At 65.9% G+C, this 115,343-nt stretch carries 95 protein-coding genes and 1 tRNA gene (2 of these 96 cut by a window edge); 43 read left to right on the top strand and 53 right to left on the bottom strand.

All coding sequences use genetic code 11. The features are described 5' to 3' along the window. Positions 1-911, top strand: partial view of an NAD(P)/FAD-dependent oxidoreductase gene (locus tag M9921_08910; protein ID MCO5296964.1) — the 3' portion only. 319 nt of this gene lie to the left of the window's left edge; 911 of the gene's 1,230 nt are visible here — the last part of the coding sequence; the start codon falls outside the window, past its left edge; its stop codon occupies positions 909-911. On the opposite strand, the gene trpA is transcribed toward M9921_08910, so the two are convergent. The 9 genes from trpA to M9921_08865 all read right to left on the bottom strand — a co-directional run bounded on the left by trpA (position 908) and on the right by M9921_08865 (position 14,858). Next, positions 908-1,726, bottom strand: a complete 819-nt coding sequence (gene trpA, locus M9921_08905) for a tryptophan synthase subunit alpha (protein MCO5296963.1) — start codon at positions 1,724-1,726, stop codon at positions 908-910. The genes M9921_08910 and trpA overlap by 4 nt on opposite strands. A 15-nt stretch (positions 1,727-1,741) precedes the next feature. Next, positions 1,742-2,518, bottom strand: a complete 777-nt coding sequence (locus tag M9921_08900) for a hypothetical protein (GenBank protein MCO5296962.1) — start codon at positions 2,516-2,518, stop codon at positions 1,742-1,744. A 36-nt stretch (positions 2,519-2,554) separates the two neighbouring features. Then, positions 2,555-6,073 (bottom strand): DNA polymerase III subunit alpha, encoded by a 3,519-nt coding sequence (locus M9921_08895; GenBank protein MCO5296961.1) that lies wholly within the window; start codon positions 6,071-6,073, stop codon positions 2,555-2,557. A 259-nt stretch (positions 6,074-6,332) separates the two neighbouring features. Further along, positions 6,333-6,932, bottom strand: coding sequence for a hypothetical protein (locus M9921_08890; protein MCO5296960.1), 600 nt, complete (start codon positions 6,930-6,932; stop codon positions 6,333-6,335). 14 nt (positions 6,933-6,946) lie between these two features. After that, positions 6,947-8,068, bottom strand: coding sequence for a 3-deoxy-7-phosphoheptulonate synthase (locus M9921_08885; GenBank protein MCO5296959.1), 1,122 nt, complete (start codon positions 8,066-8,068; stop codon positions 6,947-6,949). 177 nt (positions 8,069-8,245) lie between these two features. After that, positions 8,246-9,103 carry a phytanoyl-CoA dioxygenase family protein gene (locus tag M9921_08880; GenBank protein MCO5296958.1) on the bottom strand — a complete coding sequence of 286 codons (858 nt, stop codon included), beginning with the start codon at positions 9,101-9,103 and terminating at the stop codon, positions 8,246-8,248. A 63-nt stretch (positions 9,104-9,166) separates the two neighbouring features. Next, positions 9,167-12,187, bottom strand: a complete 3,021-nt coding sequence (locus M9921_08875; GenBank protein ID MCO5296957.1) for an efflux RND transporter permease subunit — start codon at positions 12,185-12,187, stop codon at positions 9,167-9,169. Then, positions 12,184-13,671 (bottom strand): efflux RND transporter periplasmic adaptor subunit, encoded by a 1,488-nt coding sequence (locus M9921_08870; GenBank protein MCO5296956.1) that lies wholly within the window; start codon positions 13,669-13,671, stop codon positions 12,184-12,186. Before M9921_08870 ends, M9921_08875 begins: the two co-directional genes overlap by 4 nt. Then, entirely contained in the window at positions 13,668-14,858 is a 1,191-nt protein-coding gene (locus M9921_08865; GenBank protein MCO5296955.1) for a TolC family protein, read from the bottom strand. The genes M9921_08870 and M9921_08865 overlap by 4 nt, the downstream gene beginning before the upstream one ends. A 180-nt stretch (positions 14,859-15,038) precedes the next feature. On the opposite strand from M9921_08865, the gene M9921_08860 reads away from it, so the two are divergent. Genes M9921_08860 through M9921_08850 form a run of 3 tightly spaced genes read left to right on the top strand, consistent with a single transcriptional unit; the run spans position 15,039 to position 17,408 of the window. After that, on the top strand, positions 15,039-15,449 hold the full coding sequence (locus M9921_08860; protein MCO5296954.1) for a PepSY domain-containing protein: 411 nt from the start codon (positions 15,039-15,041) through the stop codon (positions 15,447-15,449). Between the two features lie 5 nt (positions 15,450-15,454). Then, a complete protein-coding gene (locus tag M9921_08855; protein MCO5296953.1) occupies positions 15,455-16,126 on the top strand; it encodes a response regulator transcription factor in 672 nt (223 codons plus the stop codon). Continuing rightward, positions 16,116-17,408 carry an ATP-binding protein gene (locus M9921_08850; GenBank protein ID MCO5296952.1) on the top strand — a complete coding sequence of 431 codons (1,293 nt, stop codon included), beginning with the start codon at positions 16,116-16,118 and terminating at the stop codon, positions 17,406-17,408. Before M9921_08855 ends, M9921_08850 begins: the two co-directional genes overlap by 11 nt. Here M9921_08850 and M9921_08845 read toward each other — a convergent pair. The 6 genes from M9921_08845 to M9921_08820 are packed head-to-tail and all read right to left on the bottom strand — an operon-like array spanning position 17,405 to position 23,453. Beyond that, positions 17,405-18,073, bottom strand: a complete 669-nt coding sequence (locus M9921_08845; protein ID MCO5296951.1) for a TrkA family potassium uptake protein — start codon at positions 18,071-18,073, stop codon at positions 17,405-17,407. The two genes, M9921_08850 and M9921_08845, sit on opposite strands and share 4 nt — an antisense overlap. Next, positions 18,074-18,526: a TrkA family potassium uptake protein gene (locus tag M9921_08840; protein ID MCO5296950.1), complete on the bottom strand. Its 453-nt coding sequence runs from the start codon at positions 18,524-18,526 to the stop codon at positions 18,074-18,076. 13 nt (positions 18,527-18,539) lie between these two features. Beyond that, positions 18,540-20,915 (bottom strand): HD domain-containing protein, encoded by a 2,376-nt coding sequence (locus M9921_08835; protein ID MCO5296949.1) that lies wholly within the window; start codon positions 20,913-20,915, stop codon positions 18,540-18,542. Then, positions 20,912-22,465: a hypothetical protein gene (locus M9921_08830; GenBank protein ID MCO5296948.1), complete on the bottom strand. Its 1,554-nt coding sequence runs from the start codon at positions 22,463-22,465 to the stop codon at positions 20,912-20,914. The genes M9921_08835 and M9921_08830 overlap by 4 nt, the downstream gene beginning before the upstream one ends. After that, a complete protein-coding gene (locus M9921_08825; protein ID MCO5296947.1) occupies positions 22,462-22,848 on the bottom strand; it encodes a hypothetical protein in 387 nt (128 codons plus the stop codon). The genes M9921_08830 and M9921_08825 overlap by 4 nt, the downstream gene beginning before the upstream one ends. Before the next feature lie 50 nt (positions 22,849-22,898). Further along, a complete protein-coding gene (locus tag M9921_08820; GenBank protein MCO5296946.1) occupies positions 22,899-23,453 on the bottom strand; it encodes a sigma-70 family RNA polymerase sigma factor in 555 nt (184 codons plus the stop codon). 101 nt (positions 23,454-23,554) lie between these two features. Here M9921_08820 and M9921_08815 point away from each other — a divergent pair, with 101 nt between their 5' ends. Then, a complete protein-coding gene (locus M9921_08815) occupies positions 23,555-25,066 on the top strand; it encodes a hypothetical protein (protein ID MCO5296945.1) in 1,512 nt (503 codons plus the stop codon). Positions 25,067-25,220: 154 nt separating this feature from the next. On the opposite strand, the gene M9921_08810 is transcribed toward M9921_08815, so the two are convergent. Then, positions 25,221-25,433 carry a hypothetical protein gene (locus tag M9921_08810; GenBank protein MCO5296944.1) on the bottom strand — a complete coding sequence of 71 codons (213 nt, stop codon included), beginning with the start codon at positions 25,431-25,433 and terminating at the stop codon, positions 25,221-25,223. Positions 25,434-25,564: 131 nt separating this feature from the next. Between M9921_08810 and M9921_08805 the strand changes: the two genes are divergently transcribed. Beyond that, the gene (locus tag M9921_08805; GenBank protein ID MCO5296943.1) at positions 25,565-27,457 is read left to right on the top strand and encodes an amylo-alpha-1,6-glucosidase; all 1,893 of its coding nucleotides are present in this window, start codon (positions 25,565-25,567) and stop codon (positions 27,455-27,457) included. 178 nt (positions 27,458-27,635) lie between these two features. Next, a complete protein-coding gene (locus M9921_08800; GenBank protein MCO5296942.1) occupies positions 27,636-29,111 on the top strand; it encodes a D-aminoacylase in 1,476 nt (491 codons plus the stop codon). Here the strand turns inward: M9921_08800 and M9921_08795 are convergent. The 4 genes from M9921_08795 to M9921_08780 all read right to left on the bottom strand — a co-directional run bounded on the left by M9921_08795 (position 29,108) and on the right by M9921_08780 (position 34,929). After that, complete coding sequence (locus M9921_08795; GenBank protein MCO5296941.1) at positions 29,108-30,712, bottom strand: NFACT family protein; 1,605 nt, start codon at positions 30,710-30,712, stop codon at positions 29,108-29,110. The genes M9921_08800 and M9921_08795 overlap by 4 nt on opposite strands. A 71-nt stretch (positions 30,713-30,783) precedes the next feature. Next, complete coding sequence (locus tag M9921_08790) at positions 30,784-32,562, bottom strand: M3 family oligoendopeptidase (protein MCO5296940.1); 1,779 nt, start codon at positions 32,560-32,562, stop codon at positions 30,784-30,786. A 796-nt stretch (positions 32,563-33,358) separates the two neighbouring features. Then, positions 33,359-33,913, bottom strand: a complete 555-nt coding sequence (locus M9921_08785; protein ID MCO5296939.1) for a cysteine dioxygenase family protein — start codon at positions 33,911-33,913, stop codon at positions 33,359-33,361. A 56-nt stretch (positions 33,914-33,969) separates the two neighbouring features. Beyond that, a complete protein-coding gene (locus M9921_08780) occupies positions 33,970-34,929 on the bottom strand; it encodes a pyridoxal-phosphate dependent enzyme (protein MCO5296938.1) in 960 nt (319 codons plus the stop codon). A gap of 88 nt (positions 34,930-35,017) precedes the next feature. On the opposite strand from M9921_08780, the gene M9921_08775 reads away from it, so the two are divergent. Both M9921_08775 and M9921_08770 read left to right on the top strand, forming a co-directional pair. Then, positions 35,018-36,190, top strand: coding sequence for a cystathionine gamma-synthase (locus M9921_08775; GenBank protein ID MCO5296937.1), 1,173 nt, complete (start codon positions 35,018-35,020; stop codon positions 36,188-36,190). Positions 36,191-36,210: 20 nt separating this feature from the next. Beyond that, positions 36,211-36,972 carry a hypothetical protein gene (locus M9921_08770; protein ID MCO5296936.1) on the top strand — a complete coding sequence of 254 codons (762 nt, stop codon included), beginning with the start codon at positions 36,211-36,213 and terminating at the stop codon, positions 36,970-36,972. On the opposite strand, the gene M9921_08765 is transcribed toward M9921_08770, so the two are convergent. The 4 genes from M9921_08765 to M9921_08750 all read right to left on the bottom strand — a co-directional run bounded on the left by M9921_08765 (position 36,961) and on the right by M9921_08750 (position 44,942). Further along, the gene (locus M9921_08765; GenBank protein MCO5296935.1) at positions 36,961-38,742 is read right to left on the bottom strand and encodes a hypothetical protein; all 1,782 of its coding nucleotides are present in this window, start codon (positions 38,740-38,742) and stop codon (positions 36,961-36,963) included. The genes M9921_08770 and M9921_08765 overlap by 12 nt on opposite strands. A gap of 132 nt (positions 38,743-38,874) precedes the next feature. Then, positions 38,875-42,405: a hypothetical protein gene (locus M9921_08760; protein MCO5296934.1), complete on the bottom strand. Its 3,531-nt coding sequence runs from the start codon at positions 42,403-42,405 to the stop codon at positions 38,875-38,877. Between the two features lie 36 nt (positions 42,406-42,441). Continuing rightward, positions 42,442-43,785, bottom strand: a complete 1,344-nt coding sequence (locus M9921_08755; GenBank protein ID MCO5296933.1) for a hypothetical protein — start codon at positions 43,783-43,785, stop codon at positions 42,442-42,444. 50 nt (positions 43,786-43,835) lie between these two features. After that, a complete protein-coding gene (locus M9921_08750; protein MCO5296932.1) occupies positions 43,836-44,942 on the bottom strand; it encodes a hypothetical protein in 1,107 nt (368 codons plus the stop codon). A 112-nt stretch (positions 44,943-45,054) separates the two neighbouring features. Between M9921_08750 and M9921_08745 the strand changes: the two genes are divergently transcribed. Beyond that, a tRNA-Leu gene (locus M9921_08745) sits at positions 45,055-45,141 on the top strand. 65 nt (positions 45,142-45,206) lie between these two features. Here M9921_08745 and M9921_08740 read toward each other — a convergent pair. After that, complete coding sequence (locus M9921_08740) at positions 45,207-45,434, bottom strand: hypothetical protein (protein ID MCO5296931.1); 228 nt, start codon at positions 45,432-45,434, stop codon at positions 45,207-45,209. Between the two features lie 329 nt (positions 45,435-45,763). Here M9921_08740 and M9921_08735 point away from each other — a divergent pair, with 329 nt between their 5' ends. The 7 genes from M9921_08735 (at position 45,764) to clcA (ending at position 54,646) form a co-directional block, all read left to right on the top strand. Further along, a complete protein-coding gene (locus tag M9921_08735; GenBank protein MCO5296930.1) occupies positions 45,764-46,390 on the top strand; it encodes a lamin tail domain-containing protein in 627 nt (208 codons plus the stop codon). A 435-nt stretch (positions 46,391-46,825) separates the two neighbouring features. After that, entirely contained in the window at positions 46,826-47,500 is a 675-nt protein-coding gene (locus M9921_08730) for a DUF642 domain-containing protein (GenBank protein ID MCO5296929.1), read from the top strand. Positions 47,501-47,601: 101 nt separating this feature from the next. Beyond that, positions 47,602-48,489 carry a PEP-CTERM sorting domain-containing protein gene (locus M9921_08725; protein ID MCO5296928.1) on the top strand — a complete coding sequence of 296 codons (888 nt, stop codon included), beginning with the start codon at positions 47,602-47,604 and terminating at the stop codon, positions 48,487-48,489. 78 nt (positions 48,490-48,567) lie between these two features. After that, on the top strand, positions 48,568-50,367 hold the full coding sequence (locus tag M9921_08720) for a GspE/PulE family protein (GenBank protein MCO5296927.1): 1,800 nt from the start codon (positions 48,568-48,570) through the stop codon (positions 50,365-50,367). Between the two features lie 72 nt (positions 50,368-50,439). Beyond that, on the top strand, positions 50,440-51,321 hold the full coding sequence (locus M9921_08715; GenBank protein ID MCO5296926.1) for an HDOD domain-containing protein: 882 nt from the start codon (positions 50,440-50,442) through the stop codon (positions 51,319-51,321). 4 nt (positions 51,322-51,325) lie between these two features. Continuing rightward, positions 51,326-52,699 (top strand): type IV pilus twitching motility protein PilT, encoded by a 1,374-nt coding sequence (locus M9921_08710; GenBank protein MCO5296925.1) that lies wholly within the window; start codon positions 51,326-51,328, stop codon positions 52,697-52,699. Positions 52,700-53,026: 327 nt separating this feature from the next. After that, positions 53,027-54,646, top strand: a complete 1,620-nt coding sequence (clcA, locus tag M9921_08705) for a H(+)/Cl(-) exchange transporter ClcA (GenBank protein ID MCO5296924.1) — start codon at positions 53,027-53,029, stop codon at positions 54,644-54,646. 137 nt (positions 54,647-54,783) lie between these two features. On the opposite strand, the gene nhaA is transcribed toward clcA, so the two are convergent. From nhaA to M9921_08690, 3 genes are all read right to left on the bottom strand, one after another. Further along, positions 54,784-56,013 carry a Na+/H+ antiporter NhaA gene (gene nhaA, locus M9921_08700; GenBank protein MCO5296923.1) on the bottom strand — a complete coding sequence of 410 codons (1,230 nt, stop codon included), beginning with the start codon at positions 56,011-56,013 and terminating at the stop codon, positions 54,784-54,786. Positions 56,014-56,199: 186 nt separating this feature from the next. Next, positions 56,200-56,889 (bottom strand): hypothetical protein, encoded by a 690-nt coding sequence (locus tag M9921_08695; GenBank protein ID MCO5296922.1) that lies wholly within the window; start codon positions 56,887-56,889, stop codon positions 56,200-56,202. Between the two features lie 128 nt (positions 56,890-57,017). Then, entirely contained in the window at positions 57,018-57,884 is an 867-nt protein-coding gene (locus M9921_08690; protein ID MCO5296921.1) for a mechanosensitive ion channel, read from the bottom strand. 74 nt (positions 57,885-57,958) lie between these two features. Here M9921_08690 and M9921_08685 point away from each other — a divergent pair, with 74 nt between their 5' ends. From M9921_08685 to M9921_08675, 3 genes are read left to right on the top strand one after another with little or no spacing between them, the layout of a single operon-like run. After that, positions 57,959-59,533: a dicarboxylate/amino acid:cation symporter gene (locus M9921_08685; GenBank protein MCO5296920.1), complete on the top strand. Its 1,575-nt coding sequence runs from the start codon at positions 57,959-57,961 to the stop codon at positions 59,531-59,533. Continuing rightward, positions 59,526-59,993, top strand: a complete 468-nt coding sequence (locus tag M9921_08680) for a GyrI-like domain-containing protein (protein ID MCO5296919.1) — start codon at positions 59,526-59,528, stop codon at positions 59,991-59,993. The genes M9921_08685 and M9921_08680 overlap by 8 nt, the downstream gene beginning before the upstream one ends. Before the next feature lie 45 nt (positions 59,994-60,038). Next, the gene (locus M9921_08675) at positions 60,039-61,751 is read left to right on the top strand and encodes an adenylate/guanylate cyclase domain-containing protein (protein MCO5296918.1); all 1,713 of its coding nucleotides are present in this window, start codon (positions 60,039-60,041) and stop codon (positions 61,749-61,751) included. Between the two features lie 386 nt (positions 61,752-62,137). On the opposite strand, the gene M9921_08670 is transcribed toward M9921_08675, so the two are convergent. Continuing rightward, on the bottom strand, positions 62,138-63,982 hold the full coding sequence (locus M9921_08670; protein ID MCO5296917.1) for a cation:proton antiporter: 1,845 nt from the start codon (positions 63,980-63,982) through the stop codon (positions 62,138-62,140). A gap of 60 nt (positions 63,983-64,042) precedes the next feature. On the opposite strand from M9921_08670, the gene M9921_08665 reads away from it, so the two are divergent. Together M9921_08665 and M9921_08660 are read left to right on the top strand one after the other, a co-directional pair. Beyond that, complete coding sequence (locus M9921_08665; protein ID MCO5296916.1) at positions 64,043-65,059, top strand: DUF481 domain-containing protein; 1,017 nt, start codon at positions 64,043-64,045, stop codon at positions 65,057-65,059. A gap of 5 nt (positions 65,060-65,064) precedes the next feature. Further along, positions 65,065-66,165, top strand: a complete 1,101-nt coding sequence (locus M9921_08660) for an alcohol dehydrogenase catalytic domain-containing protein (protein MCO5296915.1) — start codon at positions 65,065-65,067, stop codon at positions 66,163-66,165. On the opposite strand, the gene M9921_08655 is transcribed toward M9921_08660, so the two are convergent. Further along, the gene (locus tag M9921_08655; GenBank protein ID MCO5296914.1) at positions 66,162-68,369 is read right to left on the bottom strand and encodes a redoxin domain-containing protein; all 2,208 of its coding nucleotides are present in this window, start codon (positions 68,367-68,369) and stop codon (positions 66,162-66,164) included. The genes M9921_08660 and M9921_08655 overlap by 4 nt on opposite strands. 79 nt (positions 68,370-68,448) lie before the next feature. Here M9921_08655 and M9921_08650 point away from each other — a divergent pair, with 79 nt between their 5' ends. The 3 genes from M9921_08650 (at position 68,449) to M9921_08640 (ending at position 71,132) form a co-directional block, all read left to right on the top strand. Continuing rightward, entirely contained in the window at positions 68,449-69,831 is a 1,383-nt protein-coding gene (locus M9921_08650) for a diguanylate cyclase (protein ID MCO5296913.1), read from the top strand. Further along, complete coding sequence (locus M9921_08645) at positions 69,789-70,394, top strand: GNAT family N-acetyltransferase (GenBank protein ID MCO5296912.1); 606 nt, start codon at positions 69,789-69,791, stop codon at positions 70,392-70,394. Before M9921_08650 ends, M9921_08645 begins: the two co-directional genes overlap by 43 nt. Before the next feature lie 225 nt (positions 70,395-70,619). Then, on the top strand, positions 70,620-71,132 hold the full coding sequence (locus tag M9921_08640) for a hypothetical protein (GenBank protein MCO5296911.1): 513 nt from the start codon (positions 70,620-70,622) through the stop codon (positions 71,130-71,132). 1,098 nt (positions 71,133-72,230) lie between these two features. Here the strand turns inward: M9921_08640 and M9921_08635 are convergent. The 5 genes from M9921_08635 to M9921_08615 form a co-directional block, all read right to left on the bottom strand. Then, entirely contained in the window at positions 72,231-73,862 is a 1,632-nt protein-coding gene (locus M9921_08635; protein ID MCO5296910.1) for an RHS repeat-associated core domain-containing protein, read from the bottom strand. 154 nt (positions 73,863-74,016) lie between these two features. Beyond that, positions 74,017-74,670 (bottom strand): (d)CMP kinase, encoded by a 654-nt coding sequence (gene cmk, locus M9921_08630; protein MCO5296909.1) that lies wholly within the window; start codon positions 74,668-74,670, stop codon positions 74,017-74,019. Next, positions 74,663-75,949, bottom strand: coding sequence for a 3-phosphoshikimate 1-carboxyvinyltransferase (aroA, locus tag M9921_08625; GenBank protein ID MCO5296908.1), 1,287 nt, complete (start codon positions 75,947-75,949; stop codon positions 74,663-74,665). The genes cmk and aroA overlap by 8 nt, the downstream gene beginning before the upstream one ends. Next, entirely contained in the window at positions 75,946-78,780 is a 2,835-nt protein-coding gene (locus tag M9921_08620; GenBank protein MCO5296907.1) for a UPF0182 family protein, read from the bottom strand. The genes aroA and M9921_08620 overlap by 4 nt, the downstream gene beginning before the upstream one ends. 75 nt (positions 78,781-78,855) lie before the next feature. Continuing rightward, positions 78,856-79,989 carry a hypothetical protein gene (locus M9921_08615; GenBank protein ID MCO5296906.1) on the bottom strand — a complete coding sequence of 378 codons (1,134 nt, stop codon included), beginning with the start codon at positions 79,987-79,989 and terminating at the stop codon, positions 78,856-78,858. Between M9921_08615 and aroC the strand changes: the two genes are divergently transcribed. Genes aroC through M9921_08590 form a run of 5 tightly spaced genes read left to right on the top strand, consistent with a single transcriptional unit; the run spans position 79,988 to position 85,044 of the window. Continuing rightward, positions 79,988-81,106 (top strand): chorismate synthase, encoded by a 1,119-nt coding sequence (gene aroC / locus M9921_08610; protein ID MCO5296905.1) that lies wholly within the window; start codon positions 79,988-79,990, stop codon positions 81,104-81,106. The genes M9921_08615 and aroC overlap by 2 nt on opposite strands. Further along, the gene (gene pstB, locus M9921_08605; GenBank protein MCO5296904.1) at positions 81,103-81,903 is read left to right on the top strand and encodes a phosphate ABC transporter ATP-binding protein PstB; all 801 of its coding nucleotides are present in this window, start codon (positions 81,103-81,105) and stop codon (positions 81,901-81,903) included. The genes aroC and pstB overlap by 4 nt, the downstream gene beginning before the upstream one ends. 27 nt (positions 81,904-81,930) lie before the next feature. Further along, complete coding sequence (locus M9921_08600; GenBank protein ID MCO5296903.1) at positions 81,931-83,226, top strand: GAF domain-containing sensor histidine kinase; 1,296 nt, start codon at positions 81,931-81,933, stop codon at positions 83,224-83,226. 40 nt (positions 83,227-83,266) lie between these two features. Further along, positions 83,267-84,229 carry an LCP family protein gene (locus M9921_08595; GenBank protein ID MCO5296902.1) on the top strand — a complete coding sequence of 321 codons (963 nt, stop codon included), beginning with the start codon at positions 83,267-83,269 and terminating at the stop codon, positions 84,227-84,229. Further along, entirely contained in the window at positions 84,226-85,044 is an 819-nt protein-coding gene (locus tag M9921_08590) for a hypothetical protein (GenBank protein MCO5296901.1), read from the top strand. Before M9921_08595 ends, M9921_08590 begins: the two co-directional genes overlap by 4 nt. A gap of 117 nt (positions 85,045-85,161) precedes the next feature. Here M9921_08590 and M9921_08585 read toward each other — a convergent pair whose 3' ends face one another. Next, positions 85,162-86,040 carry a hypothetical protein gene (locus M9921_08585; GenBank protein ID MCO5296900.1) on the bottom strand — a complete coding sequence of 293 codons (879 nt, stop codon included), beginning with the start codon at positions 86,038-86,040 and terminating at the stop codon, positions 85,162-85,164. 33 nt (positions 86,041-86,073) lie between these two features. Beyond that, a complete protein-coding gene (locus M9921_08580) occupies positions 86,074-89,547 on the bottom strand; it encodes a hypothetical protein (GenBank protein MCO5296899.1) in 3,474 nt (1,157 codons plus the stop codon). A 193-nt stretch (positions 89,548-89,740) separates the two neighbouring features. Between M9921_08580 and M9921_08575 the strand changes: the two genes are divergently transcribed. From M9921_08575 to M9921_08550, 6 genes are all read left to right on the top strand, one after another. Next, the gene (locus tag M9921_08575) at positions 89,741-89,908 is read left to right on the top strand and encodes a hypothetical protein (GenBank protein MCO5296898.1); all 168 of its coding nucleotides are present in this window, start codon (positions 89,741-89,743) and stop codon (positions 89,906-89,908) included. Positions 89,909-90,039: 131 nt separating this feature from the next. Beyond that, positions 90,040-90,750 (top strand): ribonuclease PH, encoded by a 711-nt coding sequence (gene rph / locus M9921_08570; GenBank protein ID MCO5296897.1) that lies wholly within the window; start codon positions 90,040-90,042, stop codon positions 90,748-90,750. Positions 90,751-90,756: 6 nt separating this feature from the next. Then, on the top strand, positions 90,757-91,368 hold the full coding sequence (gene rdgB, locus M9921_08565; protein MCO5296896.1) for an RdgB/HAM1 family non-canonical purine NTP pyrophosphatase: 612 nt from the start codon (positions 90,757-90,759) through the stop codon (positions 91,366-91,368). A gap of 28 nt (positions 91,369-91,396) precedes the next feature. Then, the gene (locus M9921_08560) at positions 91,397-92,926 is read left to right on the top strand and encodes a DUF853 domain-containing protein (protein MCO5296895.1); all 1,530 of its coding nucleotides are present in this window, start codon (positions 91,397-91,399) and stop codon (positions 92,924-92,926) included. Between the two features lie 97 nt (positions 92,927-93,023). Further along, positions 93,024-93,557 carry a DUF1579 domain-containing protein gene (locus M9921_08555; GenBank protein ID MCO5296894.1) on the top strand — a complete coding sequence of 178 codons (534 nt, stop codon included), beginning with the start codon at positions 93,024-93,026 and terminating at the stop codon, positions 93,555-93,557. 190 nt (positions 93,558-93,747) lie between these two features. After that, entirely contained in the window at positions 93,748-93,897 is a 150-nt protein-coding gene (locus tag M9921_08550) for a hypothetical protein (protein ID MCO5296893.1), read from the top strand. On the opposite strand, the gene M9921_08545 is transcribed toward M9921_08550, so the two are convergent. From M9921_08545 to M9921_08535, 3 genes are read right to left on the bottom strand one after another with little or no spacing between them, the layout of a single operon-like run. Beyond that, positions 93,891-94,892 (bottom strand): NAD(P)-binding domain-containing protein, encoded by a 1,002-nt coding sequence (locus M9921_08545; GenBank protein MCO5296892.1) that lies wholly within the window; start codon positions 94,890-94,892, stop codon positions 93,891-93,893. The genes M9921_08550 and M9921_08545 overlap by 7 nt on opposite strands. A 1-nt stretch (position 94,893) precedes the next feature. Then, entirely contained in the window at positions 94,894-95,373 is a 480-nt protein-coding gene (locus M9921_08540) for a DoxX family membrane protein (GenBank protein ID MCO5296891.1), read from the bottom strand. A 30-nt stretch (positions 95,374-95,403) separates the two neighbouring features. Next, positions 95,404-96,414 carry a S41 family peptidase gene (locus M9921_08535; protein ID MCO5296890.1) on the bottom strand — a complete coding sequence of 337 codons (1,011 nt, stop codon included), beginning with the start codon at positions 96,412-96,414 and terminating at the stop codon, positions 95,404-95,406. 67 nt (positions 96,415-96,481) lie between these two features. Here M9921_08535 and M9921_08530 point away from each other — a divergent pair, with 67 nt between their 5' ends. After that, positions 96,482-96,997: a hypothetical protein gene (locus M9921_08530; protein ID MCO5296889.1), complete on the top strand. Its 516-nt coding sequence runs from the start codon at positions 96,482-96,484 to the stop codon at positions 96,995-96,997. On the opposite strand, the gene recQ is transcribed toward M9921_08530, so the two are convergent. Continuing rightward, a complete protein-coding gene (gene recQ, locus M9921_08525) occupies positions 96,994-98,811 on the bottom strand; it encodes a DNA helicase RecQ (GenBank protein MCO5296888.1) in 1,818 nt (605 codons plus the stop codon). The two genes, M9921_08530 and recQ, sit on opposite strands and share 4 nt — an antisense overlap. Before the next feature lie 125 nt (positions 98,812-98,936). On the opposite strand from recQ, the gene M9921_08520 reads away from it, so the two are divergent. Continuing rightward, positions 98,937-99,377 (top strand): hypothetical protein, encoded by a 441-nt coding sequence (locus M9921_08520; protein ID MCO5296887.1) that lies wholly within the window; start codon positions 98,937-98,939, stop codon positions 99,375-99,377. Positions 99,378-99,494: 117 nt separating this feature from the next. Here M9921_08520 and erpA read toward each other — a convergent pair whose 3' ends face one another. The 6 genes from erpA to purD form a co-directional block, all read right to left on the bottom strand. Then, positions 99,495-99,917, bottom strand: coding sequence for an iron-sulfur cluster insertion protein ErpA (gene erpA, locus M9921_08515; GenBank protein MCO5296886.1), 423 nt, complete (start codon positions 99,915-99,917; stop codon positions 99,495-99,497). A 71-nt stretch (positions 99,918-99,988) separates the two neighbouring features. After that, complete coding sequence (locus tag M9921_08510) at positions 99,989-101,218, bottom strand: 1-acyl-sn-glycerol-3-phosphate acyltransferase (GenBank protein MCO5296885.1); 1,230 nt, start codon at positions 101,216-101,218, stop codon at positions 99,989-99,991. After that, complete coding sequence (locus M9921_08505) at positions 101,215-101,838, bottom strand: hypothetical protein (protein MCO5296884.1); 624 nt, start codon at positions 101,836-101,838, stop codon at positions 101,215-101,217. Before M9921_08505 ends, M9921_08510 begins: the two co-directional genes overlap by 4 nt. A gap of 2 nt (positions 101,839-101,840) precedes the next feature. Further along, entirely contained in the window at positions 101,841-102,323 is a 483-nt protein-coding gene (locus tag M9921_08500; GenBank protein ID MCO5296883.1) for a GNAT family N-acetyltransferase, read from the bottom strand. Continuing rightward, on the bottom strand, positions 102,320-103,618 hold the full coding sequence (gene purB / locus M9921_08495) for an adenylosuccinate lyase (protein MCO5296882.1): 1,299 nt from the start codon (positions 103,616-103,618) through the stop codon (positions 102,320-102,322). Before purB ends, M9921_08500 begins: the two co-directional genes overlap by 4 nt. Positions 103,619-103,648: 30 nt before the next feature. Further along, on the bottom strand, positions 103,649-104,902 hold the full coding sequence (gene purD, locus M9921_08490; protein MCO5296881.1) for a phosphoribosylamine--glycine ligase: 1,254 nt from the start codon (positions 104,900-104,902) through the stop codon (positions 103,649-103,651). Positions 104,903-105,016: 114 nt separating this feature from the next. Between purD and M9921_08485 the strand changes: the two genes are divergently transcribed. Further along, complete coding sequence (locus tag M9921_08485; GenBank protein MCO5296880.1) at positions 105,017-105,619, top strand: LuxR C-terminal-related transcriptional regulator; 603 nt, start codon at positions 105,017-105,019, stop codon at positions 105,617-105,619. Positions 105,620-105,621: 2 nt separating this feature from the next. Here M9921_08485 and dnaB read toward each other — a convergent pair whose 3' ends face one another. The 5 genes from dnaB to M9921_08460 form a co-directional block, all read right to left on the bottom strand. Beyond that, on the bottom strand, positions 105,622-106,977 hold the full coding sequence (gene dnaB, locus M9921_08480) for a replicative DNA helicase (GenBank protein MCO5296879.1): 1,356 nt from the start codon (positions 106,975-106,977) through the stop codon (positions 105,622-105,624). A 110-nt stretch (positions 106,978-107,087) separates the two neighbouring features. Beyond that, a complete protein-coding gene (locus M9921_08475) occupies positions 107,088-108,473 on the bottom strand; it encodes an MBL fold metallo-hydrolase (protein ID MCO5296878.1) in 1,386 nt (461 codons plus the stop codon). 94 nt (positions 108,474-108,567) lie between these two features. After that, positions 108,568-109,023, bottom strand: a complete 456-nt coding sequence (locus tag M9921_08470) for a hypothetical protein (protein MCO5296877.1) — start codon at positions 109,021-109,023, stop codon at positions 108,568-108,570. A 41-nt stretch (positions 109,024-109,064) separates the two neighbouring features. Then, the gene (locus M9921_08465) at positions 109,065-110,006 is read right to left on the bottom strand and encodes a cation diffusion facilitator family transporter (GenBank protein MCO5296876.1); all 942 of its coding nucleotides are present in this window, start codon (positions 110,004-110,006) and stop codon (positions 109,065-109,067) included. Then, positions 109,993-110,880 (bottom strand): hypothetical protein, encoded by an 888-nt coding sequence (locus M9921_08460; protein MCO5296875.1) that lies wholly within the window; start codon positions 110,878-110,880, stop codon positions 109,993-109,995. The genes M9921_08465 and M9921_08460 overlap by 14 nt, the downstream gene beginning before the upstream one ends. Positions 110,881-110,945: 65 nt before the next feature. Between M9921_08460 and M9921_08455 the strand changes: the two genes are divergently transcribed. Continuing rightward, complete coding sequence (locus tag M9921_08455) at positions 110,946-111,257, top strand: hypothetical protein (GenBank protein ID MCO5296874.1); 312 nt, start codon at positions 110,946-110,948, stop codon at positions 111,255-111,257. Positions 111,258-111,314: 57 nt separating this feature from the next. On the opposite strand, the gene M9921_08450 is transcribed toward M9921_08455, so the two are convergent. Continuing rightward, positions 111,315-112,190 (bottom strand): hypothetical protein, encoded by an 876-nt coding sequence (locus M9921_08450; GenBank protein MCO5296873.1) that lies wholly within the window; start codon positions 112,188-112,190, stop codon positions 111,315-111,317. An 89-nt stretch (positions 112,191-112,279) separates the two neighbouring features. Here M9921_08450 and M9921_08445 point away from each other — a divergent pair, with 89 nt between their 5' ends. The 3 genes from M9921_08445 to M9921_08435 form a co-directional block, all read left to right on the top strand. Continuing rightward, positions 112,280-113,305: a CapA family protein gene (locus tag M9921_08445; protein MCO5296872.1), complete on the top strand. Its 1,026-nt coding sequence runs from the start codon at positions 112,280-112,282 to the stop codon at positions 113,303-113,305. Positions 113,306-113,409: 104 nt separating this feature from the next. Then, a complete protein-coding gene (locus M9921_08440; protein MCO5296871.1) occupies positions 113,410-114,666 on the top strand; it encodes an aspartate aminotransferase family protein in 1,257 nt (418 codons plus the stop codon). 56 nt (positions 114,667-114,722) lie between these two features. Then, positions 114,723-115,343 carry the 5' portion of an alpha/beta hydrolase gene (locus M9921_08435; protein ID MCO5296870.1) on the top strand. 138 nt of this gene lie beyond the right edge of the window, so the window shows 621 of its 759 coding nt (coding positions 1-621); its start codon is at positions 114,723-114,725; the stop codon falls past the right edge of the window.

Below are 115,343 nucleotides of genomic sequence, written 5' to 3'. Positions count from 1 at the left end.
AGGCGCTCCTCGCCACCGGCGCAAAACCCCACGGGTCGGATCTGCCCGGCGCGGAACTCCCCGGCGTCTTCTACCTCCGCACCCTGGACGACGCGCGCAACCTGCGCGAGGTGTTTCCCAGGCATCCGGACGTCGTGGTCGTCGGCGCGGGCTACCTCGGCATCGAGGTGGCAGCCGCCTGCATTGGGCGCGGGCTCAAGACCACCATCGTGTCTGCAGGCGGACACCCCTGGCACCTCTTCGCCAGCGAAACCACCGGATCGTTCATCAAGACGCGCTTCGAGCGCGAGGGCGCGCGTTTTGTGCTCGGACACCACGTGATCGGCGTGGCCGGGACGTCCCGCGCCGAGGCGGTGGTCACGGACGCGGGCACGACGTCCGCACAGTGCGTCGTGATCTGCACCGGTGCCGAACTCAACACGGAGTTGGCGAGCGCCGCGGGGCTGAAGGTGGCGACCGACGGCGGCATCGTCGTGGACTCCAAGCTCCAAACCAGCGATCCACACGTCTGGGCCGCCGGCGACGTGGCCCACTTCGACGACGTGGTGCTCGGCAAGCAGTGGCATGCCGAACACCACCTCCACGCGCGATGGCAGGGCCGAGCGGCCGGAGCCAACATGGCGGGCGCCGACACTCCCTACGACCAGGTCCCCTACTTCTTCTCCGACTTCCTCGACCTGCACATGATTCTGCGGGGCGATTCGGAGCTGGTGGGCGAATCCACGTTCTACGGCTCGGTGAAGGACGGCGAGTTCGTCGAGCTGTACTTCGAGGGCGACGGGACGATCCGCAAGGGCATCGCCATCAGCCACGACGAGCCGAAGCTCGACCCCATCTCCGAGACACTGGAAAGGCTGATCCGCGAGCGAAAGGACGTCCGCGAGGTCCGAGCCAAGGAGTTTGGGTTCTAATCTGGGAGTGCAACACCTCGGGTGGCGGCCTTCAGGGCGGCGACGGCGGAGCGCACCTTCTCCCGGCCCGCGCCGCCCTGCCAGTGCTGCGCGAGGAGGTCGACCAGCCAACTGCCCACCACGGCCCCGTCCGCGTCCGCACATACGGCCCGCACGTGCTCGGGAGTGCTGATCCCGAACCCGACGCACACCGGCGTCTCCGTGTGGGCGCGCACCCTCCGCACCAAACTCCCCACGTCGGCCGGCACCTGGTTCCCCGCCCCGGTGACGCCGGTGCGCGAGACCGCGTAGACGAAACCCGTCGCCATCGAACACGCCCTCTCCAAGCGCGCCTCCGTGCTCGTCGGGGCGACGAGGAAGATCGTGTCGAGGCCGTGGGCGAGACTCGCGTCCCGCCAGGGCTGGGCCTCCTCCGGCGTCAGATCGCTGATGATCGTGCCCGAAACACCGGCGGCCGCGGCCGCTGAGGCAAAGGCGTCCAAACCGCGCCGAAGGACCGGGTTGTAGTAGCCCATCAACACCCGCGGCACGTCCATCTGGACCGCGCCAAGCGCCTCCAGGACCTTCGACGGCGTGGCGCCGCGGTCCAACGCCCGCTGGCTGCTCGCCTGGATGGTCGGCCCATCCGCAATCGGGTCGCTGAAGGGCATGCCGACCTCGATCACGTCCGCTCCCGCCTCGGCCAACGTCTCGAGGATCGCGGGCAGCTCCTCCAGGGGCGGATCGCCGGCGGTGACGAACAAGACCAACGCCTTCTCACCCTTCGCACGCAACCGCGCGAAGCGCTCGGCCAATGGGGAGTTGGAATCGCTCATGAAGCTCCGCTCAGCCTACTTGAAAGTGAAGGGAGCTCCCTTGAGATCGTTCCACGCCTTCTTCTGCTCCGCGGTGAGGAGCGCGTTGAGCCGCGACTCGGTCTCCTTGGCGAGGGCCTCGACCTTCGGGGCCATCGCCTTCTCCGCCGCGGCGAGCTTCTTCTGCGCGTCCTGGCGCCACGCATCCGCCTCCGCTTGGGACTTGGGCTGCTTGCCCTCGTACTCCTTCAGGGCGCCGCGCATCGTCTCCTCGCGCAGTTTCTGGACCTTCTGAAACTCCGATTGGAACGTCGAACGAAACTTCTCGAGCTGTTTGTCGTTCAGCCCGACTTGTTTCGCAACGTCGGCCTGGCCGATCGCCACGATCCCGGCGCGCTGCAGGGTCAGCTCGCGCAATCGGTGAATCTGGGCGGCGCTTAGCTCGGAGAACACGCCGTCCTTCAGGTCCTTGAAGATCTTCGCCATTTCGGGCGACTGCATCGCCTTGGCCGGATCGATCTTCTCCTTCTCCACCTTCGCCCGATACGCGTCGAGCGCCTTCTTGTGGGCATCCGCGTGTTTGTTCATCCGGGCGCGCGTCGCCTCGTCGATCTTCAGCTCTTCCTGGACGGACTTCACCTGAAGCAGCGCCACGTCGGCGATGGCCACGTCGAAGGCTGCCGGAGCGGCGTTTGTCCCGGGGGCGGCGGGCGTCGACGGGGCGGCCGAGACCGCGGCGCCGGTGGCCGGACCTTTGGCGGTAGGGGCGCCTCCGTGCAGACCGAGGGCGAGATAGATCAGGAGCAAGTGCATGGTGAACCTATTGGAGTGTCGGCAGATGCGGGACGCCTATTCATACTCCGCCGCCGAACCATCTGGCGCAACGAGCTCCAACTCGCACTCGGTCACCACGTTCTTGATCGAGGCGAGCAAGTCGCTCGTCGGGGCGACGGTGTAATCGAGCAGCAAGGGGTGGAACGTGGAGCGCGGGAGAATCTGCACCTCGACCTCGTACATGCCCGGATGCTTGCACAACAACCCTTTGAGGCCCTGAAGCTGCCTCGGCGTCGCCTTCTCGATGCGGATCACCAGGCGCTTCGCGTCCATCGCACCCCCCATCTGCAGGTCCAGCACGGGCTCGATCGGCTCGACGTCCTCCATCCGGATCTCGATGCTCTTCTCACCGCTGCTGCCCGCGCGCTCGCGGTGCATCACAGCCCCGCGCATCCGCACGACCGAGTCCTTCACGATCGCCTCGCGGAAGCGCTCGTACACGGCGGGAAAGACGATGACCTGCGCTTGGCCGGAGAAATCCTCGAGGGTCATCGTCGCCATCTTCTTGCCGGACTGCTTGGTCGTGATCGTCCGCAAAGCGGCGATGACCCCCGCCAGCCGAACACTCGTCCCCTCCTCCAACTCTTCGACCGAACCGCACGTGTGCGTCGAACTCTGTTGGATGCGCCGCTCCATGCCTCGAAGGGGGTGATCGGACACGTAGATGCCCATCAACTCCTTCTCCATGGCCAAAAGCTCGGAGCGCGAGAACGTCTCGGTCTCGGGAAGATCCGGGAACGAAGGCGCGGCGGTGTCTCCGTCCTCCTCGAAAATGCTCTTCTGACCGCCCTCGCGATCCCGCCCTCGGCGCTCGGCGTACACCATCGCCGCATCCACGTGTTCGGCCAGCTTGCGGCGGTTGCGATCGATCGAGTCCAGCGCCCCCGCCCGCACCAAAGCATCCAGTGCGGCGCGATTCAGCCCCGCCTGCTTGAGGCGGTCTGCGACGTCGAACAGGTGGCGGAACGGCCCGTTCTCCTCGCGATCTGCGATCGCGGCCTGCACCAAGCCCTCGCCCACCCCTTTGATCGCCGCGAGCCCGAAACGGATGCCGGGCTGGGGGGCCTTGGCCCCGCGCTTGGGCGGCTCGCCCCGTAGGGACTCCGGGTGCTCGATGCAGAAGTCCACTTCCGACAGGCTGATGTCCGGAGGCAGCACCGAGATCTTCTGCCGCCGACACTCCTCGATGAAGTTCGTGACACGGTCCTCCTTCGAACGGTAAACGGCGAGGAGCGCCGCCATGTACTCCACGGGGTAGTTGGCCTTGAGGTACGCGGTCTGGTACGCGATCATCGCATAGCACACGGCATGCGCCTTGTTGAACGCGTAGCCGGCAAACGGGAGCAGCATCTCCCAAACCTGTTGTGCGGCTTCCGCGGCCACTCCGTTCGCGTCCGCGCCCGACATGAACTCGACGTGCATCGAGTCCATCGCCTTCTTGTCCTTCTTCCCCATCGCCCGGCGCAGGATGTCCGCTTTGCCGAGGGAGAACCCGGCTAGCGCTTGTACGAGCTTGAGCACCTGGTCCTGGTAGACGATGACGCCGTACGTCTCCTCGAGGATCGGGCGCATCCGCTCGTCGAGGTATTCGGGGGTCGCCCGCCCGAACTTGTAGTCGATGAACCGCGGAATGTGTTCCATCGGACCGGGCCGGTAGAGCGCGACCATGGCCGCCAGCTCCCGGACGCTCTGCGGCTTCAGTTGCTGAACGTAGCGGGTCATGCCGCCCGACTCGAGCTGGAACACGCCGACCGTGTCTCCGCGCGCCAGCAGTTCGTAGGTGGGCTCGTCGTCCAGCGGCAGGGCGCCCACGTCCAGTTCGATGCCCCGTGCCTTCTGGATGTTGTCCACCGCCTTGGCGAGCACGGTGAGGTTCGACAGACCCAAGAAATCCATCTTGAGCAGCCCGATCTTCTCGAGGATGCCCATCTCGTAGGCGGTGATGGCCTGGCCGTCGTTGCCGCGGTAGAGCGGGACGTGCTCCATCAGCGGCTCCTTGCTGATCACGATGCCCGCCGCGTGCACGCCGCAGTGCCGCGCCATCCCCTCGACCGACTTCGCGATCTCGACGAGCGAGGCGACCTTCGGCTCCGTGTTCACGAGCTGGCGGAAATCCGCGGACTCCTTGAGCGCCCTCGCCAGGCTCATCCCAGGCAGGTTCGGCACGGTCTTGCAGATCCGGTCGGTCTCCTGGGGCGTGTAACCCTGCACGCGGCCGCAATCCTTGATCGCCGCCTTCGCGCCCAGCGTCCCGAAGGTCACGATCTGCGCCACGCGGTCGTTCCCGTAGCGCTCGGTGACCCACTTGATCACCTCGTCGCGGCGCGCGTCCTCGAAGTCCATGTCGATGTCGGGCATCGACACGCGCTCCGGGTTGAGGAAGCGCTCGAACGTGAGGTCGTACTCCAGCGGGTCGATATCGGTAATCCCCAGGCAGTACGAGACCAGCGAGCCCGCGGCCGAACCCCGCACGCCGAAGTGGATGCCGCTCTCGCGGGTGAAATCGGCGAACTCGCGCACAAGCAAAAAGTAGGACTCGAAGCCCGTCTTCTCGATGACGCCCAGCTCGTACTCGAGCCTCTCCAGGGCACGCTCGTCGGCACCCTTCACGCGCTTGGCAAGTTGCTCGGTCGCGACCTTGCGCAAGTACGAGCGGGGCGTTTCGCCTTCGGGGAGTTCGGGATCGGGCATGTTCGCCCGCTGGCTGCCCAGCTCGACCTCGCACATCTCGGCGATGAGCGCCGTGTTCTCAAGCGCCTCGGGCACGTCCGGGAACAGCGCAGCCATCTCCTCTTCGGACTTGAGATAGAACTCGTCCGTCTCGAAGCGCATGCGCTTGTTGTCTTCGACGAGCGAGCCGGTTTGGATGCAGAGCAGCACGTCGTGCGGCTTCGAATCGGTCTTGCACAGGTAGTGCGCGTCGTTGGTGGCGATCGTCGGCAGGTTCAGCTCGCGCGCGATGCGAAGGAGGGGCTCGCGAATCATCGCCTGCTCCTTGAGCCGGTGGTCCTGCAGCTCGATGAAGTAATTGCCCTCGCCGAAGATCTCGGCGTACATCCCGGCCAGATACTGGGCCTTGTCGTAGGAGCCCTTCAGCAGCTCCTGGCAGATTTCGCTTCCCAAGCACGTGCTCGTGCCGATCAGACCCTCGCTGTGCTTGCGAAGAAGCTCGTGGTCGATGCGGGGCTTGTAGTAGTAGCCCTCGAGCGCGGCGATCGAGGAGAGCTTGCAAAGGTTGCGGTACCCCTCGAGGTTCTTGGCAAGCAGGAGGAGGTGGTACGTCTCGTTCTCTTCCCGGCCGTTGCGCTTTCCCAGACCATTGGGCGCCACATACGCCTCGACCCCGAGGATGGGTTTGATCCCCTGCTTCTTGCACTCGAGATAGAACTCCATCACCCCGAACATCACGCCGTGGTCGCTGATGGAGAGCGCCTGCATCCCCAACTCCTTGGCGCGTTTGACCATCGACGGAATGCGGTTGGCGCCGTCGAGGAGGCTGTATTCGGTGTGGTTGTGGAGGTGGACGAAGGACACTTGTCGTTAATCGTTTGTCGTTTGTCGTTGGTCGTTTGGGAGTGCGCGGATTCATCCGCGCTTTCAGTGGTTTGTGGTTTGTGGTTGGTCGTTGGGGCGGCCGTCCGGGCCCCTCGCCCCTCCGGGGGAGAGGGGTTGGGGTGAGGGGATCAGGAGCCCCTGCGACCGCCAAGTCCGCTCTCATTCTGACGGATCAGCGGCAGCGGAAGGCTCTTGATAACTTGGGGAATCGGCTCCTAAGCGGAGGCTCGAGGCCCCTTCACGGTGTGAGCATTTCGGCGATCTTCCTGGCGCGCCCCGCCTCAACCTCGTTCCCGTCCTGCTCATAGAGGCGCGCCGCCTCCTCGAGGAGCTCCAAGGGGTGTGGCTGAGTTTCGATCGCCATCGACACGAGGCAGCAGGCCTTCCCGCTGAGCGAACCGCACGCTTCGAAGCACCGAAGGGCATCCTCGACCGCGACGCCGTCAACTCCGTTCGCCCTTGTCATGCGAAACAGGGTCCAGCCCTCCTCCTCGAGGTCGCCGATCTGGCGCGCGAGGGTCAGCGATTCGGCTAACAGAGCCTCACAGTCGATACCGGTCACAAAGGGCACCGCGGCGATACGCAGCGCGCGGCACAGGGCCTTCGGCGCATCGATCTCTCGAAGCACCCGTACCGCTTCGGAACCGATCTGGGCCGACCGAACCATCGCCCCTTGACCGTCCGGCGATCCCACGTGCTTGACCACGTGGGCGAGACGCGAAAGGGTCTGCCCCAGCTCAAGCTCATCTCCGGGTTGCTGGTAGTCAGCCACCATGCGGATCAGCTCGTCCCGCCCCTCTTCCGTGACCGGGACGTCCCAAGGTTTGCGCTCGTCCACTCTTCTCCCCTCCGCTACGAACGGCCTTCCACCACCAATCGGCGCCTCCGCACAGCGGCCGCCATGCCTTCGAGCAGGGGGACCGTCTCCTCCCAGCCGAGGCACGCGTCCGTGATGCTCTTGCCGTACTCCAGCTCCTGCCCCGGCTCGAGGTCCTGACGACCAGCTTTCAAATGCGATTCAAGCATCACGCCGAAGATGCGCTCGTCGCCCTCGGCCACCTGGCGCGCGACTTCTGCGCCGACCGCCGTTTGGTTGCGGTACTCCTTGCCGCTGTTGCCATGCGAGAGATCGATCATCAGGCGCTGCGCCAACGCCCCGGCCGCCAACGCCTTGCACGCGGAGTCGACGCTCTCGGCGCCGTAGTTGGGTTGGCGACCTCCGCGCAGGATGATGTGGCAATCCTCGTTGCCCTTGGTCGAAACGATGGCCGAGTGGCCGCCCTTGGTCACCGATAGGAAGTGGTGCGGCGACTGCGCGGCCTTGATCGCGTCCACGGCGATGCGGACGTTCCCATCCGTCCCGTTCTTAAAACCCACGGGGCACGAAAGGCCCGAAGAAAGCTCCCGATGCACCTGACTCTCCGTCGTCCGGGCGCCGATCGCACCCCAACTGATCAGATCCGCGTAGTACTGCGGCGAGATCATATCGAGGTACTCGGTGCCGCATGGGATCCCCAACTCGTTCAGCTCCCACAAGAGCTTGCGGGCAACCCTCAAGCCCTTGTTGATCTGGAAGCTCCCATCGAGGTTGGGGTCGTTGATGAGACCCTTCCAGCCCACCGTCGTGCGCGGCTTCTCGAAGTAGACGCGCATCACGACGATCAGCTCCGATTCGAATTCTCCGCGAATCCGCGCCAACCGCTCCCCGTACTCCCGCGCCGCGCGGACATCGTGGATGGAGCACGGCCCGACGATCACGAGCATGCGGTCGTCCGCGCCGTGCAACACGCGATGAACAGCCTCGCGCGTCCCAAACGTGAGCGACTCCGAACTCGGCGTGGTCGGAAACTCGCGCAGGAGATGCGCGGGCGGCGTCAACTCCTTGACCTCGCGGATGCGGACGTCGTCGACGCGAATGGCCGACGACGGGTCGTCCTTCGGAGAGGCGGGGCGCCCTTGCGGGGAGTTCGGCATCGCAGGGTGATTCTAGCCTAGCGTCGCTTGTCGTTGGCCGTTTGTCGTTTGTCGCCAGAACCCCCTCGCCCCTCCCCCTTCCGAGGGGGAGGCAGTGAGCGTAGCGAACTGGGTGGGGGCTCCCGGGGGTCTCGGGGAGAGGGGGCAGAGGGTGAGGGGCCGGCGTCGTTTGTCTTCCTAGGATCCAAGCAGTGGGAAGAACTGGCCGTCCACCTTCTCCCCCTTCCGAATGCGAGGCACCCCCTGCAGCAGGGGTTCGTCGGTGTAGGAGCACACGCCGTCTCGCATCGCGTTGATCACCATTGCCCGGCGCGGGCGATCGGTGCGGTTCTCGTACGAGCCGTGCACGAGCAGCGGGTGGTGGAACGCGGCTTCCCCGGCCCTCAGCTCGGCGTACACGGGGTGGAACGCGGCCTTCTGCTCCTCGCTCAGCACTGTCTGGATCGCGTCCATGTCCCCCGCGAGACCCGTGACGGGAAGCAGCTCCCACTCGTGGCTCCTCGGGATGTACGCCAGGCACCCGTTGTCGCGCGTGGCGTCGTCCAGTCCGATCCAGCACGTGAGGTGCGCCATCGGCTTCGTGCGCGTCCAGTAGGAGTAATCCTGGTGCCACGCAACCACCCCGCCGTGCCGTACGGGCTTGCAGAAGAGCTGGTCGTGCCAGAACCGCACGCGGCCGCCCAGCAGTTGGGCCGCGGGCACGGCGAAGCGCGGGTTCCAGAGCGCGTCGTGGAAGCCGGGCTGGATCCGCCACGCCCCCAGCGCGTGGAACAGCACCGTGTCGGGGTTGGTGGACTCGTTGGAGTGGTACTCGTGCCACAGCTCTTCGCCTTCGTGCCCGGAGACCATCAGCGGGGCCAACTGCTCGCGAAGCGCTTCGACCTGCGCATCGGTCAGCACGCGCACCCCGGTCAGGTAGCCGTTCTCATGGAAGAACGCCACCTGCTCTTCGGACAGCCGGAACCCTTGGGGGTCCTCCGCATGCGCATCGGCGAAAAGGTCGGAGACGGGTTGGTGGAGGGTGGAAAGGTCCATGGTTTGAGGTGTGTGGTTTGGGTCGACCCACTTTGCGATCATTGCGTTCCTTGCGTGAAAATTCTAACGCCCCCGGGGCAACGACGCGAAGAGCGCGGGGCCGATGACCAGCGTGAGCACGGTGCTGAACGCGAGGCCGCCGATCACCGCGATGGCGAGAGGCTGCTGCATCTCCGCGCCAGCCCCGATCCCAAGCGCCAGGGGCACGAGCCCCAGGATGGCGGTGAGCGTTGTCATCAAGATGGGGCGTAGACGGTGCTCGCCCGCCTCCACGACCGCCTGGCCAACGGGCATGCCTCCGTCGATCGCCCGCTGGGCTCGGTCGAGCAGCAAGATGCCGTTCTTCACAACGATCCCCGCGAGCATGATCACTCCCATGAACGAGGAAACGTTGAGCGGCGTGTGCGTGAGCCCAAGCGCGAGGACCGCGCCGAACAGCGAGAGCGGCATCAGCACCAGGATGACGCCTGGAGGGCCAAAGCTCTTGAACTGGAAAAGCATCACCAGATAGACGAGCAGGATGGCCGCACCCAGAACCACCGCGAGGTTGCGAAACGACTCTTGCTGGCTCTGGAACTGGCCCGCGAGCACCGCGGTGACACCGGGCGGCAGGCTCATCTGGGACAGCGAGTGCCTCACTTCCCGAACCGCGGTTCCGAGGTCGATCCCCTCCATGCGCGCGGTGACCCCCACCAGACGGCGTTGGTCTTCCCGGGCGTCTTGCGTCGTTCCGGAAATGATGCGCGCGGTTCCCAAACGGCTCAACGGCACGCGCCCCTTGGGAGTCACGATCAGCAGCCGTTCGATCGCCGCCAAACTGGACCGCGACCGCATCGGCAAGCGCACACGGACTGGAACCAAACGGTCCCCCATGCGCACGTTCGTCGCCACGGTCCCCAGCATCGCGGCCTCGGCCTGCCCGGCGATGGACTCGGCGATCATGCCCAGGCGCCCCACCGCCGCGGGGTCGAGGTCGAACACGATCTCGGGGCCTGATTCGGTCAAACCCGGATTGATGTCGACGATCCCGGGCTCCTGCCCGAGACGGTCCGCGAGCTTCACCGCGGCTCCTTCAACGGCGGCCTTGTCCTCGCCGAACAGCTTCACCTCGATCGGCTCCGGGTTGCCCGCCAGATCGCCGATGAGGTCCTGCAGCACCTGGATGAACTCCACCTCCATCCCGGGAAGGTCCTCTTCCACTCGGGCCCGGATGTCCGCGATCACGTCCTCGATATGCCGGCGCGAGCCCTGCTTGAGCATCACCGCGTAGTCGCCCGTGTTGGGCTCGGTGATCATGAACCCCAGCTCCGTTCCTGTCCGCCGCGAGAACGTTTGGATCTCCGGCGTGTCCAGCAAAATCGCGTCAATCTTCTTGAGCAGGCGATCGCTCTCCTCGAGCGCGGTGCCAGGGGGCGTCCAGTAGTCCAGGACGAACGAGCCTTCGTCCATCGCCGGCATGAAGCCCGTCTCCAGTCGCGAGCCGATCCACCACGTACCCAGGGCCGTCGCCAGGATCACCGGCGCCACCACCCACTTGCGCGCCAACGTCCAGTTCAGCAAGGCCCCGTAATGGTGCTGCAGCCGGCCCAAACCCGACTCGCGCTCCGGACCCGCGCGCTTGAGAAACGCCGCGCAGAGGCTCGGGCTCACGCAGAGCGCCAAGATCAGCGAGACCATCAACGCGAGGCTCAACGTGACGGCCAGGGCCGAGAAGAACGCGCCTTCGACGCCCTTCAGGAACGCGAGCGGCAAGAAGACCACCACCGTGGTCAGTGTCGAGGACACCATCGGGGCCGCGATCTGCGTCGACGCGGCGCGCACCGCCTCGGCGACGGTCGAGGTCACCGCGAAGTGGCGCACCACGCTCTCCACCACCACGATCGCATCGTCGATCACCAAACCCACTCCCACCGCCAATGCGCCGAGCGTCATCAGGTTCAGGGTCATCCCGGCCAGCCGCATCAGCAGGAACGTGATGAGCAGCGTTGCGGGAATGATCGCCGCCGTGACCACGGTCGCGCGCAGGTCCCGTAGGAACAGCATCAGGACGAACACCGAAAGCACGGCGCCGATCAGCACCGCGTCGCGCACGCTGCCCACCGCCTCCTTGACGAGGATCGACTGGTCGTAGAACGTCCCGACCACGGCGTCGGGTGGAAGCTCGGACTTCAACGCGGCCAGCTCTTGGTGCACGGCGTCCACCATCGCCACGCTGTTCGCGGTGGGTTGTCGGATGATGTTGATCAGCACCGACTCGGACCCGTTGGCCGACACGATCGTCGTGCGATCCTCGACCGCCATCGCCACGTCGGCCAGTTCCCGCACGTGAAGGGGCTTGCCTCCCCTCTCGGCGACCACCATTTCGCCGATCTCGGCGGCGTTGGTGGCCTCGCCGGTGACGGTGACCTGGTACTGCTTGAACTCGCGATCGAGGCGCCCGACGGCATGCAGCCCGTTCTGGGCGTCGATCGCGTCGACGACTTCGGAGAGGCTCAGCCCGGCCGCGGCCAGGGCCTCCGGGCGCACGGACACCTCGATCTCGGGCATGCGGCCGCCCTGCACCACGACGCGCGCCACGCCTTCGGCCCTTGCGAGCCTGGGTTTGATCGTGTACGTCGCGAGGTTCCAAAGGCTGGCTTGGGAGAGCGAGGGCGAGCTGATCGTGAGCCCAAGCACGGGAAACACCGTCGGGTTCATGCGCTCCACTTCGGTGCGCGTTTCCGGGGGAAGGTCGGGGCGTGCTTCGTTGACCTTCGCGTTCATCAACTGCTCGGCCACGATCACATCCGTGCCGGGGGCGAAATCCACGGAGATCTCGGTCGAGCCGCGCTGCGTCTTCGAACGGATGCGGCGCACGTCCGGGATCGTCGTCATCGCCTCCTCGAGCGGGCGGGTGATCGACGCCTGCATCGAGGGGGTCGGGCGCTCTCCCGCCTCGGCGATCGCCACGACGCGGGGGAAGCTCACCTCGGGCAAGATCGAGACTGGAAACGTCGTGTAGCTCGCGATCCCCGCCGCACACAGCACCACCGTCGTGAAGACGATGGGCTTCACGTGCCGGACCGCCCAAGCGGCCAGCGTCACGAGCCTGTGCCCTCGGCCGGCGGCTGGGCCACCACCTTCGCCCCGTCGGCCAGTTCGTGTTGGCCGATCAGGACCAAGACGTCCCCTGCGACCAGCCCCTTCTTGATCTCCACCCAACCGTCATCCTCGGGGCCGACCTCGACCTCCAGGCGGTGGGCGACTCCGTTCTCGACACGGAAGACCACGGGAGCAGACTCCTGGGTCAGCACCGACTCGCGCGGCACGCGCACGACATCGGAGTGAACGGCCACCACGATACGCGCCGAGGCAAACGCGCCCGCCGACTCTCCGGCTGCGCCGCACCGCACCCGCACGGGGATCATCCCGGACTCGGCATCAGGCTGCCCCACCGAGGCCACCGTGCCAGCTAGGCCCGGCTTGCCTGGAAAGAGGACGCGCATGCCGATCGAGAGGCGGGCCGCCTCTTCCGGTGTCGCCGAGGCGACGAAGTCCGTTCGGGCGCCCGGCGCCGCGATCTCGAAGACGGGCGTGCCGGGTTCGGCCTGGTCGCCCGAAGCGAGGAACCGGCGGCTCACCCGGCCCGCAAACGGAGCGCGAACCTCCCCGAGCTGCTGGGTGGCCCGTGCCGCCGAGGCTCCGGCCTGCTTCTCCGTCGCGCCGAAGCGCGCGGCCGCGGCCTCTCGGGCCAGAGCCTTCGCGGACAGCGCGCCCGCCTCGGCTTCGCGGACGGCCGCCTGCGCCTGCTCCACACGTTTGGAGCCCACCGTCCGGGCCGCCTCCAACCGGGCTTCCGCCGCCTGGATATCCTCCCTCCTCGCCCCTGCGCGAAGCAGATCAAGCTGCTGCTGCGCTTGCTTGTACGCGGATTCGGCGGTCAGGTAAGCGGCCTGGGACGCCTCGGCCTGCTGCTTCGACACATAACCTTCCCCGATCAGTTGCTGGTCCCGATCGGCCTCGGCCTTGGCCCGATCGCGCTGGACCTTGGCTTGAAGCACCGCCTGTTCGGCTTGCGCGATCTCCTGCGGCCGGGCGCCGGAGCGCAGCTTCTCCAACTCGAGCGCCGCCTGCCTCACATCGGCGTCGCGTTCGGCGACCGCGGCGGCGAGCGCGAGTCGGGCCGTGTCCAGCGCAGCTTGCTGCTGGACTCGAGACGCCTCGAGCGTCAATGCGGAAGAGGTGGCCTGCTCCTTGGCGGCCGAGGCGGCTCCTTCGGCGCTGCGCGCCTCCTGCGCTTGGACGTTCGTATCCACCTGCGCCAGCAGTTGCCCCGCCCGAACGGAATCGCCTTCGCGTACGAGCACCTTCACCAATCGGCCCGCAACGGTCGGGGCCAACATGGCCACGGACCCCTCGGTGGGCGCAAACCTGCCGTCAAGCGACACGGTCTCCCGCACGACCCCCTGCTCGGCGGTCGCAAAGGCCACTTCCACGGGGGGCGCCTCCGTGGCGGCCTCCTCTGGGGGTTTCCCACACCCAAAGCTGCCCAGCAGCGCCAATCCACCGACCATCCACCCCAACTTCATGCCTTCGGTTCCTCCACCAAATGCCCCCGTGCGTCGAGGAGCCCCTCGATCGCAAGATCTTCCCGGTACCGGGCATCCACGAGCGACTCGAGCACTTCGCCAAGGGCGCGCCGCGCATCGAGAACGTCCACGAGCGTTCCAACGCCCAGTTCGTAGCCGCGCTGCTCTCTTGCGAGCATCTCCCTCGCCGTCGCCACGATCTGTTCGTAGGAGGCCACGGACGCGTGCGCGGCGGCCACCTCCAGCTCGGCCGCACGGAGCTCCCCGAGCGCACCTGCGCGACGGTCTTCAAGCTCCGCCAGCGAGGCCGCCTCACCGGAACGCGCGGCCTGCCGCCGCGCCCGAGACGCTCCGTGGTCCCACAGAGGCATCGTGAGCTGGAGACGAACTCCGTAGGTCTCATCGGTGGACCAGGGGTTTCGACGCGCCTGGATCTCGAAGTCGGGCGCCAACTCGAGGCCTGCGGCACGGGCTTCCGCTTGGGCGCCCTGCAGCCGTGCGGCCAACACGGCCAGGTCCGGGCGCTCGGCGAGAGGTTCCCCCGAGGGCTCGGGCAGGGCGACGAGGCCTGCGGTCCGTGCGGTCGGAACCTCCTTCTCCTCGATCCCGGTCGCCGCCGCAAACCTCGCTCTTGCGGCAAGGAGGGCCGCATCGCGATCCGTCACGACCTGCTGCGCGCGAAGGAGCTCGAGCGCGGCTCGGGCCTCCTGCGACTCCGGCAGCGAACCGGCCTCGATGCGTCGCCGTGTGGCGGCGGCGAGGGCTCGGGCGACCTCCAGTTGCTCCCTGGCCGCCGAGGCGAGCCCCTGGGCCGATGCCAGGTTCGCATATGCGACCAGAGCCTCGTGCTGGACGTCGAGAAGCTGCTGCCGGTAGTCCGCGCGCGCCTCGACGAAAGCGGCCTCCGCAGCCGCACGCGACGCTCCGACTTTGCCAAAGGCGTCGATCGGCTGGAACACCGCCAGATCTTCCCCGCCTCCGACGTCCGGCCGAGTGCCGTCGCCCGCCTCGATGCGCGTCGCCGGGTACGCCCCGGCCGACACCCGAAGACGGCGTGCTTCACTGAGGCGGTGGCCCGCCGCTCGGACCAGCGCCCGGTGCTCCATCGCCAGACGGACCGCCATCTGTGGCGTCCAGAGCGGTGCGTCCTGCGCCAGACCCGTGCCCGCCCAAACCGCGGCAACCAAGACTAGAAGGGATCGTCGTATCACGTGGTTGAACCAAACCTCATTCCCGCTTCGGGGCCGCTGAGAATCGTCTCAGCAACCTTCCCTCCTCCCCTGTCCACCTGAGCGACTTCCAAGCTCACAGGCGTCGGCCCGGTGGTTGAATGACTCGGGTGCGAACCCAACCTGGAGATTACAACCATGAACAAGAGAACACAATCGATCCTACTCGCTGCCGTCGGCGTGCTGGCCGTCTCGGGCCTCGGAACCAGCCTGGTTTGGGCGCAGCAGGGGACCACTGCCCACAACGCCAAAACCAAGGTGCAGCAAAAGCAGCAGCAAAAGGAGGAGGAAGAGGAAGAGGGTCCCGAGCAGGCCGAGGCGCCCAACACGGGCCTCACGGCGCGGGTGACCATCTCCCAGGCCGCCGCCGCGGCAACCAAGAAGGTCGCGGGGTACGTCAACGAAGCCAAGCTCGAGAAGACCAAGAGCGGCGCCCTGATCTGGGATATGGACGTGGTCACGGCCAACCACAAGGTGATGGGAGTCGACGTCGACGCCAAGACCGGTAAGGTGGTGACAACCTCGGAGGAGGGTGGCGGAGGCGAGTAATCGGCTTGAAACGCATCCTGATCGTCGAAGACGAAGCCCAAATGGCCCGACTGCTCGAGCAAGCGCTTGAGGAGTCGGGCTACGAGGTGCTCACAGCGGCCAACGGGGCGCTCGCGCTACCGTTGGCCGCCGACTGCGATGCCATCGTGGCCGATGTGATGATGCCGGTGATGAACGGATTCGAACTCGTCCGTCGCATTCGACGAGGTGGACTCGACGTTCCGGTCCTCTTCTTGTCCGCGCGCGGTGAGTTTCCAGACCGTGTCAAAGGCCTCGACCTCGGCGCGGACGACTACCTAGCCAAGCCGTTCCACCTGGACGAGCTGCTCGCCCGCGTGCGGGCGCTGTTGAGGCGCGAAGCAGCACACAAGGACCTCCTTCAAAGCGCCGATCTGCTCCTGGACGTGCGCAACCGGATTGCACGCCGAGGCGAACGCGAACTCAACCTCTCGGACACCGAGTTTCGTCTCCTGGAGCAGCTCATGAAGCACTCCGGAAGACCTGTCTCGAAACGCGCCCTCCTTCGCGAGGTCTGGAAGGACCCGGACGCGCCAAACACCAACATCGTCGAAGTCTATGTGCGGTACCTGCGCATGAAGACCGAGGCCGCTGGCGAGCCGCGTTTGATTCAAACGATCCGACACAGGGGCTACGCGCTGGTGCCAGTTGAAGCTTAGCCACCGCGCCCGCCTCGCGGCGGTCGCCACGGGAACGGCGGCTCTCGTCCTGGCCCTGCTGTTCGCCGGAGTCTTCTGGATCAGTCGGCGCTCAGACGACGTCCGTGCCGAACGGGAGCTGCGGGCGACCTTGGAGCTGCTGACCCAAGAGGGCAGTCCGGCACTCGAATTCTCCGAGCTTCGAAGCGCCCACCCGCTCGTGTCGGCGGCTCTCTTCGGCCCCGGAGGCGCGGCCGGCGATCAGATCGGCAACCTTGCCCTCAAACCCGTCGTTGGCTCCCTCGTTGACGGAACCACACTGTCGATCGGGAAGCCGTGGAACGGGGGCTCGCTGGTCGTTGGACTCGATCTCCGCGCTTCCCGCGCCTCTTCCCGCAACCTTGGCTGGGTCCTCACCCTCCTGTGGCTTCCCCTCTCGGTACTCGTGGGAACGGCCACCTGGATAGCGGCCCAAGCCGTGTTCCGTCCCCTGCTGCGGATGACCGCGCAGGCGTCGGCGATCGAGGGCGCGGACCTGGGCGCGCGGCTGAGCACGGACGACGAGGCGGAGTTCGGCGCCTTCGCAAGGCAGCTCAACGCCATGCTGGACCGGATCCAGGAGACGATTGAACGCGAAGAGAGGTTTGCCGTCGATGCCGCCCACGAGCTTCGCACGCCCCTGGCGCTGATGCAAACACGCATCGAGACGACGCTCTTGAAAGCCAGGACGCCACAGGAGTACAGCGACTCCCATGTAGAACTGCTGCACGAGGTCCAGCGCATGGCGCGCACGATCGAGTCCCTCCTTCGAACGGCCCGGCGGACGGTTTCCGATGCGGGCCCGATCGACCTTGCCGGAGCGCTGGCCGACATTCTCGGCCCTTGGCGTTCCCGGCTGGAAGCTCGGGGGGTGTCCCTCTTGGTCCAGTTGCCACCTGAGGGGCTCATCGTGGTGATCGAGCCCGACGAACTGCGGATCGTGGTCGACAACCTGCTGGACAACGCAGCTCGCTTCACCGGTCAAGGCGGAAGCGTGCGGGTGGAGGCGGCCGCCGAGGGAGACCAAGCCACGGTGGTGGTGGAGGACGACGGTCCGGGCATCCCCGCCGGATTTTCCAACGAGGTGTTCGGGCGCTTCGTGCGCGTCGACGACAGTCGCAACCGCGCGTGGGGAGGAGCCGGGATCGGGTTGGCGGTCTGCCGACAGCTTCTCGAGGCGAGGGGTGGCTCGATTCGCGTCGAGCCGAGCGATCAGGGCGCACGCCTCCGCGTTGCACTGCCTCTCGTCCGTGCAGAAACCTAGGGCTTCTGGGGAACGAGCGCGTCACGCAGCTCTTCGGCTCCGTCCCGCGGAACCAAGGCGACCACCATGTCGCCCGCAAGCAGCTCGGTGTCTCCGTCCACGGAGATCCCCTGGTCGCCCCGGATGACCCACACGATGTTCGTCTGCAGCGGCAGACGCAGTTCGCGGACGCGCTTGTTGACGGCGGGCGAGCGGTTGCTCAGCTTGATCTCCATGACCTCGATGTTGCCGCGGCCCAGCGCACCCACGGGCAACACGGTGTCGGACATGATTTGCTGCTCGAGCAGCGAGTAGATGATGCCCGTCGCGGACACGGTGTCGTCGATGCCGATCCGCGTGAAGATCGACTCGTGCGCAGGATCGTTGACCCGCGCGAGCACGCGGTCCACGTTCCACACGACCTTGGCCATCTGGCACACGACGAGGTTGTCTTCATCCTCGCCCGTCACGGCGATCACGACGTCGGCGCGTCCAAACCCGATCTCCTTCTGAACGAGCATTTCGCAGCCGTCACCCACGGCGACGTTGGATTCGCCGATGAGCGCCGCGAGCCGCTCCGCCTGCACGGGATCCTTCTCCAAGAGCAAAATCTCGTAGTTGTTGCCCAAGAGCCGCTTGGCCAGCGCCAGCCCGACATTGCCGCCTCCCACAAGAATCGAATACATCTAGATCTCCAACTCCTTGGGGAGGACGTTGTACTCGCTGATCGCCTCCAGCGGCTGTTCGGTGAACCAGTCGCGCATGTAGCCCGCCGTAAGCGCGCTCGGAGTGATGCAGAAGAACCCCAGATTCCGGTACGCCTCCGCGCGCAAGGGATCGGCGACCTTCACGCAGACTCGGGGAACGTTGTGGTCCAACTTCACGATTTGGGCGGCCATGAGGTTGGTGTTGTCCCCCCGGGTCACCGCGAAGAACGCGTCCGCTTCCTCGATCCCCGCCTTGTTCAGGATGTCCTCGTCCAGCCCGCTGCCGATGATGATGTGGCAACCGTGATCCTTGCCCAGCCGGCGCAGCGCCGACGGGTTTTGCTCGATGATCGTCACGTAGTGGCCACGCGACGCGAGTTGGAGTCCGAGGGACGAGCCAGTGCGTCCACAACCGAAAATCACGACCTTCATAGGGCGAAGACGACTATACCTGCCGACCCACCACGGCCTCGACCTCTTCGCGTGAAAGCTCGCGATCTTCCGGGCCCAGGATGTAGAAGGCCGCGGCACCCCGTCCGGCCCATTGCCCCACCCTGGCGGAGACAATGTTCCAGCCCGCTTTCGTGATGAGATTGCAAAAACGGTACGCCATTCCCTTGCCTCGCGGCGCACGCACCTCCATGATCCCCGGCGTGCCCGGCAGGTAGGTGAAGGTAAACGAACGCTGCAGGCGCTCGGGGTCCTTGCCCCTCCTGCGCAGCAGTTCCGAGACGTCCTCCTCCCCCTCGATGACGCGCTTGAGCGAGACGGCGAGTTCCCGGCACGTGCCCGGAGGAATCGGCCGCTCGCCAAAGCTCGTGGCGAACTGGTCCACCGCCACGGGCTTATCGGTCCGTGTGGTGCTGGCGCGGATGCCGTGCAGGCTCACATCGAACGCGTAGAGCACGCCCAGCACCTTGCTCAGCAGGCCGGCCGCGTCCGGGGCGCACACGGTCAGTTCGGTCGATCCCAACTCGGGTTCGTGGTGGAACGAGACGATCGATTCCCCCGAGCGCGCCCGGCGTTCGAATCCGATGTGGAGCCGGACCACCTCCGGGGGCGTGCTGATCAAGTAGTGCGCGGGCAGGCTCTCGACGAACTCCTTGACCTCGCTCTCGGGAATGTCCTCGTGCCTCAGCTCGCGCAACAGCCTGCGGCGGTACATCGCGGGATCGGGAGCCGAAGGCGCGTCGCCATCCAGCACCTGTACGACCCGCGTGTGCAGCTCCTCGAGCATGTGCTCCTGCGCGGCGGTCCACACGCCCTCGCCCACCGAACGGGTGTCCGCCCACGTGAGCAGGGTCAGCATGTCGAGCCGCTCGCGGTCCTTGACGTGCGCGGCGAATTCGAGCGCGGTCTGCGGGTTCTGGATGTCGCGCATGCGGAGGAAGAGCGACATCAGCAGGTGCTGGCCCACCAGCCACGCCACGGTCTCCGTGTCGTCGTCCGCCACCTCCCATCGCGCGCACACCTCGCGCGCGATCGCCTCCCCGGTTTCGGCGTGGGGGCGACTCTCGTCGATCTTCCCGACATCGTGCAGCAGGGCCGCCAAAAGGAGGGGCTGGGGATCGTGCAGCCCGTCCATGAGGTCCCCGAGAAACGAACCCGGCGCGAGGGAGGCCAGCGAGCGGACCACGCGGATCGTGTGCTCGTACACTGTGAAGGCGTGGGTCGCGTCGCGCGGCATGACCACGCGGCACCGCGCCAGCTCGGGCAAAATGCGCATGAGAAGGCCGCACCGTTCGAGGTTGCGCAGCGTCGCTTCCCCGGAGCAGACCGCGTACCGGGCTTCCGCGCCGTTCACCTCGTCCTTCGCGAGGGTCGGAAGATCGGACACCTCGAGACCCAACTGGGTGGCGATCGCGACGCCGGCCGCGGCCTCGCTCATCGTCGCATCCCCAGAGACACGCGCCTCGCCTCTGACCGCGAGCACGCCGGGGCTCACCCAGAACCGGGAGTGCGCCAGCGAGTCGACGGCGCGCTGGTACTCCAGGTGCAGCGAGGAGGCTGAATCCACAAGCGCCGACATCATCGCGTACAGGTCCTGGCCAAGCGTATCGGCGATCTCGGCTTGGCGCTGGCGCGTGAGCAGATCTTGCTTCTTGCCCGCCGCGGCGTGGAGGAGGTTCCGAAACCGGACGACGTGCTCGTACGCCCGCGTGGGCAGAGCCGGCCGTTCGCCGATGGCCGCGCGGATCCAGTTCGCGCACTGGAAACAGCGCATGCCCCCGGCACCCTCCTTCAAATGCGGCTCCACCACCAGCGGCGTGTCGTGGTAGCGCTTGAAGGCCGCGTTCCGCTCGCGGATCTTGGCGAGCAGGAACTGCCCCGCGGGCATGCTCTCCCACAGCACTTCGAGCAGCCGGTCGATCGGCTCCGAAGCCCCCGCGATGCGGCGGGCGTCCAACAATCCGGTCCTCGACTGGGCGTCGAGGCCCGCAGCGTCGTTCACCAGGCGGAACGCATAGCCCACCTCGAGTTTCAGCATGCTGCCGAACGCCTCGTGAAGGTCCGTGAACAGACTCCGGACGAACGCGTCGATCCCCTTGTCCGACTCGTCTCCGGGGACGACGGTGAGGTCGATGTCGGAGTACGGCGCGAGCTCGGACCTTCCGTAGCCTCCCGTCGCCACCACCGCGATCTTGGAGACGCCTTGGACCGCCTCGCAAACCCCCTCGAATACGACGCGTACGACCGCGTCGCAGATGCGCGTGTGCTGCGCGCACCACTCGAGACCGGAGGGATTGTGCGGCAACTCCTCCACCAGCGAGACCCGTCGCTGGGCGAGTTCCTCGATGGTGGACCGGGTGGAGGGGTTCATTGGAGAAGGTGGTAGTTCGGCTCGTTTTCGACCAGCATCTGGAGGTTCTGGTTCAATACTCGGTCAGCATACACGGCAGCCGGAGCGGAGACCACGGCGAGCCCGAGGCAGACGGCGCACAACCCGCAGCCGAGATCGCGCATCGCCACGCCGACCACCTTGGGCGTGGCGATGCGCTGCGCGAGCGCCCACCCCGGCGAGATCAAGAGCAACAGCCCGAGCACGATGCCCGAAAGGCCGAGGAACAGGGTCGATCCCCCGTAGTACTCGCGAGGGACTCCGATCAAGAAGAGAAGCTCGCAGGCGGGTGTCGAAAGGCTCGCGATGAACGCGCCGAACGTCGAGGCGATCGCCATTCCCAACAGGGCGAGGATGAAGCGGAAGAGCGGACCCAACTCATCGGGCGTCAGGCTGCGAACGCGCGGCGGAGTAAACACGAGGAACGCGAAGCAGAGCACGACGGCGATCGCCGCGAGGACCAAGCCCGTCGCGAGATAGGCCAACACGGCGAAGACCACTCCCAACGCGGGCGCGGCGGGGGGTGCCAGGAGTTGGCGCACCACCGCGCTGCGATGGACGATCGTGCCGACCATCCAGAGGATCGCGCCGAGGGCGGCTACGGCAAGCAGGGCGCTGGGCACGGTTGCGGTCGCCAGCGCGCCCAGAATGCTCATGTCCGCGAACTCTTGAGTGTCGACTCTGCGCGTCAGAGCGATCCACGAGTCGTTGGAGTCGTACGCCCGGTTCACCTGGTTGGACCGCTCGCTCATCCCCGCCGCCATCAACGCGTTGATGAGGTCGTAGCGCGCCAGCAGCAGCACGCGGTGGCTTCGGGCGACGGGCAGCCCCGCCGGATGGGACGCGGCCTCCATCATCTCGGCCGCGGTTTGGCCGGTCTCGATCGAACGCGCGCCATCGCGCATGAGGCGTGCGTTCATCACGCTCGCCCAGCGCGTCTCCAGGCCCGCGGGGCTCACGAGATCGGTACCGCTTACGACCTGGCGCGAAAACGAACGAATGGCCTGCGCGTTTGCGGAGGAGCGCAGCCGGAGGGCGAACGCGAGCTGCCACGCAAGGCGCGAGCCCTCCTCGCGCGCCAGCTCTTCCCGAACCCCGAGGAGGCGGACGCTCTGGTAGTCGTTCCAACGCACCGCCTTGGCAGCCTGCACCCACGCCTTGCGAGCCTCCTCCTGGCGGCCGAGCGATCCGAGGAACACAGCCTCCATCTGGCGCCAATAGGCGTTCTCGGGCTCATGCACGGCGGCGTTTCGGGCGACGAGGACCAGATTCTCCCTGTCCGCGTCGCTGGGGGGCCGATGCACCCACAGGCGCTCCGATCCCGCCTGGAGCCAGAGGCTGGCATCGAGTTCGCTCTTCGGGACCGGCAGCCGCACCAAATTGCCCGCGATCAGGGGGGTGCTGCGCGCGACGGCGGACGCCCCCCAGTGCGAGAAGCCGTTCCAGAGGAAGGGGCGCGAAATCGGATGCCAGAACAGGGTCAGGAGGGCGCCCAGCATGGCGCCGAAGTACGCCCTCGCGGCACGGCTCATCGCACGGCGCGAACCGTGGTGTCGAGGCGCGGGAACACAGGATCGCGACGGGTCATCTCCGGCCCATTGGCGCCAGGCACGCGGATGGCCGGCAGATGGGACGAGTTGGCGATCATCTGGAGCGCAGCGAGGATGGCGATGCCTGCGATCGCCGCGCCGAACACCGCGGGCGACCAGTAGCCGAACTTGGCTCGCACGGACTGGACCCGCGCGCGGCGCAGCACGCGATGGCCGAATCCGGGATCGGATTCCGGCTCGAGGATCGCGAGGCGCAGCATCTTCAAGGCGTCGTGCGCCTCCTCCTCGGCGCGCGCGCAGACGCTGCAAACGGCGCGGTGGCGGTCGAGGAAACGCAGTTGGCCGCTCGACAGCGATCGGTCCATACGATCGCTGGTGAGCCTACGGAATTTCGAACAACCGAACAAACGGCTCTTCACTCGGCCATGGCCTCCAGCCAGAGCACGCGAAAACGCTCGCGCGCGGTGTGGAGCCTCGAACGCACGGTCCCGATCGGAACGCGCATCACGTCCGCCACTTCCTCGTAGGAAAGCTGCTCGATCTCGCGCAACACCAGGGTCGTTCGCAAATCGTAAGGCAACTGATTGAGCACCTTCTCGATCACGACCCGGTTTTCGACGCTTCCACCCTCGTGGGGCTGGACGGCCTCCAACTCGGCGGGTTCAGCCCGCTTCAGGCGCAGGCGATCCATGCAGAGTCGGACGCAGATGCGATACAAGTAGCCCGAGAACGCGCGGTCTTCACGAAGGCGCCCCAGTTCCCGGAAAGCCTTCAGAAACGCCTCTTGGGCGACATCTTCCGCCTCGTGGCGATCGCGCAAGAGGTTGGTCGCCGTGCGCACGAGGCGCTGGCGGTGCCGATCGATCAGGTAACCAAGCGCCGTTTCGTCGCCTTCGCGGCAACGGGCGACCCAGTGCAGCTCGAGGGCCGCGGGATCAATCGGTATGGAGAGCATTTTTGCATCGACCATCTGCTTTGGCTCCTACTATATCACGACGGGTCGAAAGGCCCAAACTGTTCGGATCCTGCCGTCGAGGCTCCGCATGCGGCGAACGGTACACTCGCCCAACCGTGGCGTGGCCCTGGTTCGTGCCTTGTTCCCTCCTCCAATCCCCCAGCGTCGAGCGCATCGACGAGACGCTGACGGTCACGTGGCACCGAAAGACCGTCGACCTCGAGACTCAAGTCGCCACGTTCTCGGACGGCGTGGAGGTTCGCTATGGCCCCACGACGATCCACGCCAAGACCCTCGAACTGCACCTGGCCGAGGGGGAGAGGTGGGGCGAGGCCAAGGGCGACGTCGTGTTGGTGGATCCCGACGGCACGGCGAACGCCGACTCCCTGCACTTCGACTGGAAGAACAAGACGGGCGAAGCGGCCAACATCGAGATGCGGGTGCTCGACCTCTCGGTCCGGGCGAAAAAGCTGGTGATTTCGCCGACGCGGTGGGAGCTGATCGACGCCGAAGGCACCCCTTGCGAGGGTCCGAATGCACCCGTCCGCCTCCGTTCCCCGCGCGTCGTGATCGAGCCGGGCCGGCGCGGCGTGCTCTACCGACCCCGCATCAGCGTGTTCGGGGCGAATCTGCCGACCTTCCCCCGTGCGACGTTCAGCCTCGATCGCCGCGCGACCGGCCTGAATCCGCCTTCGATCTCGCAAAGACCCGGAGAGGGCGTCGGCGTCACTTGGAGCAGCACGTTCCTCATCGGCGAAAGCTCGGCCGTCACCGGTTCCCTCAGCTCGTTCAAGACCCGCCTTCCCAGTTACGGACTGGCCTTCGCCCAGAGCACGGTTCCTCCCGAGTCGGGATCGAAGCTGACGACGAGCTCAGACCTTGACGAGCGCTTCCGAGGAGACTACTTCGAAAACGTCACCGTTCTCACGCCGCAGCAGGGCCAGGCGCGGCTCCACCAACCCCGCAACACCTGGTCCGTGGGCTCGTACTGGAACAAGAGCCCCGTGGCGAGACGCCCGGGCGGCACTTTCGACAAGCCGCTCGAATTTGCTTGGGACGTGGGATTGCAGGCCCGCAACTGGGATGCCACCGTGAGCACGCGCCTCCAAAAGATCGCCGAGGACGGCGGCAACCAAGTAACCCGTTTCGCGACCTCGCTTGCGGCGGGCCCGAAACCTTGGAGTCTGGGACCGGGTTTCGAAGGGGTTTTTCGGGTGGACACTTCGCTGTTCGGTTCGAACGTGAGGACCTACGGTTGGGGCCGCGCGCTGGTGGGTGTGGTCGCCCACCCCGCCAACGGGTTGACTGTCGGCGTGGCCTACTCGGATTCCGTCGAGGTCGGGACTCCCGACTTCGAGGCCGATAGGCTCCTGATACCGCGAGGCGTGCATCTGCGCGCCGACCTCACCCTCGGACCGCGCAAACTCAGCTACCTGACCAAGTGGGATCCCTCGACCCGCACGTGGATCGACCGTCAGTACTCCGCGTCGCAGGTGATGGGGTGCTTCGAAGCGTTCGTGGTTTTTCGCGACATTCCGTCCGAGTACCGCTTCGGCCTCCGCATGCGCATCGATCGCCTCGTCGAAGCGCTCCAGAACCGCAAAGTGCGGCGTACGAACCAAGAATAGCGGGGCTCTCAAAGTGCCCCGGAGGTGCAAGGAGGCACTAGGAGGTGCCACGCCCGCTCGGGAGGTGCCCCGGAGGAGCTAGGAGACACTAGGAGGTGCCACGCCCGCTCGACGGGCGTGCATCGGCAACACGAGCCCGGAATCATCACGCTCCTTACGCCGCGCGTCGAAGCGGAGCCTGAGGGGTCAGCGAAACGACGCGGTCGAGCGCGATGTTGCCGGCATCCGTGACGAAACACGGACCGTACATGGGCACGAACGCCACCTGAACGACGTCCACCACTTGCGTCACCTCGTCCCCCTTCCGGTTCCGCCAGGTGAGCGAGAGGTGCTGCCCTTCGTACGCCTTTGCTTCCGACAACTCCATCTGTCTTCCCCCTCTCCCGATTCCCGCCTCGCAGGTCTACGGGCTCTATGCCGCATCTCGCGCAGAAAGACCCTGGCAATTTGCGCAGTTCCGTGCAGGACCTTCTTCGGTCCCCCCATACTAGGGATGAGATGGTCTACACCCTCGATGCGGCGGCTTGCCGGAACTTCGAGTTGGCCTCTAACCGGGAATGGCTGCTCACCAACGGTCTGGGTGGGTATGCGATGGGCACCGTATCCTGCGCCAACACGCGCCGTTACCATGGGCACCTGGTGGCGGCGATCACACCCCCGACGGGCCGCACGCTGCTCTTGGCGAACCTCGACGCCTATATCCAGACCGACGGCTCTCCGGTCGGCATCTCGACGAACCAGTACCCGGGAGCGCTGAATCCTGGGGGATACCTCTACCTGGACTCGTTCTCGTGTGGCGCTTCCGTGGAGTGGGTTTGGAAGGCCGCGGGGGCGATCGTCCGCAAGCGGATCGAGATGGTGCCGGGAGAAAACACCGCCGCCATCACCTTCTCCAACGTCGGGGAGCAGCCGTTCCAGCTCACGTTGCGCCCCTTGGTCTGCCACCGGTCCCACCACGCCGATTTCGAAGCGAGCGAGGCGTACCCCGACCACCTCGTCTTCCCCAAGGGCCAGACCGTTCTGACGCATCGGGGCGTCTCGCTCCACCTCGTCCACGAGGGAGCCCAGCGCATTCCCGTCCAGGGTTGGTACTACCGGTTCGAGCACATGCGCGAACTGGAGAGGGGACTTCAGGCACGCCAGGACCTCTACTGTCCGTGTGAACTGAAGTGGGAACTCCTGCCCGGGGAGGACGCGGTTCTGGTCGCCTCGACCCTCGAGGCGCCCGGCACACCCACCGAGGCGCCGAGCGAGGCGCCGTCCCACCTGCTCGCGCCATGGCTTCGCGACGCTTGCCGCCGGTTCGTCGTTCGGACGCCCCAGCGATCGACGCTGATCGCGGGATATCCCTGGTTCACGGACTGGGGCCGAGACACGATGATCGCCCTCCCCGGCATCTGCCTGGTCGGCGGAGACGTCGAGGACGCGCGGTCGATCCTGCGCGCCTACGCGTCCCAGATGCACCAGGGCCTCATCCCCAACCGCTTCGTCGAGCACGGCGGCCAGCCCGAGTACAACACCGTGGACGCGACCCTCTGGTTCGTCAATGCGATCTACAAGACGCTGGATCGCGAGTGGGACCCCGACCTGGCGGCCGAGATGATGCGGGCGATTCGCGACGTGGTGGACTGGCACGTGCGCGGCACGCTCTTTGGAATCGGCGTGGACCCCAAGGACGGCCTCCTGCGCCAAGGCGAAGTCGGCGTGCAGCTCACCTGGATGGATGCCAAGGTCGGACAGTGGGTCGTCACCCCGAGGCATGGCAAGCCCGTCGAAGTCAACGGGCTCTGGGTCAACGCCCTGCGCGTTGCGGCGTGGCTCGCCGAGCGGCTCGGCGAGGACCCAACACCGTTTGCCACGTTGGCCGACCGGGCCGAGGCCTCGTTTCGAGATCGCTTTTGGTCCGAATCGCAGGGCCACTACCTCGACACGGTGGATCCGAGCGACGCCTCCCTGCGCCCCAACCAGGTCCTCGCGATGGCGCTGCCCTTCTCCCCTGCGACGGGCGAGCATGCGGTCAGGGCCCTGCAGACGGTCGAACGGGAACTCCTGACTCCCTACGGGCTGCGCACCCTTGGCCCGAAGGCTTCCGGCTACCACGGCCGCTTCGAGGGCCCGCTGTCCGAACTGGACGCGGCGTACCATCAGGGCACGGTCTGGCCGTGGCTGATCGGCCCCTATGCGACAGCGCTCGTGAAGCTGACGGGCGATCGCCTAGAGGCGAGGCGGGTGCTGAAGGGCACCCGCGAAATGCTGTCGGAGTACGGCCTCGGCGGCATCGCCGAGGTGTACGACGGCGATTCGCCCCACCGCCCCGGCGGCTGCCCCTGGCAAGCCTGGAGCGTCGCGGAGATCCTGCGAGCCTGGATCGAGGATGCAGGCGGGGAGTAGGGGGCGCTGGTCGTTTGTCGTTGGTCGTTGGTCGTTGGTCGTTGGAGGTCCGGAGCCCCTCGCCCCTCTGGGGGAGAGGCTGTGGCTGAGCCAAGAAACCCCCTCGCCCCTCTGGGGGAGAGGGGGCAGGGGGTGAGGGGCTGTGAGCGCAGCGAACTGCCCGTGGTAGCGTAGAACCATGCTGTCCCTCCTTGCCCTCACCCTCGTGTCCACCGGCACGCTGATCCGCGGCGGCACGGTCGTCGACGGGCTTGGCGGTCTTCCCTACGTCGCGGATGTGAGGATCGAGGGCGACCGCATCGTCGCCATCGCGCCCCGTCTGAGCGACCGCGTCGGTGACCGGATCCTGCTCGCCAAGGGGCTCGTGGTCGCCCCCGGTTTCATCGATGCGCACTCCCACGCCGACGGGGGCATCGAAAAAGACCCCCTGGCGGAAAGTCAGCTCACCCAAGGAATCACCACCGCCGTGGTGGGCCAAGACGGCGCCTGGTCCGCGCCCGTCGCCGACCAGATCGCGCACCTGAACTCAGTCAAGCCCGCGATCCACTTCGCCCTCTTCTCCGGCCACGGAGGCATCCGGCGCAAGGTCCTGGGCGAAGAGTACAAACGCGCGGCAACTCCCGAGGAGATCGTCCGGATGCAGGCCCTCGTGGAGGCGGACATGAGGGCGGGCGCGCTCGGGCTGTCGTCGGGCCTGGAGTACGACCCCGGCTACTACTCCAACACCGAGGAGCTGGTCGCGCTTGCCAAGGCGGCCTCTCCCTTCGGCGGGATGTACATCAGCCACGTGCGCGACGAGGCAGACAAGGCGTTCGAGGCGTTCGACGAACTGCGCCGCATTTCGCGCGAGGGGAATCTTCCCGCCCAAATCTCGCACATCAAACTCGGCTCCGCCGCCGTGTGGGGCAAGGCGTCCCGCGCCACGGCGCTCCTGGGTCCGCGCCTCACCGCCGACGTCTACCCGTACGTGTTCTGGCAGTCCACCGCGGCCGCGCTCACGCCCAGCCGCGAGTGGGAGAAGCGGGAGATCTGGGTCAAGTCGTTCGCCGACGTCGGCGGACCGCAAAACGTCCGCCTCACCAACTACACGCACGAGAAGACGTGGGTCGGAAAGACCCTCGCCGAGATCGCCGCGACGACCGGACGCGACGCCATCGCGATCGTCCAGGAGGTCCTGCAGAAGACGCACGGCGAGGGCGGTTCCGGCGAGGAGAGTGTCGCGGTGACAGCCATGACCGAGGAGGACCTCGAGACGTTCGTGCGCCACCCGCGGATCATGTTCTCTTCCGACGGCCAGCTCGGAGGCACGCACCCACGCGGCGCAGGCTCGTTCCCGCGGGTCCTCGGCCGTTTCGTGCGCGAGCGACACGTGCTTTCCCTCCAAGAAGCCATCCGCAAGATGACCTCCCTTCCCGCCCAAACCTTCCACCTTTCGGACCGCGGCGTCGTCCGCGTCGGCGCGTACGCCGACCTCGTGGTGTTCGACCCCGCCACCATCATCGACCATGCCACTGCGGCAGACCCCACGGCCCTGAGCACGGGCGTGCGCTACGTGCTCGTGGACGGTTCGCTGGCCTTGGCGAACGGCAAGCCCACCGGCGTGCGGGCGGGAGGAGCGGTGATTCGTTCTTCGTCCTTGGTCCTTGGTCCTTAGCCTACGTGGAGGGTTTTCTCGTGCGTGTAGAGCGCGGTGCCCGCGGGGGCGCCCCGCGGCTTGCGCACGTACTTCTTCAGCGTCCAGTCCACGGGCACGTATTTGGAGTGCTTGCTCGGGCTGTTCTTCACGGCGATTTCGGCGGCGAATCGAAGCACCTCCGGACCAACCTTCTCTGGCTTGCCGCCCGTCACGATCACGACGTGTGCCGACGTCGAGCCGCGGATGTGGAGCCACAAATCGTTCGGTCGGGCCAGCCGGTGGGTCACGTAATCGTTCGACGTCGCGTTCTCGCCGTACAGGACCCGGTACCCGTTCGGGCCCAGAAGTTCCCGGACGCGGTGCCCCTCGTGCGGACGGTCCTCCTTGACGTGCGTGGCGACCCGCTGCGAGTGGAGCCAACGGCGTTTGGTCGCCTCCTCCTCGAGGGTGCGCAGGGCCTCGGGGCCCTCGGCCGTTTCCACGTGGGTCCGAAACGCGAGCAGCTCCCGGAGGTCCTCCGCCAGGCGCTTTCTCTGATCGGCCACCGTGTCCTTCGCACCCTTGGCCTTCTTCGCCTTGTGAAACAACGTCTCGGCGTTTTCGACGTAGCTCTTCTCCGGATCGAGGCGGATCGTGATCGGGTTCCCTTCGTAGTCGTGCGTTTCGAGAACCGAAGAGCCTTCGGGCAGCGACGGGCCGTACGCTAGGATCAGCTCGGCTTGACGCTGCAGCTTGTCGGCCTTGGCCGCCGCATCGAGCGCCTGCGCGAGGTCGGAGAGGGCGGCCTCGCGGGCAATCTGGACGCGATCGAGCCGGGCGAGCAGACTCGCGCGCCTCTGCTCGGCCTCCTGGTGCGCGGCCGCGGTGGCAAAGTGTCGGGCGAGGGCCTCCCCGAACGGGGCGGGCCCGTCTCCGATCGGCGCCTCCTCGTATCCCAGCGCCGCCACCGAAACCGGATAGGCGCCGCAACCGGGGGACGTCACCGGCGAGAACCCGCCGCGCACCCACTCTCCCACCACCGAAGCGGGTTCCGACCGCGCCGCGAGCAGCTTCACTAGAAACGGCGAGGCGCCCTCGAACTCTCGGAGGTCGTCGCCAGGTTGGGCTTTCCAAAGAGGCGGCCGGGGCGGAAAGGGCGGCTTCGCATACGGGTGTCCGGCCACAACGGGACGGGAGCTCTTGGACGCGGGGACGTGCTTGGCGGCCACCACGATGCGCTTGTCGGGCCCCACGAGCATTACGTTCGCGTGCTTGCCCATCAGCTCGGCGACGATGCGGTGCTTCCCCTCCTCGTGCTCGATGTCGATTTCGAGAATGCGGTCGAATCCGACCTGGCGCACCCCCGAGATGCGACCGTCCACCACCCGCGCGCGGAAGGCCGCGCAGAAGCCTGGCGGCGGGGTCAGCCCTTTGCGCCAGCGCGCCCCTGCGTGGGCGCGAGCAAATTGCGGGTGCCAGCTCAGCAACAGGACGGTCGCGCCGGGGGCCCCGTACAGCTCGAGCAGCAACGTGTGCTCGTCCGGCTGGACGGCCTTCTGCACCTTCGCGCCTTCCCACGCCTTCAACTCCCCCACCGCGGCGGCTAGGGCCAGGCTGTCAAACGGCAGCGCCTTCAACACTCACAACCAACCGCCCCGCGGTGAAGACTCACGCAGAGGACGCAGAGACGCAACGTGTGGGATTCCAACGCCTAACTCCCGACACTCAACGATTCAAACCGGTCGATGTCCGTGGCGATCGACTGGAGTCCTGCTTCCCAGAACGCGCGCGAGTGGATGTCGATGCCGAACCTCTGGGCGAGGGTCGCGGCGTCGTCGAGGCCCGTCGAGGACAGAAGGTCGTCGTAGCCTTCGCGAAACGCGTCGGGGTCCTGGCGGTACACCTCGTAGAGGCCGAGGCCGAACAGCATCCCGAACATGTACGGGAAGTTGTAGAACGAGCGACCCGCGCTGTAGTAGTGCGGCTTCATCGCCCACATGTAGGGGTGCAGGAAGTCGGGATCGAGGCCGTCGCCGTAGGTTCCACGCTGGGCTTCGAGCATCAGCTCGCACAGTTCGGCGGCGGAGAGCTCGCGTTCGGAGCGTCGCTCGAACACGGCGCACTCGAAATCGAACCGGCTCGTGATATCGACCACGATCTGGCATGCGCCTTGGAGCATCGCCTCGAGGATGTCGAACTGGTCGTCCCGGCTCCCCTCTTGCAACGCGGCTTGGCGCACGATCGTCTCGCAGAAGATCGATGCCGTCTCGGCGAGGGTCATGGGGGTGGCTTTCTGCAGCGGCGTACGCGCGGCGAGGCAGACGTTGTGGTAGGCGTGTCCCAGCTCGTGCGCCAGGGTGCTGACGGCGCCGAAGGCCTCCTTGTAGTTCATCAGCACGCGCGACTCGTCGCGCCGAACGCCCATGCAGAACGCGCCGTCGCGCTTGCCGGGGCGAGGTTCGGCATCGACCCACCTCTCCGCGAACGCCCGCTCCGCGAATCCTCTCAGTTTGGGAGAGTACGTCCCAAACTGCTCGGCCACAAACCGCTCGCCCTCGAAGTACGACCACTTCCGGCCGCTCTTGCCGGTCGGGGCGAACAGGTCGTACCATGCGAGGCGCTCGAGGCCCAGGAACTTCGCCTTGGCGCGCAGGTAGCGACGGAAATCGGGGAACGATGCACGGGCCGCGCCGAGCATCGCGTCCAGCGTCTCGCGGTCGATGTGCGCGAAGAAGAGGGCGGAGTCGAGCGGCGACCACCCCCGCCGCTCTGCGAGCGTGCCCACTTCGCCCTTCACCCCGTTCATCGCCGCGGCCAGAGGCGCGTCCCACAATCGCCAAGCTTTCAGTTCCGCTTCGTAGGCGGTGCGGCGCACGTCCCGGTCGGCGTCGTACGCGAGGTTGCGGATCGCACTCATGGGCCGCGCCTCGCCGTCGATTTCGACCTCGATTTGCGACGAGACGGTGCCGTGGAGCTTTGCCCACGCATTGCCGCCGCTAAGGCTCAGGTCGGCGGCCAGATCCTCTTCCGAAGGCGCCATGAGGTGCTCGGCGGCGGTGCGCGCCTTGCGCAGGGCGAACGCGTGCGCCTTGGCGGTCGGGGAGGCCTGGATGAGCGCCTCGACGTCCTGCGACCCGGTCCAAGCCGTGAACCGCGTGCCCAGCTTGCCCAGCGCCACGCCCTTCCCCTCCAGCCGGCTCATCCACTCCTTCGCCAAGTCGTTCCGCGAGTCGGTCGTGACGAACGCGTGGACAAAGGCCCGGATCGGCTGGACCTCGGTGAGCACCGCGTTGTACGCGTCGACCACCTCACCGAAGGCATCAGGCGTCGCCGCGGATCCCGCCCGCACGTCATGCCGATCGAACAACGCACCCAGCGCGTCCAGCGATCCGCACCAGGCATCGTAAGCCGCGCGAAACTCAGGCGAATCGAGGCTGGGAAACACGATCTCCATGTCCCAGCGAGGCATCAAAGCGGTAGGCGCACTCATGGCCTATTGTGGCGTGAAGCGTGAAGCGTGAGGCGTGAGGCGCCTCGCCCCTGGGTGGGATCTGAACCCCCTCGCCCATGGGTAGGATCTGAACCCCCTCGCCCCTGGGTAGGATCTGAACCCCCTCGCCCCTCTGGGGGAGAGGGGGCAGGGGGTGAGGGGTTCCCCGACTCCCTTCCCTCATGGGCAAGCCGCCCCGACCTCTCTTCACACAGTCTCAAAATCTCCCGGACATCGTCGCGAAACGGCTCCCGATCGATCATGAAAAAGCTCCGATTCGGAATCCGATACGTAAGAATCCCGTGCTCGGAAAGTCTCATGTCCCTCTTTGCATCACGAGCGTGGTCATGCTGCTCCCCATCCATCTCAACGCAGAGCAATGCCTCGTGGCAATAGAAGTCGAGTCGATACGGTCCTATCGGGTGCTCGCGCCTGAATCGGAATCCAAGGCGGGAGCCGCGAAGGATATCCCACATAGCTCGTTCTGCTGCGGAAGGGGCTTTGCGCGCGGCATTGGCACGCCTTGAGGCAGGCGCAACTCGGTTTCGAGGCATGGTACTAGACTACCATCACTTGTGGAATGCGCCCCTCACCCCCTGCCCCCTCTCCCCCAGAGGGGCGAGGGGGTTCCATTCACGCCCCACGCCTCACGCCGAGAACGTCAACTCTCTCCCCCAGACCCCCGGGAGCCCCCACCCAGTTCGCTACGCTCACTGCCTCCCCCTCGGAAGGGGGAGTGGCGAGGGGGTTCCATTCACGCCTCACCCCTCACGCCTCACGCCTCACGCCCCACGCCTCAAGCCGTAAACGTCAACTCTTTTCTTACGCGGCGATAGTGGCCGTCTTCCGGGATGAAGGCGTGGCACCAGGTCATGTCGCCGCCGTACACGTGGATGGTGATCGCCGGCTCGGCGTCGATGTTCTCGATCGTGTGGTAGTCGAACGGGGGGATGAGCGCTCCGGCCTCGCCGACGCCGGCCATGATGCGCTGCTCCTCGGTGAACTCGGCCGTGTCGCCGGAACCCTCGCCCGCCCGGTCGTAGGAGACCACCTCGATGCGGCCTCGGTACACGCACTCGCAGCACCACATACCGGCGTGGTCGTGGATGGGCGTGCCCTGGCCCTTGTCCCACACCATCACGAGCACCGAGTAGCGGCCCTGGGGGTCGCGATGCAGCAGCCTGCGCGCGTACGACTCAGGAACCGGCTGGAGGAACTCCGGCGCGATGAAGTCCTGGCCCGAGGCGATCACGTCTTCGAGCACCTCCTTCACCTTGAGGCAACATGCGTTCCCGCAGTCGCCGGCCACCGCCTCGTCGAGGCACTTGATCAGATCGTTCACGCAGGGCATGAGAGTAGTTTATCGTTTATCGTTTGTCGTGGATCGTTTGTCGGCGGACCCCGCCCTTACAGGAGGCCCTTCTCTGCCAGCCACTCGTCCGACAGATACTTGCTCATGTAGTTCCTGACCGAGTCGGCGAAGATCATCACGATCCGCTGGCCCGGCTTGCGCTTGGCAATCTCGAGCGCCGCGTAGAGCACGGAGCCGGACGAGCCGCCGCACAACATCCCCTCCTCGCGGATCAGCGCGCGCGCGAGCGCGAACGACTCCTTGTCGCGCGTCTTCACGTACTCGTCCACGAGCGTGTTGTCGAGCGAATCCGGGAAGAAATCGTAGCCGATGCCCTCGACCAGGTACGGCGCGACCTCGTCGCCGCCCCCGAGAATCGAGCCCACCGGATCCGCGCCCACGATGCGGGCGCCCGGAACCTCTTCCTTCACCCGCTTGGCGCACCCGGTGATCGTGCCGCCCGTGCCCACCCCGACCACCAGCGCGTCGAACCGGCCGCCGGTCTGCTCCACGATCTCCTTCCCGGTCCCGTGGTAGTGCGCAAGCACGTTGTTCGGGTTCTTGTACTGGTCGAGGATGTGCGAGTTCGGGGTCTCGCGCTGCAACTTGTGGGCGATACCGAAAAGAGACTCGGGGTGGTCGTGCGCGAGCTCGCTGCGCGTGCGGACGATCTCGGCCCCCAGCGCCTTGAGCACCAACTCCTTCTCCATGCTCATCTTCTCAGGCATGGTCACGATGAGCTTGTAACCCATCACGGACGCTGCGAGCGCGAGCCCGATGCCCGTGTTGCCGCTCGTCGGTTCGATCAGCGTGTCGCCGGGCTTGATGCGCCCCTCGCGCTCGGCCTCGACGACCATGCGTACGCCGATGCGGTCCTTCACGGAGCCGCCGGGGTTGAGAAACTCGCATTTGGCGAGCAGTTCGCACCCGAACTCCGCACCGAGGCGGTTCAAACGGACAAGCGGGGTGTTCCCCACGCAGGAGAGAATGTTGGAGTGAATGGTCTCGTCGGCCATAGAAAATCCTCGGCGCCGTTGCCGGGTGCCTTCCAAAGGACGGACGACCCGCGCCGCGAGCCGCCCAAACCCGTCACAATCTACCTTGATGCAAGACCCGCACGCGTTTGAAACAATGACGATTCACGCGGGCGTCGAGCCGGACCCTCAGACGGGCGCGGTGATGACCCCCATCTACCAAACGAGCACCTACGCGCAGGCCGGGCCCGGCGAGCACAAGGGCTACGAGTATTCGCGCACGGACAACCCCACCCGAACCGTGCTCCAACGCCAATTGGCGGCCCTCGAGGGAGGTTCGAAGGCGCTCGTGTTCGCCTCGGGCCTCGCGTCCATCGATGCTGTGCTGAACCTGCTCGATGCCGGAGACCACGTGGTGGCGGGCGACGACCTCTACGGAGGCACGTACCGCCTCATGTCGCGCGTCGCCTCGCGCCGAGGCATCGCGTTCGACTTCGTGCGCACGCAGGACGCTTCCGCCGTGCGGGCGGCCCTGAAGCCGAACACGAAACTCGTGTGGACGGAAACGCCCACGAACCCCATGCTCAACGTGGTCGACATCGCCGCCGTCGCGAAGATCACCAAGGAGCACGGCGCGCTGCTCGCAGTGGACAACACGTTCATGTCCCCCTACTTCCAGCGTCCGCTGGACCTCGGCGCGGACATCGCCATGCACTCGATGACCAAGTACTTGAACGGCCACTCCGACGTCGTGATGGGGTGCCTCGTCCTGGCGAAACAGCCGAAGCAACCCGACCTGTACGACCGGCTGAAGTTCCTTCAGAACGCCGTGGGCGCGGTGCCCGGTCCTTTCGACTGCTGGCTGGTTCTGCGCGGCATCAAGACCCTGGCTGTACGCATGCACCGACACGCGGAGAACGCGATGAAGGTCGCCCAGTGGCTGGAGGCCGACTCCCGCGTCGAGCGGGTGCTCTACCCCGGGCTCCCATCGCATCCCGACCACGAGCTGATGAAGCGCCAGTGCTCGGGGTTCGGCGGAATGATCACCTTCTTCCCGAAGGGCGGATTGGCGGAGGCGCGCCGCTTCCTCTCCTCGGTCAAGCTGTTCGCGCTCGCCGAGTCGCTCGGCGGCGTGGAGAGCCTGATCGAACATCCCGCGATCATGACGCACGCCTCGGTGCCGCCCGAAGTGCGCGCCGAGATCGGGATCAGCGACAATCTCGTCCGGGCCTCGATCGGAATCGAATCCGCGGACGACCTGATCCGCGATCTGGATGCAGCCCTTGGTCCCGAATCGCGCTGACCCCGTGTTAGAATGGCCGGGTGATTGCGGTGGCTGTCGGCGGAGCACTCGGCCTTTGCGTGGGAGCCGGCCTCTTCTTTGCCCGGTTGCACTTCGCGAAGGTCGACAAGTTCCTGGGCTACATGGCACCCGCCCTCGTCGCCGTAGTGGCATTGCTCATCGGAATCACCTGTCTCCTGGCGCTCCGCAGTGGCTCGGAAGGGGTCACCGCCGGATTGGTCGGTCTCCTCTTTCTTGGTATCGGCGTCCTTGTTTTGGGCTTGGCCATCATCCTACCGGCATCGATCCAAGCTCCACGGCTGGGAAAGACTCGGGGTGCCACCATGCTTGCCGTGATGCTGGAGCCTCTTCTCCTCGGTGCCTTCGTGTGGGCGTTTCAAGTCAATGTAACCGTTCCCCGACAACGACAGGTGGTCGACGCGTATTGGCAACAGGAGCTGGCCCACCGCAAGCGGCTGCAGTCGCTGGACACCGCCGTTCCCGATCGTTACAAGACGTACACGCCCGAGGTCCTCGACATGGACGCTTGGAACAGGCGCCAGGTCGAGCTGCGAGGTGGATCGGTTCCCTCGATGGTCCCTCCCGTCGTCGAGGGCAATCTGCGCAGCCTCTGGGCGGCGCAGGCGGAACCGACTCCACAACTGGATCGTGAAGCGTATTCCGAGGCCGCCGCGACGCGAACGCGGTTCACGTGCGGCCTGGTGGGTGGGTGGTTGGCCGGCGCAGTCCTCGTTCCCCTTGCGATTCGGCCTCGTCGGCACGCGGTTGACTCAAACGCCTGAAGACACCAGCTTGAGATCCAGCGTCGCATGCACGAACTCGGCGTGCGACCAGGTGAGCGGGCTCACCCCCATCACCTCCCCCGACTCCGGATGCACCTGCTCCGGAAGGGTGCACGTGTCGCTGGCACGCGCCGCGGCCCAACCCACCAGTTGTTCGGCCCGTGAGAACCGGCCGGGGAGCCGGCAGAGGCACCTCGCCTGCCAAAGGGTGGTGATGACCCACGGGTTGCCCGGATAGGCGTCGCTCCTTCGGAAGTAGTAGTCGCCCGGGTAGCGGGCCAGCCCTCCGACCTCCGAATGCACCCAGAGCCTCTCTTCCAGCCACGGCACCGTGGCGGCGATGGCCGGGTGCTCGAACGGCAAGACGCCCAGCAACGGCACCAAGAGCAGCGAAGCGTCGGGGGTGGCATCGGGTGTCCCCCGGGTGTCGAGGCCGCGAAGCAACGTTCCGGTATCGCGGTTCACTAGGTGCTGCTCCAGCGAGGCCGTCATCTCGTCCGCCGCCGCGTCGAACCCCGAATCGCCCAGAAGTCGGGCCGCGCCTCGAAGACCCGCGATCGCAGCCGCCACCGTGAAGGTATGGGTGCCCAGGCGCTCTTCCCACAAATCGTAGCTGGGAAGAGGCAAGCCGGTCCTCGCGTCCCGATCCTTGACAAGGAACTCGGCGGCCTTTCGCACCGTGGCCTCATGCCACACCGGCGAGGGATGCAGGGCCAGTGCGTGGAGCACGAGCGGCAACTGGTCGCCCTGGTGGGGCCGCGCGCCCTTCGTCCAAGGATGCCAACTCGCCCCGAGGGATCCGTCGGTGTGATACTTCTGAAACAGGCGCGGGCCGTCGCTCTCGACGAGAGACGCGGCGAACTCGAAGAACCCACGCGCTTGCTCGTGCCGGCCCGCTCGGTCCAGCGCCCACGCCACCAACGCTCCGTCCCGAGGCCAAACGTAGGTGTAGGTGGCGCGATTGGTGGCCATGATGTCCGAGTCCATCGCCGCCAGAATCGCCCCGCGTCCATGGGTGTGCGCCTCGATCTGGTCGAGGCTCGCGTCAAAGAGGGTGTGGGTCGTTGGTCGTCGGTCGTTTGTCGGTGGGAGGTCCGCCAACAACTCCTCCAGCTCACTCTGCGAATGGGCGACGGCCATCTTCCATTCGACCCATTGTCCTTCGGCCGACTCCAGACGGACCATGAGCGTGGAGTCCACCGAGCCCTGGCTGATGGGCTTGCCCTCGAGCAGGCCGTCCTCGGCGTCGCGCCACGTTCCCTCGTGGCCGTCGAACGCCTTGAGGCCAGTGGCAAACCCGGCGAGACCTCCACCTGCGCTGTGCGCCGCAAACCCGACCCAGATGCGGCCCTTGTAGTGCACGAGTGCGTCCAGACCCGCGTGGTAGAGGGCGGTATCGCCCACGTCGGACTCTGAGAGCCGAAGGTCGTGGCTGGTGAACAAACGCACTTCCCCGCCCTTCGCGAACTCGAATCGCCTCGTCAGGACGGAGCCCGTCAGGGTGTCCCGCACCGTCACGTCGATGCCGAGGCGTTCGTGCCTGAGTCGGGTGGTCCCCACCGGACCCTCCCTCCCCATCGTGATGACCCACCCGGGATCGGTGGTCCAAGCAAAACCCCGCGGGGTCCAAAAGCCGAGCCGGATCGGGTGCCCGTTGAGGTGGTTCTCCAGGTGCCCGCCAGGGGGTGCCGCATGGAGATCGCGGATCTGGCAGCGATCGTCGATTCCGACGTGGACCGAGGAGTTGCCGAAAGTCAGCGGGCGCGGCATGGCTGGGATTATGGTTTGTGGTTGGTGGTTTGTGGTTGGTGGCCCTGGGCGCCGGCGCACTCCTTCGGCGCCGCCGCAAGGCGTAGCCGAATCCGTCGGACGGGTTCTTCGCGCTGCGAGGAACCCGTTCCCTCACAGCCGCAGCCGGAGCGTCGACTCGATCACGTCGCCGGTCTTGACGAGCTTCCCCGCCCCGTAGTTGGAGATCCACTCGTTCCAACCCACGTGGGTGCCGCCATACCAGTCGTTCACATGCACGCTGATGCGATCGGTCTCCACCATCGCCCGGACCGATTGCTTGCCTCCCGACCAAACCCGCACGCCCACCCCGTCGGGATACGCGATCTCGGCATCGACGACGTTGCGCTTCGTGCTGCGAAAGTCGTTCGAGCCCATTGGGGAGAGGTCCTGGCTCCAAGCCCAATTCGGGGGAACTTCGGTGCCGTGTTGCGGGAAGGCACGGGCCGTTCCGACGGGCCGCCCGATGTGGTCGGAAGGGTACGCGCCCCACTCCGCCAGCCGATGCCAGGAGAAGGTGTCGCACGCGCGCGGGACCGAGAAGCGCATGCCGACCTCCCTTGCCCGAAACTCCTCGCCCGTGTACTGGAACCGGCTCCGGACCGTCACCTCCCCCTCGGGTGAGACGAGCAGGTCGTAGCCGCCCTCGAACTCCCGGTAGCGACCCTTCAGAACAACACGCACGTTGACGCCCTCCTTCTTGACGTCCATCGCCTCGAGGCGCCACTCGTTGCGGCCGGGGAGGGGGGCCTCCGGCGCGTCCGCCCGAAGGACGTGCACGGCCGGAAACTCAAGCAGCAATGGGGAACGCCCCCGCACGCACCGGCGCAGGAAACCCCCGCCCCGGTCGAACGCCAGTTCGAACCCGTCGCCCACGAGGTGCACGCTCTGCCCCGCCAACACGCTCTCCTCGCGGATCACGATCGGCCGTGTGGCGAGCGTGGGCTTGACTTCGGCAGGGGACGAGGTCGGGAATCGAAACTCGTCGATCACGCCCCCGTCGAGGGCACGGAAGACGATCCGCAGGTCTTCCCCCGCTTGGAAGGACGGGATCGCCGGAATCGTGAAACGCCCGCTCGATCGCGGCGGCACGTCGAGATGGAGCGTTCCGCTTCGATCCCCGATCGCGTAGGTCGTCCGAATGGCAGACAGGTTCGTGAAGTCGTACTCGTTGGACACCTCGAGCGTCAAGTCGCGCGCGAGAGACACCTGCCGCTCCCGCATCTTGACGGGAGAGTGAAGCTTCTTCACGATCCAGAACTCGGGCTTGCGGCGTCGCCATCCGTCCACCACACCCCACGGCGCATCGCCCACGATCCCCCTTCCCGGCAAGGTGTAGGCGGCATCTGCGAAATGGCTCCGCGTGGTGTCCCGCCCATATTCGAGACCTCGGCCTGGCACGCAAAACAGGTCGTCGGCCCAGCACCAGATCATCGAGCCCTGGGTCGCCTTGCTCTGCATAAACGCGCGGTAGATCTCCTGCAGGGGCGCCGCGTAGTAATCGCGAATCCCAGGGTCCACCCACATCTCCCCGACGTCGCCAAAGATGCCTTGGAAGATGCACCAGGCCTCATCGAAGAACAAGGGCTGCCGCAGCGTCTCGTTGGCGGCGATGCGCGCCACCGAGATGGGGTTGTGCAGTGTGGCGATTTCCAAGGGAGCGCTGATGGCCGCGCCCGTCGGCCGGCTGGGATCCACCCTCCGCACCCACTCGTGGCTGCGCTCGAAGGCGAACCCGAACTCGCTCTCGTTGCAAAGCGACCACATGAACACCGAGGGGTGGTTGCGGTCGCGCGCCAGCAACTCTCCGGTGAGCTGGAGGATTCGGGGCACGTTGCGCAGATCGTCCGCGACCCCGACCCAGCAAAAGTCGGCCTCGTCCTCCACGTAAAGCCCCATCTCGTCGGCATCCTCCACCAGCTCGGGGATCGGCGGATAGTGCGAGGTGCGGACGGCGTTCAGGTTCGCCTCGCGCATCATGCGCAGGTCTTGGCGGGTCAGCGCCGGGGTGACCGCGCGGCCCAGCAACGGGTGCGAATCGTGGTGGCACGTGCCGCGAAACTTCACGGGTCGGCCGTTGATGAGCACCTCGGAACCCACCACCCGCGTCTCGCGCAAGCCGATCCGCTGATCGAGGGTCTGAACGGTCGTACGGCCGTCCGTCAGCTCGATGCGCAGCGTGTAGAGGGTCGGGCTCTCGGCGCTCCACGCGCGAGGGTTGGGGATCGTGAGCGCGAAGGACCCTTCTCCCACGGCCTCGGGAGCGAGACGCGCCAGCGATGCCGTCGTTCGGGCGACAAGGGTACCGTCAGGTTCTAGCAGAGAAAGCCGGGCGCCTCCGGCCGCCACGGCGCGCGGCGAGCGGTTGATCGCACGAACCGTCCCCTCCACGCGGGCAACGCCCGCGGCGAACGTGCAGCTCTGCTCGAGCGCCTCGACGTGGACGCTGGGCACCCGGACGAGCGTGACTTTGCGGATGATGCCGGCCAGCGGGAAGTCCGCGTACTGGCTCATCTTGTCGAGGTTGTCGCTCACGTTCGTGTGCTCCACCACCTCGAGCGCAAGCACGTTTTCTGGGCGCAACAGGTGGGTCACGTCGGCCTCGAACGGGGTGAAACCCCCCTCGTGCCTCGCCACCTCGGTGCCGTTCAACCACACGCGGGCGCCGCTGTACACGCCGTCGAACCGCAACAGAGCGCGGCCGCTGCCTGGAGGCGCTGGAAACCGGACCCGATAGCCCCCGCGCCCCGAGAGCGAGCGGAACCCCTCCATCTCCCAGTGCGCGGGCACCGCGATGGGCGACCATCCAGCATCGTCGAACGCGGGGCGTTCGAACCCCTGGGGTGGATCGAGCGCGAAGCGCCAGCCTTTGGCCAGTTCGGTCCTTTGCGCGTCGGGTCCGAGGGGGGTCACCGCCCGCTGGAATCCGATCGCCGGAAGCTGCGCGGGGGTGGCGCCCAAAGACGTGGCGCGGACCATGCCTCTCAGACCCACGGGCATCGGGGCGAAGAACATCCCGTGCTCGTCGGTCTCCACCCTTCGGCTCCAAGCATGGCCGCCGGCATTCCCTTCCAAGTCGACCAAGTGTCCCGCGAGCGGCTGGGCACCCAGCGAGTCGCAGAGAATCCCTACAAAGTTGCCGCGCAGGTCGGACGCGAGATGCACCTCGGGCAGGTGGCGGTGGGCGGGTCCATAGACCTCGACTTCGGTGAAGCTCGGCCCATTGGTGATGTTCGCGATCCGGACGCGGGACGTGGTGCGCGCGGGTTGAATCGGGCACAGCACAAGACCGGGAAGGCGAACGTTGGGCTTGCCGAAGTGTCCGGCCGGCATCCATCGGCCCGCCGTGTCGTCCCACGTCTCGACGTCCCACTCAAACGTGTAGCGCCCGTACTGTCGGACCAGCAATTCGGCAATCTCCACGGGCCGGCCCCACTCCAGTTGGAACCAGACGCCGCTGTTGTGGCCGGGGATGCCGGACCAGCGCGTGTCCATCGTGCCATCGACAGCGAGGTTGGCGGGCAACCCGGGTTGAAACTCCGAGGCAGAGGCGCGCGCGCTCCGCCCGAGGTTCCCTTCCTGGGCCGTTGCCCCACAGGCAGCCACCAACATCAGACCCAGCAAGAGGCCACGCAATCGCTCCATGAAGCGATTGTGCGCCGAGAATGTCGGGAAATCTCCTCAGATCGACGCTTTCGCGCGAAGCGACTGTAGAGGCATCGTGATCGAGGCCATGTAGACCGGGTTTTGCCGGTAGCCCTTGGCCCCGAGACACTCCCAGGGCGCGCCCTGACGGTCATGCGTGCGCCAATCCTCCGCCCTGAAGTGGGCGATCATCGCATTGACCACGCGCTTGGCCCGGTTGGGGTCCCGCTGGGCCAAGGCTCGGGCGAGCCACCCCGTGGGGACATGCCAGTAGGCGCCGTTTTGATAGGTGTTGAGCGGAACGCCCGCCGTCTTCTCCCAGGCCGAGGTCGGGGAGAAGTCATGGTCCCTCGGGACGTGGCGGACCGCCCCTTCGAACGTGATCGAGCCCGCGTCGAAGGCACCGACCACCACGTCGAGCGCCGTTTCCTTGCGCTTCCCTTTCAGCACGCCCAAATCGAGCGAGAATAGGGTGCCCCACACATCGGGCTGGCGTCCCACGCCGGTCGCGGCCGACAACCAGCCGTCGGAGCCGAAGGTCTCGGCGAGGTGCATGGCCATCCACTCCTGGAAAAATGCGTACTTGCCGATGGGGTCTGGGTGTCCCGCTGCATGCCTGAGTTCGAGCATCTCGCCCAGTGCGCGATAGCGCAGCAGGGAGGCGAAGAGCATCGCTCCGGTGAGGAAAACCGTGTCGCAGAAACCGAACCCGACCGCACGTCGCGCCACGTCGGTTTTGATCATGCCTGAGGCGTCATCGACGGTCGGCACATCGAGCGCAAGTTGGAGGCGTTCCCAAAGGGTGCGTCCCTCGATCCGCTCCGCCAAGAAGGTCGCGTCGCGCGTGGTCCTCCAAAGCTGGGCGGCGATATGGATGAATTCGTAGTGATCGTCCACCGGCGGCAGGACGCCCCACGGTTCGCCGCCCTGGTGTTCGCCGGCATCGTACGTGCCTGGATAGAACACGGGTTGGCCGTCGAAGTTGATGTGGTCGGCGATGGCGAACGGCGGGATGATTGCGCCGCTTGCGAGGCGCCGTTCGTCGGGGCCGTTCTGCGTCTTGGCGATCAGGCGCAGGTGGTCGCGCATGGTCTGGGCGGAGAGCAGTCCGCAGCCGCACGCCATCGAGAAGTCGCGCACCCAGAGCGCGGGATAGTGGCCGCCGGGCGTGACAAGGGGAAACCCGACCGTGTTGCCGGTTTCTGTTCCGGGTGCAATCGTGGCTGCGGCGACGGTCGCCCGGGCGAGGGCCTCAAGGAAGGCGAGGTCGTCTTTCCGAATCAAGGCGTCGTCCCTCGCGCGCCCACTTACCCAATGCGGCAGACACGCCCCGGCCGCGGCCAGGGCGGAGTGCCGCAGAAGGGCGCGCCGGGTCAGCATGCCCGGACCATACCCGCCCCCCGAAGCGAGCCTCGAGGGGCGGGCGATGGCTAGCGTCGGGCGTCGAACCCCGTCATCTTCTTGCCGCCCAGCATGAGCTGGAGCGTGGTCTTGGTTTGGATGCGCGGCAGCGGCTGGGCCTTGGCGAGCGCGGCTCCCGGACCATAGCCGGCCATGGTGCACATCGCCATGTCCGCGTTTTGGAAGATCCCGGCGGGCACGTCCACGCTCGTACGATCGCCCGCCATGAACATGGTTTTCTCGACGTAATCCCGCACCTCCGCCATTTGGAGGTAGCCCATGTCGCCCATCAGGCCTTCGGCGAAGACCTCGGAGGAGCTCCAGATGATCAGGGTGTTCTTCCCTTCCATCCCGATGATCGACGCGTTGAGGCCGAGGGCGTGCTCGATGGGGTCCCACTTGAACTTGATCGCCTTCTTCAGGTCGATCTTCTTGTCGAGGTTGGGCGAAGACATCTGGATGCCGGCGAGGAAGTCCACGTCGGCGGGCGCCTCGATCTCGACGTTGCCCGTGTAGGACGTCGTGAGCGAGTACTTGCCCACCAGCGAGGCGTTGGCATCGATCGATCCGGCTTGCGACTTCGTGGGCCAGTAGCCGGTGGTCCATCCCGCCTTGTAGAAGTAGGAGCTTCCGGCGCGCGCTTCGCGTGCCTGCTGCTTCATCGCTTCCTTCTGCTCGTCCGTGAGTCCTGCCCACTTGATGATCTTGGGTTGTCCATCCTTGACGGTCTCGGAGGAGCCCCAGTAGATCTTGATGGTGAACTCGGGGTTGGAGTCGGGGTCGAAGTCCTGTGTGGCGCGGCCGCTGGACGTTCCTTCGGGCCGGTACAGAGCGAGATCGAGCTTCTTGCCTTGTTTGAGTCCGTCCGGCGGAACCACGGAGGCGGTGGCATCGGGCGGGGCGATGCTGGGGGACCAGAGACGAATGCTCAGAGCACGGACTGGTTTGCCCGAGAACATCATGGCTTCGGGGGGCAGTTTGAAGCCGGGGGGAAGGTCGCCGATATCGATCGGAGGCATTCCGGCCATGCGTCCCACCTTGGTTTCGGCGAGGATGGCGAAGTACGCCTGATCGTCGGAAGTGCACGGAATCAGAGCCCCCGCCACGAGGGCGACGAGAACGGCATGTCGAATCACAGAGACACCTCTTTCCGCGCAGAATCCGGGCCAGCCCGGATCGCGGCGGCTCAGTATATCTTTGACACGGGGCGGAAAACGTGGGTTGGAGGGGCTATAATCGGGGTCGCCCGCCCAGGTGGTGAAATTGGTAGACGCGCTGGCTTCAGGTGCCAGTGTCCGCAAGGACGTGGAGGTTCGAGTCCTCTCCTGGGCACCATTTCTTCGTTTGTCGTTTGTCGTTTGTCGTGCGCTCGAGATCGCAAGCGCTGACACGGTGGCCCTTCACTTGAAGTTGGGGCCCCGGACCATGTTGACGATGGTCAGAGCAACATAGAGCAGAACCTGCACGACGAAGGCACCCATCCAGCCCAAGCCTAGGCAGAAGTCCGTAAGGATCCACAGAATAACGCTGATCTCGGCAAGCAAGATTCCGCGTCGATACTCCTGCTTGCCGACCCAGTAGTACAGCCGCGCGAAGAGGAGCATGAGCGCCGCGCCGATCATGCTCATGCCTCCGGTCCCATGGGACACTGCTCAAGCCTCATCGTCAGTCCTTAACTGGATCATAAACGTCCTTGCCCGCAATCGCAACTCAGATCGGCGTCAGCGTGTGCAGCACGGATTCGTGTCGCGTGCTGGCCAGCCACAGATCGTCGACGAACACGTTCACCTGGTGGTTGCAAGGACCCACGGTGCCAAGTTGGGCCCGCGCCATTGTACGACGGGGATCGTCGCCGAGGCCGGGGAGGCTTAACCTTCCGATAACCGGTTCTTAATCGACGCTCGGCATTCTCATCAAAGCGCATCTTTGATTTAGCGCAGAAGGAGAAAGAAAAACCATGAAACGACTTGCAATGATGGCGGCGTTCGCGACGGCGGTCGGTGCCCAGGCGCAGATGCGCATCACAGAGTACGAAGTGGGAGGCTCGATCGGCCAAGGCGAATTTGTCGAGTTCACCAACATCGGCAACAGCGCAATCGATATGACTGGCTGGAGTTTCGACGACAGCAGCGCCGCCGCCGGTGCGTACCTCCTCACGTTCGGAGTCGTTGCGCCGGGTGAGTCGGTGATCATGACCGACGTGTTCGCCGCCGACTTCCGCACCGCGTGGGGTCTGGCCGGCAACGTTCAGGTTTCCGAACTCAACGATCAGAACCTGAGCAGTTCGAACGCAGATGGCATGAATCTCTTCGACAACAATGGTGTTCTGGTGGACACGCTCAACTACCCTGACAATCAGAACCCCACTCCCACCATCAGCCGCAACGGCCCGCTGAGCCAACTCGGTCTCAACAACGATGCGGCGTGGGAACAGTCATTCGTTGGCGACAGCTTTGGATCGTGGATAAGCAGCGCGGGCGACACAGGAAACCCCGGTCTCTACACGCCCGTTCCCGAGCCTGCCACCCTGCTCGTCCTCGGGCTTGGCGCCGCAGCCACCCTGCGCCGCCGGCGACGAGCGTAGACCTCGCTCCTCGTCCCTGTTCGCCCGGCCCCAACGGGTTCGCTCACCTCGCCGCCTCTCCCGCAAACGGGGGAGCGGCGAGGGCGAGTCGCGCTCACACCCGGCGATCCTGATCGGGCACGACCATCCCCACCTTCTCTAGGCTGAGACGCTTGAGCAACGCGTAGGTGCCACCTCGGCTTGAGAACTCGCTGTCTCAAAGATGGCCAGTAAGACCGTCTGCATCACCGCCTGGTCATCCTGCTTCAGCGTCGGCAGAGGTTTAGAACGCCCTTGCGAACCAGAAGGACCGCCGGTCGCCGTCAGGCGGGTATGCCTTTGAATCCATAAGGCTTCCTTACGGGAAGATGAACTCGTGCCACTTCACCAGGCAAATTTACGGGATCTCGGGAAGGAGTATTGTCCGCTGCGAGCGAGCTCCTTATACTAATGTTCGTGAAATTGCAACTGAGTGAAATGTGCAGTCTGAACAGGCGGTCCATGGGACTCGCGCTGGGTGCCGTGCTCGCGCTGGCTGGGCTGAACCCAACGGCGCAAGCCGTGAATCTGGTGCAAAACGGTGGGTTCGAGACCTACGATTCCGGCGCGGCAAACAGTGGAGGAACCGGCTACCTTACCTACTTGGCCGGCAACGCGGGAATCTCGAACTGGACCGTCGGGCCGTCGGGTGGCAGCGTTGACATCGTCATACCGCCCCAATCGAGCTACATCTACGCGGGCAACGCCGCTCTCGACCTTGTGGGCTCACCGGGCCCGGGCAGCGTCGAACAGACCTTGGCGACCACGAACGGCGCCACCCACACCGTCACCTTCCGCGCCCAGTGGCGGCAGGACGCTCTCAACCGAACCATCGACGTCAGCCTCGGTAGCGAAACGCAACAGGTCGTGCTCGGTGCCGCGCAGGCAACGTGGGAACTCGTGACCCTCAACTTCACAAACGTCGCGGGCTCCTCCAACGTGTTCAAGCTGGCGTCCCTGACGAACAACACAACCAACGGCAATACGATGATCGATGAAGTGAGCGTGGTGGCTAACCCAGTTCCCGAGCCGTTCACTCTGGCCTTGGCTGCAGGCGCCCTTGCGGCCGCTGCATGGCGGCGGAAAAGGTAGTCGGGGGGCAACTTTCGCCCCCCCTTCCAAAATGACCGAATCCCGAACGATTCGGCAATATTGCCTGGTTCCATTTTGCCCTTTCTTGATAGGATGAGACCATGAGTCGCATTACCCTCACACTCGCAACCCTGTGTCTTGGATTGGCGTTCGGCCAGGCTCAGGACTTCCTGATGATGCCGGACAGCACGAACAACCGACTCGTCACGTTCAGCGCAACCGATGGCTCGGTCATCAATTCCAATCTCTTCGGACTTGCCGGCGGCACCCCCATCCACGCCCTGCAGGTCGGCAACGAGATCTGGGTGTCCGAGCAAATCGGCGATCGGGTGTCCCGATGGAGCGTCGGCGGGGCCTCGCTGGGCGCCATAAGCGGGGGCCTGGACAACATCCGCGGCATGGGCCTCATCGGCGGGACGGTCTACGTCACGAACGGCGGGACGGGCAATGGTTCGCCAGGCCCCAGCGTGGTCAAGTACGACACGAGCGGAAACAGCCAGGGATTCTTCACGACCACCGGCACCTCCCCCAGCCCGTTCTCGATCCTGTCCCACCAGGGCGACCTGCTCGTGGGCTCCTCGAGCGGCGGCAGCGACATCTATCGCTACGACGCCTCCGGCTCGGCGGTCAGCGCTTTTCACGATTCGACCTCCCTGAACTTCGTCGAGCAGATGGACCACGATGCGAGCGGCAACGTGCTCGCGGCCGGATTCTCGTCCAACAACATCGTTCGCCTGAACGCCAACACGGGTGCGGTCGTCGACTCCTTCACGGCCAGCGGGGCTCGGGGTCTTTACCGCTTGGGGAACGGGAACATCATGTGGACGAATGGCTCCGGCGCCTGGGTGTACGACGGCAGCACCTCGACTCAGGTCTACGCCGGCGGCGGGCGCTACCTGTCGCCCTACACGGCCGTGCCCGAACCGGCGACGATGGTCGTGCTCGGGCTCGGAGCCTTGGCCACCCTGCGGCGCCGACGGCGGGCGTAGCCCCTCACCCCCTGCCCCCTCTCCCCCGGGGCGCATCCAGCCGGCAATTCGCGCAGGTTCTCCCCGAGCCACGCGGAATTGCTGGGACTCGTCTGCACGCCGCGTGGAATCAACAACCCGGCGGGGGTCGTGGGCCGGCTTCCGTTGCTGAGGGTGTCGATGCTGACGGGCGACGTATTTATCGAAGAGGGGCTGATTACGGCGGAACAGCTCCGTCTCGCGCAGGACAAACAGCGCGAGCTGGGCGGCAGCGAACCCATCGCCCGGGTTCTCGTCGACCTCGGTTTCCTCAACGAGCGGGACCGTGTGCGCTGCCTCGGCAAGGTGTGGGGCATCGGCTACGTCGACCTCGCGTCCACCGCCCCCCAGCCCGACGCCCTCCAACTCCTATCGCCCCAACTCGCCAAGCGGTTCAAGTCCGTGCCCCTGCGCATCGAAGAAGGCAAGCTGTTCGTCGCGATGGCGAACCCGCTCGACATCTTCATCATCGACGAGATGCGCCTCACGACCGGGATGGAGATCGAGGCGATGATCGCCATCGAAGAGGATCTCCTCGCGGCCCTCTCCGCCCACTACAAGGTGGACGTCAACGTCAACGACGCCCTCGCAGGCGTGATGAAGGACTTCGATGGCGACATCGAAGTGTCGTCCCACGACGAGGAGGAACTGAGCGAAGCCGAGCTTCGCGAGATGGGTGAGGACGCCCCCATCATCCGCCTCGCCAGCCTCATCGTCAGCCAGGCGATCCAAGACAAAGCCAGCGATATCCACATCGAACCGATGAAGGACGGCATGCGCGTCCGATACCGCGTCGATGGCGTCCTCATGGACGGCATGAAGCTGCCGCGCAAGATCATGGCGCCGCTCACCTCGCGCTTCAAGATCATGTCCGACATGGACATCGCCGAGAAGCGGATGCCCCAAGACAACCGCGTGAGCGCCACGGTCGGCGGCCGCGAGTACGACTTCCGCGTCTCGACCCTCCCGCTCGTGCACGGTGAAAAGATCGTGCTCCGCGTCCTCGACAAGCAGGGCATCAACGTCGGCCTCAGCAAGCTCGGGTTCCTCCCGTTCAACCTCCGCCAGATCGAGGACATGTGCACCAAGAGCTATGGCATCATCCTCGTCACCGGTCCCACCGGCTCGGGCAAGTCCACCACGCTCTACTCGATCCTCAACAAGATCAACACCGGCGACAACAACATCATCACGATCGAGGATCCGGTGGAGTACGAACTGGGAGGCATCAACCAGTGCGGCGTGAACGTCCGCGCCGGCATGACGTTCGCCGCCGGCCTGCGCGCGATGCTTCGACAGGACCCCGACGTGATCATGGTCGGTGAGATGCGCGACCACGAAACGGCCACCATCGCCATGGAGGCCGCGCTCACCGGGCACCTCGTCCTCTCGACCCTACATACGAACGACGCGCCAGGCGCCGCGACGCGCCTGATCGACATGGGCGTCGAACCGTTCCTCATCGCCTCCTCCATCATCGGCGTACTCGCCCAGCGCCTCGTGCGCGTCATCTGCCAGCACTGCAAAGAAGCCTATCCAGGTACCCGCGAGAGCCTTCTCCGCTACGGCTTCCCCATCCCCGAGGAGATCGGCGCCGACACCGGAGGCGAACTCACGCTGTTCCGCGGCAAAGGCTGCGACCACTGCAAAGGCACCGGATACAAGGGACGCACCGGCGTCCACGAGTTGCTGCGGTTCACGGACGAGGTCCGCGACCAGGTGCTCGAATCTTCGCCCAGCCACGTGCTGCGGAACTTGGGCATCCAGCAGGGAATGAAGACGCTTCAGATGGACTCGGTACAGAAGATCCTGATGGGCGTGACTTCCGTCGACGAGGTGTTGCGCGTCATCTACGCCTAGACAAACCTGCAGACCCCCAGGCGAAATACCGAAACAACCATTGGGCTCGAGCCCGGGAACAAACGAGAACCCATGTCCGCACTACCAGCCGCAAACGACAACGAGAACGAGCGCATCGCCCGCCTTGCCAGCCGCATCAACGAGATCGCGGTGCTGCCGCACGTGGTGTTCAAGGTGCTCGAGATCTCCAGCTCCACCGACACCCCGGCCTCGGCCATGGAGAAGGCGATCATCATCGATCCTGGTTTCAGCTCGAAGCTGCTGATGCTCGCCAATTCCGCGTACTACAGCCTGCCGCGGAAGGTCTCTTCGATCCGCGAAGCGACGACCTTCCTTGGATACAAGGCGGTCCGCCAACTCGCGATGACCGTCGGGCTCTTCGACCTGTTCGTCGGCAAGACGGACAAAGAGTCGCTCCGGCGGCGCGCATGGTGGCGCCACTCGGTCGACACCGCCGTCTGCAGCCGCTGGCTCGCGGGCGAAGTCAAAACCGTCTCCACCGAAGAGGCCTACACGTGCGGCCTTCTCCACTACATCGGCAAGACGCTGCTCGACCGAATCGGGGATGCCAGCTACGACCTCGTGGAGGACAAGATCGAAGCCGGCGTCGATCCGCTCGAGGCGGAGATGCAGGTGTTCGGATGCACGCACGTGGAACTCGCCCGAGCCGCCGGCCGCAAGTGGGGCTTCCCGGAGTCCCTGATCGAAGGCGTCCTCTACGTGGACCCGGGTCCGGACAACAAGTTCGAAGGCCTGTGCGCATGCGTCGCCATCGCCAACAAGATCGCCGACCTCGCCCTTCTCGGCCGAGCGCACGAGGACGAAGAGGTCGATTCGATCGATCGATCGCTGCCCGAGTGGGCCTTGCGGGCGCTCGAACTGGACGCCGAGCAAACCCACGACCTCATCGACCGCGGGATCGCCGCCATCGGCTCCGCCCAAATGCAGATCTAGGCCTATGGAACACGTACCTGCCGAACCGAACGACAACTTCAACTGGGGCGAGATCCTGCGCGAGGAAGGAAACCCCGCGGCCCAAGAGGGTCTGACCATCGATCCCCGCAACGGCGAGCTGGTTCAGAAACCCATCCTTGAGGTCTTCGAGCCAGCCGAGGACGCCCGCTCCGAGGCCCAGAAGATCGCGGACACCTACCGCCCGGCCCACGTGCCGCAGGACATCCACTCGATGCCCGTGACCGGCGACCGCTACCAGGTGGGCAACGAGGACGCGACCCCGCAGACCGAGAAGATGGAGGGCGCCCGCCCCATCGGAGACCTCCACATCGACGAGATTCTCCGCATGGCGATCGACCGGAAGGCCAGCGACATCCACCTTACCGTGGGCCTGCCGCCGATGATTCGCCTCGACGGCGACATCGTTCCCCTCCCGTTCGAGCCGCTCAAACCCGCGGACACGCGCCGGCTGGTGTACGACACGTTTTCCGACGAACAGCTCAAGAAGTTCGAGCAAACCCACGAGTGCGACTTCGGCTACGGCGTGAAGGGCCTCGCGCGGTTCCGCTTCAACGTCTACATGCAGCGAGGGTCGGTCTCCGGCGCGTTGCGCGCCATCCCCACGAAGATCCCCTCGTTCACGGAGCTGAATCTTCCTCCGGTCATCCGCGAGATGTCCAAGCGCGTTTCCGGCCTCATCCTGGTGACGGGTCCCACGGGCTCGGGAAAGAGCACGACCATCGCGGCGATGATCGACGACATCAACGAGGATCGCCAGGGACACATCCTCACGATCGAAGACCCGATCGAGTATCTGCACGGCCACAAGAAGTGCATGGTGAACCAGCGCGAAATGCACTCGGACACCTACAGTTTTGCAGCGTCCCTGCGCGCCGTGTTGCGCGAAGACCCGGACGTCATCCTCGTCGGCGAGCTGCGCGACCTGGAGACCATCGAGGCGGCCCTGACGCTTGCTGAGACGGGGCACCTCGTGTTTGGAACCCTCCACACCCGCAATGCGCCCTCCACCATCGACCGCGTGATCGACGTGTTCCCCAGCGACCAGCAGGACCAGATCCGCGTGCTCCTCGGCAACACGCTCGAGGGCGTCGTGTCGCAGCAGTTGTTGCCGCGATTGGGCGGCGGGCGCATGGCCGCGATCGAGATCATGCAGGGCACGCCCGCGATCAAGAACCTCATCCGCGAGGGCAAAACGCACCAGATGTACTCCGTGATCGAGACGTCCGCGCAGATCGGAATGCAGACGATGGACCGCTCGCTCGCAGACATGTTCCGCAACGGCTACTGCTCGTACGAGGAGTGCCTGATGCGAGCCGTCGACAAAGAAAACTTCGCCCGGCTCGCAAAGGGCGCGTAAGCGCGGGGGGTTTCACGCGCACGCAGGGGGCGCGGGGAGTTTCACGCAAAGGACGCAAGGGGCGCAAGGGGCTCACGCAGAGGCGCAGAGGCGCGGGGGGAGTAACGCAATGGGCGCAAAGGTGTTTCCCCAAGGCCCAAGGACGAAGGACGAAGGACGAACCCGGGGCCCAAGGCCAAGGACGAAGGACCAGCCAGGCCCAAGGCCCAAGGCCAAGGACGAAGGACGAAGGACCAACGACCAGCCAGGCCCAAGGCCAAGGACGAACCCGGGGCCGGTATCCTTGGGGCCTATGCAAAGCCCCGTAAAGGATGACGCGGCAAGCCGATGACCGAACCCGGCTCGCGAGAGGCGCGGCGCCTCGCTCTTCGCCGCGAACGCGAACTCCGTAGACGCGCGGCGCTTCGGGACAGCCGGAGGGCGCACTTCGTCCGCGCCGCGATGATCGGACTTCTTTCGGGCGCCGTGGCCCTCGCGTTCCAATGGTCGCTGTTCCAGGTGGAACAGGCTCGCACGTTGGCCTTGGAGCGCCTGCACGACTACCCGTCCTGGGGGTGGTTGGTCCTTCCCGGAGTGGGAGCGATCCTCGGCGCGATCGGAGGGTGGCTGACCACGCGCTATGCGCCGGAGGCCGCCGGAAGCGGCATTCCCCACGTGAAGGCCGTGCTCCACCACTTGCGCCCGATGCGGTGGCAGCGCGTACTCGGCGTAAAATTCGTCGCGGGGCTGGCGAGCCTCGGCGCGGGGTTGTCCCTCGGACGCGAGGGTCCCACGGTGCAGATGGGCGCCGCGGTCGCCGATGCGGTCAACAAACTCCTCAAGGTCCCGCGTCGTTCCCGCTCCCAACTCATCGCCTGCGGAGCGGGCGCAGGCCTCGCTTCGGCCTTCAACGCCCCGTTGGCCGGCTTCATCTTCGTGATCGAGGAGCTTCAGCGCGAACTGTCGCCGTGGACCTACGGCGCGGCACTCGTCGCCACCGTCTGCGCCGATATCGTCACGCGCTCCTTTACGGGCCAGATGCCCTCGTTCCACTTCACCGGCTACGAGACTCCGCCGCTGACCGCGCTGCCGCTGTTCGTGGTGCTCGGGGTGATGGCCGGCGGTGCGGGCGTTCTGTTCAACCGCGGCCTCCTCGGCACGGTGCAGTGGTTCCAAAAACCCCGCCGATTCCCGATGTGGGCGTGGCCCGCGGTGGTGGGCATGATCGCCGGGCTGGTTGCCTGGTGGATGCCCGAAGTCGTCGGCGGCGGGCACTACACGGCCGAACGGATCCTGAGGGGATTCCACGCCGCCCCCGAGCTGCTCGGCTTCGTGGCCCTGATGTTCGCCGCGAAGTTCGTGATGACCATGATCAGCTACGGCTCGGGCGCGCCGGGCGGGATCTTCGCCCCGCTGCTCGTCCTCGGAGCGCTCTTGGGGCTGTTCGCCGGCATGGTCGGCGGTTCGTTCTTCCCCGACCTCGCCCGCACTCCCGCGGCCTTCGCGGTGGTCGGCATGGCGGCGATGTTTGCCGCCGTGGTGCGCGCCCCCTTGACCGGTATCGTGCTCATCCTCGAGATGACCGGCAACTACGAACAACTGTTCCCCCTGGCCGTGGCGTGCCTCATGGCGTACATCACCGCCGAGCACTTCCGGGACAAGCCGATCTACGAGGCGCTGCTCGACCAGGACTTGCGGCGCAAAGGGATCCATCCCGTCGAGGAGAGCGAACCCGTCCTCGTGGACCTCGTCGTCGAACCGGAGTCGCCGATGGCGCACAAGAAGGTGCGGGATCTGCGCCTCCCACCGGGCTGCCTCCTCGTGACGGTGCGGCGCGCGGGGCGGGACATGGTGCCCGGGGGCGAAACGCGGCTGTCGATCGGCGACCAGCTCACGGTCATCGTCTCCGGGGACGTCGCCCACATCGTGGCCGAAATCACGGGAGCCGCCGCGTCCAGCAACGATTAGCAGCGGCCTCCGACCCCGGGGGCTCGCTGCAGCTCGACTCCGGCCACGGGTGCGACCGGGATGGTCACATTCCACCGCGGCCGCGGCGGCGAGGATTGCCGGCAGGCGGGGTTCCGTGGTCGCTCTTCAGCACCCTGCTAGGCGGGCGCGGGATCCTTTCCCAGGAACCGGCGGAGGAGGAGGTAGCCCGCGGTCGCCGACACGGTCGACCCGACGAGCACGCCAAGCCGGCTTGGCACACCCAGGTCGTCCCCCGTATGCTCGAACGCGAGCGTCCCGAGGAACAGGCTCATTGTGAAGCCGATGCCGCAGAGCACCGCGGCCCCCAGCAGCCCGGTCGCGCTCACCCCCTGAGGAAGCTCGACGCCGCGGAACCGCGTGGCCAACCACCCGAAGATAAACACGCCGACGGGCTTGCCGAGGACCAATCCCAGCATCACACCCAGCGCCACGGGCTCCATCAAGGGTCCCGCACCGGACCCGCCCGCAATCGGCACCCCCGCGTTCGCGAACGCGAACAGCGGCAAGATGCCGTAGGCGACCCAAGGATGCAGCCCCTCTTCCAAAGACTCGAGCGGCGAGTGGTCGGGCTTGGTTGGGTGGGAGATCGGGATAGCCAGCCCCAGCAGGACGCCCGCAAGCGTCGCGTGCACGCCGGACTTCAACACCGCGACCCACATGACGAACCCGACCAACATGTAGGGCGTGAGGCTCCCCACGCGCAGGCGGTTCATCGCGACCAGCACCAAAAGGGCCACTCCTGCCGCGGCGAGTGACCCCCATGCCAGATCGCCGCTGTACAGAAAGGCGATCAACACGATCGCGCCCAGATCGTCGATCACGGCGATCGCCGTCAGGAGGATCTTCAACCCCGGAGGCACGCGGCTACCCAAGAGGGAGAGGATTCCCAGGGCGAACGCGATGTCCGTCGCAACCGGGATGGTCCAACCTCGCATCGCCTCCGCGTCGCCGCGCACGAACGCCGCGAACACGAGGGCTGGAACCACCATGCCGCCGAACGCGCAAACGAGCGGCAGAGCGAGTTGAGACCGATGGGAGAGTTGGCCGCGCACGACCTCCCTCTTGATCTCCAAACCCACGAGCAGGAAGAACACCGCCATCAAACCGTCGTTGATCCAGAGAAGCAGCGGCTTGTCCAGCGCGAACTCCCCCAATCGAATGCCGAAGGGCGTCTCCAACAGCAGCACGTGCCATCGGGCGAGGGGCGAGTTGGCGATCAGCATCGCCAAGATCGCCGCGCCGATCAGCAGCAAGCCTCCCGCAGCCTCGAGTCGCAAGAAACGCTCCAGCGCTTCCGAGGCCCTCGCCGCGATAGCGCGCACGGGTTTGGGAACGGGTGTGGCCATGGCAAAACGGCGAAGCCGCGTCGGGGCTTCGCCGGGTCAAGGGTACCGAATCAAGCACCGGCGCCGCCAAAGGGGACCGCAAGGGCGCCCAAACGCCCTGGGAAGGTCACGGGGCCAGCGCGGCCCCTGCAGGGTGGCTCTGGGGCCCCAGGTCAAGGGGCCCCCTCAAGAGTCACACGAATCGGGTTAGAAGCGGAAGCTCGTCGTCGCCGTGAGGAACATGCTCGTGCGGCGGAACCCCGTCTGGATCGAGAAGTGCTCGACCGGAACCCATCGAAGGCCGGCGTTGAAGTTGCTCGTGTCCCACTCGCCCATCAGACTGACCTTGTTGCCGAACAGCAGCTCGCCGCCGAAGAAGGCCTTCTCCTTGAACATCCCGGTACCCGCGCCCACGTGCACCTTGAAACCCACGGGAAGACCGCCGGCCTCGTCCACTTCCACTTTCGGCGGAACGACATCGGCCGACGCCACGAAGTAGATCGTCTGATCGATCGCATCGGCGGCATCGATGACCCCGACGCCCAACTCGAAGAAGTTGAAGTTGGAGGGAACCAACGTGACCTTGGCGTTCGCCACGAACTTGTTCGACGCGTTGTCCCGATCGACAAATGCGCCGCCGACCTCGACGTACGGAACCAGTCCGTAGTTCACGGCCGCGACGGAGACGTTCTCACCGAAGAACGCGCTGAACCGCGCCTGTCTCGAATCGGAAACGTAGGCCGTGGGAATCGTGATAAGGCCCGTGGGGCCGTACCACGAACTGCCCATGGTCAACGCGCTCCGCGATCCTTCGCGAACCTGCATCTCCGCGGGGTGCATCCCCGGTCCTGCGGCCGCGCTGATCGCGGCAGCCATCGCAATGCTGATTGGAATCATGTTGCCTCCTTGAAACTTCCGTGGTGATCGTTTCAGTACGATTTTGCCCCGGTGAACGAAGCGCCTCCGCATGACATCTATAAAAATGCGGGCGGGCGCGGCCTGTTCCCTGGCCTTTCGTCCCCATTTTACCCGTCGTGCCGCCCCAAGAGGGAAACGTCCGACGTTTTGAGGTGGAGGTCCCGCTGCGGATAGGGGATCACGATCGACGCATCCCGCAGGGCGGCGTGGATCCGATAGTTCAAACGACTGACGAGCACGTTGGGCAAATGGGCGAACTTCTCCGTCCAGACCAGCAAGTCGAAGTTCACACTCGAATCGCCGAACTCGACAAGCCGGACGTCGGGGGCAGGGTCCTTCAGCACGTCGTCGCTTGCGGCCGCCACCGCGAGGAGCACGTCTCGCACCCCCTCGGGGTCGCTGTCGTAATGCACACCCACCGGCACGCGAATGCGTCGTCGGCTGCCCGTGTGGGTCCAGTTGATCAACTTGTTCTGCAGCAGAAAGGAGTTCGGAACGATGACAGCGGCGTCGTCCAGCGTCACGACGACGGTCGAGTAGAACCCGATCTGCCGCACGTCGCCCTCAAGGCCCTCCACCTCGATGCGGTCGCCCGTACGGATGGGGCGAGCGGTGAGCAGGATGATGCCGCTGATGAAGTTCCGGGCAATCTCCTGCAGGCCGAGTCCCACTCCCAAGCCCAAGGCGCCGGTGAAGGCCGCGAGCGCACGAAAATCGAGCCCGGCGGTGGAAACGATCGAAAACAGCCCGACGACGAGGATTCCGTAGTAGACCAAGGTCGCAACGGAGTCGGCCACGCCGGGCCCGAGCCGCTGGTTCTTTCGCAGGCGGCGCAACGACACGCTGCGGATGGTCTTCGCCGCCAGATAGAGCAGGATCGGGAGCACCGTGAGCTTGAGCAGGCTCATCGGGGTCATCTCGAAGCCGCCAAACTTGAAAAACGGGCTCTCCAACCACTCGTACAGCGAGTTCATGGGAAGTCAATTGTGGCGCATTTCATCCGCACCATCCGGCAGGAAGCCCGGGCCGGGGGTCGAACGGAGAGCGCATGACCACCAATGGGCTCACCTCCCGCGTTCTACTCGGCATGCTTGCCGGCGTCGGCGTCGGGTTGGTCCTGATGAACTTCTCGCCGGTCGGCCTGCAGCCGGGCGACACGCTGTCCGTCGAACTCGCCTCCGAACAGGCGCTGACCCTCAAGGTCGGGGAATCGGACAAGGCCGAGAAGCTGCTGGACGTGTCGACATCGGGCGGAGACACGGGCAAGGCCGTGCTCGAGAAAGCGCAGAAGAAAGGGTTCGTCGCCCTTCCCGGCGGCCAGGAGGTGGAGGTCGGCGGGGTTTCGAACAACGAGGCCGGCCGCCGCATCGCCCAGGCGATGGGCGAGGCGTTCGCCAAGGTCCACCTCGTCGAGCGCAAGCAAGTCAAGATCCTCCCTCCCGCGTTTCAGCCCTTCTACCTCGTCGGCGAACTGTTCATCCGGCTCTTGAAGATGCTGATCGTGCCGCTCATCATCGCGACGGTCCTCATCGGCATCGCCAGCCTCGGCAGCTTCAAAACGATGGGCAGGATCGGACGCCAGACCCTGTTGCTCTACGCGGCGACCATGATGGTCGCGGCGGCGATCGGCATAACGATCGTGAACCTCGTGCGCCCCGGCTCCAACCTCCACTGGACCGCGCCCGAAGGCGGAGCGATCGCCGACCAACCCGCGATCTCCGACCTGCTGCTCCGCATCGTCCCGACGAATCCCATCGAGGCGATGGCGAACTTCGACGTGCTCGGCATCCTCTTCTTCACGATCATGGTGGCGCTGGCCATGCTCGCTCTGGGCAAGCGCCACATCGCCCCCGTTTTCAACTTCTTCGAGGGGCTCAACGATCTCGTTTACGTGTTGATCGGATGGGTCATGGCGATGGCCCCGATCGGGGTGGGCGCGCTCGTGGCCTACTTCCTCGGCATCCAAAGCCCCGAACTCTTGGGGACCCTGGTCGAAAGCCTGGGCAAGTTCGCCCTCTGCGTCGTGCTCGGGTTGGTGATCCACTTCTGCGTGCTGATGAGCGCGGTGAAGTTTCTTGGCAAGAAGAGTCCGATCGCCTTCATGCGCGGCATGGCCCCGGCGATGGCCACGGCGTTCGGCACGGACAGTTCGAGCGCGACGCTTCCGGTGACCATGACGTGCGTGCGCGAGATGGGCGTTTCCAAGCGCATCTACGGATTCGTGGTTCCAGTGGGCGCCACCGCGAACATGAACGGCACGGCCCTCTACGAAGCCACCGCGGTCCTGTTCTTCGCCCAGGCGTACTCGGCGGGATTGACCCTGCCGCAGCAGGTCATCGTCGCCTTCACATCGATGCTGGCGGCCGTCGGCGCCGCGGGCATTCCCAGCGCCGGCCTCGTCACGATGTCGCTGGTCTTGACCGCCGTCGGGTTGCCACTCGCCGGCATCGGCCTTCTGTTTGCGATCGACCGCCCGCTGGACATGATGCGCACCGTCGTGAACGTCGTGGACGATGCAACGGCCAGCGTCGTGATCCAAGCATGGAATCCCGAGGTCCGGGCCGAGGACGACGACGCGGCCACCGAATACCAGGAGTTGGAACCCGAGGCCTCCCATGGTTGACGCCTACAAGTTCGAGATCGTCGACGTTCCGCCCGAAGCGGCGGTCTTCGTCGGCGCGACGTGCGGACACTCCGAGATCGGCGAGACCCTCATGAAGGTGCTGCCCCAGGCGCTGGATCACGCGATCGAAAGCGGGGTGGCTCCCAAGGGTCCTCCCTTCGCGCGGTACCTGTGCTGGAGGCCTACGGATTGCGAGTTTGAGGGCGGATTCACCCTGCCCCACCCGATCCAAAGCGGACCCACCGTCACTTCGGGCGTTCTCGGCGGGTGTCGCGCGGCCCACACGGTGCACGTGGGGCACTACTCGGGGCTGCGGGAGGCGCATGGCGCCGCGATGGAGTGGATCGAGGCCCAAGGTCTCTCGGTCGGGGGGGCGCCCTGGGAGAAGTACGTCACCGACCCGGAAGAGGTACCGAACGCCGACGAGTGGCGGACGGAGATCTTCTGGCCCATCGCCTGAGGCCCAGGGCATCCTCGGCCGGGTTGGTTGCGTATCAATAGGTCGATGGAGGTTCCGACCGCTCCGCCCGAAACCCGTCCCGAAGCGCAGGCGATGCTGGCGTTCGCCGCGTTCCTTCGCGACGACCCTTCGGCCGCCGACCATGACGCGGGCGATCTGGCGGCGCGCTTTGGGCTCTCGCCGGAGATCGTCCGCGAGGCGATCGAAGTCGCGCGCCGCCGACGGCGGCCCTCGGGCCCCGAACGCAATCACTTGCGCCGCTCGGGGGCCGGGGCCCGGCGCGTCCTCGAGGCCCTCTCGAACCACCCCATCGCGGCCGTCATCGCGGCGGGGGTGTTTCCGATCGCGATCGGAACGGTGGCCGGGCTCGCGGACCAGCCCACGCTCCGCATCGTGACCGGCGCGGCTTGGGGCGTCGTCGTGTTGTTGGCGACTCTCCTTTGCTACGGGATCGGCCGCCTCCGCACCGCATTGGGTGTTGCGATCGCGCTCGGGCCGATGTTCGTGCTGCCAGGGGCCATCCGGACCGTTCTTCGCCCCATGGAGGGGGCCCTTCCCCTCACGGAGCGATTCCTGCTCGGCGCGTCCATGCTGTCCCTTCTGGTGGCCATGCTAACCGTGGCAGCGGCGACGGTGGGGGGGTACATGCGCATGCGCAGCGAAATGCGGCGCGAAGACCGCATGGGCCGCCTCAGCCTCCTCGAGCGTATCCTGGACCTTCAATCCCGACTCGAGGATGAGGAGCGACCCGATCCCAGACGCGAACAGCCGAGCTGGCTTCCCTTGGCCCGCGATCGTTGGCAGGGATTCTCCCTGCTCGTCGGAGTCGTCCTCGCCCTGACGGGCCTCCTGATACGGCTCACCGTCGGTATTCCCGATCCCTCGTCCGAACAGGTGCCGACCCTCGCCCAGTTTGTTCCCGCGCTCCTCCAGATGGTGATGCTCCTCGCGCTGACGTTCTTGGCGGGGTTCTGCTCCGGAGGCTGGCGCAACGGTCTGGCGGCGGGAGCGCTCGTTCTAGTCGGCCAAAACACCCTCGCGGCGCTCGGTCTCGACGGGGTGGGGATCGGGGCCATGGTCGAGCAGTATCGCCAGAGTCCGTCGCTCCTCGCGCTGCTGCTGATGTATCCCATGCTGGGACTCATTGGAGGACTGGCGGCCGCCGTCGAAGCGCGCGCCGACCAGCAGCGGCGTCTCCTCGCCGCCGATCGAGCCGCCCTGTTGAGCGAGATCGTGCGCCTCCAGCAGGTCCTCAACACCGGTGCCGCCGAGGTGTGCGTGCTGGTGGTCGATTGTGTGAAGAGCACGCTGATGAAGCAAGGAGCGGATCCCCTGAAGGTCGAGGCGTCCTTCCGCGCCTTCCACGACCACATCGCGGCGGTGTGCAGCCGCCACGGGGGCCGGGTGATCTCCGTGGCTGGCGACGGGGCCATCGCCGAGTTCGTCGGCGTGGTGGAAGCCATGGCGTGCGCGCGGGAGATCCAATCGCGCATGGCCGAGTTCAACGCCCGCGGGAACCGACTCGCGACGCCGTTCCGCGTGCGCGTCGGCTTGCACTGCGGCCGTGTTCACGGTGGCCTCGACGAGGTGGTGTTCAACCAGGTGATCGACATCGCCGCGCACGTCGAACGCGCAGCCCCGGCGGGCGGCATCGCCGTGACCGACGAAGTCCGCAACCACGTCCCCGAGCAGCCCTTCGCCGAACTAGCCGCCCGCGTGGACGAACACCCGGTCTACATTGCGCTGGATCCTGCGTAGGGTGGGCCTTGGGCCTGGCTGGTCCTTGGTCCTTCGTCCTTCGTCCTTGGCCTTGGGCCTTGGGCCTGGCTGGTCCTTGGTCCTTCGTCCTTCGTCCTTGGCCTTGGGCCTTGGGCCTGGCTGGTCCTTGGTCCTTCGTCCTTCGTCCTTGGCCTTGGGCCTTGGGCCTTGGTCCTTGGGCCTTGGGCCTTGGAGGTGTGCCCCCCCTCCCCCCGCGCCTCTGCGCCTCTGCGTGCAACTCCCCCCATTGCGCCCCTTGCGTCCTTTGCGTGAAACTCCCCCCGCGCCCCCTGCGTGCGCGTGAAAATCCCCCCGCGCCCCCTGCGTGCGCGTGAAACTCCTTTGCGCCCCTTGCGTCCCTTGCGTGAAACTCCCCCGCGCCCTCCCTACGCCGGCGGGGCCAGCAGCAGGTTTCGGGCTCCCTTCTTGGTGCTGGCCTTCGCACCGGCCTCGATGAACTCGAGCCGCCCCGATTCGTGGACGGTGGCCAGGGGGATGCTTTCGCCGAAACCTTGTTGCCGCCGCTGGGCGGCGTCCTCTTCCGTCTCAAGCCCCTCGATCTGAATCTGCCATCCCTTGCGGATCTTCTCGACCAAAGCCTCGTAGTTCCAGTCCGCACCGAACAACACGCGTCCCGCCGGCTCGCGGCTCTTTCCGCGCACGGTCTCGCGCGACTTCGCGGGAAGCTGGAACACGTTGGCGCGGCCGAAGACGTTCATCCCCTCCTCCGCGAGGAGGCGGTTGGCGTGGTCGTTCGAGGTCAGGGCCAGCATCGAACCCATGTTCGCCAACTCGATCTCCTCCCGGTCCTCCTCCTGCAGCCAATCGCACCAGAGGGCCGGCAACTCCTGACGCTCCGCCTCGGCGACGTAGTCCGGGTTCGTGTCCAACAGGAGCGGCTGGAACTCCAACTTCGCGAGGCTGGCCGCAAGGGCGCGTCCGAGCGGGTTGGCCCCGGCGATGATGAAGCCCTTGGGATCTTCTCTGGAGATCTTGAGGCGCCGTGCAAGCGGCATCGCGCCAAAGCCGTACACCACAACGGTGGAAACGATCACCAGGAACGTCGTCGAAGCCAACCGCTCGGCATCCGGATAGCCCATCTCCTGCAGGCGCAGGGCGAAGATCGAGGACACCGCCGCCGCGACGATTCCGCGCGGCGCCACGCCCGCCAGAAACAGGCGGTCGGGCCAACGAATGCGCGCCGGCGCGAGCCCCACCAAAACGGAGATCGGCCGGATGAGCACGATGAGCGCCAGCACGAAGAGGGCCTCGCGAACCGTGACCTCCTGCAACACCGCAAGCTCGACGCGGGCCGCCAATAGCACGAACAACGCCGAGATCAGGAGGACCCGCAGGTTCTCCTTGAACTCGAGGATGGGATGCACGTGGATCCAGGGCTGGTTGCTCAGCGCAACGCCCATCACCGTGACCGCGACCAGTCCCGCCTCGGCCTGCACGAGGTTGGCGGTGCTGAAAGCGACAAACACCACGGCCAGAGCCACCGGGTTGATCAGGAAGTCGGGCACCCAGAACTGGCGGACGAACAGAACGGTCAACCCCGCGCCCAGCAACCCGATTCCCGCACCGCTGAGCAGGGTGTTGACAAACGCCAAGGTCGCGGCCCGCAACGGCTCGGCCGCCGGTTCGCCAAACAGGAACTCGAAGACCAGAACCGCGGCGATCGCGCCAAGCGGGTCGATCAGGATTCCCTCCCATTTCAAGATCGTTCCCGACTTGCCCGAAGGGCGCACGGTGCGGAGCAGAGGGCCGATCACCGTGGGACCGGTCACCGTCAGAACGGCCGCCAACAGGACGGACATGCGGATGTCGAACCCGAGAATCTGCGAGGCGGCGACCGCGCCGAGGCCGAACGTGATCCCTCCCCCGACGACCACCAGGAGCAGCACCGCCACACCGATCGAGCCGTCTCGAGGCCGCTTCGCGGCTCCTCCGGCATCCTCCGGCTCGAGCCGCTTTCGAGCGAAAATCTCGCGCCACTTCAGGCTCATTCCGCCCTCGAAGAGAATCAGTGCGACCGAGAGCGATACGAACGGCAGCAACGAACGGCCGAGGATCTCATCCGGGCGGAGAAAACCGAGGACCGGACCGAGAACGACGCCGGACACGAGCATCAAGACGATCGCCGGCACCCGCAACCGCCATGCGACCCATTGGGAGGCGATCCCGACGATGAGCACCGTCGCGAGTTGAAGCGTGATCTGCTCGGTCATGGACTCTGCCATTCTGGACGACCGCGGCCGTGGGAACGTGGCGTTTTGCTAGAATGGGCGATGCTCCGGCTCCACGCTCTCGCCCTCTTTGCCGCCTTCTCGGCCCCTCTTGCGGCGCGCGCTGACGTGATCACGCTCCTCAACGGCGATCGGATCACCGGGCGGGTCGTGAGCCTGGTGGAGGGCAAACTTCGCGTCGCGACCGATTTCGCGGGAACCCTGATGGTGGATGCGGGACAAGTCGAAGCCGTGCGGCTGGACGACGAGGCCACGATCGACCTTCGGGACGGCCGGCAGCTCCGCGGCACCCTCGTCCCGGGGCCGGGCGGCACGCTCCTTCTTCGCGTGGGCGGGAACGAGCGACAGGTGGGCTGGGACGACGTGCTCGCGATCAACGCACCCCCGCCCGCCCGACCCCAATGGAAGGGCTCCGTCGTCAGCAACCTGAATCTCGCGCGGAGCAACACCGACACGCAGGTGTTCAACGTCGACCTCGAAACCCACCGCAAGGGCCCTTCGGAGGAGACGGATCTGAGCGGCTCGTACCTCTTCGGCCAGCAGACGCAGTCTGGCGAAGTGGTCACGACGCAGGACTCTTGGGGTGTCAGCGGCCACTTCAGCCGATACGCCTCGTCCCGCACCTCCAGCTTCCTCAGCGCGCGACTGGAGCGCGATGGAATCGTCGATCTCGATCTCCGCTCCATCGTCGGCGGCGGACTGGGCTTCATGCTGCTCGAGCGGGGAGACACGAAGTGGTGGATCGATCTGGGCGTTTCGCACCTGCGGGAGGATTTCGCGGGGGCGGGTGCGGCGCGCGAGCGCCTCACGGGACAGTTCTCGTACCGCTTCCAAACGCGTCTCTTCGGGCGGGTCGAACTCGGCCACGAGGTCTCGGTCTATCCGGCACTCGACAACGTGTCGGACTACTTCCTCTCGTCGAAGTTCACAGTCCGCACGCCGCTGTCCCAAACGTTGTTCGCCAACTTCCGATTCGTCCTAGACTACGACGCCACCCCCGCTCCCGGATCGCGGAAGGACTCGTCGAAGTACACGTTCGGGATCGGCTACCGGTTCTAGGCCCGATGAAGATCCGCGCCGCCCTTCTGGAAGCCCCTGGGGAGCCTTTCCGCATCGAACATCTCGATCTCGCGGAACCCGGCAACGACGAGGTCCGGGTTCGGGTCCGGGCCGCCGGGATTTGCCACAGCGACTGGCACCTGGTGACCGGCGACACGCGCCACCCGTTTCCGCTGGTCGCGGGTCACGAGGGGTGCGGGGTGGTCGATGCCGTCGGCCCCGGAGTGCAAGCCGTGCGGCCAGGCGATTTCGTGGCCTTGAATTGGGCGCCGAGCTGCGGCCGTTGCTTCCACTGCGGAGCAGGCCGCCCCGCCTTGTGCAGCACGTACGTCGAACCGATCTGGGCGGGAACGATGCTGGACGGGACGACCCGCCTGACGCGAAACGGCGCCCCGGTCTACCACTACAGCGCCCTCGCGTGTTTCGCCGAAGCCTGTGTCGTTCCGGAGGGCTGCTGCGTCGTCTTGCCCCCCGATACTCCTGCCGAAACCGCCGCGCTGATCGGGTGCGCCGTGACCACCGGCGTCGGTTCCGTGATGAACACCGCGAAGGTGCCTCGGGGAGCGAGCGTGGTCGTCCTGGGAGCGGGCGGCGTCGGCCTCAGCACGGTGATGGGCGCCAACTTGGCCGGCGCCTCCCCCGTGATCGCCGTCGACGTGCACCCCGGCAAAGAGTCCGCCGCGCGAAACTGCGGCGCAACCGAGTTCTTTCTCAACGACGAGCATTTGGTCAAGCGCGTGATCGAGGCCACCGATGGGCTCGGCGCAGACTTCGTGTTCGAAGCCGTCGGACTTCCCTCTCTGCAGGAGCAAACACTCGACCTGGTCCGCGCGGGCGGGACGGTGGTGCTGTCCGGCCTCAGCCCCATGGGCTCGGCCACCAACCTGCCCGGCGCGCGGCTGGTACGCCGCGAGATCGCGGTCCTGGGTTCCTACTACGGCACGTGCGTCGCGGCCCGCGATTTCCCGCTCTACGCTTCCATGAGCCGAGACGGCCGTCTACCGCTCGAGCGGCTGGTGTCCCGGACGGTCGCACTCGACCAGATCAACGAGGCCTACGCGGAGATGCTCGCGGGCGAAGGGGCGCGAAGGGTCATCGTCTTCTAAGCGCCGCTCCGGGCTTTGAGCCGCTCGATCTCGCCGATGAGGAACTTCACGTCCGTGAACGGCTCGCTCCCCACATTGCGCCAGCGGATCCGGCCCGCCGGATCGACGAGCACGGTCGCGTGCAGCGGGAGATCCTCGAACTCGTCCCGTGCGCCGTACAGTGCGGCAATCTTGCCGCCCGGATCGCTGAGGATCGCCGGATAGGCGGGATCGTCCTTCCACATCTGCGGAGCGCCGTCCCACGCCTCGGGAGTGACCGCCCAAAGCACCGCACCGGCGGCCTCGAGCTTCTCGTGCTCGGCTTGGAAGGTCCGAAGCTGCTCCACGCAATGCTCGCACTCGCCACCGAGATAGAACACGAGCACGAGATAACGGCCGCTGGCGTTGGGCAGCCCCGGTTGGCCGTGGAGCACGACCCCTCCACCGGGGCTCTGCTCCAAACCACACTCGACGCCCGAGGTGTGCTTCAGTTCGAAGGCCGGCGCCAGGGGAGGCTCCCACGCGTTCGGCCCGTAGGACTCGCGCTCCGCGTCTGCGACGTAGGGCACGGGCGTCGGCATCGACAGCCCCGAGCCGTCGCAAGCCGCGAGCAGCCGCCGCAACGCGGGCAAATCGGCGTCGGCGTACCGCCACACTCCCGCCAACTTGTCCAGGACACGCTGGGACGCCTCCTTTCGATCCAGCCGCAACAACACCTCGGCCCGTTGGGCGAGCGCAAACCCGTTCTCGGGTTCCTCTTCGAGCACTTTGGCGAGGACGCTTTCCGCCTCGTCCCACCTCCCGGCCTGCATCAACGCCCATGCAAGCGATTCGTAGAGGGGCCTTGGATAGGCCGGCGGGTCGTTGGCGACGAGCTTCTCGTCCTCGATCTTGGCGGCCTCGCGCAGGTCGGCCAATCCCTCCTCTGTGCGCCCCCGCATCACGGCGAGACGCCCACGAACCTCGAGCAGAGCGCACTTGTTCACGTTCCCCGAAGGCTTGCTCTCCTCCAGAGCCTTCACCAGCACTTCGGCGGCGTCCAGTCGACCCTTCCCCATCTCGGCGAGAGCTTGGGCGTACTGGCGCCACGACTTCTGCCGCGGTAGCTCTTCGGAATCCTCTTGGGAGGCGGCGGCCAGGATCGAATCCCAGCGCTCCCCGCGCACATTCATCCGCATCGTGTCGAAGCGGCCGTTGCCCGCAGGACCGTACCCCGTCGCGGTGTTCCCCTTCGGATCGCGGGGAACGTCGAGCAGTTCTCGCGCAAGCCGCAGCCCTTCGCTGATCCGGCCCACGTAGCCCAGGTTGGAAATCAGATAGTCCTGGTTGTGGGCGTAATTCCACGATTCGTGGGGGAGGAAGCCGTACTGCGCCATGAACTTCTTCTCGACCCGCGTGGCTCGGTCCATGGAGTCGACCGCTTGCGTCCAAAGGCCGGACGAGGCGTAGATGTGCCCCGGCATGTGCTGGGCGTGGCCGACGTTGGGAGCGGCGATCGTGTAGTTCGCCGCGCTGTCGAGGGCCCGCCTCGGGTCGGGCACGCCGTCCCACAGGTGGATCCGGTAATGGTTGGCTCCCGGGTGGAGCGGGTTGACCGCCAAGACCTCCCGCAGCAACCCGTCCATCGTCTCCGGGTTCTTCTTGGGCAGGGTCCAGGCGTACATGGCCTTCGCATCGAGATCGTCCGGATACGCCTCCATCAGGGCCTTGAGTGCGGCCCGGTTCTCATCGGCCCCCTCGTTCCGGCTCTTGCCCTTGAACAGCAGCCCGAGGGCGTCGATGTAGCGCCGCTCGCGGTCCGTGATCGCGCCCGCCTTTTCCCGGGCCATTTCCACGAACTCCTTGCCCCTTCCCGAGTCGGTCATCGCCAAGCCCCAGTACAGCATCGCGCACTCCGGATCGTGCTGCAGCCCCTCTCGGAACGCGCGCTCGGCCTCCAGCCACTGGAAGGAGTAGACGAGGTTCAGCCCTTGATCGAAAAACGCCTGGGCGTCCGGCGAGGCCGTGGTGATGGGAAAGTGGACGCCTCCCGCCCCGGGATTGGGCAGCGCGTGGCGACGGGGTCCCGTGTTGAACGCCGATCCAAAGTGCGAATGGCTGTTGTCCTCGGGCAGGTCCTTGGCCGTCGAGCGCCAGTTGCCCGGATTGGAAAGGTTCTGGGCCGAGGCCACTCCAACTGCAACGAGCAGGGCGACGCCGGCAGCGGATACCTTCGCGAAACTCATGACCCTCTCTACGAGCCCTGGGCCCCAATTCCTTCCCAACCTGCACTTTGCACCCGATTCGACCGAAAATCAGACTGGTATGAAGATTGGGCGCCGACGCACCGACAATAGGCCGCTCCGGACACGCACCGCATTGCGGTACGCGTTCGTCGGCTTTGCGGTGGGCTGCTGCTTCCCGCTCGCCGCGAACGTGCTCGACGCGTCCCTTTCCCACACCGCTCTCGACTTCGATGGCCTCGCCGCCGCCCACGCAAGGAGGCCCCTTCTCTGGATCGTGGATTGCGTCCCCCTCGTGCTGGCTCTGATCGCCGGACTCCTGGGGAGGGTCCACTGGCGCCACCTGCTGGTTCGATCGGAACTCGAATCCAACGTGAGGCATCAAACCACGGCGTTGATCTCCTTCGCCGGCGATCTCAAGCGCAAGAATGCCGAGTTGCGATTGGCGAGCCATATCGCCCAAGCGTCCCGCCAGCAGTACGAGCAGATGTTCCAGGGCCTGCCCATTGCGGGCTTCACCCTGGACTCGGAGGGCCGCATCGAGTTCTGGAACCGCCAGGCCGAACGGCTCTTCGGGCTCACCGCGCAAGAAGCGAGCGGGCGCCGACCGTGGGACGTGCTTCCCTTCGAAGCGGCCCCGGAGGAGGTCCGCGAGACCGTCTCCGCGGTTCTGGCCGGCGCGGCGATCCAGAATCGCGAACGGACGGTCCGGTACTCCGATGGAACGACGCTCAGCGTTTTGACCAACACCTTTCCCCTCGTCGACTCCAAGGGGGCCGTCTTCGGGGCTGTGACGACGGCCACGGACGTCACCCAGATCAGGGAGATGCGCGACCAGATCGCCCAACAGCTCGAGCGGATCCGGTCGTACGCGACCAAGCTCGAAAGGAGCCAGATCGAACTGGTGGAAGCCAATCGCACACTCTCCGAGCTGGCGACGCGCGACGGCCTCACTGGTCTCAAGAACCACCGGGCGTTCCGCGAACGGTTGGAGGCCGAGCTTGCCCACGCGATCACCCGCCACGAGCCGATGACCGTGTTGATGCTCGACGTCGATCATTTCAAGCAGTACAACGACACCTTCGGCCATCCCGCGGGAGACGAGCTGCTTCGGCAGCTCGCCCACCTGCTGGTCGAGCACTGCCGGCCGCGCGACATGGTCGCCCGTTACGGAGGCGAGGAGTTCGCATTCCTCCTTCCGGCCACCACGCAGGAGGAGGGTCGCGCCATCGCAGAACGGCTTCGTTCCACGGTCGAGCGTTCGACGTGGCCGAACCGGTCCGTCACCGTTTCGATCGGCGTCGCGGTCTCGAGCGCTGTTCCCGCTTCGGGAGACGCGCTGGTGCAACGGGCCGATCGAGCGCTCTACTGCGCCAAACAGCAAGGTCGAAACCGCGTGTGCGGACTTGAGTGGGAGAGCGTGTGCGTAGCGATGGACGAGGCTCCCTTTACGGCTCGGACCTGACCGCAGACCCCGCTCCGAGCTGCGTGTATGCTCTCGGAGTGGCGATCTTCCAAACAGCCCGCCTGCTCGCCCGCCCGTGGACCCTCGACGACGTGAACGCCGCCTTCGAGATCTACGGCGACCCGCGCGTGATGAAGACGCTGGGAACGGGTCCCGCTCCCGATATCGGGGCCATGCGCGAGCGATTGTCCGCGGTGTTGGAAAGGAACGCCCCGTTCGCGGGCCGCATGGGGTTTTGGGCGCTCGAGGCGTCGGACTCGGGCACGATTGTGGGCTCCGTGATTTTGAAACCGCTTCCCGAGTCCGAGCGAGTGGAGGTCGGCTGGCATCTGGGGCACGCCCATTGGGGCCAAGGGTACGCCACCGAGGCGGGACGCGGCGCCGTGGCCTACGGGTTCGAAAGCCTCGGGCTGGACACGATCTGGGCGATCGTGCTGCCGACCAACGAACGGTCGCTCGCCGTCGCAAGGCGGCTCGGCATGCGCTCCGAGGGTCTGACCGACGCCTACCACAACCTCACGCTGGAGTTGTTCTCGATCCGCCCGGGGGAACTTCGACCGTAGGGGGTGCGCGGGAGGCTCCCCAGTGCTGCAAGCCCGTCCAGCGGGCGTGGCACCCATGAGGCCCAAGCCGGAGGATCGGTCCTTGGCTGTCAGACATTTGCGTCCTTTGCGCTCGTTGCGTGAAGCCCTCCCCGCCCCCGCCGTCCGCACAAAGAGCCTCCGCGCCTTTGCGCCTCTGCGTGAAACCCTCCCCTCCTCCGCGCCTCTCAGCGCCCATACTGCGGCATGAAAGCGTTCGCTCTGCCTCTGCTCGTCCTGGCCTCGTCGTTCGGATGGGCCCAAACGCCCCCTTCGCCCGACGGGAAGTCTCCCGAGACGCTCGTTTCCGCGCTCTACGACGTCATCAGCGGCCCCGGCGGCCAAGCCCGCGATTGGGACCGCATGCGGTCGCTCTTCGCCCCCGGCGCCAGGCTCACGCCCGTGGTGCGCCGCCCCGACGGCACGGGCGCCTTTCGCCCGATGACCGTCGACGAGTACATCGAGCAAAACCGCAAGTTCCTCGAAACGCAGGGCTTCTTCGAATCCGAGGTCGCCAAGACGACCGAGTCCTTCGGCGGCATCTCCCACGTCTTCAGCACGTACGAGTCCCGCCTCAAAAAGGGCGACAAGCCGATCGCGCGCGGCATCAACAGCATCCAGCTCGTCCACGACGGCACGCGCTGGTGGATCGCCAACCTCACCTGGCAAGCCGAAGGCCCCAACCTGCCACTGCCGAAGAAGTATGGCGGAGCGAGTTAGGCCTTGGGCCTTGGGCCTTGGGCCTTGGGCCTTGGGCCTTGGGCCTTCGTCCTTGGTCTTGGGCCTTGGGCCTTAGGCCTTGGGCCTTGGGCCTTGGGCCTTGGGCCTTGGGCCTTGGGCCTTGGGCCTTGGGCCTTGGGCCTTGGGCCTTGGGCCTTGGGCCTTGGGCCTTGGGCCTTGGGCCTTGGGCCTTGGGCCTTGGGCCTTGGGCCTTGGGCCTTGGGGAAACCCCTTTGCGCCCATTGCGTTCTTTGCGTGAAAAGTCCCCCCGCGCCTCTGCGCCTCTGCGTGAGCCCTCCCCACCCCTTTGCGCCCATTGCGTTCCTTGCGTGAAAACTCCCCCCGCGCCCGGTCCTCGGTCACGAACCGCGCGGTCCCCGGGTCGTAGTAGCGCGCCCGCATGTAGATGAGATTGGACTCCACATCCGTCTGGTGCCCGAGGTTCGCCACGTACTGGCCGCGGGGGTTCACCGCGTCCACGTCCTGCTCGGCGCGCACCGCGCCCCAGACGCCTGCCCCGAGCGAGCGTAGCGAGTCGAACGGGTCGTAGTGGCGCCGGTCAGGAGCGAGGTGGCGTCGTTTCCCTTATCGACCAAGACATTCACTGAGTAAAGTGACATCGGACTCCGTTAGGATCTCTATTGGCGCACCTAATCCGCGATGCAATGACTCTAGGCGCTCGGCAATCGAGTTCCCATGAGGTTCGGAGCCGACAAGATTCGGATAGACCCAAATGCCATTAAGGACTACAACGGTATTCTCCAGTCTCCCAAGCACATCTTTTTCACAATGGGAATGTACGGGGGGCAATACCCAGAGTCGATCAGCAGCCACCTTTGCGCGGTGCAAGTCACCCTTGAGATCTTCCAAGTTCCGCCACCTGTAGTTTTCATGCAACAACATTAGCGACGCAAGGACTTCCTTGGACTCGATATCTCGCAAGTGCACAGCGCCGTCGAGACTAGCAGAATACCGAATCAGTTTCCCGCCAGCACCCACCATCCGCCGCGCGGTTCTAATCAATGCTGAGAACATGAGCTTAATCCTGAAACCTCGGAGGTTGGCATCTTGGATCCGACTATCTGCACTCCTCCAGATTCAGTTTGGGAAGATCCAATCATCAAAGTCTATTTCTCTCCAGCCCTTGGTGGGTCCAAACGGTACATCGCTTCCAAAAGCCTCCATGAAGTAGCCAACCGAACGTATGGAGAGGCTCGCCGCAACGGCCTTCGCTCGGAGCCTGCCCAAAACAGCTCCGCCAATTCGGGCAAAGAAGTTCTCGCTTTGCGCAAGAATTCGGGCATAGGATGCCATCCCATATCCAACCCTCGCAAGTACGAAGCCAACCGCAACAAGAGCTTTGCCGAGCATTCGCGCGCCGAATTTCGTGCCTATTCCTAACATCCCGCGCAATCCGAAGGAAGATAACAGGGGAGCTATTGACCTCCACAGGGCCTCAAATGTGTCCCATGCCCTCCCATCGGCATCCACCGTGTTCACCGGATCGTTGTTGCAGTAAACGAACCAGTTGACCCCGTCCCTGGCCGGGTCCTCGGTCACGAACCGCGCGGTCCCCGGGTCGTAGTAGCGCGCCCGCATGTAGATGAGATTGGACTCCACATCCGTCTGGTGCCCGAGGTTCGCCACGTACTGGCCGCGGGGGTTCACCGCGTCCACGTCCTGCTCGGCGCGCACCGCGCCCCAGACGTCGTAGTGGCGCTGGTTGGCGAGCGCTCCCGAGAGCGAGATCGTGGCGAGCATGTTTCCATGTCCATCGTACAACGGATACGCCCGCGTGGCGCCTTGCGCCGTGGTCCTTTCGATCATGTCGATGCCGCGCGCGCCCAGGCCGTAACGCGTCACGGATGGCTCGCCGTTGCCGCCGGCCTCGGGCATGAAGTCCTCCTCCATGCACATCTGGCCGTCGTAGAAGTAGCGCGTCGTCGCCTTGTTGACCGACCAGTTCTGGTCGTACCAGCCCGAGCGGTGCGTCTTGTCGGCGGGGTTCCACGTGATCGTCAGACCCGAGACTTTCTCCACGCGCATCCCGTCCGCCCGGTACTCGTACGCCGCGCCGTCCGTCTCGCCGCAGATGCTCGTCGCGCGGCTCAGCTCGTCGTAGACGTAGCGCTTTCCGCCCGGCAGGCCGTAGTTCTCCCACGTCCGGTTGCCGAGCAGATCGTTCGTGTACGTCGTGTTCGGGTGGTAGGTGAAGCGGTTGAGATTGTCGTACAGGTACGGCCCGACGGAGAGATTCCACGAGGCGCGGTTCCCGGCAAGGTCGTACGTCCACGTGCTCACGGGCGAGCCGTCTCCGTAGTTCACGCTGGTCAGGTACCCGCGCTGAGGCTCGTAGGTGTACGTCTCCGTGCGCAGCGTGGACCACTCCGGCCCGCCCGGGACGCCGCTGAGGAACTGTTGCGACGAACGCAGACCGCGCTCGTCGTAGAGGTACCCCTGGGCGATCTTGCTCTGCCCTTCGTAATCCGCGAGGGTCGGGTTCCACGTCTGGAAGTACGTCTCCACCCCGGTGGACCGGCCGGCGCCGTCGTACGAGTAGAGCGTGTGCGCCCGGGTCTGCGCGGGATCCTGCCCCGTGTAGTAGGGCCAGCCCGTCATGTGGGACTGCGGAGTCTGCGCGAACGCCGCGTGGCGAAGACGCCCCGCCTGGTCGTAGGCGTAGTGGAACTCGTTGGAAGTTTCTCCTAGCGAGCCGTCGAGCTGGGTCATCGTCTGGAACGCGCGCGCCCCGCGCTCGGGCGAGCCGACCTCGATGCTTCGTACACCACGTCTTGAGACACGCCCCCCCCTTTGCGCCCATTGCGTTCCTTGCGTGAAACGTCCCCCCGCGCCTCTGCGCCTCTGCGTGAAACCCTCTGCGCCCTCACAGGTAGCTGAGCACGAGGCGGACGACCTCTTCCACCGTGAGGTGGTCGGTCTCGATCACCACCGCATCGTCCGCGATCTTCAGGGGACTGTCGGCGCGCGTGGAGTCGCGGTGGTCGCGCTCCTCGATCGCCGCCCGAATCGCGTCCAAGTCGGCAGGGAGGCCCTTTTGGAGCAGTTCGTCGGTGCGGCGTCGCGCCCGAACGTCCACCGAGGCGGTCATGAACACCTTCAGGTCCGCGTTCGGGGCGACCACGGTCGTCGTATCGCGCCCCTCCAACGTCACGCCTCCCTGCGCGATCAGCTCGCGCTGGCGCGCGACGAGGGCGCGCCGCACGGGCGTGTGGGCGCTGAGCGCGCTCGCCAACTCGCCGATCTCCGACGTGCGGATCAGGCTCGTGACCTCCTCCCCGTCGAGGAACACCTTCTGCGGATCGCCGGGCCCGAACCCGATGTGGGTGCGCTCCGCGAGCGCGCCGACCGCGTCGCCGTCGTTGGGACCGAATCCCGCGCGGAACGCCTTCAGCGCCACCGCGCGGTACATGGCGCCCGTGTCGAGGTAGCTCAACCCCAGTTCGCGAGCCACGCGCTTGGCCACCGTGCTCTTCCCCGAACCCGCCGGTCCGTCGATCGCGATCACGAGCTTAGACAACGCACAGACTCCACAAATCGTCTTTGAACCCCGGATAGGACGTGGCGATGGCGTCGGCACCCACCACCGTGGTCTGCCCCTCCGCAAACAAGCCGGCGACGGCGAACGCCATGCCCAGCCGATGGTCGCCCTGCGCGTCGACCGTCGCTCCCTGGAGCCGCGCAGGCCCCCAGATCATCATGCCGTCGCGCTCGACCTCGACGCGCACCCCCATCGCCCGCAACCCGGCGGCGACGGATTCGATGCGGTCGCTCTCCTTCTTGCGCAGCTCCTCGGCGTCTCGAATGATGCTGATGCCGTCGCACTGGCTCGCGAGCACGGCCAGCACCGGAATCTCGTCGATCAACCGCGGCACCAGCGCGCCCGTGATCTCGAACGCCATCGGAATCGGTTCCGGGTGGATCTCGAGCGACGCCACCGGTTCGCCCCCCCGATCGTGGCGGTCCAGCTCGATCACTCGGATCCCCGCCGCCATGAACACGTCGAGAATCCCCGTCCGCGTCGGATTGACGTTCACGTCCCTCAGCGTCACCCGCGACTCGGGGGCGAGGGCCGCGGCCACCATGAAGAACGCCGCGCTGGAGACGTCGCCCGGAACGTCGAACTCGAGCGGGCGCAGCGAGGCGCCGCCGTCGACCTCCACGCGATGCCCGGTCCCGCTCGTCGACTCGCGCACCTCCACTCCCATCGCGCGCAACATCCGCTCCGTGTGGTCGCGGCTCGGATCGGGTTCCAGCACGCGGGTCGTTCCCTTGGCCCGCAGCCCCGCCAAGAGAATGCAGCTCTTCACCTGGGCGCTCGCGACCAGCGACACGTGGTCGATCCCCTGCAGCGAGGCGCCCTGGATGCGTAGCGGCGCCGTGTCGCCCTCGACCGTTGCGCCCATGCGGCGCAGAGGCTCGGCGATGCGCCCCATCGGGCGCCGCGAAAGGGACGCGTCGCCCACCAGCTCGGCTTCGATGGGCCGCGAAGCGACCAGGCCGCTGAGCAGACGCATCGTCGTGCCGCTGTTGCCGCAGTCCAGCGGTTCGGCGGGAGAGTGCCATCTGGCCGCGGGATCGAGCCGCACCTCGTCCCGTCCGGTCCAAGTCGCCCGCAATCCCATCGCCTCCAAGCAGCGAAGCGTGGCCTCGCAATCCTCGCCGCGAAGCGGGTTTCTCACAACCGACGGCCCCGCGGCCGCCGCCCCGAGCATGTAGGCGCGGTGGGTCAGGGACTTGTCCGAGGGGGGACGCAGCTCCCCTGCCATCGTCGCGATCCGCCCGGTGGTCAGGGTCATCGAGGACCTTCCAAAGCCTCGATCCTCTTGCGGAGCTCCTCGCGCAGGGCGCCGAAGCGCGCGAAATCACCCTTCCGAAGGGCCTCGTCCTGCGCCTCCAACAACCGCTTCAGCTCCTGCACCTGGGCCGCGTCGAGCACCGTGGAGGGAGGATTCTCGGGTTTCGGCGGCGTCTGGTCCGGCGGCACTTCCACCCTCTCGGGAGCCGCGCTGCCATCGCCGAACAACTTCTCCAGCGCCTGCCGATACGTGTCGGCGACCACAACTTTGTTGTTGAGGCCGAGGATCACCTTCTTCAACTCCGGAATCGGCTGGATTCCGGACGTGCGGCTTTGCAAGAACATCGGCTCGACGTACATCACGCTGCGCCCGATCGGCACGACGAGCAGGTTGCCCACGAGAATCTGGCTTTGGTCGTTGTTGAACTGCCGGTTGAGGTCCGCGATCACGGGATCTTGGTTGAACCGCGCCTCCATCTGCGTCGGACCGGCGATGTTCGCTCCCTTCGGGTACTTGTAGAGCACCAGCTTGCCGTACTCATCGGGGTCGCACTGGGCCGCCAACCAGCCGCTCAGGTTGCCCTTCTGGCGCGGCGTGAAGGGCAGGATCAGCATGAACCCGTCCTTCGCTTCGCCCGGAAGCTGAAGCTGCACGTAGTACGGCCGCATCTGGGCCGTGTCGCCGCTGATGTTGCGCTCAAACGCCAAATCCCACGCGTCCTCGTTGTTCAGGAAGACGGTCGTGTCGTTCACGTGGTACTGCGCGAGCTGCATCGATTGGAGCGAAAAGAGGTCCTCCGGGTACCGGAAATGGGACCGCAACCCTTCGGGGATCGCTGAGGGGTCCTTCACGAGCCCGGGATAGATCTTCCGGTAGGCCTTCAGGATCGGCTCGTCGGGCTCGACCGCGTAACCGGTCGTCTCGCCCGTGTACGCATCGATGACCACCTTCACCGAGTTGCGGATGTAGTTGAGCGGCTCGGGCCCACCCACCCTCGCGCTGTACGGAACCTGGCCGGTGGTGGTGTACGCGTCGAGGATCCAAAGCAGCCGCCCCCCAAAGACCACGATGTAGGGGTCGTTGTCGAAGTGCAGGAACGGGAAGATCAGGGACGCGCGCTCCACGACGCCGCGCCGATACAAGAGGCGAGTGGTCGACGTGATGTTTCCAGACACCAGCAGATTGCCGTCGCCCAGCGCCAGGGAGTAGACCGCCTTGGTCAAGGGCGAACCGATGGGCACGCCCCCCGTTCCCTTCCACCGCGTCTTCTGCTCGGAGTCCTGGCCGGGATAGTCGAACTCGTCGATCTTCGTGTCGACGATCGCGTAGGACTCGCCCGAGCGCCCAATCCCGTCGCGAAAGTCGCTGTAGTAGATTCTGGGCTCGTCCACCGGGAGACTCGCGGGCGCCTTCGGCGGCATGTCGTTGATCACGAACGTCGGCTGGCCGATCGTGGTGGCCGTGTTCACGGGCGACATGGTCAGTCCGTAACCGTGCGTGTACTGGAGCCGCTCGTTGACCCACGTGCGCGCGCTGGCGCTGAGCCCATCGACGCGAATATCTCGGGGCGAGAGCATCACAAGGGTCTGTTTCCCGTCCAGCAGGTACCGGTCGATGTCCACGTCCTGGAACGTGTAGTACGGCCTCAGTCCCTGGATGCCCTCGATCGAACGCCGCAGCACCTCGGGATCCCAGAGCCTCATGTTTTCGAGGGTCGGCTGCGCGGCGGCAACCTCTTGGGCGGTCGGTTCGTCTCGCACCTGGCTTTCGCGAACCTCCATCCCGTCGAGCCCGTAGGCGAAGCGGGTCATCGTGATCGCCTTGAGCGCGAAGGGCCCCTCGGCTTCGAACTTGTTCGGTTCGACTTCCAGCCTTTGGCTCAAGCCGGGAACCACGCCCAGCAGCAGCACATAGAGGACAAAGAGCGAGCCGCCGACCACAAGCACCGGCCGCACGCGCTGGATGCGCTTGGCGAACACCATCGAGACCAACCCCACCGCTGCCAAAACGATCGTGAAGGCCGTGAGTCCAGCAAGCCGCCGCATGCCTGCGAGGCCCGCACCCGTGAACTGGGCGCTGTCGATCAACCCAAACTCGTAGCGGTGGAGCCAAAGCTGGACGGCGTAGGCGATCGCGGTCAATCCGACCAGCACCCCGACGTGCACCCTCTCCGCAGGTCGACCCAAATCGATGCGGGCGAGCGAGGCCAGCGCCTTCAGCCCCAGGTAGATGCCGGTCGTGAGGAACGTGGTCACGAACAACAGCCCGAACGCATAGTTCGCCAGGACCTGCAGCCACGGCAGTTTGAACACGAAGAATCCGAGATCCATCCCGAAGGTCGGATCGTTCTTGCCGAACACTTGGGAGTTCGAGGCGAGCAGGGCGGCGTTCCAAGCCGACTGGAGGCTGAGCCCGAAGAGCAACGCAAGCCCCGTGGAGACGACCTTGGAGACCTTGCCGGTGTTGTTCTGGACGTAGGCCACCGCGTTCGAGAGGAACATCTCGGCGGGGGTCTGAGGCACCTTGTCGTACACGACCGAGATCGTCAACGCTTTGCCAAGATTGAGCAGCAAGACGCCGAGCGCGACCACAAATCCAACGACGAACAGTTTCCCGCGCATCGCGTACGCCGTAAGGTACACCTGCGGCTGGCGCGCATCGTGGACGTACCAGAGGTAGTCGGTGTAGGGCGCGATCGCGGCGAGCAGCAGAACGAGCAGCGCGACGAGTCCGAGAATCGAGCACCCGACCCGCAACTGCCCGCGCGTGGGCCCCTCGGTACCACGGCCCGAGCCCACACCCAAGCTGTCGAAGTCGAAATCTCTACGCATGCGTGAATGGGAGCGTACCTAGTGTCGTGGTCGCGAAAAGTCGCCTTCGGCGCGTCGGTCCCAACCTGTGGAGCATCACCAGGAAAGCGTCCGGCAGAGCACCTCCACCGCGGCCTCGGCCTCCTCTCTTCCGCGGTTCCGCGGCTCGGGAAGCTCCGTATCGAAGGTCCCCGCGATCCCCCAAGTTTCGGCCAGATCTTCGGGCAGCGTGTCGGGCACGACGCCTCCCGCCAGCGCTACGCATGCGGCCCCCCACATCCGGGGCACATTGTCCAGGTTGTAGCCCCCTCCCCCAAGGGCTGCGATCGGCAGTCCCAGCTCTCGAACAAGGACGACGGCGCGCAGCCACTCTTGCGCGGAAACCCTGAGATGGCCCAGAGGGTCGTCCACATGGGCGTCGGTCCCCATCTGGAGGACCACGGCCTCAGGCTCAAAGCGCGTGATCGGTTCGAGGATGCCGTGCTCAAAGGCCCAAAGCCAGACGTCGCCCGTGGTTCCCGCGGCGAGAGGCACGTTGACGGCCGTCCCGGCTGGCCCCACATCATCGGCCCTTCCAGTTCCGGGAAAGAGAGACGCCGGGGACTCGTGGATCGAACAGGTCAGCACTTGGGGGTCCTCCTCGAAGAGAAACTGGACCCCGTCGCCGTGGTGGACGTCGATGTCGATGTAGGCGACTCTTGAGAAGCGCTCGCGGAGCACGGACAGGGCGATCGCCGCGTCGTTGAACACGCAGAACCCGCTCGCACGGGAGCGGTGTGCGTGGTGAAGGCCTCCTGCGAGGCCGAATGCGAGCCGCGCTCCGTCGCGCACGGCCTCTGCCGCGCGCACGCTGCCCGCGACATAGGCGAGCGAAGCCTCGAACATCCCGGCAAACACGGGATTGTCGATCGTCCCAAAGCCGGTGAGCCGCCTCACCGACTCGTTCACAAAGGCGCCTCGCGAAAGGCCCTCCACCGTCTCGACGAAGAGGGGGTCGTGCACGCGCAGCACGTCTTCGAGCCGGCCTTCTCCGGGGTCGTTCGGCGCGATTCCCCACTGTCCGATCAACTCGACGGCGCGGCGGAGCCGCTCCGGCTTGAGAGGGTGTCTCGGGCCAAAGTCGTACGCCAGCATGCGCGGGTGATAGAAGAATGGCGACTCCACGCCCGAATCATGCGGCAGATCGCCCTCGCGATGCCAGTGTCTCCACGCGGGTACGATCCGGGCCATGTCGAGCAGCATGGGCACGCTGTTTCGGATCTCGACGTGGGGCGAGTCCCACGGGGGAGCGGTCGGCGTCGTCGTGGATGGGTGTCCACCCCGACTCTCGCTCGACGCCCGCGACATTCAGGTCGAACTCGACCGTCGCCGTCCGGGGCAAAGCCGTATCACCACGCAACGCAAGGAGTCGGACCGCGTGGAGATTCTCTCCGGCGTTCAGGACGGCCTGACCTTGGGCACCCCGATCCTGCTTCTCGTGCGCAACGAGGACGCCCGATCGCGGGACTACGAGGAGATGCGGACCAAATACCGGCCCTCCCACGCCGACTTCGCGTACGACGAGAAGTACGGCATTCGCGCATGGTCCGGGGGCGGCCGGGCGTCGGCCCGCGAGACGATCGGCCGGGTGGCCGCCGGCGCCGTGGCCCGCAAGGTCCTCGCCGAGCGATTCGGCGTCGAGATCGTCGCGTGGGTCGAGCAGGTCCAGCGCCTTCGCGCCGAGGTGGACGCCCAAACGGTGACTCGAGACCAGGTGGAGGCGAACATCGTTCGGTGCCCGGACCCCGCCACGGCTGAAGCCATGCTCGCTCTCATCGAAGCGGTGCGCAAGGAAGGAGACTCCGTGGGGGGCGTCGTCGGATGCGTGGCCCGCGGCGTGCCCGCGGGCTGGGGGGAGCCGGTCTTCGACAAGCTGGAGGCGGACTTGGCCAAAGCGATCGTGTCCCTGCCGGCTTGCAAGGGCTTCGAGAATGGAAGCGGCTTCGCGGGGATCGACCTCAAAGGGTCGGAACACAACGACGCGTTCCGCGCCGACGCGGCCAAGGTCGTGACCACGCCGACCAATCGCAGCGGCGGGATCCAAGGGGGCATCTCCAACGGCATGCCCATCACCCTGCGCGCGGCCTTCAAACCGACCGCCACGATCCTCAAGGAGCAGGACACGATCGACACGGATCGCGTGAACACCACGCTGGCCGGCCGCGGACGCCACGACCCCTGCGTGCTCCCCCGCGCGGTGCCGATGGTCGAGGCGATGGTCGCCCTCGTTCTCGTCGATCACGCCATGCGCCACGCCGCGCTCCATTCACAAAGCCTTAACACGGAGGCGGTACCATCGACGACATGATCCCCGCGTCCGCGCCCAAGGAAGTGGCTTCCCCCGACGCGACGAAGCCGAAGATCGTCGCGCGGGACGTTCACTTCCACTACGGGGCGTTTCACGCGCTCAAGGGGATCAACCTCGACGTCCCCTCCAATCGCGTGACCGCGCTCATCGGCCCCTCGGGGTGCGGCAAATCCACGTTCCTCCGCTGCATCAACCGGATGAACGACTTCATCGACGGAACCAAGCTGACCGGTTCGATCACCCTCGACGGCATGGACCTTTACGACAAGGACGTCGATCCGGTGGCCCTGCGCAAAGTGGTGGGGATGGTATTCCAGAAGCCCAACCCCTTTTCGAAATCGATCTACGAGAACATCGCCTTCGGACCCCGGCTGCACGGAGTGCGTCGGCGCGACGAACTCGATGAGATCGTCGAGCGCAGCCTGCGTAGCGCCGCCCTGTGGGAGGAGGTCAAGGACAAGCTGAACAACAGCGCGCTGGCGCTCTCCGGCGGCCAGCAGCAGCGCCTTTGCATCGCCCGCGCCATCGCGGTCGATCCGAGAATCATCCTCATGGACGAGCCCTGTTCCGCGCTCGATCCCATCGCCACCTCGCGCATCGAGGACCTGATCTTCGAACTCAAGAGCCGCTACACGATCCTGATCGTGACGCACAACATGCAGCAGGCCCAGCGCGCCAGCGACTTCACCGCGTTCTTCATGCTCGGCGAACTGGTCGAGACGAACACGACCCAAGACATCTTTCTCTTTCCCCAGAGAAAGGAGACCGAAGACTACATCTCGGGCCGGTTTGGATAGGGTCCTCGCGGGTACCCTTCTTCACCGATGGACACGAACGAGGGGTTGATTCGCGCGGTCCATCTCGCGACGCGGAAACTCGCCAGCACCGGCGACTTCGACACGTTGCTGAAGGACGTGTTGGCCATTTGCGTCGAGGCCGTCGGCGCCGAAGGCGGCACGATCTACACGCACGATCCGGCGGCCAAGAGGCTCATCTTCCAGCACGTGCTTCCCGCTGAGGTGACCGAGAGGTTGCCCGATCGGTCGATCCCCGACGATTTCGGCATCGCGGGCACGGCGTTCCAGACGCGCAAGATCCAGATCAGCGAGTTCCAGCAGAACGCCGAGAGCGCGCGCTCTTCGATCGAAGAGGCGACCGGGGTCGTGGTGCGCACGATGATCACCGCGCCCCTGATGATGGAGGAGGAGGAGCCCATCGGGGTCGTGCAACTTCTGAACAAGCGCCAAGGCTGCTTCAACGAGAACGACGCCGCCGTGCTGGACACCGTGGCCGCCGTCTCCACTCTGGCGTACTTGAACTCGCAGCTCCTCGAAGAGTCCGCCCGCGCCTCGACGCTGCTTGGTATGGGCAAGGTCAGCCACGACATCGGCAATTTGGCCGCAAGTCTGTTTTCCAACCTGTCGTTTTCGGAACTGGTCATGCCGGGATTGCGCAAGGAGATCGGGCCCGAGCCTTCGGACACGGTCTCGATGTACGTGGACTCGCTCGAAGATACGTTCCGCGAACTCAGGGAGTCGGTCGATCGCATCGTGGGTTACTCCCGCCTGATCAGCGACCTTTCGGCGGGGCGCTCGCTGCGGCCCAATCTCGCAGTCGCGCCGATGGCCGCCACGATCCAGAGCAGCGCGGCATACCTCGAGACCGACGGACGGCGCAACCACGTGGCCCTGCGGTACGAGATCGACGAGAACGCCCCTCCCACGCTCCACGACGAGCTGTACGTTTTCCGGATCGTGCAGAACCTCGTTGGCAACGCGATCAAGGCCGTGCGCGAAACGGTGCCGTCCGACTGGCAGGAGAAGCTGGCCTCCGAGCACGAAGCCATGTTTGGGGAGGTGTTGGTGCGCTACCGATTCGATGGGAGCCATCACATCGTGGAGGTGACGGACAGCGGTCCGGGCATGACCCCGGAGATCGCGGCGCGCATCCTTGCCGGCAACGCGAAGAGCCAATGGGACAAAGGCACGGGCTCGGGTTGGGGCACGAAGATCGTCCTCGAACTGGCCGCCACGCACGATGCCAAGGTCTCCATCGATTCCGAACCCGGCACGGGAACGACCTTTCGCGTCGCCTTTCCCCATCGTCCGGAAGCCAAGTAGGCTTCCCGGGCGTATGTCATAATGGGCCTCCCCAACAGCCATGTCCGTCCGCAAAACCCGCCCCACGCCCCGCTGGTACCGAGTGCTCGGCATTCTGTACTACACCGTCTTCTGCGCCGTAATCCTGGCAGGTGCGGCCCTGGCGCACTGGGTCACGGACAGCGAGGTGCTCCGCGCCGGCATCGTCCAGACGTTCACGCAGAAGGCGCCCGAAGACGTGTTCACGCGCGACACGGTCACGCTCCTGGTGCTCGGGTGCGACGAAGACCGCGCGTACGGGGGCAAACAGGTCCTGCGCACCCAGGCGCGCAGCGACATGATGCTCGTGGCCCGGTTGGACTTCAAGAAGAACCGGATCAGCGGGGTGACGATTCCCCGCGATCTTCTCGTGCGCGTGCCGGGGTACCGCAACCAGAAGATCAACGCCTACCACAGCATCGGCGGGGCCGACTTGGCCAAGAAGGCCGCTGAGCAGGTGCTGGGCGTGCCCATCGACAAGGTGGTCACGATCGACTACGAGGCCCTGCAGAAGATGGTCGACCTCATCGGAGGCGTCGAAGTCTTCGTCGAGAAGCGGATGAAGTGGACCGACAAGCGCGGCGGGCTGTTCATCGACCTCCAGCCGGGGAAGCAGAAGCTCGACGGGTACAACGCCATGTGCTACGTCCGTTTCCGCCACAGCGACTCGGATTTTGCGAGGTCGGAACGACAGAAGAACTTCCTGCTCTCCTTTAAGGAAGCGGCCCTCGGGAACCCAAGCAACCTGAACCGCGTCGCGGACCAGGCCGTCAAGCTTCTGGGCGGCGGGCTCAACCCCAGCGAGGTGGCGGCCCTCGCGATGTTCGCCCGCAAGGTGAGCGCGGACAACATCAAATTCGGGACTGTCCCCGTGCTCCCTGCGAGCAACTACAACCTCGAGCTCGACACGCGGCTGCTGCCCAAAACGCTGGAGGAGTATCACCTCCTCGAGGACCGTGCCACCACGGTAACGTACGGCCGATGAGCCCCCCGGTCGAGAGCTTCGACCCGTCCGAGGTCGACGAAAGACCTCGAACGAGTCACCTCTCGAAGAAAGAGCTGCGAAACCTCCTGCTGGGCCTCGCGCTGCTGCTCGCCATTCTCTGGCCCATCTACGCCGTCATGAAGGGCAACAGCGAACGTCACCTGTGCTCCAAGAACTTCCAGGCGATCGCCACCGCAATGGGCCTCTACATGGCGGACCACGGCGACCGGTTTCCCCCCGTCTATGCGACGGCGGGGGGAGATACGCCGCTGACCGACGACGAGGGACGCCCGTTCACGTGGTGCTCGCTGCTCGAACCCTACTTCACCGAAAGGGCCACGTTCGTCTGTCCCACCGCAACCGAAGAGGAGAACGTTCGCTCCCAGGCCGGCCAATCCTCCGGCACCCTGCGCAGCAGCTACGGAATGTTCACGCCCTACGGCGGTTATTACAAAGAGACCGTGTCCAACCTGAGTCAGATCGTGCTCGTTGCGGAAACGTCCAACTTCGGCGCGCGAGACACCTACGACCCGAACAAGTTCATGGACGCCGATGGCAAGCCGGTCCCCCAGGACGGTTTCGCTATTGGGTTCGACCGCGACTCCGTCGCGCAGGCACGCGCTGTGACGCGGCTGGCGCTCCCCGGGACCTCCGACGGCAAGTTTGAGAAGGACGATTCCGCCCGCCATCCCGGCGGCATCTGGGTGCTTTACGGAGACCTTCGGCTCGGGCTCGTGCAGCCCACCGTCGCCAAGGTCGACCGCCTCGGAGGTGAAATCGTCGGGGCCTGGGCCGTTCCTCCCGATCGGAGGTGAGGGGTCTTCACGCCCGTCGAGCGGGCGTGGCACCCGGTGCTTTCCCGACAATGCCTGGGGCCTCACGCCCGTCGAGCGGGCGTGGCACCCGGTGCTTGCCCGACAATGCCTCGGGCCTCACACGCCCTGGCGGGCCAGCTCGGCCAGCCAGGCCGCGCAGGCCTCGTCTTCGGTTGGCGCCGAGGTGCGCGCCAGGGCCCATCGTTCGGTGTGGGTCGTGCTCGCTCCTAGGGCTAGAGTCGCCATCGGCCCGAGGGACTCCACCTCAAGCATGTCCTCGCGCGTGAACACCTCGAAATTGCACCCTCCGTCCGGATAGGCCGCTCCCTCGATGCAGGGGAACCGCTTCACAAAAGTCCACTCGCCCAGCGAGTAGGCCGCCACGCCCGCACTCACCCTGGCCCCGACCTTCTGCGGGCCGCGCGCGGGGTCCTGCCGCAACCGCACCACGCGGCGACCCCACGTCCACCGGGGATCGTCCATCGCCGTGTACGCCCAGAGCACCAGAGGGCGGACCGGGAGCAGACTCTCGCCATGCGGGACGAAGGGCTCTTGGGGAAACACGCACGTGCCACCGGGCGCCATGACCGTGAGCGCCCACGGCGCCACCTCGATGGAAGACCCCGATTCGTTGGCCACGCGGTGCTCGACGATCCACCCACCTTCGACGCCGGAGACTCGCATCGAGCGCCGCAAGCCGGAGGCGTCCGGGGCGGCGGACATCCAGCCGTCCTCGTCGACCTGCACGGCCTCGTTGTCGGGCGCATAGGTCCTCGCGAGATCTTCGGGAGCCGTCCAAAGCCGATGCCCGCCGTAGGCGCGGAAGCCCTCGCCCCCGACCACGCCGGCCTCTTCGGGAACTTCGTGGAACAGATTGCACCCGCCGTGGGGAGCGAGCCGGATCACCCGCGGTCCAACATCGAGCGTGACAAGCGCCTCGCCAAGCTCCGACTCAAATCGCGCGCACGACCATCCGGCGTACGAAACCGTTTCCATGCGTGAGGTTTACCTGGATGGCCGAGGCGCCGGTTAGAACCGGATCTGATAGTCCATCCGAATCGTCCAGTTGTCTTTGTTCAGGCCGTCGGCCACCGTCTTCTGGTAGCTCACGTTTCCTGCGAAGAAGCTGAACGTCTGGTTCGGACCGGGGTGCTGGTCGAACCGAATGTGATAGCGGTTGATCGTACTTCGGCTTCCACCCTTGTCGCTCTCTTCGACACCGAAGAAGAGCTGGAGCGGCGAGCCCGTCGATCCGAAAAGCGTGAGGTTGAGGCCGCCGGTGCGCACCATGGTGTTGTTCTGGTCGTTGATCAGCTCGTCCCAGCTTCCGCCAATCGTGAGGTCGGCGTTTTGCTTCACGTCGAGCTTCCATCGATTGACCCGCGAAGCTTGGGTGATCGAGCCGAGGATCGAGTCGCCCTTGGCCACCTCGGGATTGGTGAGAAGCTGGTGCGTGAGCTCGACGTTCTTAGCGGGTCGAGCCGTCAGGCTGTAATCGCGGATCATGACCTGCTCGTCCCAGGGAAGCGTGCGCAGCTTGTACTTCATGCTGGCGCGGAAAGGAAGCTTCTCGTTCTGGTCCGTTGAGAAGGAGAACATCCGGTCGATGCCCCGGTACCCCGTGGGGTGCATCTGGGACTTGTACTCGTACCCGACCGAGTTCGCTCCGATCTTCCCCGTGAAGTTGATTAGGCGGTTCTCCTTCAGCCACTTGGATCGGTCCGAAGACGTATCGATTCCAAAGTTGAACTTAACGTCCGACAGGAATCCGAGCGTAAGAGGTTTGGCCGTGGAAAGCTGGACGTTTCCGACGGACTGGGTGCGGGTGTCGTCCCATCGGTTCTCGTTGTAGGTCGCACTTCCGACCTGCAATCCACCGATCGTTCCAGGCGTCATGCCGATCTGCTTCTGCTGCGTGCCGTTCTGGTCCCCGTTGAGGTGTCGGGCGTAACCGTAGCTGAAGCGGACGCCGCCTCCAAGGTCGACCCAGAATCCATAGTTCCGTTTCGTCTCGTCATGATCCTGACCGGTGCGATCCACGTTGACCTGGGATACGCTGACGCCGGCGCCCTTGGCGACCTCGGTGCTGACGGTGTTCGCGCTGATGTTCTCGTGGTCGCCGTTGTCGAACTGGGTGACGGTCTGTTCGGTCTTGAGCGACGTCTTGGGATCCAGCTTCGTCTCGTAGGCGAGGTACTGCTTCGTCGAGTCGGGCAAGTTGGCGAGCAACCCGTCGAACTCGCGCGTCTCGCTCAGGTAGCGAAGCGTTCCATATCGGCCAAAGTTGCGGGAGACGCTGAACCGCTCGGTCACGTTGGAGAAAAGGACCTTGAGCGGGTCGGCCTGTCGATCCGCCTGCTTCACGTAGTCGAACTGCGTCAGCGGATCGAGCTTGTAGCTGAGCGCCGTATTGCGCATCATCCGGTCCTGATCCAGCGAATCGCTGCTCGAGTCGTACCAGAGGGCTTCGAGTTGCAGGTTCGGAAGAATCTGCCACTTCGCCTTGATGTCTCGCTGGTCGAACCCCTTGATCGCGTTGAGCAGGTCTTTCTCGGGATCGATGAGTTGGTTGACGTTGGAGAACCCGGGATCCACGCTGCGCTGGGTCACGGAAACGTCCAAGCCCTTGCCGTTGAGCGTGACCACGTTTCGGCTGGCGCCGCCGTCCGGCGTCTCGGCCTTCATCTGGCTCGCGGCGACCGCAGTCCCGCCGACCTTGAAGTTGAGCCCGAAGTCCGTGCGGTCCAACCCGGCGATCAAGCCCAGGCGCTGCTTCTCGAAGTTCATCAGCGAGCCCAGTTCCGAGAACTGCTGGCCGATCGACATCGAGCGGTAGTTCGCCTGGAAGTCCTTGCCTCCGAGCGCGAACGAGCGCACCGTCGCGTCGTCCTGCTGCCCTTTGAGCTCCATCGTATCGAACGTGGCGTTCCAGTTCTTGAAGGGTTGCCCGGACACCCGGGTGAAGGACCGCTCGATTCCCGAAAGCCGGATGAACTGGTTGCGCTCGTTGGGATTGACCTTGGCGCCCTTGTCGTACATGTTGGCGATCGTGTCGATGTGCTCCTGGATCTCCGAGGCGGGCAAGGCTCCCAGCGACCCAAACCCGGGGTCGACGTCGCGCACCGCGTGCTGGAGGCTCCATCCGCTGCCCTTGACGTCGATATCGCTGCTCTTGAACGCGCCGGTGTCGGAGTCGACGGTCTGGGTCGCGAACTTGATGGGCGACCCGCGGAACATCTCCGCTTCCACCGACATCCACTGCCGCTTCAGGCCGAGCTCCGGCCCGAACTGCTGCTTCTCCTGAGCGAACAGGCTGTTGATCCGGTTGAACTCCCGCTCGACCTCCTGCTGACCGAGGTTGAACTTGAATTTCCCCGCGTCCAACCCGACGGTGCGCCGCACGATCGCGTTGCCATCGGGGTCCTCGATGCGGTTCTCCGCAAAGTTCATGGAGGCCAGGCTGGACTTGTACGAACCCGCGAAGTTCTTGCGGGTCATCCCCGCTTCCTTCTTCAACTGGTCGCGGTCGGCCTCTCCCAGATCCTTGAACCGCTTGAACCCGGCGTCCACGCTCTGCGAATCGTAGCTGAGGCTGAGCCCCCCGGTCTGCACACCAAAATTCTGCCAGTCGATCGACGCGCCGTCGTCTTCGACCGATCGGAAGCCGTTGCTGATCTTCACGCCAGACCCGAGCCCGACGTCCTTCATCGAAAGGGACGTGCGCGTCAGGCCGCGCTCCTTTTGCAGCTGATCGACGACCTTCGCGTCGTAGCCGGCATCGGCGACCGCGCCGAACGCGGAGAAGTTCTTGGAAATGTCCTGGTAGCCGACCTCGAACGTCCCGCCCCCGAGCTTCGTCTGCAGGTTCTGCATCAGGAACTGCGAGCGTCCGACGTCGGTGCTCTGCTTCACACCCTGATACTCGTAGAGGGATTGCGCGTTCGATTGCTCCTTCTCGCCGATCAAGAACAGTCCCTTCAAGCTTCCGGACCCAAACTTGAACGCATTGTTCAGTCCGTACTGGTTGGTGGTCAGGACGCTGCCGTCGGCCCGCCGCTCGGTCATTCCCAACCCCAGCACGGCTTGGACACCTCCGGGCACCAGGTCGTATTTCATGCCGGCGAAGCCTTTGGACGAGGTCGAGGTCGACGCCACCCGTCCTGCCTCGTGGCGGTAGGTCACACTGAGCGTCTGGCCCGCCTTCTGGGCGCGCATGAGATACACGACGCCTGCGGCGTAATCGATCGAGTAGTCGACCCCTTTGCGGAGGACCTGTCCGTCGAAGAGAAGCCGCTCGGTGTTGGGAATCACCCCGCCGAAGCGCAACGGAACCCCGGGCCCGGACGCCCGCAGGGTGATCAGATCGGTGGTGAACTCTCCGCCCAACTCGACTCCGGGCTTGGAGTCGTCGGGAGTCACGTTGAACGGGGACTGCGCCGCAGCCACGAGCGGATACGCCATCAGCGTCGCCGTTATCGTTCCCGTCCAGAATCGTAGAGCCATCTTCCCAACTGTATTGTGCGCCATAAAGGCGGTGCGATACCGAAAATCGCTCGTGGGGGGCCCTTGAACGAAGGAAAGAAGCTGCTGCAGCGACCCTTCCCTTCCAGATTTTCGGGCCCTCCATGGCCACTCTCTATAGGTTCTGACGGATTCTGCGTGCAGAGGGTTACGAAAAGTTCCGACAATTCCATTCGTGGACAGCCGCAACGAGATGATCCGGCTCGATCTGAGCCGCGACGAAGCGTGGGAACTCCTGTCGCGGTGCATGCGCAGCGAGGAGCCCGACGACGACTCGTTCCGCATGGCCCTCGAGAAGCTGGCCCGCGCCCTGCGCTCCGCCGGAGACTGCCCCGCCGCCTAGCTGCGGCGGCTGATGCAAGACCGTGGCGACAACCCCCGGGTGCCACGCCCGCTGGACGGGCGTGTTCAAGGTGGGGGCCAAGCGTCTCCGCTCGCATGCCCGCCTAGCCAGCTCACTGGTAGACTCCGCGGATGCGCAAAGACGGCCGCCAGCCCGACGAACTCCGCCCATTCACCCTCGAGCGAGGATTCTCGCCGCACGCCGAGGGGTCGTGTCTCATCAAGATGGGTGAGACGCACATGCACGTCACCGCCACCGTCGAGGATCGGGTCCCGCCCTTCCTCAAGAACTCGGGCAAGGGCTGGCTCACCGCCGAGTACGCGATGCTTCCCCGTTCCGGACGGCAGCGCAACCAGCGCGACGGGCAACGGCCCAATGGCCGATCGATGGAGATCCAGCGGCTCATCGGCCGCGCGCTTCGTTCCGTGGCGGACCTGGACTCCATGGGCGAACGCACGATCACCGTGGACTGCGACGCCCTGCGCGCGGACGGCGGCACGCGCACCGCGTCGATCACCGCGGCGTACGTCGCGGTCTACGACGCGATGCGGTGGATGGTCGAGCGCCGGATGATCCGCCGGGTGCTGCTGCGCGAGCCCATGGCCGCGGTGAGCGTCGGCATCGTCGGCGGCGAGGCCTTCCTCGACTTGAACTACGACGAGGACAGCACGGCCCACACGGACATGAACGTCGTGATGACCGAGTCGGGCAAGTTCGTCGAGATCCAGGGCACCGCCGAACTGGACCCGTTCGGCGCCGACACCCTCGGCAAAATGCTCAAACTCGCCAAGAAGGGAATCGACGAACTCGTGCTCGCGCAAAAAGCCGCCCTCGAGATCTGAGCGGACATGCGACTCGTCATCGCCACGCACAACGCCAAGAAGGCCGGTGAAATGCGCCAGATCCTGCAGGAGCGGTTCCCCGCGCTGGAGATTCGCGATCTCTCGGCATACCCCGAGGCCCCCGAACCCGAGGAGACCGGCACGACCTACGCCGAGAACGCGACGATCAAGGCCCTCAGCGCCGTCGAAGCCACGGGCGAGTGGTGCGTCGCGGACGACGCGGGCCTGGAGATCGATGCGCTCGACGGCGCCCCCGGCCTCCACTCGAAACGCTTCGAGGGGGCGGACACCGACTTTCCCACCAAGATGGCCCGCATCCTCGAGCTCCTGCGCGATGTGCCCGAAGATCGGCGCGGCGCGCGGTTCCGATGCTGCGTCGCGCTGGCCAGGCCCGGGGGCTTGTGCGAAACGCTCGAAGCGACGTGCGAGGGCCGCATCGCCGAAGCGCCCGCCGGGCGGGGAGGTTTCGGCTACGACCCGATCTTCTTCGCCGTCGACGCGGGGCGGCACATGGCCGAACTGACGCCGGAGGAGAAGCACGCCGTGTCGCACCGGGGGAAAGTGCTCCGAGCGCTGTCCCAACGCCTGGAAGAGCTGCTGCCCCCTACCTCCCCGTAGCAGGAGCCCCGGGGTACGATCCTTGGCGATGGATGGCCCAGGAATCTACGTCGGCAAAGGGGAGAACCAGCTCTACCTCCTCCCCAAGTTCGCGAACCGCCACGGCTTGATCGCGGGCGCGACCGGTACGGGCAAGACCGTGACGCTCCAGATTCTCGCGGAGGGGCTGTCCGCCATCGGCGTGCCTGTATTCCTCGCCGACGTCAAGGGCGACCTCTCCGGATTGGCCGTTCCCGGAGGAGGCAATCCCAAACTCGACGAGCGCGCGGCCAAGATCGGCTTGGCCGACTACGCCCCGACCGCATTCCCCACCGTTTTCTGGGACCTCTTCGGCGAGAAGGGCCACCCGATCCGGACGACGGTCTCCGAGATGGGACCGCTGCTGCTGTCCCGGCTGCTCGAGCTCAACGACACGCAAGAGGGCGTGCTGAACATCGTCTTCAAGCTCGCGGACGATGAAGGCCTTCTGCTGCTCGACCTCAAGGATCTGCGTTCGATGCTTGCGATGGTGAGTGAGCGTGCCACCGAACTGTCCGCGACCTACGGTAACGTGGCCGCGGCCTCCGTCGGCGCGATCCAGCGCAGCCTTCTGGTGCTCGAGCAGCAAGGGGGCGACCAGTTCTTCGGCGAACCCGCCCTGAACCTCATCGACTTCATGCGCCTCGACCCCTCGGGCAAAGGGATCGTCTCGATCCTCGCCGCGGACAAGCTCATGCAAAGTCCCCGGCTGTACTCGACGTTTCTCCTGTGGCTGCTCTCCGAGCTGTTCGAAGACCTGCCCGAAGTGGGCGATCCCGACAAGCCAAAGCTCGTCTTCTTCTTCGACGAAGCCCACCTCCTCTTCGAGGACGCACCCAAAGCGCTGGTCGACAAGATCGAACAGGTCGTCAAGCTCATTCGATCCAAAGGGGTCGGGGTTTTCTTCGTGACCCAGAACCCGATCGACATTCCCGACGCCGTGCTCGGGCAGCTCGGCAACCGCATCCAGCACGCGCTCCGGGCCTTCACCCCCAAGGACCAAAAGGCCGTTCGCGCCAGCGCCGAGACATTCCGCCCGAACCCCGGCTTCAAGACGGAGGAGGCGATCACCCAGCTCGGAGTGGGCGAAGCGCTCGTTTCGCTGCTCGGCGAGAAGGGTGCGCCGGGAATCGTCGAGCGCACCCTTATCCGACCGCCCCGTTCTCGAATGGGCCCGATCGACCTGAACGAGCGCATGTCCGTGATGGCGGGCAGCCCGGTTCGCGGCCTGTACGACCAGGTGCAGGACCGCGAGTCGGCGTTCGAGCTGCTCCAAGCGCGGGCCGCGAAGAACGCCCAGGCGCAGGCCGAGGCCGAAGCGGCGGTACTGGCACAGAAACAAGCCGTGGCCGACGAGAAGGAGCGCGTCCGGCTCCAACGCGAAGCCGAGAGGCAGGCGCGCGAGGCCGCGCGCGCCCGCAAGAACAGCCCCGTGGGGATGATCGAATCGGCGGCGCGCAGCGCGATCACCGGTGCGGGCCGACAGCTCGGCACGCAGATCGTCCGGGGCATTCTCGGCTCGTTTCTCAAAGGGCGCTGACACACCCAGCGGCACGCCACGAAACGAACCCATCGTTCAACACGTCCCTGCTACAAGGGGGAGAGGAACGCGACTCCCCCAGGTTTGGGTGATTGCCATGTCGAAGCTCCTATGGATCCCTTTGCTCGCCGCGGCGCTGCTGGCGGGCGCGCAGGACCCGCCCGCGCTCAACGAACGCCCTGCCGAGATGCTCAAGCTCGACAAACTGGTCGGGTCCTGGTCCGGCGACGGCCACTGGTTTGCTCCGGGAGGCGAGGACCGATCTTGGAAAGGCGAATCCAAAGGCGCCTGGTCGTTGCGCGGACGCTACCTCGAGTTGAAGACGACGGTCACGTCGGCCAACGGTACGTCTGAGAATTCGGCGATGATCAGCTGGGACCGCGCGCGCCAGCGCTACCACGCCGTGCTCTTCTTCTCCAACGACTCCACGCCGCGCATGGTCGCGGGCGAGATGGAGGGAAACAAGCTCGTGCTGTCGGGTCCCGCCGCGGACGAGGGTTCGCACCTGATCCTGACCTTCACGATGGAGTCGGAGACCAAGTACACGCTGCTTGTGCAGTTGGCGCGGGAAGAGGGCGACCCGATTCGAGTGGCCGAAGGCAGCTATACGAAGAAGAAAGAGGGCTCGTAACGCGCACCGCCCCGCCAGACGTATCTCCTTGTATCGAGTCCGGAATTCGGAGGTACCTGGCATGGTTGAAGCCAAATGCCCGCACTGCGGGAATACTTCGTTCCAGTTGACGCACCATACGGAGGTGCAGGGGGACGCGCACAACCACCACCTGATTGTGTGTTCGAGGTGCCAAGCCCCCATTGGGCCCATGAGTCGAATCGACCCGGGCGTCGAAAGCCGCCGCATCAAGGCCGAACTCGACCAGATCCACGCGGAGATCCAAACGCTCAGCGCCAAACTCGGGAAGCTGTCGAAACTGGTCGAGGGCGCGGAAGTCGCTTCGGGCGCCGCTCAGTAGCCCAAGGCGAGATCGATCCGGTTGGCCATCGGCTTTCCTTCGGCGGCGGGCACGAGCAGCTCCGCGAGGGCGCGGATGCGATAGGTCTCGGTCTCGGCCGAGGTGCCGCCCCGGTGAGGGCTCATCACCACGTTGTCCAGCGTCTCGAAAGGGTAGTTCGCCGGCGGCGTCGACGCCGCCGCCGCGGGAGCGTGAAAATAGCCGGGAACCGCTGCGGCGTCGGCGTGGGGATATCGGTACCACACGTCCAACCCCGCGGAGTGCAGATGGCCTCCCGACAGCGCTTCCCACAACGCTTCTTCGTCCACGATCTGGGCGCGCGCGACATTGACTAGGATGGCTCCCGGCCGAAGCCGCGCCAACCGCTCCTTGCCGATCAGACCGTCTGTCTCGTTCGTGTGCGGAAGGGCGATCAGCAACGCATCGGTGCGCGGCAGGAGCTCGTCCAGATCGGTCGCCGGGTGAACGGAAACGGCCCCATCCGGCTCCGACTCTCCCGACCGCCGCCTCACCGCGTGAACCTCCATGCCAAGCGCCGCACAGCTCGCAGCGATGCGCCGCCCGATCGCCCCGAACCCCAGCACCAGCGCGACCTTGCCTTCGAGTCGAACGGTTCGCGACGGCTCGTAGCGAGGGCGCCAGTCGTGGTTGCGCAGCGCACGATCCATCCGGATGGTGTCCCTTGCCGCGGCGAGCAACAGCGCCAGCGCGGTCTCGGCGGTCTCCGGCGCGTTGTGGTGCAGGTTGTGCAGGGTCACGCCCGGTTTCGCGGCGACCATCTCGGCCGTCACGCGTGGCACGCCGGCAAACGGAATCACCACGCTCTTCAACACGTCGTTGGCGTCGAGATCGGCCTGTTCCGGCCGCCCGTCGATGAGAATGGCGCACCTCCGCGGCGCTTCGGCATCCCGGTCGAGGAGCAATCCCGGCGCCAGCAACGCCTCCAGAGCGTCGAGGACGGCCGCGTCTCGGGCGGCCGGATAGGCGACGCGCACGCTATCCAAACGGCCCCGTGGGATCTCCCGGACCGGTTCCCGCGGAGCCGCCCTTCTGTTCCCGTCTTGAACGTCTCCAGTTGTCGAACACGCCGTCCAGGGAGACCGGACCCATCCCGAGCAGGAGCAGCGACAAGGCCATGGCGCCCAGGATAAGGGGAAACTCGAAGCCGTTGTCCTTGACGAAGAAGTAGGGACTGTGGACGACGGCCACGCGGAACGCCATCAACGCAACCACGGCGAGCGCCGCCACCCTGCCCAGCAGGCCCAGAATCAGCAAGAGGCCGCCCCCCGCCTCGATGGCGGTGACCGCGACGCGGAAGAGCTCGGGGTCGGCAAACCGGCTGCCCGCGTGCAGCGCGGCATCGATCTCCGCCTGTCCTCCGCGCAACAGACCCAGCTTCAGCATGCCGTGCGCGAGCAGAACCGCGCCGAGCGCCAACCGAAGCACCAGAACCGTCGTCTTTGTCGCAGCCGTCATCGGGACACCCTCGGCCCCATTATGACGGTCTTATCGGCTCTGGCCGACCAGCAGTTGACGAGCCGCATCCAAGACGGGGTCTTTCTCCCCAAAGCCCCTCGTGCGAACCTCCGCATCGGGCACGAGAGGGTGCCCTTCCAGGCGCACGCCCTTGGCCGTCACGTAGTCCTGGGCCGGATATTGGAGGCGAAAGCCGTGCGGGAGGGCCGAATAGGTGGAGCCCAGCACCGCCCCCGCCGTCGCACTCCCCACGATCGGCGCGCCCAAAACGTCGCGAAGGGCGGCCGCGGCCATCTCCGAGGCACTCCCGGTGCCGCGGTTCACCAGCACCGCGATCTTGCCCGCGAACACGGCCTCCGATCGCGACCGCACCCGCAGTTTGCTGCGACTCCATTCGGCGATGGCCGCGAGGTCCGTCGCATCGCCGCCGGTGGCGGATTCGAACGCCGTGGCCGTTCGGCGAGTCACGAACGTGCCCATCACGCTTCCCGGTGGCAGGAGGTAGCCCATCAGGTGCTGCAGGTTCCCCACCAAACCACCCCCGTTGGACCGGAGGTCGAGAATGAGTCGAGGCGCCTTGGACGCCTCTTCGAACAGCGCGTCGATCGAGTCCCTCTTGTAGTCCGCTCCAAAGGTGCGGACGCGCACCACCGCGGTTCCATCCGCAAGCCACGTCAGTTCCGAAGCGGGCCGTCCCCCCGAGGAGGGCTCCTGCGCCATCAAGGGCGTTCCGCCGCCCTCGTCGAGATCGACCCGGCAGTGGCTCACTCCGAACTCGCGGAGGATCCGGTTGACTGCGTAGAGAAAGCTCCTCGGCGTCGTCGCCGCATCCACGGAAGCACGGCGGGATCCGAGGTGGGCCGGCCACGTCGTGAAGTCCACCCCCGGCACAAAGGCCTGCCGCGTCAGGACTCGTTCGATGGCGTCGAGGACCTCTTGTTTGTCCGACGCCTCAAGCCGCTGGGCCGCCGCCGGAGCCGCGATCGCGATCAAGCACGCCGCGACAATCGCGGCCGGAAGCCGTTGGAGAAGACGGCGCATGTTCCTTGATACGCACAACCGGCTGAGACGTTTGCATAAAATTTATATATCAGTGTATAATGATATTATGTTGACAGGAATGTTGTTTACTATGGGATTGGCCGTGCTCGCGCAGGGCTCGGCTCCGTCGGATGCGAAGTTGGTCGATTTGAAGGACGGTCACGTGCGGGTCGAGACCTCGGCCTACTCGGTCGAAGTCCCCAAGGGATGGAGCGTGACCCGTGAGACGCCCTGGGGCGCCCGCAAGGCCTACCCCGGCGGCGGCGGCGAGCTCGGCGTGATGACCGCCCCGCCCAGCGCCCAGAGCTGGGACGACCTGATTCGCGTCTCCCACTACTACATCCTTCGCGAGGAGGGTGGGAAGCCCACGCCCCACAAGATCGTCAAGACCAAGGCTGGGCTCGAAGCAGCCACGTTTTCCGTCCTCGATGCCAACGGCTTCGCTTCGCGGCGTTATGTGTTGGTGAAGGATCCGAAGCGCGGCCTGCTAGCGCTCTCGGTGAAGATCCCTCCCACCGACTCGGTCGACGCGTGGGAAAAGCACTTCCAGCGCCTCGTCGACACGGCGCGGTTCAAGGACTAGCCCCCCGTGCGGTCGTTCCGGACGATCGCCTCTAGGAATCGGTCGCCGTACTTCTTGAGCTTGTGGAGGCCCACGCCGCTCACCTCGAGCATCGACTCGAGGGTGCGTGGCTTTCTTGCGGCCATCTCCTTCAGCGTGGCGTCGCCGAACACGACGTAGGGAGGCACGCCAGCCGCGTCCGCGATCTCCTTCCGCACGGCGCGCAAGGCTTGGAACAGCGGATCGTCGGCCGCATGGTCGGCCGTCGGCTTGCGTTTGGAGCGCCGCCGGGCGATCCGCTCTTGGGGAACAGCAAGTTGGAGGCCCTGCTCCTTGTGGAGGATGGGCCGGGTCTTCGGCGTGAGCTTGAGCACTCCAAACTTCGCCACGTCTTGCACGAGGTAGCCGTGATGGATGAGCTGCCGAATGACGCTTGCCCAGTGCTCGGTGCTGCGGTCCGCCCCTTGGCCATAGGTCGGGAGGCGATGGTGCCCCAGGCGGCGCACCTGGTCCGTCTCGGCACCTCGCAGCACGTCGATGACCAGCCGAACGCCCGCCCGCTGGCGCACTTCGTAGACCGCCATCAGTGCGCGGTAGGCGTCGTCGGTCGCATCGTACAGCTCCACGGGCTTCAAACACCGGTCGCAGTTGCCGCAGTCCGCGTCCAGCGCCTCCCCGAAGTAGCCGAGGAGCACGCGTCTGCGGCACGTCAGGGCCTCGGCGAACCCGACCATGGCGTCCAACTTATGCGACTCGATTCGCCGCTGCTCCGCGTTGGCGTTCTGCCCGACGAGCTGACGAGCCACGACCGCGTCGGACAGGCCGTACAAGAGCACCGCCTCCGATTCCAGGCCGTCGCGGCCCGCTCTCCCCGTCTCCTGGTAGTAACCCTCCAGGTGCTTGGGCAGATCGTAGTGGACCACCGCTCGGACGTTCGGCTTGTCGATCCCCATCCCAAAGGCCACCGTGGCGACCACGATCCGCACGTCGTCGCGCAAGAAATCCTCTTGGACGCGGCTTCGCTGGGCCGACGGCAGCCCCGCGTGGTAGGCCGCCGCCGACCAGCCCGCGAGCCGGAGCTTTTGCGCCACCTCTTCCACCCGCTTGCGGCTGAGGCAGTAGACGATCGCGGACTCTCCCTTCCAGCGCTCGAGGCAATCCACCAGCTGGTTGAAGGGTTTCGTCTTCTCCTGCACGAGGTACCGGATGTTGGGTCGATCGAACCCGGCCACGAACACCTTTGCTTGCCGCAGCCCGAGCTGCTCGAGGATGTCGCTTCGCGTTTGCGGGTCGGCGGTCGCCGTGAGAGCCACCATCGGGACCTCGGGAAAGTGTTTCCGCAACGCGCCGAGTTGGACGTATTCCGGGCGAAAATCATGGCCCCACTGCGACACGCAGTGCGCCTCGTCGATCGCGAACAGCGCGATCGCCTCGCCGGAGAGCCGCTCCAGGAAGCCTTCGGACATCAGCCGCTCGGGCGCGACGTAAAGCAGATCCAGTTCGCGCGCGTGAAGTGCCCGCAGCACCCGCCGCGACTCCTCCGCCCCGAGAGACGAGTTGTAGAACTCGGCGCGCACCCCGTTCGCACGCAGCGCGTCGACCTGGTCCTTCATCAGCGAGATGAGCGGCGAGACGACGATGCCGACACCCTCGCGGTGCATCGCCGGGATCTGGTAGCAGAGCGACTTCCCTCCGCCCGTCGGCATCAGCACGAACGCGTCGCGGCCCGCAAGAAGCTCGTCGACGATCTCGCGCTGATGCGGGCGGAACTCGGGGAAACCGAACACGCTGCGCAGCGTCTCCAGCGGCTCCGACAGGGCGATGGATGAGAACATGGGCGACCCCATTATGTCGAAGCGCCTGTGAGTTTTTCGGGCTCGGGCGGGGGTGGGCCTTTCGCCCCTTCGGGGTCCCAGGACCTCCGCCCCCGAGGAGGGAGCCTTATAATCAGGGTGGCGCCATGCAAAGTTACGAAACGCTCTCCACCGAACGCATGTCGAGCGATGAGGCCCAACGCGTCGCCCAGCTCCTCAGCGAGCGCCTGCGCGATTCGATCACGATCGATGAACTCGCGAACACGATGAACGTGCCCCGCGATCAGGTGGCGGCCGCGCTTTCGCAAGTGCGGCACGGCCCCTCGGCACGGCCACAGCCGAATACGAGGATCGACAGTCGGTTGCTGATCGCTGCAGTTGCGGGGGTCGTCCTCATATGGACGATCTTCCTCGCGGGTTTCTTTGTGTCGACGACCAGGGTCGATGCTCCTGCGACCCAGGCGATCGAAGTTCCGGCCGGGACACCTGTCAACGGGTGGGCCGCGCCTGCCCCGGAACTCGCCCCGGAAGTCGCGGAGACACCGCCTCCAGAAGTGGCGCACGTCGCGCCGACCCCCACTCGATGAAGCCGCGTGGGAAGGCGGCGATTCATCCGCGCTCTCGCTTCACCCGGGGTGCGACTGAGAAGTTGAACTCACGCCCGTCCAGCGGGCGTGGCACCCGGCTCAATACGCACTGCCAAACTAGTGGCAGCCGCAGCCGCCGCAACCGCCGCCGCCGGTGTCGAGGCCTTCCATCGTCTCGTCGTCCGTCGAGAACGAGGAGCCGCATCCGCAGGACTTCGTCGCGTTGGGATTCTCGATCTTGAACCCGCCGCCCAGATGGTCGTCCACGTACTCCACCACCGAGCCGGTCATGTACTTCAGGCTCAGCGAATCCACGTAGATCTTCACACCCTTGTCGTTCAGGACCACGTCGCCCTCTTCGGGCTCGGCGTCGTCCAAGGCCATCCCGTAGGACAGGCCGGAGCAACCGCCTCCCGCAACCCAGACACGCAGCGCCGAATCGGTCTTCTGCTGCTCTTCCATCAGCCCCTTGAGTTCGGCCGCCGCTCGGTCGGAAAGGTTGATCTGTTGCGTCGAGGTCATGTTGTCTTGAATCGCCATGGGTTGGATGCCTCCGGGCTCTCGCCCTCCGGTATTATGCCACCTTTCCTACGCCAACCCCAGGTCGCGCGTCACGGGGTCGGTGCCTGATGCAGCCGGACCAACGCGTCCAGTTCCGCCTGAACGGCGGACTCCAGCGAGGCGGCCACCTCTTCGACCGCCCCGCGGCGATCCGCGCGATACCGCTCCCGAGAGGCCGCCAGGGAGATCGACGGACCGACCCGGACCGCGCACACCGTCGGTCCGCCGAGCAAGCGCCGACCCAACACTTCGACTTCCAGCCGGACGAGGGTGTGGGCCATCCGCTCGTCCGACGGGTCCTCGCCCACGTAACCATCGACGACCGCGATCCAGTTCTGCAGCCGGTCGAGTTCGTGGACGGCGGGAGCGATGTGGGCGCGCGCTTCGCCCCATAGGCGGCGATCGTAAGCGGATGCGCCCTCGGGCGGCCCCGGATCTTCGACGCCGTAGACGGCGTTTAAGACGCGGCGCATCTCCTCTGCAAGCGAACCGCCCCGCAACTCCACGCCGGCGATCCGGGCGGCGTGTTCGAGCTGCGTCCGCTTGAGGACATCCATCCGCTCGGACAGCGGCGTGGCGTCGTCGAACTCCAACCCGAACTGACGCGTGAGCCGGTCGACCACTTCGACACCGATGCGACGCAAACGGTCGTAGCGCGTGCCCTCCCCGGTCTCCAACCCCAGGGCTCGCTCCAAGCGGCCAAGCGACCGGGCGATGGCCGTCCGCTGCGAGCGCAAGAATCGGTATCGCACCGCGATCGGCACCAACACCACGTCCTCAAGGCCGTTCTTCAGGGCCTCCTCCAAACCCCAAAACGCGAGTTGGACCACGCCGGTTTGAAACGGCAGCAGGGTGTCGTTCTGGCTGTACACCTCGCCCTCGGGAAAGACCACGAGGCGTATTCCCGTCCGACCGAGCAACATCCGGGTCGTTTGGAACGAGGCACGGTCCAAGGTCCCGCGCGCGAGGGAGTAGGCGCCCAGGCGCTGCAGCATCCACCCCCAAAGCCCGCCGAAGTAGTCGAACGCCTCCCGGCAGCACACGTAGAAAAACGGCCTTTCCAGCCGCTTGGAGAGCTCGAACAGGACCGCCGGCTCGTTGTTGGTCGGGTGGTTGGGGCAGAGCATGGCGGGCGTCTTGCCCAGAGCCCGAAGCCTTTCGATCGACTCGTCGTCGATCGACAACTCCTGAACACCCCGCGCACGGAGCACCCACAGTGCGACCGAACCGGCGAGCCGAATCCAGGGAGGCGACGGTTTGGGCGGCCGGAACGCGTTCAAAGGCGCACCTCCGGGATGTAGCCGGCTTGAAGCGCGCCCAACGTGGAGGCGGGCGTCAGTGCTCGAACCCTCTCCTCTTCGCACCCGCCCCACGGCACGTAGCCGCCCGCCTTCCATTCCCAAAAGGCGCCTCCCCAGCGCAGGATCGGCGCGTCGGGATCGCGCCGAGTGACGAACATCGCCCCGTTCGGCAGGTTTTCAAGAGCAACGGAGACGCGCCTCTGCCGCCGGCCCTCGAGGCGATCCGTGTGGAGCACGCGGTCGATGGCTTCGACACGGACGTTGGCGGCCATTCCCAGGTGGGGGTTGCCCGCGAGCCACGCCGCTCGAAAGCGGCGAAAGGCCTCTGGCCGGCAAAATGCGCAGGGACGGTGCCCTGCTGCAAGCCCGCAGGCTTCGTCGAAGAAGAAAAGCTCGGTGTAGGTCCCGACCTGCATGACCTCGCGGCGCCACCCGTTGTACTCGAGTTCGCACAGGATCCAGCGCGGGGAAGCCCAACGCCGGGAGCCCATCTCGCGCGGACGGACGCACAGACACCCGCCCCGATTGCCCATGAGGGCCCCGCGCCACGGTGCGGCCACGATTTCGCCGAGCGGGGTGACACGGTTTTGGAGAGGCATGGTCAGTCGAGGTGCTTCGTGCAGAAGTAGGTGATGGACTCTGCATCCGGACCCACACCGTGGAACCCGCACCGCTTGTACACGGCTTGGGCCGGCTCGTTGAGGGCGGCCACTTCCAGGGTGACGCGGGAACACCCGGTCGCCCGCGCGTGGGCCTCGACGGCGTCGATGAGCTGCCTTCCGATGCCGCGGCCCCGGTGATGCGGGTGGACCGCCAAATCGTGGATGTTAAGCACGGGACATCCCGTGAACGACGACATGCCGAAGAAACAGTTGGCCACTCCGACAGGGGTGTTCTGGTCGAAGGCGAGGAACACGACGGCGCCGGGATGGGCCGCCAACATGGAGTCGAGATTCGCCCGCACCTCGGCATCGAGCGGCGCCCCCCGCCCCATCGGGTCCTGGGCGTAGAGGTCGATCAGCTCGATCGCAGCCGCGCGGTCGGCCGCGTCTTGAAGGTCGGCTTGCCGCACGACCACCATCATTGGACCTTCGCGTTGCGCAGGTGGTGTTCGAGGCTGAAAAGCTCCTCGACCTCCCGCGGCGACAGCCGCGCCTGAACGTCGGGATCCGAGGCCACGGAGGCCTTGAAGTCCTCGCCCTCCCACGCCTTGGCCGCGTTGCGTTGCGCCACCTTGTACGCGCCTTCCCTGCTCATGCCCGCGCGGATCAGGGCCACCATCACGTGCTCGCTGAACACCAGATCGCCCATCTTCCGCAGATTGGCGGCCATGTTCTCCGGCATCACGACCAGGCCCTTGACGATCCTCGTCATACGCTGCAGCATGAAGTCCACCAGTTGAAGGGTGTCTGGAAACACGATGCGCTCGAGGGAGGAGTTCGTTAGATCGCGCTCGTGCCACGTCATGATGCTCTCCAGCATCGCGTGCGTGTTGCCGCGGACCACCCGAGCCAACCCGCACACGGTCTCGCTGTTCCAAGGGTTGCGTTTGTGCGGCATGGCGCTCGAACCGGTCTGGCCCTTGGCAAACTCCTCTTGGACCTCGAGGATCTCGGTGCGCTGCAGGTTCCTGAGCTCCGTGGCGAAGCGCTCGAGCGACCCGGCAAGCACCGCCAGGTCGCACAACAGGGCCGCATGTCGGTCGCGCGCGACGATCTGCGTGCTCGCCGGATCGGGGCGCAGGCCGAGGCTCTCACAGATCGAGGCCTCGAGGTTGGGATCGACGTGCGCGTGGATTCCGACGGCCCCGCTGATCTTCCCGACGGCCACCTCCTCGCGCGCCGCCCGCAGCCTCGCCATCGAACGTTCCAACTCGTGCACCCATCCCGTGAGCTTGAAGCCGAACGTGACCGGTTCCGCGTGGATTCCGTGCGTCCGGCCGATGCACGGCGTGTCCCGGTGCGACCGGGCGAGGTTGGCGATGGTGGAGCGAAGCCCCTCGGCGGACTCGAGCAGCACGTCCACCGAGTCGCGAAGCATCATGCCAAGGGCCGTATCGATCGCGTCGTAGGACGTGACGCCAAAGTGGATCCAACGGGAGGGAGTCGTGGAGTCGGGATCGACGGGACCGCCGTTCACGTACTCGCTCACGCATCGCACGAAGGCCATCAGGTCGTGCCGGGTCTCCTGCTCCAGGACGTCGCAGCGCTCGAGGTCGAACCCGGCTCGGCTCCGGATCTGCTCCATGTCCGCCTCGGGAATCACGCCCGCACGCGCATACCCTTCGCAGATGGCCAACTCAACCTCGAGCCAACGCTCGTACTTGGCGTGGCGGGACCAGATGGCGGTCATGGCGGGAGTCGTGTAACGATCGATCATAGGCACCGCGAGGGTACCCCCGAGTCTGGTCTACCGACTCCCGGCTCCCGCGATGTCGGACCGCATCCACGCGCCTTCGAACTCGACGCCCCGGGCGAGTCCGTAAGCGGAGGCGCGCGCCTGTTCGAGCGTATCGCCCGCGGCGCTGGCGCACAGCACGCGCCCGCCGTTGGTGACGAGGACCCCATCGCGCATTGCGGTGCCCGAATGGAACAGCTTCCCGTCTCCAATGGACGGAAGCGTTATCGGAACCCCCTTCTCCACGGCACCCGGGTACCCCCGGGACGCCACGACCACGGAAACCGCGGCGGGCCGGGCCACGGGAACCTCGGGGATCGAACGCCCCCGGGCGACGGCCACCATCGCCTCGGCCAACCCCGCACCCAGACGCATCACGACGCTCTGGATCTCGGGGTCCCCGAACCGGACGTTGTACTCCAGGCAGTACGGGTTCCCGTCGACCAGCATCAAACCGGAAAAGAGAACGCCTCGATAGGCGATCCCGCGCGAGGCCAGGTACCGCAGCAGCGGGGCGACCACGCGCTCCTCTGTCTTTTGGACCAGGGCGGGGCCTACCCAGGACAGGGGACTGGTCGTGCCCATGCCTCCGGTGTTGGGGCCCTCGTCGCCGTCGTGCGCCCGCTTATAGTCTTGGGCGACGGGCAGACTCCAGTACGAGCCGTCGCTGCATAGAGTGAGGAGGCTGAACTCCCGACCCTCCAGGCGCCGTTCGATCACGACCGTCGCCCCAGCGTCGCCGAACTCGCGCTGGACCATCGTGCGCTCGACCGCGTCTTGGGCCTCCTTCAAGGTGGGGCACATCAGCACGCCCTTGCCCAGCGCTTCCCCGCTGGCCTTCACGACCACCTGTTCTCCCGCCTGATACCGAGCCCGTACGTAAGCGTGCGCCTTGAGGGGGTCGACAAAGGTCTCAAAGCTCGCGGTCGGGATGTTCGCGGCGGCCATGGCGGCTTTCGAAAACGCCTTGGAGCCCTCCATGCGCGCCCCGTCCGCGCCGGGTCCCACGACGAAGAAGCCCCCCGCACGAAGGTGGTCGCCCAAACCTGCGATCAGCGGGGCCTCCGGCCCGATCACCACGCAATCGGGCTGGAAGGAGCCACAGAGGGCGAGCATTCCCGCAGCGTCGTCCGTGGCGACGGGCCGGCACTCGCACTCTTCCGCGATGCCCGGGTTGCCCGGAGCGCACAGCACGTCGGCTTCTTGCGCCAGTTTCCAAGCCAAGGCGTGCTCGCGCCCGCCCGATCCGACGACGAGGATCTTCACCCTGCAAAGCTACCCGGACGCCCGCCTGATGCGTCGAGGGTTTTCATGGAGGAGGCTCGCGCGGCCTCGAGGGCGAGTAAGCTTCAAGGAAACACTCCCGACAGGTTCATCGCCATGACGTCCAAATACCGAGCCGAACTCTCCAAGCGCGAGCACGAGATGGTGCGGCTTGCGGCTTCGGGTCTCACCGACAAGGAGATCGCGCGGCATTTGGACATTTCGCCCGCTTCCGTGAACACCTACTGGGTGCGTTGCCGCGAAAAGCTTGGCGTGGGTTCGCGGGCGGCGTGCGTGGCGATCGTCCTCTCTAGTCAAACGGAGCTTGAGCGGCCCAGCCAGTGGGAGCTGCGCTGGACGGCTCTGATCGAAGCCACCTCGCAGTGCGTCATGGTGCTGGACGAGCACCACGTCGTCCGCATGGTGAACCAGGCCTTCGTGAAACTGTTCAAGACTGCGGAGGCGGACATCATCGGTCAATCGCTTCCGCGCGGCGGCGACACGGTCTTCGACGAAAGGGGGCGCCAACTCGCCCCCGACGAGCTGCCGGTCTCCCGTTGCTACGCGACCGGGATGCCCTTGAACGAACGGATCCGAATCGTTCGGCCCGGCGAGCCGGACCTGTGGCTGCAAGTCTGGGTTCGGCCATTGATCTACTCCGACGACCTGCCCACCGAAGTGCTGGCGGTCTTCGAACCGATCGCCCCTACCGGCGATTAGCCCTACTGTTTGAGGTTGAGGAACCGGGCGTAGGAGGGCTGGAATCCCAGCAGCACTTTCCCCGTCGGGCCGTTGCGGTGCTTGGCGATGATGATCTCCGACTCCTCGACCCGCTCGGGATCGTACGGCTGGTCGGCGGTGAGCTCCTTGGCCTTGTAATAGGCCTCGCGGTAGATCATCATCACCACGTCGGCTTCCGCCTCGATGGATCCGGACTCGCGGATGTCGCTGAGTTGCGGGCGCTTGTCTTCGCGCGACTCCACGCTGCGGTTGAGCTGGCTGAGGGCGACGACGGGCACCTGCAGCTCCTTCGCGAGGGCCTTGAGGGAGCGCACGATGTCGCTGATTTCCTGCACTCGGTTCTCCGTCCGGCGGTTGCCCCGCATGAGCTGGAGGTAGTCCACCATGATCAGCGAGAGGCCGCCGTCCTGTTTGAGCCTCCGACACTTGCCGCGCATCTCGAAGGCTGAGATATCCGAGGTGTCGTCGATGTAGATCGGAAGACCGTAGAGCACCTCGCACGCGTCGGCGAGCTTTCGGTAGTCCTCGTGGCTGAGCGAAGTGCGCCGCAAGGCGTGGCTGGTGACTCCACTGATCATCGAGGCGAAGCGGCGGACGAGTTGGCTCGAACCCATTTCCAGCGAGAAGATCGCGACGTTGCCGACGTCCTGCTTCGCCACGTTGAGCGCGAAGTTCAGCACGAGGGCGGTCTTTCCCATCGAGGGCCGGGCCGCGACGATCGTCAAGTCGCCGGGGTAGAAACCCGTGGTCATCTCGTCGAGGTCGTAGAACTTCGTGGGCGTGCCGAGGATCGGCTTCCCCGTTTCGATGATGTTGTCCACGTCGACGAAGAAGTCCTTGGCGAGACTCCGCACGTCGACAAAATCCTTGCCGAGCCGTTTCGAACCCACCTCGAGGAGCACCCGTTCGGCCTCGTTCACCTTCTCGTCCACGTCCCCGTCCGGCGAACGGGCGATGTCTCCGATCTGGTACGCCGCGTCCTCCAACTGCCGCAAGGTCGCCTTCCCCTTGACGATGTCGGCGTAGTGCGACGCGTTGGCGGCGCTGGGCACCGACTCCATGATCTGGACGAGGTACTCGACGCCGCCGGCCGCGGAGATCGCGTTGCGGCTGACCAGCTCGTCTTTGAGCGTCACGATGTCCACGGGTTTGGCGCCGATCAACAACTGGCGCATGGCCAAGAAGATCTCGCGGTGCGCAGGCCGGTAGAAGTCTTCCGGGTTGAGGATTGCGACCACCTCTTCGGCCGCGCGCTCGGAGCGCATCATCGAGCCCAGGGCGCTCATTTCGGCCTCCAGGCTGTGCATCGGAACCAGGGATTCGGGTGTGACTGCCATCGTTGTCTCGGGGTCTGATTATGAGACGAGCGAGCGGCCCGAACCAACGCGCGTTTTCGCGCTGCCCACAAGGGTTTTCCCCGTCCTGCGGAAAGCCCGGGAAGCGGGCCCTAGACCAGCTCGAACCGCTCGCCCTGCTCCGGAATGGCGACGTTCCACCCGAGTTCGGCGACGATCTTCTCCCGGAGAGCGTCTTGCGCAGGGGGTTCGCCATGCACGATGAACGTGCGCTTGGGGGGTGTCTTGAACCCGTGTAGCCAGCGAAGAATCTCCGCCTGGTCCGCATGGGCCGACAGGCTGTTCAGCTTCTCGATCCGCGCGCGGACCTCGACGTCGTGGCCCAGAACGCGCACGCGATCGGCGCCCTCCAAGATATCTCGACCCAAGGTGCCTGCGGCCTGGTAGCCGGTGAACAGGACGGTCGTGTCGGGTTCGTTCAGGCGGCGGAGCAGGTGATGCACGATACGTCCGCCCGTACACATCCCACTTCCGGCGAGAATCACCATCGGCCCCCTGCGCGAGTTCAGCTCCTTGGACTGTTCCCGGTCGCGGACGAACGAGAGGAGGTCGGGCTGGAGCGGGTCGTCGCCACGCTCGAGATAGCCGCGCATGTCGAGGTCGTGCTCGTCCGTGTGCTTTGCGTAGATCGCGGTCGCACTCGTCGCCATCGGGCTGTCCACATAGAAGGGGATTCGCGGGATGCGCCCCTCTTCCTGAAGCTGGTTGATGCGGTAGAGGAGGTCCTGGGTGCGCCCGATCGAGAAGCTCGGCACCAGCACGATGCCCCCGCGCTCCGCCGCTCCCCGGATCACGGACTCAAGAATCGCCTCGACGTCCTCGCTGGCATGAAGCCGGTTCCCGTAGGTGCTCTCCACCACGAGATACTCGGCGAAGTCCACCGGGGTCGGGTCCTTGAGGATGGGCACGTGGTAACGCCCAAGGTCGCCGGACATGAGAATCCGCTCGCCGTTGGAGAAGTACAGCTCGGCGAACGCCGCTCCGAGGATGTGGCCCGCCCGCAGGTAGCGGAAGGTCACTCCCCCGGGCAGTTTGGACATCGTGTCGTACTCGATCGGCTCAAGCCGCTTCAACGCCTCGAAGGCATCGGCCTCGGTGTACAGCGGGAGGGCGGGATGGTGCCTCGAGACGCCGTGCTTGTTCGCGTGGCGGGCGAACTCCTCCTGAAGGCGGCCCGAGTCCGGAAGGCTCAATTTGACGAGGTCGATCGTGGCCGAGGTCGCGTACACGGGACCGGCGTAGCCGTTCGCAATGATCCTCGGAAGATAGCCGATGTGGTCCGTGTGCGCGTGCGTGAGGACGATGGCGTCGATCGAGCTCGGAGGAACGGGAAACGGCTGCCAGTTCCGCTCACGGATCTCTTTGAGGCCCTGAAAGAGCCCGCAGTCCACAAGGATGCGCTTTCCGTTCGTTTCCAAGAGGTGGCGGGAGCCCGTGACGGTGCGCGCCGCGCCAAAGGCCGTGTAGGTGTTCGGCATCAAGGCCAAGTATGGCCCGATTCCCGAATCCCGATTCCCGATTCCCGGTTCCCGTTTCCGATTCCCGATTCCCGATTCCCGATTCCCGTCCCCTTCACCTGAACGGAGGGAACGTGTAGTTCTCCCGGCCCAAGCGGTCGGAGTACACGACGTAGAACGAGGAGGGCTCCCACTCGCCGGCAGTCCGCTCGAGGGTGACCGCCACGATCGGGCGATCCGTTCCTCCCCAAGTCTCCTGCTCCAAGCCGACGGCGATGGCCCTGGCGCGGTCTCCACTCACGGACAGCACCTTGTAGTACACGATCTCCCCGTCGATTTCGGATTCCTCGAAGCCTTTCAGGATGGCGTCGTGCATCTCGTCGCCGTGCGCCGACGTGAGATACTCCGTGTACGCGTAGGGGCCCCCGAGAAGCAGTACGAACAGGATCGACATGTTGCGAAGCGAGTGCATGTCGTTGCGGTTGGCGATCGGCTTCATCGTCATCCAAAGGAAGGTGATGAGCCCCGAGGCGATGAAGCATCCGCCCACATAGAAGATAAAGCCGAACATAGAGTCCCCATAGGGACTATCGGAATCCGCGACCCGAAAGCTCAGGCGCGGCGCTCTTTCTCGGGATCGTAGGGGTCGACGTGGACCACGACGTGCGCGGGCGAAAGCTGCTCCTCGATGCGCCGCTCGATGCGGTCGGCCGCTTCGTGGGCACGCACCAGTTCCCACTCGCGCGGCACCACGATGTGCATGTCCACGAAGCGCACGTCGCCGGACCGGCGCGTCCTCAGCCTGTGGTGTCCCAGCACCGCCTGCTCCTCGACCACGATCGACTCGATCAGCTCGAGTTCGGAGAGCGGGAGCCGCTGATCGATGAGCTGCTGCGTCGACTCCCGGGCAAGTTTCCAGGCCCCACCCAGCATCCAGACCGCCAGGACCAACGCGACGGCCGGGTCCGCCCACGAGGCGCCCGTCATCCGCGTCAACGCGAGACCGACGAGCACGCCGCCGCTCGTAACCGCGTCCACAAGCAGGTGCTGGCCGTTTCCCAGCAGGGCAAGCGACTCCGTGCGGCGCGCAACGCGGAGCACGTAGGCACCGACCAGCGACGCGCCGACCGTCGAGAGGGCGATCAGCCCGAGCGCGAGGTCGAGGTTCTCCACGGGCGCGGGCACGCGCAGACGATGGATCGCTTCGACGACGATGTAACCCACCGCCAAAAAGAGCAGGATCGACTCCCCGAACCCGCCCAGCGCCTCGATCTTGCCATGTCCGTAAGGGTGGTCCTCGTCGGGCGGAACGGACGAGGCGCGCACCCCGTAGGCGGCGATTCCCGCCGCGAGAACGTCCGTCGACGAGTGCACGGCCTCGGAGAGCACCGACACCGACCCCGTCGCCATCGCCACCGCGAATTTGGCGACGCTGAATACAAGGTTGAACGCGAGGCTGACGATCGACGCCCGTCGCTTGGCCCGCTCGTGGGCGGGGTTGGGGCGCCGGGCGGCTTCGCGCGGATTGAGGTTCCCTTCTCTACTTGCGGACAAGAGCGAACACCTCCATTTCCGCCACGCTCCAGAGCGGGGAGCCCGCGACCGGATCGATCGCGATCCGCAACGCCGAACCGCCGTCCTCGGGGACCCGGGCGCAGAAGTCCGAGATGGCCCAGCGCGCCACGCGGTTCTCTTCCGGCTCGTACCAAGTGCCCGCCGGTAGCCCGTTGAGCAGCACCCGGGCGCGCTGCCGGCCATGGAAACGATCGTAGATCTTGCGCAACACCACCGCGAACGCCTCGGCGGGCAGCTCGACGCTCCAGGAGGCGGTGTTCAAGTGGCTTGCAACGGGCGCGACCCTGGATTCACCGTTGGGAAAGAACCCGTCGAGGGGTTCGATGTCGCTCATGTTCTGAACGCGGAATCCGCGCTCCTTCAGGGCCCCTGCATCTGCGATCGAGAAGCGGTCGATGGGAAGCGCCCGAAAGTCTCTCCGCACCACGGTCAGGGTCGCGGCGCACGCCTCCAAAAAGAACGGGATGGGAAGCGAGGAGGCGGGCAGCGGGGCCTCTTCGCGAAGTCCATCCACCTGCAGGGGCCCCTCGCTCGCGAGCACCCATCCCGCACCCTCGAAGGACCCGCGGACGTCGATCCCTTCGGCGAGGTCTGGCAGGGCCTCCAAGCCGCCGCGGAGTATCGAGAGCGTCGAGGGGCCGTCCTCTGCGGTGGCCGCGATCAAGCCGTCCTCGAACGTGCCATCCGCGGCGGCATCGGTCGCCAAGCCCGGCGCCGCGGTTTCGATCTCAAGTCGGCCGCACCCTTCGGCATCGGCCAGGACGCGCCTTCCGAGGTGATCCCGGTAAAGACACCCGCCGGCGTCAAACGCGAACCGCCGCGCGCGGAGCGTGGGGAGAGTGCAGTGAGGCATGGGACCCGGGCGCCCAAAGAACCGATCAAGAAGCCGGCTCGAGCAACCGATGAAATGGTAGCACGATGAGCAATTGGATCGATCGAAACGGACTTCAGGATCACCGGCTTCCCACGGAAAACCTCAAGTGCTGCCCCTTGTGCGGGGTGTTGAACGCGGTGCAGAACGGCGAGTGCTTCGTATGCGGGTGGCGCGGCCAGTTCGACCACGATCCGGAACTGATCGAGGAGTGCCTGTACGAGCTGCTTGAGCGCTGCCCGGAGTTGGCGGGCGCCATCGCCGAACCGATGGCACACGCACCGCGCTCGTGGTGGTCACGCGTTGCGGACAAGGTGCGTCGCGCGCTTTGGCGCCGCTCTCTCGACCTTCGCGTGTAGGGCAGACCGCACGCCCGATGAACGGGCGTGGCACCGTCTCAAGTTCAGCCCCTTGGCTTAGTGTTTGTCCTCGACCAGCGAAAGCGAGGTGGTGCCGGCCGTCTGCATCTCCAGGGTCATCCCCATGTCGGCCATGTCCATCTTCTGGTTGCCCTTCATCTGGACGACCATCTTGCGGGTTCGGCCGTTCCCCTTCTCCATCTGCGCTTCAGCCTGAAGGTCGATCTTGCCGGTGATCTTCATATTGCCCATGGCGAGCGCGCCTTGGGCTTGGGGATTGTCCTTCATCATCTCGGCCATGTCCATGTCGAGGAGCAACGTGCCCTCCATCGAGACCAGCCACACGGGAATCGTCCCATCCATGGCCTCGCCCTTCAGGGTGGCCTTGAGAACGGTGTCCGCATTGCCCATGGCCGGGTTCTTGGGAATCTTGACGTCCCAAGAGTCGCCGACCTTCACTGGGTGATCGGGGAACGAGATGAACATCGTGCCGGACGACGCGTTCATGGAGGCGCCCATCATCCCGGCCGCGGCGCCGACCGGCTTCATGCCGGTGATGCGGTTTTGGCTGTCGATCGTGCCCAGGACCTTCATCTCTTTAGGCATCTCGGGGGTGGGCGCACCGGCCATCCCGGCCATCCCTTCCATGTCGAACTTGAAGTCGGAACTGACCATCTCGAGATCGGCAGTCTGCTTCTCCTTGTCCACCTTGCCGGTGTTGAGGGCCAGCTTCATCCCGGACGTGATCAGCATCTTCTGGTCGCCCATGCCCAGTTGCGAGAGCTGGACCGTCTGGTCGACCTTGGACTCGACTTTGTAAACGTCGGAGGCGCCCTCTCTGAGCTCGCGCCGAAGCACGTGCGCATCCTGTCCCGCCGCCGCCATGCAGGCCGCTGCGACCATCATCCAACTCAAAACTCTCGTGTGTTTCATCTCGGTTCGTCCCGTTCCAGACATTCTACGTTTGAACTGAGGCGAAGGATTCGGCGAAGCCTCGCGGGGCGGAATCGCGTCTCAAAGCTATGCTGGCCACCCTCAGCGTCCTGGCCGCCGGTACATGGACCCTGCTCTTGGGGGGAGACATCATGCTGAACGGCGTTCCTGCCGGATCCGAGCCTCTCAAGGGGATTGCGGCCACCGTGCAGGCGGCGGACGTGGCGATCGCCAACCTGGAGATCCCGCTGACCGGCGCGTCCACGTCGACGAGGCGCAAGACCGTCGCCGAACTGAAGGCGCGCACCCAGTTCATTCTCAAGGCGAATCCGGCGCATGCAGCTCATTTGGCGGATACGGGTTGGGACGCGGTCAGCCTGGGCAACAACCACGCGATGGACTACGGAAACGCGGGTTTGGCCGAGATGCTGCGCACGCTGGGCGCGGCCGGCATCGCTTGGGCGGGCGCGGGCCCGACGCGCCTGGACGCGAAGCGGCCGGCGGTCTTGGAATTCCCCACCCACCCCCGAATCGCGTTCGTGTCGATGCTGGCCTACCGCACCCGGGGCGCCCTTTGGAAGTGCACTCCGGCCACGGCCTCCGGGGCCGGCGTCTTCGATCTCGACCTCGCCGGCGCCGACGACGAAGCGATCCGCGAGCGGACGCGGCGCATCGTTGCCCTCGCCCGGCACGCCGGCGAGTTTGTGATCGTCGCGCTGCACGGGGGAGTGGAGCGCACGTCCGTACCGACCGCCTACCAGGTCAAGATCGCGAGGATGTTCGTGGACGCGGGCGCGAGCGTCGTGGTCGGACATCACCCCCACGTGCTCCAGGGTGCGGAGTTGTACCGCGGGCGTCCGATCCTCTACTCGGTCGGCAACCTCGTCTCGCCCCTGCCCGCCTCGACCGCGCTGTTCCGGCTCACGTTCGACGGGGCACGCCTGGTTCAGTTCGAGGCAGTGCCGTGCCGTATCGCCGGTGGCAAGACGAAGCCGGTGGATCCAGGGCGTGCCGCCCAGCCTGCGGAAGCGTTCGACATCCTGTGTCAGAACGTAAGCAAATCGTTCCCCGCCCCCGAGGCGAAGGCCCTAGGCTCCGCCTGGCGCGCAAAGTAGTGCGCCCCAACCGATTCCCGATTCCCGATTCCCGATTCCCGTCCCCCGATTCCCGTCTCCCGATTCCCGTCTCCCGATTCCCGTCCCCATGCATACTAGGAAAAATGGACGGAGATGCCCTGTTTGCCGAGGTCGTCGAGAAGTACGCCGAATACGTCAACCCATCGCTCGCCCGCCTGCTTTCCTTTGCGGGATTCGGAGTCGAAACGCGCGCCGAAGGGTGCTACCTGTACGACCAGGACGACCGCGCCATCCTGGACTGCCTGGGCGGATACGGGGTGTTCTCGTTGGGCCACCGCCATCCCCGCGTGGTGGAAGCGGTCAAGGCCCAACTCGACCGCATGCCCCTGAGTGGAAAGGCCTTCTTCAGCAAGCCGCAGGCCGATCTCGCCGAGAAGCTCGCCGCCATCACGCCGGGCGACCTGCAGTTCACGTTCTTCTGCAACTCCGGTGCGGAGGCGGTCGAGGGCGCCCTCAAATTCGCCAAAGGGGCCACCGGCAGGCCGAAGATCGTCAGCACGTTCGGCGGGTTCCACGGCAAGACGCTCGGCGCGCTCTCGACCACCGGCAAGAAGAAGTACCGCGAGCCGTTCGAACCGTTGCTCCCCGGGGTCGAGTTCGTCCCCTACGGCGACGGCCCGGCGATGGCAAACGCGGTCGATGGCCAAACCGCCGCGGTGATCGTCGAGCCTCTTCAGGGCGAGGGCGGCATCGTGGTCCCTCCGGACGGCTACCTCAAGGAGGTGCGCGACGCGTGCACCGCGCAGGGCGCCCTGATGATCGCGGACGAGGTGCAGACGGGGCTCGGGCGCACCGGCCGCATGTTCGGATGCGACTGGGACGGCGTCGCGCCCGACCTGATGACGCTGGCCAAGGCGCTCGGGGGCGGGGTCATGCCCATCGGCGCCGTGATCGGAACGGCCGCAGTCTGGGAGGCGATCTACGGAGACAAACCCCTGTCCCACACCAGCACGTTCGGCGGCAACCCGATGGCGTGTGCGGCCGCGCTCGCCGGGATCGAGGTTCTTGAAACCGAAGGGCTCCTGGCCAACGCCGAGGCCATGGGCTCGCTCCTCCGCGCGGAGCTGGCCAACGTGCGGGCCGCGCATCCCGACCTCCTCTGCGACGTCCGTGGACGCGGGTTGATGATCGGAGTGGAGTTCACACAAGACGAGGTGGGCGAGCTCGTGGTCGCCCAGATGCTCAAGCGGGGGCTCTGCGCGGCGTACACGCTGAACAATCCGCGCGTGATGCGGTTCGAGCCGCCGTTGATCATCGACGAGGCGCAGGTGCGGTTTGCGGCATCGACCTTCGGGGAGGCCCTCGCCGAAACCGCGGAGATGCTCGCGGCATTCGCCTGAGGCTCCTTCCATGGAACGTCGCTTGGGAGCCTGCGAATAGGCTACAATGCACTCCCGTGCAGGTCCTTCTCGACCACATCTACGCCAGCCCCGAGGGGATTCCTCTGCACGTCGACCTCTTTCGACCGGATCGCGACGAGCCCGCCCCGATCGTGCTCTGCATCCATGGAGGCGGCTGGATCAGCGGCGAGCGGACCGACATGCGCCCGGAGGCCCAGTGGCTCGCCCAAAACGGATTCGCCGCGGCGTGCCCCTCGTACAGATTGGCGCCGCTGCACCCCGCGCCCGCCGCGATCGAAGACGTCCGCGCATGTGTGGATCACCTTCGGAAGGAGGCTCCCCGGCTGGGCTTTCGGGGCGATCGGATCGGAGCGTGGGGGGTCAGCGCGGGGGGTCACCTCGCCGCCATGCTGGGGGTCGTGAACGGAAGCGGGTTTGCACCCGTCCAAGCAGTGGTCGATGTGTGCGGCCTGACCGACCTGACCCGTCCGCGCGAGCAGCACCACGAGATCAGTTGGAGTTTTCTCGATCAGTTCATGGCGGTTCCCTACGAAGGCAACGAGTCGCGCTTTGAGGAGGCGAGCCCCCTGCACTGCGTCCAGCCGAACCCGCCTCCCTTCCTGATCTTCCACGGCGTCGACGACGACGTCGTCGCCATCGCACAGAGCGACGCGTTC

Source organism: Fimbriimonadaceae bacterium (assembly GCA_023957775.1).
In the GTDB taxonomy this organism is placed as follows: Bacteria; Armatimonadota; Fimbriimonadia; order Fimbriimonadales; family Fimbriimonadaceae; genus JAMLGR01.
Note: the sequence above shows the minus strand (reverse complement) of the source record. Positions and strands in the feature narration are given on the sequence as shown.

Coding starts and splice junctions, on each gene's coding strand:
- trpA (MCO5296963.1), bottom strand. CDS start 1,726: ATGAGCGATTCCAACTCCCCATTGGCCGAGCGCTTCGCGCGGTTGCGT.
- M9921_08900 (MCO5296962.1), bottom strand. CDS start 2,518: ATGCACTTGCTCCTGATCTATCTCGCCCTCGGTCTGCACGGAGGCGCC.
- M9921_08885 (MCO5296959.1), bottom strand. CDS start 8,068: ATGCCGAACTCCCCGCAAGGGCGCCCCGCCTCTCCGAAGGACGACCCG.
- M9921_08880 (MCO5296958.1), bottom strand. CDS start 9,103: ATGGACCTTTCCACCCTCCACCAACCCGTCTCCGACCTTTTCGCCGAT.
- M9921_08870 (MCO5296956.1), bottom strand. CDS start 13,671: ATGAAGTTGGGGTGGATGGTCGGTGGATTGGCGCTGCTGGGCAGCTTT.
- M9921_08860 (MCO5296954.1), top strand. CDS start 15,039: ATGAACAAGAGAACACAATCGATCCTACTCGCTGCCGTCGGCGTGCTG.
- M9921_08845 (MCO5296951.1), bottom strand. CDS start 18,073: ATGTATTCGATTCTTGTGGGAGGCGGCAATGTCGGGCTGGCGCTGGCC.
- M9921_08840 (MCO5296950.1), bottom strand. CDS start 18,526: ATGAAGGTCGTGATTTTCGGTTGTGGACGCACTGGCTCGTCCCTCGGA.
- M9921_08835 (MCO5296949.1), bottom strand. CDS start 20,915: ATGAACCCCTCCACCCGGTCCACCATCGAGGAACTCGCCCAGCGACGG.
- M9921_08830 (MCO5296948.1), bottom strand. CDS start 22,465: ATGAGCCGTGCCGCGAGGGCGTACTTCGGCGCCATGCTGGGCGCCCTC.
- M9921_08825 (MCO5296947.1), bottom strand. CDS start 22,848: ATGGACCGATCGCTGTCGAGCGGCCAACTGCGTTTCCTCGACCGCCAC.
- M9921_08820 (MCO5296946.1), bottom strand. CDS start 23,453: ATGGTCGATGCAAAAATGCTCTCCATACCGATTGATCCCGCGGCCCTC.
- M9921_08810 (MCO5296944.1), bottom strand. CDS start 25,433: ATGGAGTTGTCGGAAGCAAAGGCGTACGAAGGGCAGCACCTCTCGCTC.
- M9921_08805 (MCO5296943.1), top strand. CDS start 25,565: ATGGTCTACACCCTCGATGCGGCGGCTTGCCGGAACTTCGAGTTGGCC.
- M9921_08800 (MCO5296942.1), top strand. CDS start 27,636: ATGCTGTCCCTCCTTGCCCTCACCCTCGTGTCCACCGGCACGCTGATC.
- M9921_08790 (MCO5296940.1), bottom strand. CDS start 32,562: ATGAGTGCGCCTACCGCTTTGATGCCTCGCTGGGACATGGAGATCGTG.
- M9921_08785 (MCO5296939.1), bottom strand. CDS start 33,913: ATGCCCTGCGTGAACGATCTGATCAAGTGCCTCGACGAGGCGGTGGCC.
- M9921_08780 (MCO5296938.1), bottom strand. CDS start 34,929: ATGGCCGACGAGACCATTCACTCCAACATTCTCTCCTGCGTGGGGAAC.
- M9921_08775 (MCO5296937.1), top strand. CDS start 35,018: ATGCAAGACCCGCACGCGTTTGAAACAATGACGATTCACGCGGGCGTC.
- M9921_08765 (MCO5296935.1), bottom strand. CDS start 38,742: ATGCCGCGCCCGCTGACTTTCGGCAACTCCTCGGTCCACGTCGGAATC.
- M9921_08760 (MCO5296934.1), bottom strand. CDS start 42,405: ATGGAGCGATTGCGTGGCCTCTTGCTGGGTCTGATGTTGGTGGCTGCC.
- M9921_08755 (MCO5296933.1), bottom strand. CDS start 43,785: ATGCTGACCCGGCGCGCCCTTCTGCGGCACTCCGCCCTGGCCGCGGCC.
- M9921_08740 (MCO5296931.1), bottom strand. CDS start 45,434: ATGAGCATGATCGGCGCGGCGCTCATGCTCCTCTTCGCGCGGCTGTAC.
- M9921_08735 (MCO5296930.1), top strand. CDS start 45,764: ATGAAACGACTTGCAATGATGGCGGCGTTCGCGACGGCGGTCGGTGCC.
- M9921_08725 (MCO5296928.1), top strand. CDS start 47,602: ATGAGTCGCATTACCCTCACACTCGCAACCCTGTGTCTTGGATTGGCG.
- M9921_08715 (MCO5296926.1), top strand. CDS start 50,440: ATGTCCGCACTACCAGCCGCAAACGACAACGAGAACGAGCGCATCGCC.
- M9921_08710 (MCO5296925.1), top strand. CDS start 51,326: ATGGAACACGTACCTGCCGAACCGAACGACAACTTCAACTGGGGCGAG.
- clcA (MCO5296924.1), top strand. CDS start 53,027: ATGACCGAACCCGGCTCGCGAGAGGCGCGGCGCCTCGCTCTTCGCCGC.
- nhaA (MCO5296923.1), bottom strand. CDS start 56,013: ATGGCCACACCCGTTCCCAAACCCGTGCGCGCTATCGCGGCGAGGGCC.
- M9921_08695 (MCO5296922.1), bottom strand. CDS start 56,889: ATGATTCCAATCAGCATTGCGATGGCTGCCGCGATCAGCGCGGCCGCA.
- M9921_08690 (MCO5296921.1), bottom strand. CDS start 57,884: ATGAACTCGCTGTACGAGTGGTTGGAGAGCCCGTTTTTCAAGTTTGGC.
- M9921_08685 (MCO5296920.1), top strand. CDS start 57,959: ATGACCACCAATGGGCTCACCTCCCGCGTTCTACTCGGCATGCTTGCC.
- M9921_08680 (MCO5296919.1), top strand. CDS start 59,526: ATGGTTGACGCCTACAAGTTCGAGATCGTCGACGTTCCGCCCGAAGCG.
- M9921_08675 (MCO5296918.1), top strand. CDS start 60,039: ATGGAGGTTCCGACCGCTCCGCCCGAAACCCGTCCCGAAGCGCAGGCG.
- M9921_08670 (MCO5296917.1), bottom strand. CDS start 63,982: ATGACCGAGCAGATCACGCTTCAACTCGCGACGGTGCTCATCGTCGGG.
- M9921_08665 (MCO5296916.1), top strand. CDS start 64,043: ATGCTCCGGCTCCACGCTCTCGCCCTCTTTGCCGCCTTCTCGGCCCCT.
- M9921_08660 (MCO5296915.1), top strand. CDS start 65,065: ATGAAGATCCGCGCCGCCCTTCTGGAAGCCCCTGGGGAGCCTTTCCGC.
- M9921_08655 (MCO5296914.1), bottom strand. CDS start 68,369: ATGAGTTTCGCGAAGGTATCCGCTGCCGGCGTCGCCCTGCTCGTTGCA.
- M9921_08650 (MCO5296913.1), top strand. CDS start 68,449: ATGAAGATTGGGCGCCGACGCACCGACAATAGGCCGCTCCGGACACGC.
- M9921_08640 (MCO5296911.1), top strand. CDS start 70,620: ATGAAAGCGTTCGCTCTGCCTCTGCTCGTCCTGGCCTCGTCGTTCGGA.
- M9921_08635 (MCO5296910.1), bottom strand. CDS start 73,862: ATGACCCAGCTCGACGGCTCGCTAGGAGAAACTTCCAACGAGTTCCAC.
- aroA (MCO5296908.1), bottom strand. CDS start 75,949: ATGACCCTGACCACCGGGCGGATCGCGACGATGGCAGGGGAGCTGCGT.
- M9921_08620 (MCO5296907.1), bottom strand. CDS start 78,780: ATGCGTAGAGATTTCGACTTCGACAGCTTGGGTGTGGGCTCGGGCCGT.
- aroC (MCO5296905.1), top strand. CDS start 79,988: ATGTCGAGCAGCATGGGCACGCTGTTTCGGATCTCGACGTGGGGCGAG.
- M9921_08615 (MCO5296906.1), bottom strand. CDS start 79,989: ATGGCCCGGATCGTACCCGCGTGGAGACACTGGCATCGCGAGGGCGAT.
- pstB (MCO5296904.1), top strand. CDS start 81,103: ATGATCCCCGCGTCCGCGCCCAAGGAAGTGGCTTCCCCCGACGCGACG.
- M9921_08600 (MCO5296903.1), top strand. CDS start 81,931: ATGGACACGAACGAGGGGTTGATTCGCGCGGTCCATCTCGCGACGCGG.
- M9921_08595 (MCO5296902.1), top strand. CDS start 83,267: ATGTCCGTCCGCAAAACCCGCCCCACGCCCCGCTGGTACCGAGTGCTC.
- M9921_08590 (MCO5296901.1), top strand. CDS start 84,226: ATGAGCCCCCCGGTCGAGAGCTTCGACCCGTCCGAGGTCGACGAAAGA.
- M9921_08585 (MCO5296900.1), bottom strand. CDS start 86,040: ATGGAAACGGTTTCGTACGCCGGATGGTCGTGCGCGCGATTTGAGTCG.
- M9921_08580 (MCO5296899.1), bottom strand. CDS start 89,547: ATGGCTCTACGATTCTGGACGGGAACGATAACGGCGACGCTGATGGCG.
- rph (MCO5296897.1), top strand. CDS start 90,040: ATGCGCAAAGACGGCCGCCAGCCCGACGAACTCCGCCCATTCACCCTC.
- rdgB (MCO5296896.1), top strand. CDS start 90,757: ATGCGACTCGTCATCGCCACGCACAACGCCAAGAAGGCCGGTGAAATG.
- M9921_08560 (MCO5296895.1), top strand. CDS start 91,397: ATGGATGGCCCAGGAATCTACGTCGGCAAAGGGGAGAACCAGCTCTAC.
- M9921_08555 (MCO5296894.1), top strand. CDS start 93,024: ATGTCGAAGCTCCTATGGATCCCTTTGCTCGCCGCGGCGCTGCTGGCG.
- M9921_08550 (MCO5296893.1), top strand. CDS start 93,748: ATGAGTCGAATCGACCCGGGCGTCGAAAGCCGCCGCATCAAGGCCGAA.
- M9921_08540 (MCO5296891.1), bottom strand. CDS start 95,373: ATGACGGCTGCGACAAAGACGACGGTTCTGGTGCTTCGGTTGGCGCTC.
- M9921_08535 (MCO5296890.1), bottom strand. CDS start 96,414: ATGCGCCGTCTTCTCCAACGGCTTCCGGCCGCGATTGTCGCGGCGTGC.
- M9921_08530 (MCO5296889.1), top strand. CDS start 96,482: ATGTTGACAGGAATGTTGTTTACTATGGGATTGGCCGTGCTCGCGCAG.
- recQ (MCO5296888.1), bottom strand. CDS start 98,811: ATGTTCTCATCCATCGCCCTGTCGGAGCCGCTGGAGACGCTGCGCAGC.
- M9921_08520 (MCO5296887.1), top strand. CDS start 98,937: ATGCAAAGTTACGAAACGCTCTCCACCGAACGCATGTCGAGCGATGAG.
- erpA (MCO5296886.1), bottom strand. CDS start 99,917: ATGGCGATTCAAGACAACATGACCTCGACGCAACAGATCAACCTTTCC.
- M9921_08505 (MCO5296884.1), bottom strand. CDS start 101,838: ATGCCTCTCCAAAACCGTGTCACCCCGCTCGGCGAAATCGTGGCCGCA.
- M9921_08500 (MCO5296883.1), bottom strand. CDS start 102,323: ATGATGGTGGTCGTGCGGCAAGCCGACCTTCAAGACGCGGCCGACCGC.
- purB (MCO5296882.1), bottom strand. CDS start 103,618: ATGATCGATCGTTACACGACTCCCGCCATGACCGCCATCTGGTCCCGC.
- M9921_08485 (MCO5296880.1), top strand. CDS start 105,017: ATGACGTCCAAATACCGAGCCGAACTCTCCAAGCGCGAGCACGAGATG.
- dnaB (MCO5296879.1), bottom strand. CDS start 106,977: ATGGCAGTCACACCCGAATCCCTGGTTCCGATGCACAGCCTGGAGGCC.
- M9921_08475 (MCO5296878.1), bottom strand. CDS start 108,473: ATGCCGAACACCTACACGGCCTTTGGCGCGGCGCGCACCGTCACGGGC.
- M9921_08470 (MCO5296877.1), bottom strand. CDS start 109,023: ATGTTCGGCTTTATCTTCTATGTGGGCGGATGCTTCATCGCCTCGGGG.
- M9921_08460 (MCO5296875.1), bottom strand. CDS start 110,880: ATGCCTCACTGCACTCTCCCCACGCTCCGCGCGCGGCGGTTCGCGTTT.
- M9921_08455 (MCO5296874.1), top strand. CDS start 110,946: ATGAGCAATTGGATCGATCGAAACGGACTTCAGGATCACCGGCTTCCC.
- M9921_08450 (MCO5296873.1), bottom strand. CDS start 112,190: ATGAAACACACGAGAGTTTTGAGTTGGATGATGGTCGCAGCGGCCTGC.
- M9921_08445 (MCO5296872.1), top strand. CDS start 112,280: ATGCTGGCCACCCTCAGCGTCCTGGCCGCCGGTACATGGACCCTGCTC.
- M9921_08440 (MCO5296871.1), top strand. CDS start 113,410: ATGGACGGAGATGCCCTGTTTGCCGAGGTCGTCGAGAAGTACGCCGAA.